Source organism: Paenibacillus sp. FSL H7-689, assembly GCF_000517905.1.
GTDB lineage: Bacteria > Bacillota > Bacilli > Paenibacillales > Paenibacillaceae > Paenibacillus > Paenibacillus amylolyticus.
Genome location: NZ_ASPU01000011.1, coordinates 1 through 115343 on the forward strand (window position 1 = coordinate 1; position 115343 = coordinate 115343).

Annotated in this window: 115 protein-coding genes and 1 other annotated feature (1 of these 116 running past the window's edge); of the genes, 14 read left to right on the forward strand and 101 right to left on the reverse strand. The window is 46.1% G+C overall.

Translation table 11 applies throughout. The annotated features are described in order from the left end of the window. The 7 genes from C170_RS06470 to C170_RS06500 form a co-directional block, all read right to left on the reverse strand. Positions 1-1802 (reverse strand): dynamin family protein (locus tag C170_RS06470; protein WP_200868490.1); only part of this gene is annotated, 1802 nt, incomplete at its 3' end. Between the two features lie 308 nt (positions 1803-2110). After that, a complete protein-coding gene (locus tag C170_RS06475; protein ID WP_017687779.1) occupies positions 2111-2383 on the reverse strand; it encodes a hypothetical protein in 273 nt (90 codons plus the stop codon). Positions 2384-2406: 23 nt separating this feature from the next. Next, positions 2407-3102, reverse strand: coding sequence for an endonuclease III (nth, locus tag C170_RS06480; protein ID WP_036607558.1), 696 nt, complete (start codon positions 3100-3102; stop codon positions 2407-2409). Positions 3103-3265: 163 nt separating this feature from the next. Continuing rightward, positions 3266-6004: an S-layer homology domain-containing protein gene (locus tag C170_RS06485; RefSeq protein ID WP_036607560.1), complete on the reverse strand. Its 2739-nt coding sequence runs from the start codon at positions 6002-6004 to the stop codon at positions 3266-3268. A 72-nt stretch (positions 6005-6076) separates the two neighbouring features. After that, positions 6077-6757 carry a GerMN domain-containing protein gene (locus C170_RS06490; protein ID WP_036607562.1) on the reverse strand — a complete coding sequence of 227 codons (681 nt, stop codon included), beginning with the start codon at positions 6755-6757 and terminating at the stop codon, positions 6077-6079. Between the two features lie 35 nt (positions 6758-6792). Next, entirely contained in the window at positions 6793-8202 is a 1410-nt protein-coding gene (locus C170_RS06495) for an N-acetylmuramoyl-L-alanine amidase family protein (protein WP_036607564.1), read from the reverse strand. 258 nt (positions 8203-8460) lie between these two features. Further along, a complete protein-coding gene (locus C170_RS06500) occupies positions 8461-9867 on the reverse strand; it encodes an N-acetylmuramoyl-L-alanine amidase family protein (RefSeq protein ID WP_036607566.1) in 1407 nt (468 codons plus the stop codon). 276 nt (positions 9868-10143) lie between these two features. Here C170_RS06500 and C170_RS06505 point away from each other — a divergent pair, with 276 nt between their 5' ends. Genes C170_RS06505 through C170_RS06515 form a run of 3 tightly spaced genes read left to right on the forward strand, consistent with a single transcriptional unit; the run spans position 10144 to position 13424 of the window. Then, positions 10144-10818, forward strand: coding sequence for a response regulator transcription factor (locus tag C170_RS06505; protein WP_036607568.1), 675 nt, complete (start codon positions 10144-10146; stop codon positions 10816-10818). After that, positions 10803-11900 carry a HAMP domain-containing sensor histidine kinase gene (locus C170_RS06510; protein WP_036607570.1) on the forward strand — a complete coding sequence of 366 codons (1098 nt, stop codon included), beginning with the start codon at positions 10803-10805 and terminating at the stop codon, positions 11898-11900. The genes C170_RS06505 and C170_RS06510 overlap by 16 nt, the downstream gene beginning before the upstream one ends. Before the next feature lie 51 nt (positions 11901-11951). Beyond that, on the forward strand, positions 11952-13424 hold the full coding sequence (locus C170_RS06515) for a serine hydrolase domain-containing protein (RefSeq protein ID WP_036607572.1): 1473 nt from the start codon (positions 11952-11954) through the stop codon (positions 13422-13424). Positions 13425-13623: 199 nt separating this feature from the next. Here the strand turns inward: C170_RS06515 and leuD are convergent, their stop codons facing one another. The 5 genes from leuD to C170_RS06540 form a co-directional block, all read right to left on the reverse strand. Continuing rightward, positions 13624-14226 carry a 3-isopropylmalate dehydratase small subunit gene (gene leuD, locus C170_RS06520; RefSeq protein WP_036607574.1) on the reverse strand — a complete coding sequence of 201 codons (603 nt, stop codon included), beginning with the start codon at positions 14224-14226 and terminating at the stop codon, positions 13624-13626. Between the two features lie 31 nt (positions 14227-14257). Next, on the reverse strand, positions 14258-15679 hold the full coding sequence (gene leuC / locus C170_RS06525) for a 3-isopropylmalate dehydratase large subunit (protein ID WP_036607575.1): 1422 nt from the start codon (positions 15677-15679) through the stop codon (positions 14258-14260). Positions 15680-16051: 372 nt separating this feature from the next. Then, entirely contained in the window at positions 16052-17509 is a 1458-nt protein-coding gene (locus tag C170_RS06530) for a glycoside hydrolase family 1 protein (RefSeq protein ID WP_036607577.1), read from the reverse strand. 45 nt (positions 17510-17554) lie between these two features. Then, positions 17555-18394 (reverse strand): BglG family transcription antiterminator LicT, encoded by an 840-nt coding sequence (gene licT, locus C170_RS06535; RefSeq protein ID WP_036607579.1) that lies wholly within the window; start codon positions 18392-18394, stop codon positions 17555-17557. A gap of 36 nt (positions 18395-18430) precedes the next feature. After that, positions 18431-20329 (reverse strand): beta-glucoside-specific PTS transporter subunit IIABC, encoded by a 1899-nt coding sequence (locus C170_RS06540; protein ID WP_036607582.1) that lies wholly within the window; start codon positions 20327-20329, stop codon positions 18431-18433. A 361-nt stretch (positions 20330-20690) separates the two neighbouring features. Here C170_RS06540 and C170_RS06545 point away from each other — a divergent pair, with 361 nt between their 5' ends. Then, complete coding sequence (locus tag C170_RS06545) at positions 20691-21611, forward strand: LysR family transcriptional regulator (protein WP_036607891.1); 921 nt, start codon at positions 20691-20693, stop codon at positions 21609-21611. Between the two features lie 234 nt (positions 21612-21845). Here the strand turns inward: C170_RS06545 and C170_RS06550 are convergent, their stop codons facing one another. From C170_RS06550 to C170_RS06565, 4 genes are all read right to left on the reverse strand, one after another. Beyond that, on the reverse strand, positions 21846-22031 hold the full coding sequence (locus C170_RS06550) for a hypothetical protein (protein ID WP_017687767.1): 186 nt from the start codon (positions 22029-22031) through the stop codon (positions 21846-21848). Positions 22032-22122: 91 nt separating this feature from the next. After that, complete coding sequence (locus C170_RS06555; protein ID WP_036607584.1) at positions 22123-22944, reverse strand: carbon-nitrogen family hydrolase; 822 nt, start codon at positions 22942-22944, stop codon at positions 22123-22125. A 73-nt stretch (positions 22945-23017) separates the two neighbouring features. Continuing rightward, positions 23018-24640, reverse strand: a complete 1623-nt coding sequence (locus C170_RS06560; protein WP_051447045.1) for an AraC family transcriptional regulator — start codon at positions 24638-24640, stop codon at positions 23018-23020. A gap of 201 nt (positions 24641-24841) precedes the next feature. Next, entirely contained in the window at positions 24842-25837 is a 996-nt protein-coding gene (locus C170_RS06565; RefSeq protein WP_036607587.1) for an ABC transporter substrate-binding protein, read from the reverse strand. Positions 25838-26097: 260 nt separating this feature from the next. On the opposite strand from C170_RS06565, the gene C170_RS06570 reads away from it, so the two are divergent. The 7 genes from C170_RS06570 (at position 26098) to C170_RS06600 (ending at position 33525) form a co-directional block, all read left to right on the forward strand. Next, a complete protein-coding gene (locus C170_RS06570) occupies positions 26098-27306 on the forward strand; it encodes a pyridoxal phosphate-dependent aminotransferase (protein ID WP_036607589.1) in 1209 nt (402 codons plus the stop codon). Positions 27307-27667: 361 nt separating this feature from the next. After that, positions 27668-28771, forward strand: a complete 1104-nt coding sequence (gene proB / locus C170_RS06575; protein ID WP_036607590.1) for a glutamate 5-kinase — start codon at positions 27668-27670, stop codon at positions 28769-28771. Positions 28772-28829: 58 nt separating this feature from the next. Continuing rightward, positions 28830-30077, forward strand: a complete 1248-nt coding sequence (locus C170_RS06580) for a glutamate-5-semialdehyde dehydrogenase (RefSeq protein ID WP_036607593.1) — start codon at positions 28830-28832, stop codon at positions 30075-30077. Between the two features lie 36 nt (positions 30078-30113). Continuing rightward, entirely contained in the window at positions 30114-30974 is an 861-nt protein-coding gene (gene proC / locus C170_RS06585) for a pyrroline-5-carboxylate reductase (RefSeq protein ID WP_036607595.1), read from the forward strand. Next, a complete protein-coding gene (locus tag C170_RS06590; RefSeq protein WP_036607596.1) occupies positions 30971-32194 on the forward strand; it encodes a 2,3-diketo-5-methylthiopentyl-1-phosphate enolase in 1224 nt (407 codons plus the stop codon). Before proC ends, C170_RS06590 begins: the two co-directional genes overlap by 4 nt. Beyond that, complete coding sequence (locus C170_RS06595; RefSeq protein ID WP_036607598.1) at positions 32191-32868, forward strand: 2-hydroxy-3-keto-5-methylthiopentenyl-1-phosphate phosphatase; 678 nt, start codon at positions 32191-32193, stop codon at positions 32866-32868. The genes C170_RS06590 and C170_RS06595 overlap by 4 nt, the downstream gene beginning before the upstream one ends. A 3-nt stretch (positions 32869-32871) precedes the next feature. After that, positions 32872-33525 carry a methylthioribulose 1-phosphate dehydratase gene (locus C170_RS06600; RefSeq protein ID WP_036607600.1) on the forward strand — a complete coding sequence of 218 codons (654 nt, stop codon included), beginning with the start codon at positions 32872-32874 and terminating at the stop codon, positions 33523-33525. Between the two features lie 166 nt (positions 33526-33691). Here C170_RS06600 and C170_RS06605 read toward each other — a convergent pair whose 3' ends face one another. The 25 genes from C170_RS06605 to C170_RS06725 all read right to left on the reverse strand — a co-directional run bounded on the left by C170_RS06605 (position 33692) and on the right by C170_RS06725 (position 58359). Next, positions 33692-34981, reverse strand: coding sequence for a multi-tm2 domain protein (locus tag C170_RS06605; protein ID WP_235200724.1), 1290 nt, complete (start codon positions 34979-34981; stop codon positions 33692-33694). Between the two features lie 37 nt (positions 34982-35018). Continuing rightward, complete coding sequence (locus C170_RS06610) at positions 35019-35471, reverse strand: hypothetical protein (protein ID WP_051447046.1); 453 nt, start codon at positions 35469-35471, stop codon at positions 35019-35021. Continuing rightward, positions 35464-35964 (reverse strand): RNA polymerase sigma factor, encoded by a 501-nt coding sequence (locus C170_RS06615; protein WP_235200725.1) that lies wholly within the window; start codon positions 35962-35964, stop codon positions 35464-35466. Before C170_RS06615 ends, C170_RS06610 begins: the two co-directional genes overlap by 8 nt. A 247-nt stretch (positions 35965-36211) precedes the next feature. Next, positions 36212-36916 carry a DnaD domain-containing protein gene (locus C170_RS06620; protein WP_081745877.1) on the reverse strand — a complete coding sequence of 235 codons (705 nt, stop codon included), beginning with the start codon at positions 36914-36916 and terminating at the stop codon, positions 36212-36214. Between the two features lie 20 nt (positions 36917-36936). Beyond that, a complete protein-coding gene (gene asnS, locus C170_RS06625) occupies positions 36937-38232 on the reverse strand; it encodes an asparagine--tRNA ligase (protein ID WP_017687752.1) in 1296 nt (431 codons plus the stop codon). A gap of 101 nt (positions 38233-38333) precedes the next feature. Continuing rightward, a complete protein-coding gene (locus C170_RS06630; protein WP_036607607.1) occupies positions 38334-39539 on the reverse strand; it encodes an acetate/propionate family kinase in 1206 nt (401 codons plus the stop codon). After that, entirely contained in the window at positions 39536-40408 is an 873-nt protein-coding gene (locus C170_RS06635; RefSeq protein WP_017687750.1) for a 3-hydroxyacyl-CoA dehydrogenase family protein, read from the reverse strand. Before C170_RS06635 ends, C170_RS06630 begins: the two co-directional genes overlap by 4 nt. A gap of 133 nt (positions 40409-40541) precedes the next feature. Then, positions 40542-42044: an AAA family ATPase gene (locus C170_RS06640; RefSeq protein WP_036607609.1), complete on the reverse strand. Its 1503-nt coding sequence runs from the start codon at positions 42042-42044 to the stop codon at positions 40542-40544. Continuing rightward, complete coding sequence (locus tag C170_RS06645; RefSeq protein ID WP_017687748.1) at positions 42037-42564, reverse strand: hypothetical protein; 528 nt, start codon at positions 42562-42564, stop codon at positions 42037-42039. Before C170_RS06645 ends, C170_RS06640 begins: the two co-directional genes overlap by 8 nt. Positions 42565-42865: 301 nt before the next feature. Continuing rightward, positions 42866-43396 (reverse strand): cell wall elongation regulator TseB-like domain-containing protein, encoded by a 531-nt coding sequence (locus C170_RS06650; RefSeq protein WP_036607612.1) that lies wholly within the window; start codon positions 43394-43396, stop codon positions 42866-42868. 39 nt (positions 43397-43435) lie between these two features. Next, complete coding sequence (locus tag C170_RS06655; RefSeq protein ID WP_036607614.1) at positions 43436-44743, reverse strand: amidohydrolase; 1308 nt, start codon at positions 44741-44743, stop codon at positions 43436-43438. Continuing rightward, positions 44730-45383, reverse strand: a complete 654-nt coding sequence (locus tag C170_RS06660) for a redox-sensing transcriptional repressor Rex (RefSeq protein ID WP_036607616.1) — start codon at positions 45381-45383, stop codon at positions 44730-44732. The genes C170_RS06655 and C170_RS06660 overlap by 14 nt, the downstream gene beginning before the upstream one ends. A 218-nt stretch (positions 45384-45601) precedes the next feature. After that, positions 45602-48463: an ATP-dependent DNA helicase DinG gene (gene dinG, locus C170_RS06665; RefSeq protein WP_036607618.1), complete on the reverse strand. Its 2862-nt coding sequence runs from the start codon at positions 48461-48463 to the stop codon at positions 45602-45604. A 141-nt stretch (positions 48464-48604) separates the two neighbouring features. Continuing rightward, positions 48605-49252 carry a tetratricopeptide repeat protein gene (locus C170_RS06670; RefSeq protein ID WP_036607621.1) on the reverse strand — a complete coding sequence of 216 codons (648 nt, stop codon included), beginning with the start codon at positions 49250-49252 and terminating at the stop codon, positions 48605-48607. A 93-nt stretch (positions 49253-49345) separates the two neighbouring features. After that, entirely contained in the window at positions 49346-49729 is a 384-nt protein-coding gene (panD, locus tag C170_RS06675) for an aspartate 1-decarboxylase (RefSeq protein ID WP_017687742.1), read from the reverse strand. Beyond that, a complete protein-coding gene (panC, locus tag C170_RS06680; protein ID WP_036607623.1) occupies positions 49722-50618 on the reverse strand; it encodes a pantoate--beta-alanine ligase in 897 nt (298 codons plus the stop codon). Before panC ends, panD begins: the two co-directional genes overlap by 8 nt. Continuing rightward, on the reverse strand, positions 50615-51493 hold the full coding sequence (panB, locus tag C170_RS06685) for a 3-methyl-2-oxobutanoate hydroxymethyltransferase (RefSeq protein WP_036607625.1): 879 nt from the start codon (positions 51491-51493) through the stop codon (positions 50615-50617). Before panB ends, panC begins: the two co-directional genes overlap by 4 nt. A 344-nt stretch (positions 51494-51837) precedes the next feature. After that, entirely contained in the window at positions 51838-52815 is a 978-nt protein-coding gene (locus C170_RS06690) for a biotin--[acetyl-CoA-carboxylase] ligase (protein ID WP_036607626.1), read from the reverse strand. Continuing rightward, positions 52802-54100 carry a CCA tRNA nucleotidyltransferase gene (locus tag C170_RS06695; protein ID WP_036607628.1) on the reverse strand — a complete coding sequence of 433 codons (1299 nt, stop codon included), beginning with the start codon at positions 54098-54100 and terminating at the stop codon, positions 52802-52804. The genes C170_RS06690 and C170_RS06695 overlap by 14 nt, the downstream gene beginning before the upstream one ends. Before the next feature lie 63 nt (positions 54101-54163). Next, on the reverse strand, positions 54164-55324 hold the full coding sequence (bshA, locus tag C170_RS06700) for an N-acetyl-alpha-D-glucosaminyl L-malate synthase BshA (RefSeq protein ID WP_036607630.1): 1161 nt from the start codon (positions 55322-55324) through the stop codon (positions 54164-54166). A gap of 99 nt (positions 55325-55423) precedes the next feature. Beyond that, positions 55424-56122 (reverse strand): bacillithiol biosynthesis deacetylase BshB1, encoded by a 699-nt coding sequence (gene bshB1, locus C170_RS06705; RefSeq protein WP_036607631.1) that lies wholly within the window; start codon positions 56120-56122, stop codon positions 55424-55426. After that, positions 56119-56559, reverse strand: coding sequence for a methylglyoxal synthase (mgsA, locus tag C170_RS06710; protein ID WP_017687735.1), 441 nt, complete (start codon positions 56557-56559; stop codon positions 56119-56121). Before mgsA ends, bshB1 begins: the two co-directional genes overlap by 4 nt. An 11-nt stretch (positions 56560-56570) precedes the next feature. Then, entirely contained in the window at positions 56571-57374 is an 804-nt protein-coding gene (gene dapB / locus C170_RS06715; protein WP_036607633.1) for a 4-hydroxy-tetrahydrodipicolinate reductase, read from the reverse strand. 80 nt (positions 57375-57454) lie between these two features. Further along, on the reverse strand, positions 57455-57979 hold the full coding sequence (locus C170_RS06720; RefSeq protein ID WP_017687733.1) for a tetratricopeptide repeat protein: 525 nt from the start codon (positions 57977-57979) through the stop codon (positions 57455-57457). A 50-nt stretch (positions 57980-58029) separates the two neighbouring features. After that, positions 58030-58359, reverse strand: a complete 330-nt coding sequence (locus C170_RS06725) for a nucleotide pyrophosphohydrolase (protein WP_017687732.1) — start codon at positions 58357-58359, stop codon at positions 58030-58032. A gap of 171 nt (positions 58360-58530) precedes the next feature. On the opposite strand from C170_RS06725, the gene C170_RS06730 reads away from it, so the two are divergent. After that, positions 58531-59400 (forward strand): YitT family protein, encoded by an 870-nt coding sequence (locus C170_RS06730; protein WP_036607636.1) that lies wholly within the window; start codon positions 58531-58533, stop codon positions 59398-59400. A 125-nt stretch (positions 59401-59525) separates the two neighbouring features. Here C170_RS06730 and C170_RS06735 read toward each other — a convergent pair whose 3' ends face one another. The 56 genes from C170_RS06735 to C170_RS07005 all read right to left on the reverse strand — a co-directional run bounded on the left by C170_RS06735 (position 59526) and on the right by C170_RS07005 (position 109466). Then, positions 59526-60395 carry a sporulation protein YpjB gene (locus C170_RS06735; RefSeq protein ID WP_051447047.1) on the reverse strand — a complete coding sequence of 290 codons (870 nt, stop codon included), beginning with the start codon at positions 60393-60395 and terminating at the stop codon, positions 59526-59528. Between the two features lie 94 nt (positions 60396-60489). Then, on the reverse strand, positions 60490-62235 hold the full coding sequence (locus C170_RS06740; RefSeq protein ID WP_036607639.1) for a cellulase family glycosylhydrolase: 1746 nt from the start codon (positions 62233-62235) through the stop codon (positions 60490-60492). Between the two features lie 244 nt (positions 62236-62479). Further along, positions 62480-63106, reverse strand: a complete 627-nt coding sequence (locus C170_RS06745; protein WP_036607641.1) for a DUF1405 domain-containing protein — start codon at positions 63104-63106, stop codon at positions 62480-62482. Positions 63107-63216: 110 nt separating this feature from the next. After that, positions 63217-64101 (reverse strand): menaquinol-cytochrome c reductase cytochrome b/c subunit, encoded by an 885-nt coding sequence (locus C170_RS06750; protein ID WP_036607643.1) that lies wholly within the window; start codon positions 64099-64101, stop codon positions 63217-63219. Positions 64102-64122: 21 nt separating this feature from the next. Further along, positions 64123-64794: a menaquinol-cytochrome c reductase cytochrome b subunit gene (gene qcrB / locus C170_RS06755; protein ID WP_017687726.1), complete on the reverse strand. Its 672-nt coding sequence runs from the start codon at positions 64792-64794 to the stop codon at positions 64123-64125. A 15-nt stretch (positions 64795-64809) separates the two neighbouring features. Then, positions 64810-65349 (reverse strand): QcrA and Rieske domain-containing protein, encoded by a 540-nt coding sequence (locus tag C170_RS06760; protein ID WP_036607648.1) that lies wholly within the window; start codon positions 65347-65349, stop codon positions 64810-64812. 192 nt (positions 65350-65541) lie between these two features. Continuing rightward, a complete protein-coding gene (locus C170_RS06765; protein WP_036607650.1) occupies positions 65542-65964 on the reverse strand; it encodes a DUF2487 family protein in 423 nt (140 codons plus the stop codon). 153 nt (positions 65965-66117) lie between these two features. Beyond that, complete coding sequence (locus C170_RS06770; RefSeq protein WP_017687723.1) at positions 66118-66297, reverse strand: IDEAL domain-containing protein; 180 nt, start codon at positions 66295-66297, stop codon at positions 66118-66120. Positions 66298-66320: 23 nt separating this feature from the next. Beyond that, positions 66321-66827 (reverse strand): gamma carbonic anhydrase family protein, encoded by a 507-nt coding sequence (locus C170_RS06775; protein ID WP_036607653.1) that lies wholly within the window; start codon positions 66825-66827, stop codon positions 66321-66323. 44 nt (positions 66828-66871) lie between these two features. Then, complete coding sequence (locus C170_RS06780; RefSeq protein ID WP_036607656.1) at positions 66872-67990, reverse strand: hypothetical protein; 1119 nt, start codon at positions 67988-67990, stop codon at positions 66872-66874. A gap of 234 nt (positions 67991-68224) precedes the next feature. After that, entirely contained in the window at positions 68225-68824 is a 600-nt protein-coding gene (locus tag C170_RS06785; protein WP_036607658.1) for a histidine phosphatase family protein, read from the reverse strand. 43 nt (positions 68825-68867) lie between these two features. Further along, positions 68868-69503: an anti-sigma factor family protein gene (locus tag C170_RS06790; protein ID WP_036607660.1), complete on the reverse strand. Its 636-nt coding sequence runs from the start codon at positions 69501-69503 to the stop codon at positions 68868-68870. Further along, positions 69500-70093: an RNA polymerase sigma factor gene (locus tag C170_RS06795; RefSeq protein ID WP_036607662.1), complete on the reverse strand. Its 594-nt coding sequence runs from the start codon at positions 70091-70093 to the stop codon at positions 69500-69502. The genes C170_RS06790 and C170_RS06795 overlap by 4 nt, the downstream gene beginning before the upstream one ends. Positions 70094-70819: 726 nt before the next feature. Beyond that, positions 70820-71914, reverse strand: coding sequence for a prephenate dehydrogenase (locus tag C170_RS06800; RefSeq protein WP_017687717.1), 1095 nt, complete (start codon positions 71912-71914; stop codon positions 70820-70822). Between the two features lie 26 nt (positions 71915-71940). Then, positions 71941-73041: a histidinol-phosphate transaminase gene (hisC, locus tag C170_RS06805; protein ID WP_036607664.1), complete on the reverse strand. Its 1101-nt coding sequence runs from the start codon at positions 73039-73041 to the stop codon at positions 71941-71943. An 86-nt stretch (positions 73042-73127) separates the two neighbouring features. Further along, positions 73128-73934, reverse strand: a complete 807-nt coding sequence (gene trpA, locus C170_RS06810; RefSeq protein WP_036607666.1) for a tryptophan synthase subunit alpha — start codon at positions 73932-73934, stop codon at positions 73128-73130. Further along, positions 73931-75130: a tryptophan synthase subunit beta gene (gene trpB / locus C170_RS06815; RefSeq protein WP_036607668.1), complete on the reverse strand. Its 1200-nt coding sequence runs from the start codon at positions 75128-75130 to the stop codon at positions 73931-73933. Before trpB ends, trpA begins: the two co-directional genes overlap by 4 nt. Next, complete coding sequence (locus C170_RS06820; RefSeq protein ID WP_036607903.1) at positions 75127-75828, reverse strand: phosphoribosylanthranilate isomerase; 702 nt, start codon at positions 75826-75828, stop codon at positions 75127-75129. Before C170_RS06820 ends, trpB begins: the two co-directional genes overlap by 4 nt. 35 nt (positions 75829-75863) lie before the next feature. After that, positions 75864-76652 (reverse strand): indole-3-glycerol phosphate synthase TrpC, encoded by a 789-nt coding sequence (trpC, locus tag C170_RS06825; protein WP_036607671.1) that lies wholly within the window; start codon positions 76650-76652, stop codon positions 75864-75866. Beyond that, positions 76642-77682 (reverse strand): anthranilate phosphoribosyltransferase, encoded by a 1041-nt coding sequence (gene trpD / locus C170_RS06830; protein WP_091034830.1) that lies wholly within the window; start codon positions 77680-77682, stop codon positions 76642-76644. The genes trpC and trpD overlap by 11 nt, the downstream gene beginning before the upstream one ends. Positions 77683-77750: 68 nt before the next feature. Continuing rightward, entirely contained in the window at positions 77751-79319 is a 1569-nt protein-coding gene (gene trpE / locus C170_RS06835) for an anthranilate synthase component I (RefSeq protein WP_036607674.1), read from the reverse strand. A 690-nt stretch (positions 79320-80009) separates the two neighbouring features. Further along, positions 80010-80387: a chorismate mutase gene (gene aroH / locus C170_RS06840; protein WP_036607677.1), complete on the reverse strand. Its 378-nt coding sequence runs from the start codon at positions 80385-80387 to the stop codon at positions 80010-80012. 5 nt (positions 80388-80392) lie between these two features. After that, on the reverse strand, positions 80393-81487 hold the full coding sequence (gene aroB, locus C170_RS06845; RefSeq protein ID WP_036607679.1) for a 3-dehydroquinate synthase: 1095 nt from the start codon (positions 81485-81487) through the stop codon (positions 80393-80395). Position 81488: 1 nt separating this feature from the next. Next, positions 81489-82658 (reverse strand): chorismate synthase, encoded by a 1170-nt coding sequence (gene aroC, locus C170_RS06850; protein WP_036607682.1) that lies wholly within the window; start codon positions 82656-82658, stop codon positions 81489-81491. Between the two features lie 178 nt (positions 82659-82836). After that, complete coding sequence (locus C170_RS06855) at positions 82837-83631, reverse strand: CheR family methyltransferase (protein WP_036607684.1); 795 nt, start codon at positions 83629-83631, stop codon at positions 82837-82839. A gap of 25 nt (positions 83632-83656) precedes the next feature. Then, positions 83657-84100 (reverse strand): nucleoside-diphosphate kinase, encoded by a 444-nt coding sequence (gene ndk / locus C170_RS06860; protein ID WP_017687704.1) that lies wholly within the window; start codon positions 84098-84100, stop codon positions 83657-83659. 154 nt (positions 84101-84254) lie between these two features. After that, the gene (locus tag C170_RS06865; protein ID WP_017687703.1) at positions 84255-85229 is read right to left on the reverse strand and encodes a polyprenyl synthetase family protein; all 975 of its coding nucleotides are present in this window, start codon (positions 85227-85229) and stop codon (positions 84255-84257) included. A gap of 343 nt (positions 85230-85572) precedes the next feature. Next, on the reverse strand, positions 85573-86193 hold the full coding sequence (locus C170_RS06870; RefSeq protein WP_036607686.1) for a UbiX family flavin prenyltransferase: 621 nt from the start codon (positions 86191-86193) through the stop codon (positions 85573-85575). Then, positions 86194-87060: a UbiA-like polyprenyltransferase gene (locus C170_RS06875; protein ID WP_036607688.1), complete on the reverse strand. Its 867-nt coding sequence runs from the start codon at positions 87058-87060 to the stop codon at positions 86194-86196. After that, positions 87053-87781 carry a demethylmenaquinone methyltransferase gene (locus C170_RS06880; RefSeq protein ID WP_036607690.1) on the reverse strand — a complete coding sequence of 243 codons (729 nt, stop codon included), beginning with the start codon at positions 87779-87781 and terminating at the stop codon, positions 87053-87055. Before C170_RS06880 ends, C170_RS06875 begins: the two co-directional genes overlap by 8 nt. 15 nt (positions 87782-87796) lie before the next feature. Further along, on the reverse strand, positions 87797-88660 hold the full coding sequence (locus C170_RS06885; protein WP_036607692.1) for a heptaprenyl diphosphate synthase component 1: 864 nt from the start codon (positions 88658-88660) through the stop codon (positions 87797-87799). Positions 88661-88761: 101 nt separating this feature from the next. Continuing rightward, positions 88762-89313, reverse strand: a complete 552-nt coding sequence (locus C170_RS06890; protein WP_036607694.1) for a hypothetical protein — start codon at positions 89311-89313, stop codon at positions 88762-88764. Positions 89314-89434: 121 nt separating this feature from the next. Next, entirely contained in the window at positions 89435-89656 is a 222-nt protein-coding gene (mtrB, locus tag C170_RS06895) for a trp RNA-binding attenuation protein MtrB (RefSeq protein WP_017687697.1), read from the reverse strand. Between the two features lie 169 nt (positions 89657-89825). Continuing rightward, positions 89826-90098 (reverse strand): HU family DNA-binding protein, encoded by a 273-nt coding sequence (locus C170_RS06900; protein ID WP_024630670.1) that lies wholly within the window; start codon positions 90096-90098, stop codon positions 89826-89828. A 217-nt stretch (positions 90099-90315) separates the two neighbouring features. Next, positions 90316-91302, reverse strand: a complete 987-nt coding sequence (locus tag C170_RS06905) for an ABC transporter permease (RefSeq protein WP_036607696.1) — start codon at positions 91300-91302, stop codon at positions 90316-90318. Then, positions 91299-92816, reverse strand: coding sequence for a sugar ABC transporter ATP-binding protein (locus C170_RS06910; protein ID WP_036607907.1), 1518 nt, complete (start codon positions 92814-92816; stop codon positions 91299-91301). The genes C170_RS06905 and C170_RS06910 overlap by 4 nt, the downstream gene beginning before the upstream one ends. Before the next feature lie 112 nt (positions 92817-92928). After that, positions 92929-94026 carry a sugar ABC transporter substrate-binding protein gene (locus C170_RS06915; RefSeq protein ID WP_036607698.1) on the reverse strand — a complete coding sequence of 366 codons (1098 nt, stop codon included), beginning with the start codon at positions 94024-94026 and terminating at the stop codon, positions 92929-92931. Between the two features lie 217 nt (positions 94027-94243). After that, the gene (spoIVA, locus tag C170_RS06920) at positions 94244-95722 is read right to left on the reverse strand and encodes a stage IV sporulation protein A (protein ID WP_036607700.1); all 1479 of its coding nucleotides are present in this window, start codon (positions 95720-95722) and stop codon (positions 94244-94246) included. A gap of 454 nt (positions 95723-96176) precedes the next feature. Beyond that, on the reverse strand, positions 96177-96956 hold the full coding sequence (locus C170_RS06925) for a hypothetical protein (protein ID WP_051447048.1): 780 nt from the start codon (positions 96954-96956) through the stop codon (positions 96177-96179). Between the two features lie 46 nt (positions 96957-97002). Continuing rightward, on the reverse strand, positions 97003-97353 hold the full coding sequence (locus C170_RS06930) for a 2Fe-2S iron-sulfur cluster-binding protein (RefSeq protein WP_036607701.1): 351 nt from the start codon (positions 97351-97353) through the stop codon (positions 97003-97005). Between the two features lie 17 nt (positions 97354-97370). After that, positions 97371-97988: a hypothetical protein gene (locus tag C170_RS06935; RefSeq protein ID WP_036607703.1), complete on the reverse strand. Its 618-nt coding sequence runs from the start codon at positions 97986-97988 to the stop codon at positions 97371-97373. A gap of 83 nt (positions 97989-98071) precedes the next feature. Further along, positions 98072-98251 carry a DUF2768 family protein gene (locus C170_RS06940; protein ID WP_036607705.1) on the reverse strand — a complete coding sequence of 60 codons (180 nt, stop codon included), beginning with the start codon at positions 98249-98251 and terminating at the stop codon, positions 98072-98074. 173 nt (positions 98252-98424) lie between these two features. Beyond that, complete coding sequence (locus C170_RS06945; protein ID WP_017687687.1) at positions 98425-98700, reverse strand: stage VI sporulation protein F; 276 nt, start codon at positions 98698-98700, stop codon at positions 98425-98427. Positions 98701-98803: 103 nt separating this feature from the next. Then, positions 98804-99844, reverse strand: coding sequence for an NAD(P)H-dependent glycerol-3-phosphate dehydrogenase (locus C170_RS06950; protein ID WP_036607707.1), 1041 nt, complete (start codon positions 99842-99844; stop codon positions 98804-98806). Continuing rightward, entirely contained in the window at positions 99837-100460 is a 624-nt protein-coding gene (plsY, locus tag C170_RS06955; RefSeq protein WP_036607711.1) for a glycerol-3-phosphate 1-O-acyltransferase PlsY, read from the reverse strand. Before plsY ends, C170_RS06950 begins: the two co-directional genes overlap by 8 nt. A gap of 11 nt (positions 100461-100471) precedes the next feature. Then, positions 100472-101794 carry a ribosome biogenesis GTPase Der gene (gene der, locus C170_RS06960; RefSeq protein ID WP_017687684.1) on the reverse strand — a complete coding sequence of 441 codons (1323 nt, stop codon included), beginning with the start codon at positions 101792-101794 and terminating at the stop codon, positions 100472-100474. A 185-nt stretch (positions 101795-101979) separates the two neighbouring features. After that, entirely contained in the window at positions 101980-103194 is a 1215-nt protein-coding gene (rpsA, locus tag C170_RS06965) for a 30S ribosomal protein S1 (RefSeq protein WP_036607712.1), read from the reverse strand. A gap of 142 nt (positions 103195-103336) precedes the next feature. Beyond that, positions 103337-103924, reverse strand: coding sequence for a lysophospholipid acyltransferase family protein (locus C170_RS06970; protein ID WP_036607713.1), 588 nt, complete (start codon positions 103922-103924; stop codon positions 103337-103339). Continuing rightward, on the reverse strand, positions 103921-104625 hold the full coding sequence (gene cmk / locus C170_RS06975) for a (d)CMP kinase (protein ID WP_036607714.1): 705 nt from the start codon (positions 104623-104625) through the stop codon (positions 103921-103923). Before cmk ends, C170_RS06970 begins: the two co-directional genes overlap by 4 nt. A gap of 103 nt (positions 104626-104728) precedes the next feature. Beyond that, positions 104729-104953: a hypothetical protein gene (locus C170_RS06980; RefSeq protein WP_036607715.1), complete on the reverse strand. Its 225-nt coding sequence runs from the start codon at positions 104951-104953 to the stop codon at positions 104729-104731. A 63-nt stretch (positions 104954-105016) separates the two neighbouring features. Next, complete coding sequence (locus C170_RS06985; protein WP_036607716.1) at positions 105017-105670, reverse strand: flagellar brake protein; 654 nt, start codon at positions 105668-105670, stop codon at positions 105017-105019. Positions 105671-105818: 148 nt separating this feature from the next. Further along, positions 105819-107165 (reverse strand): germination protein YpeB, encoded by a 1347-nt coding sequence (gene ypeB, locus C170_RS06990; protein ID WP_036607717.1) that lies wholly within the window; start codon positions 107163-107165, stop codon positions 105819-105821. A gap of 121 nt (positions 107166-107286) precedes the next feature. Next, a complete protein-coding gene (locus tag C170_RS31125; protein ID WP_164783335.1) occupies positions 107287-107457 on the reverse strand; it encodes a hypothetical protein in 171 nt (56 codons plus the stop codon). 114 nt (positions 107458-107571) lie between these two features. Beyond that, positions 107572-108267: a glutamic-type intramembrane protease PrsW gene (prsW, locus tag C170_RS06995; protein ID WP_017687676.1), complete on the reverse strand. Its 696-nt coding sequence runs from the start codon at positions 108265-108267 to the stop codon at positions 107572-107574. 43 nt (positions 108268-108310) lie between these two features. Further along, positions 108311-108925, reverse strand: a complete 615-nt coding sequence (locus C170_RS07000) for a genetic competence negative regulator (RefSeq protein WP_017687675.1) — start codon at positions 108923-108925, stop codon at positions 108311-108313. Positions 108926-109112: 187 nt separating this feature from the next. Then, the gene (locus C170_RS07005; RefSeq protein ID WP_036607724.1) at positions 109113-109466 is read right to left on the reverse strand and encodes a hypothetical protein; all 354 of its coding nucleotides are present in this window, start codon (positions 109464-109466) and stop codon (positions 109113-109115) included. A 94-nt stretch (positions 109467-109560) separates the two neighbouring features. Here C170_RS07005 and C170_RS07010 point away from each other — a divergent pair, with 94 nt between their 5' ends. Next, positions 109561-110457 carry a polysaccharide deacetylase family protein gene (locus C170_RS07010; protein ID WP_036607725.1) on the forward strand — a complete coding sequence of 299 codons (897 nt, stop codon included), beginning with the start codon at positions 109561-109563 and terminating at the stop codon, positions 110455-110457. A 45-nt stretch (positions 110458-110502) separates the two neighbouring features. On the opposite strand, the gene C170_RS07015 is transcribed toward C170_RS07010, so the two are convergent. The 3 genes from C170_RS07015 to C170_RS07025 are packed head-to-tail and all read right to left on the reverse strand — an operon-like array spanning position 110503 to position 112372. Next, positions 110503-111300, reverse strand: a complete 798-nt coding sequence (locus C170_RS07015) for a metallophosphoesterase (RefSeq protein ID WP_235200727.1) — start codon at positions 111298-111300, stop codon at positions 110503-110505. 29 nt (positions 111301-111329) lie between these two features. After that, positions 111330-111782: a hypothetical protein gene (locus tag C170_RS07020; RefSeq protein ID WP_017687671.1), complete on the reverse strand. Its 453-nt coding sequence runs from the start codon at positions 111780-111782 to the stop codon at positions 111330-111332. Further along, a complete protein-coding gene (locus C170_RS07025) occupies positions 111779-112372 on the reverse strand; it encodes a CPBP family intramembrane glutamic endopeptidase (RefSeq protein WP_036607728.1) in 594 nt (197 codons plus the stop codon). Before C170_RS07025 ends, C170_RS07020 begins: the two co-directional genes overlap by 4 nt. A 335-nt stretch (positions 112373-112707) precedes the next feature. Further along, positions 112708-112938, forward strand: a binding site (T-box leader). Between the two features lie 199 nt (positions 112939-113137). Between C170_RS07025 and serA the strand changes: the two genes are divergently transcribed. Continuing rightward, positions 113138-114733, forward strand: a complete 1596-nt coding sequence (gene serA / locus C170_RS07030; RefSeq protein ID WP_036607735.1) for a phosphoglycerate dehydrogenase — start codon at positions 113138-113140, stop codon at positions 114731-114733. A gap of 213 nt (positions 114734-114946) precedes the next feature. Here the strand turns inward: serA and C170_RS29980 are convergent, their stop codons facing one another. Further along, positions 114947-115343, reverse strand: partial view of a BclA C-terminal domain-containing protein gene (locus C170_RS29980; RefSeq protein WP_051447050.1) — the end only. 3761 nt of this gene lie beyond the right edge of the window; 397 of the gene's 4158 nt are visible here — the last part of the coding sequence; its start codon lies beyond the right edge, outside the window; its stop codon occupies positions 114947-114949.

Sequence of the window (115343 nt, forward strand, 5' to 3'; positions counted from 1 at the left end):
CCCCCCCCCCCCGCCGATGGCCCAGGCACCGCCGCTGCGGCTGCGCGCTGCGCTGGCGGTGCCTCTGGCGTCTGTGGCTGCGCAGCCACAGACGTTGACGTGCCCGCATGCGAACCGGGAGCTTCGCCCGGTTCTGGCACCGCGGGCACGTGCGGGCCCTTCACCTCCGGCAATAGTCCGGAGGGGAGGGGGCCCGCATGGGGCAGCAGGCTGCGCAGCCCTGCTGCCTCTGCGGCGGCGCTGCGCTGGAGCGCCGTGTAGCGCGCCGCCGCCGCGGATTGCGCCAGCAGCGCTGCGCGGCTGGCGTCCAACGCCTGAAGCGCGGCTTCGCCTCGCGCTGCCAGCGCTTCCAGCATGCGGTCGGCCAGCATCATGGCCGACCTGCGATAGCGGGCCTCAATCTCGCCCCGCACATCTTTACTGAACTGAATCACATACTCTGGAGATACCTCTGCACTGGCACTGCGTTTCATCTCCAATAGTGCTTCATCTACAGCAGGCAGCTCCGTATTAAGCGCCTGCTCCCACTCCGCTCCCCATAGCTGATGGGATTCACCGAGCTGTCTAAGCATCGTACGAATATGTACCTCAACTTGTCCGGAAGCCTGATCCTGTAACAGTCTGACCAGCTCAGAAGCACGGCGTTGTTTCTCCTGCTCGGTTTTGCCACCAGAGAACAATAAGCCTACCCTGAAACCTGGTTTGCAGCTCTCCAAATAGGCGGCAGCCGACGCACGAATATCCGCAGGTGTAAGATTTGCATTTGCCAGAAGAGGTTCCAGCTCTGCCCGGAATTTCTCGCGCACTCGCGAAGGCCCGGTACGAATGTCTGCTGCTTGTTGATCAAGAAGCTCCAACTCTCGTTCCAAACGTTCAATTCCTTCCTTGCCACCAATCTCATCCAGCAGGGAATTCTCTTCGTCTTCACGTTTCTCCGCTTCTCTCGTCAGATGTTGCTCCGTTACATGACTGGCCGAACTTGCCAAACTGTGCGTAATTAACGCTTCCTTCTCTTGCATCATGTGTCCAATGAGTTCCGGAAGCACATCCCACTGGTTGTAGCGATGCTGCTTGTCGCGGAGGGAAGTAAACAACAGTCCGTCATATCTGACTTCCCAGGCCGCAAATATAGCTTCGACACCTTCGGTATATTGGTCAAAAGAGAGCTCACGCTCCCGATGCTTGTCGATCTGGTTCACGATCAAAAACAGCGGTTTGCCCCAATCCGACAGACTCTTGGCAAATGAAAGGTTTGTCTCGGACTGGACATGATTATAATCCATGACATAGAAGACCACATCGGCCAGATGAAGCGCTGAGTGGGTTGCGAGACTATGTCCGCGATCTGTTGAATCCACACCTGGTGTATCCAGCAGGACAGCATCATCTTTCAGCAGAGGAATATCATCCCATACCTCAATCGAGCTGTAAGCTCCACCATTTTTGCAATACGCCTCCAATTCCTCTGGAGAAACTTCAAGTGTCCCTGCTCCATTGTCAGCGCTTACGTTTGGAGTAGTATAAATAAGCGCTCTTGGCTTACCATTACGTATGGATACCACATTCGCACTTGTTGGCACGGGACTTGAAGGCAGCACCCGCTTACCGCATAAACTGTTGATGAGACTCGATTTGCCTGCAGAGAAATGACCACAGAACGCAATCGTCAGATGTTTCATTTCCGCCTTGCTGATTAAATCCGTTATAGCCTGTACAGCCGTATGGTCCCCTGTCTGCTCCATCGCTTCACGCAGCGGAAGCAGAGGTTTGGCCATTTCTTTTGGGTAATCTGTTCTGGACATGACTGGCCTTCCCCCTGGCTCCTCTAATTTGACATCCGTTTCGACGTCTATCTCTTTTACAACATTTATTTTAACATTATCAAGTTTGAATTTGAACGATTGGAATTAAATATACATAAATGAACGTATAAGTCCTATAATCTAAAAAAAATAAAACCGAACAAGTCGGTTTTATCTGTAATACGTTTTATACTCGGTATTTAGCAAATGCTTACGCCAAGTGTCTGTTGCATGAATGCGATGCGATCATCTTAACCACAACGATCATCATGACATTAATACAACAGAACCAATAGTGTAATCACTTCTTATGAAACTGCGTTCTCCATGGAAGGCAGCAAGATTTCAAATACTTGTCCATGTTGCAGAATTGTAATGTCTCTGCCTTTGTCTCTCATAACAACAACTTCTGGTTTAACGGACATACGCTCCAGATAATGTTCAGGTACGTCGCCAGAGTGGCTTACTGTGATGCCTTCTACTTCTTTTTCTTCATTTTCAGCCATTTCCTGTTCAACGATTTGTTCAAAGATATCGGAGAAGGCCTCAAAATTGTCAGTGTACACGGAAATGCATTTCATGATTATTCATCCTTTTCTGCTCATTAATTTATTTTTCGTTTTCGGGTGGTGACACGTTCCTTATCTTTCCTGATTTGGGACGTTTTCATACGTTTTTTCCCTTCCCTGCATATGTCCAGCAATGGACAGATATGACACGCAGGGTTCTGTGCCTTGCAATGGTAGCGTCCAAAAAATATAAACCGGTGGTGAGTTAAAGTCCACTCGTCCCGGGGTACGCGCTTCATTAGTTTCTTTTCGACTTCAAGTACGGAGTCATCCCAACCTGCAAGCGCCAGCCGCTTGGATACACGTTCAACATGAGTATCTACCGCAATTGCCGGTACTCCAAACGCATTGGAAACAACTACATTCGCGGTTTTCCGCCCGACACCTGGTAGCGTCACAAGCTGATCATGTTCCTGCGGTACATCACCGCCATACTGCTCTATTAAAATTCGGCACATGTTCTGAATATGCTTGGCCTTGTTCCGGTACAAACCGATTCGCCGAATATCCTGTTCCAACTCTTCGAGAGGAACTGCCAGATAATCTGCTGGGCTTCTGTACTTTTGGAACAAATCTGCAGTTACCTTGTTCACCGTTTCATCGGTGCACTGGGCAGACAAAAGGACAGCTACCGTCAATTCAAATGCATTGCTGTGATTTAATTCGCAATGTGCATCAGGAAACATTGCTTCCATAGTTTCGAGTATATGTCTAACCGTCGCTGCATTCATGAAGAGCTACCTCCCACAAAATGACTCCACTCTGCGGAGCCTTACTTCGAAGCTTCATCCGAGTACTTTGCGGGGACCTCAAAAAGCTTGCAAAAAAAACGTCTTGATGCGGGAAAGATCCCGTATCAAGACGGTCATTCTTTTGATCCTCGAAAAGAAACGATTACTGTTTTTGAATCTCCAGAATAACATTGTTCAGGAGATACAATACAATATTATCATTATCTCTGAGAGATTGCACGCTTAAAGTATTGTCACCCTGGTGAACAAATACACTTGATCCGAGTGCAAAACGATAGTTTGTATCTGCTGTCGTTTCCCGTTTAACCAAAATCTGGTTACCCACGCCATCATAAGACCAGAATTGTTTGCTCATAACAGTTAGTACTCTGAAGCGTGTGGAATTATCCGTATCTTTTGTCATTTCCACACGATCTCCGACCGTAAGACTAGTCAATGAAGTTAATGTGGAGCCAGATTTTACGACTTTAACAGAACCGCTAACAGGCACGGTTTCAGTCTGGCCGTTAAACTGTTTGAGCGTTACAGATGAAGCATCCACCGCTGTAACTTCAGCCAGCGTACGCTTCACGACTTGAACCGCTTTTGGCGTAGCTCCTTCAAACGTTACATTGATCAGGTTGCCTGCTGTCAGTTGTGAAGGCGTGATCGTCTGACCACTCTCTCCTGTCAGTACCGCTTGATCCACGTAGAACTGACTTGTCAACAGATCGGATTTTACTCGAATACGACTATTTGCTTCCAAGGCAACCACTTCGAATTGAGCCACAGTGTTCAGTGCAACCTTCTGCACTACATCCTGATTTGCTCCAAGCGTTACGGTCACTTTGTCACCAATCTTCAAATCTCCCAGACTTGCGCCCGATTTGTTATAGATCTCAACCGTAGGTGCTGTAGTATAAGGCACTGTAATCGTCTGATTACCAGACAACACACTGATTTTTCTGCCCGTTGTGTCAATGTTGCTGATCGTACCTTCATACTTGTAAATCACTTTAACGGACAACGCACGTGTTCCCACATAGGTCAGATCCAATTTGCGACCATCATTTAAAATCGACTCCAGACCAGCGAGTGTAGGTTTGGTCGTATTGTAATCCAGTTTGGTTTTCTCATCCAATGTAAATACAAACGGTTTTTTGTTGTTGTCCAACACGGTAAGTACCTTTGTTTTGCTGTTGTAAGATACAACCGTTACTCCGTTCATAGGTTCCATTTGACGTCCAATCACCTGAATACGCGTTACCTGGTCGTCAGAGTTCAATGTCAACTCCACCTGATCCCCGTTCGTTGCATCCGTGATGAGATCATTCAGCGTTGCATCCTGAATGCCATTGATAATAACTTCCGGCTTTTCAGTCAGCAGTTTCGCCTCAAGGGAACCCCCTTCACGTTTGAACGTTAACGTGGACTGGTTACCACCGATCTCAACCAATGTTCCGCGCACAGATTGCTCCACACCTTGAGACAATGTAATAGTTTGCAAAACGCTGTCCTTTACGGTGTATTTCACGGCACTGCCGGCTTTGAGATCAGCCACTGACATGATACGGTTTTGATATGTGATAAGCAGATTGTCATTGTATGCAAACTGTTCTGTAGCACCCGCTGCATTGACAAGTTTGATCGTTTTGCCAGAAGTGGATACTTCAGCAATTACGCCATTGTCACTCTTGTTAACAATGCCGGATTTCACACGAATAGCAACTGTTTTTTTGTCAGTCGAGAACGTCTCACGCTGTACTTCGATGATGCTATCTGCCGTAATATCGGACAGTTTGATTGCATTACCATTCTGATCGATGAATGCAGTTGCCTCATCATAACTGTACGTTTCGTAATTCTCGCCCACAAAGATACCAATTTTATTACCAGACAATGAACGTGCAAATGTACCTTCAACACTTTCCACCTGCGGTGTAGCATCAACAACTTCTACATAGGAAGCCCCACCTGCAGAACCTACAACCATAACTTTTGTATACAGCTTCACATCTGTGGCGGAAGCACGAGTTTCACTGTCTTTCGTAAAGTAAGGCGTACTGCTGTTCACTGCGAAGTTAACGGCTTTGCCGTCCACAACCAGCGTGATCTGCCCATCTTTCAATCCTGTCACATAACCCGTGGATGTGTTCGGGTACGTTGTATCCGTTAACGATTCACCACGACTGAAGAAGGTAGCCAGTTGAGCACGGGTTACGGAACCACTTGGATTGAATTTGTTGCCTTCCACACCTTTGGCCAGATCCAGGCTAACAGCCAGATTGACATAACCTTTACCACTTTCGGAAATACTTGCATTATCAGCAAATCCGGTAGATTGATTGTTTTGTGCCTTTGCTTCAGCATCCTTGTCCAATGAACGGATTAACAATTTGGTAATCCATTCCCGTGAAGCTGGTTTTTGACCCCAGGAGGTCTTGGATACATCCACCGTTGATTCTTCCGTTTTGTCAATCAGTCCCAGTTGAAGTGCCAGCGCGACATATGGCTTGAAATAATTTCCCACTTCCATGTTTGTCGGTAATGCCGCAGCCGTGTCGGTATTCAACTGGCCCTCTTGATTCATAAAACGAATTGCCATCGTTACAGCTTCTTGCTGTGTTACCGCGTCTCCTGGACGGAACAGGCCGTTGTTACCGAGAAGAATACCTTGATATGCCAGTTTGTACACATGTTTCTCAGCCCAGTATCCGACCTTGATGTCACTGAACAAACCAGTTGGTGCAGCCGTATTTGTTATTGCAGCAGTCTGACCCTGCCCCGTTTCTGTTGATTCTGCTGCCATGGCAGCTCCGCCGGCGCTAAGGGCCATCATGCCTGCAAGCACGGCTGATACTACTTTTTTAGAGTGTGATGTATGGTTATATTTAAAAGTCACCTATGATTCCCCTCTCTCATGTAAAACGACCCATATTCCGTGGATTCACGGTACAACAGTATGCTGTACCGCCTATTCGGATCTTGTCATTGGATGTTCAAGATCCACATGGCCCATCAGACTCTCCGTCTGCTGACCATCCACCAGTAAATCAAGTGATTTTACTTCATCAAACTGGAAGAACGTTTGTTTTAGAGCATCCAGCGCATAAGATTCTCCACCTGCTCCAAGACGTGCCGTATCTGGCATATGAATATCCAGCGCAAGAGCGCCATCCTTGAACTGAACAGACTTCAATTCAATTTCTTTAGACCACAGCGGAACAAGTTTAGCGTCTTTGCTCTGTTGCAGTGATTCAAAGGCAGCTTTATATTTGGCATCATCCGATGCGTATGAAATCTCTGCCGAAGCTTTGTGCAACTCCAGTTCTTCTTCATCCGTATAGAATACAGTGATCGTTTTCTTTTCATTACTTTCGGAAGTTGCCGGCTTCTCCGTAGACGTTTCGCTTGGCGGAGTAGTTGTAGTCGCTTCCTCTGAGCTGCCTTCCTCCGTGGATTCTGTAGGCGTTGTATTCTCTTCAGGCTCAGCAGTTACCGGTTCGGTAATTGTTTCACCTTCAACCTCGGTCACATTGTTTTCAGTTCCTGCGCCTTGCGTCTGATTCGGAGCAGCTGTTGGCTTGCTTCCACATCCAGCAGCAACTGCCATAACCGTTACCAGCAAGGCTGCAATCCATATTTTCTTGTTCATTCTAACTCCGCCTCCTCAACATAAGGGCTTGTCCCTTATTTAATTCCCAGATACTCCTTGATTCCTGCAACAATCCCTTTGGCAACACTGTTCTGGAAACTCTCAGTGAACAGGGCTGCTTCGTCGCTCTTATTGCTAAGGAATCCACCTTCCAGCAGAACTGCTGGCATTGTCGTTTCACGGGTCACATGGAGACTTGCCGTTTTCACTCCACGATCTTTCAGTCCGGAAGACTGTAAAAGATACTTGTGCATCACTGTAGCAAGTGCTTTGCTGTTGGAGCGTGTATAGAATGTCTCTACACCGTTCGCAGCAGCAGGGCCACTGTTAGCATGAATGGAGATGAAGATATCCGCTTTTATGTCTTGCGCAATCTTCACACGTTCTTTCAATGCCAAAAATGTATCATCGCTGCGCGTTAACACAACGTCAATTTTGGATTCTTTTTTCAACAAGGCTTCCACTTTCAGAGCCATTGCCAAATTGAAGTCTTTTTCGCGTTTACCAGTTACACCGATTGCCCCAGGATCATGATCTCCGTGACCTGCATCGATAACGACAACTTTTTTGCCATTATTACCAACTGGAGGAGCAGGTGTACCACTTTGATTGTCGAGGTTAATCATAACCAGTCCGGAATCATTTTGCACACTGTACCCTTTTGAACTGGACAGATCGATTACAAAACGAATTGTAGATGGACTGTTGCTGTATAACGAGTAACGAATCTTCGACACATCCGGATAACCGCTAACGACGAGTTGTCCATTCTGGTTGCTGTCTAGAGCCTGTCCTTCACTGAACGAATCAGCAAATGCGGTATTCGGCAAGTCTATAACGATTCGATCTGGTCCTGTCATCGTGAAGACGTTCGGCTTCGTACTTCCGCTTGTTGCAATCATGAAGCGGTTGTCGCTAAAGCTGATGCCGTTCACCAGTACAAGACCTTCTTGATCCGATCCTCCGCCTTCATTGCCAGAGTTCGGAGGTGTGGTTGTCCCGTTTCCGGAACCTGAATTCTGGGTAACTAATGTTACCGTCTTCGTGGTATTGTTCCAACCCACCTTAAGACCCATTTCCTCACCAATAAATCGGAGAGGTACGAGCGTAGTACCATTTTTCACGAGTGGCGGGGCATCCAAGTTTACGTTACTGCCGTTCACCGTTGCCGTCTTCTGTCCAACAATCATCTGCATGGCAGTGTTGTCTTTGCTAATAGTCACTGTTTGCGTTTGCTGCTTCCACTCCACGCTATATCCAAGATTTTCGGACACAACCCGGATCGGAACCATCACCTTGCTGTTGATAATTTCCGCTTTTGTATCCGATGGCTGTACGATTTCTTTTCCGTCTAGGATAATTTTCGTGTCTGTTGCTGCGTGACTATAGCCCGGGAATACGAGCCCAAAGACAAATAACAGTACCAAAAAACCGAACTTCTTCATCCTTCACCCCTACCATTCTCATATTTTTTTGCCGCATGTTGTCATTTTCCAACTCCGACTGACCGCTTGGGCATTACCAGACACCTATTAGACGCCCCTCGCTCTCAAAAGTTGCGAATATATTCCAACATAACAGAAAAAAAACGTTGTCAGATCAAGCTTTTTTTACATTTTAATGTCTTCTTTTTTCCTTATTTATCAAATATACATCTCTAAACAACGTGATACCCTAACCTTCATATTTGCGCACAATTCAATTTACAGTCCCAAAAATTCAACAATTCCGTCCACAATCGCCTGTGCACATTTGTCCTGGTATTCTTCCGTGAGCATGACTGCTTCATCTGTAGGGTTACTTAAAAAACCAAGTTCAAGTAACACAGCAGGCATGGTTGTTTCACGCGTCACATGCAGACTAGCCGTTTTAACCCCACGATCCTTGAGTCCTGTTACCGGTAACACATATTTGTGAAGAGTGTCAGCCAAAGTTTTGCTTTCTTTACGACTGTAGAGCGTTTCAATGCCGTTTGGTACCGGTGTAGTGAATTTGTTTCCATGAATGGATACAAAAACATCTGCCTGATTCAATTCAGCAATATCCACACGCTGTTTGAGCGAAAGTTCTGTATCATCCTGGCGTGTAATGACCGTTTGAATATTTGAGTATTTTTGAAGGGTTGCCTGTACCTTCAGTCCTACAGCCAGATTGAAATCCTTCTCATAAGCTCCTGACAAACTCACTGCACCCGATTGACGACCACCATGTCCCGGATCAATGACCACAATCGTTTTGCCATCATTGGTAGGTACTGCCGGTTGGCTTGTCGGTTCTCCACTCGTGGCTGTCAGGTCAACGAGCAAGACATTGTTATCTCCAACAGACCATTTGGCTGTAGCCGTCTGATTCAGATCCAGAACGACACGCACGGTAGAAGGCGATTTACTGAACATGGCATACCGAACTTTGGAAACTATGGATGAATCCGTAACGAGAATCTGTCCACTCCCATCCGGGTTAGAGGCTTGTCCCTGAATGAATTCCTCAGAAAATGTCGCTGAAGGCAGATCAACAATAATTCGGTCTGGCCCACCAATACTGGATACTTTGGGGCTAATATTACCGTTTGTTGCTACAATCAAGCGATCTCCGCTGAAGCTGATGCCTTGAAGCTCTGTCAAACCATCCGGGACAGGTGCCTCGACGGGGTCACTGTCACCTTCCGTTTCAACTACGGGAGGAATACTATATAGGCTTACTGTCTTGGTTCCATTGTCCCAGCCAACACGCAGACCCATGCCTTCCCCAACAAAGCGTAACGGAACAAGCGTAGTTCCCTGTTTGATCAGTGGGGGCGAATCCAAGTTCACCACGTTTCCATTCACTGTAGCTGCATCTTTGCCAGCCGTCATTTGAATCATGCTGTTTCCTTTTTGAACCTGGACTGACTGAGTTTCCTTCTCCCACTTCACCTTATAACCCAGGTTCTCGGATACAATTCGAATTGGAACCATGACCGTTTTCCCGATATTCTCTGCAGGTGCACCCGTCTGCTGGTTAATGGTTACACCGTCGAGTACAATCGAGGGAGTGGTGTCTGCATGGGCCATGACTGGGAATAAACATAGGAACAGAAGAAAAACGACTGCTGCCGACCATTTTTTCATAACTCATCCACCATTCTTTTTGTCTTTTGAACATCCGACCTGATTCTCTGCAGCGTAACATCAATGACAATATGTAACCTTCCATAATCTACTAATCAGTTTATCAGATATTGTCTGATCATCCGGTTACAACGTTGTCATATTTAGTCGGAAACTGAGTGGCAAAAAGGTTACTTTCTCCATTCGTCCAGTTCCCAAAATCATATGGAAATTACATTCCTCATCCAGTTTTGCTATGCTGAGTTCAAATACTTGAATACAGGAGATTGAGACTTGATGCCTAAAATACTGATCGTGGACGATGAAGCAGATCTTCGAAAGCTACTGACTGATTATTTTGAAATTAACGGATATTCCGTGATGACGGCCAAGGACAGCAGGGAAGCGCTGCGGAAAGTGGAAAAACAACCCGATCTCGTTTTGTTAGATATCAACATGCCTGAACAGAACGGCCTTCAATTATGTGAAAAAATTCGCGACTTTGTCTCTTGCCCGATCTTATTCTTAACGGCTCGAATCGAAGATGCTGATAAAATAGCAGGATTTCGTGCCGGAGGCGATGACTATATCCTGAAACCTTTCAGCATTCGCGAGTTGGGCGCCAGGGTCGAAGCACATATACGCAGGGAACAACGAATCCAAACTAAATCTTCGGTAAGGTTTAACAATGAATTGGTCATTGATTATACGGCCAGGGAGCTCTACTACCTGGATAAGCGAATTTCACTGCCCAAAAAAGAGTTTGATATTGTCGAATTGCTGTCCACGCATCCTGATATGGTGTTTGGAAAGGAACGCATATACGAAAAGATTTGGGGCATGGACGAGCAAGGTGACAGTAACGTCATCGCAGAGCATATCCGGCGAATTCGCTACAAATTAAAGGAATACGGCTGTGATAATCAAATCGAGACCGTTTGGGGAGTAGGGTACAAATGGCCAAGTTCATGACTAGACTCCTGTTTTTAAAGCGATTGTCCTTGCTACAATCTTTTATGCTGTTGTGTGTGGTCACACTCATTGCCGTGCTTGCCGTTATAACTATGGAGTTTGCTTGGGCGGAGAACCTGCGGCTGCGTTTCGGAGAAACGGATTGGGTGATGCCCTCCCTCGTCACGGCGGTTCTGCTCACCGTAGCGACTGGTATTGTCACCATGGCCGTTCTATTTTACAGATGGAAGCTAAAACGTCCGCTGGAGCTATTAAAACGAGCATCCAAGAACATTTCGGCCAACGATCTAGACTTCCGCATTTCCTATGACAGCCAGGATGAGATGGGCGAGCTGATCGCGCTATTTGAAAACATGCGCTCACAATTGGAAAAAAACCTTAAGACACTTTGGCGTTCGGTTGAAGAGCGCAAGCAGATCAATGCTATTTTTGCCCATGATCTGAGAACACCCCTGTCCGTGTTAAAAGGAAACGCCGAGCTTCTCTCCACCTATCTTCCTGAGAAGAAGTTGTCGGAAGAAAAGGTGTTGGACTTGATCCATACTATGAACCTTCACATCTTGCGTCTGGAGAGTTATGCAGAGGCCATGAACTCCATTCAGAGGCTGGAGGATGTGCCGTTGAACTTCCAATCGATGGATACGATCTCATTGACGGCTTTGCTGGATGGCAGCGCTGAACAAATCGCGAAACAGTTCGGTATTCGTTTCGTCTCATCCGTGGAATATGATAATGCCTCAGTACATGTAGATCCCTATCTCGTCATGCAGATTTTCGAGAATATAGTGGCTAATGGGGCGAGATACGCAGCCAGTCAAGTGAACGTTCACTATGACGTTCAGGGAGGCATTATGAAGATTACCGTCTCAGAGGACGGTTCTGGTTTCTCTGAGGAAGCCCTGAGTAAGGCTATGCTCCCTTTTTACCGAGGCGAAGTATGGGATGCAAGCGAACATCGCGGGCTGGGCCTTTACGTTTGCAAGGTGTTTTGCGAAAAACATGAAGGTAGTCTTCAGATTGCAAACGGTCCTAACGGAGGTGGAAGCGTCACGGCAAGTATTCGGACCCAAGTTGATAAATAGTTGAAAATGATCTGATAACATCTCCTTATCTTGAATTCAAGGAGTGTTATCATGCTAAAACTGAAAAAAAGAATGTATATCACAATTAGCTGTTTGTTGTTATGTACCGCGTGGGCGTCCCCCTTATCCGCCAATGAAGCCAGAGACAGGACAGAAGTGCTGCAGGAGATCGACGAATATATGAATCGGAGCATGAAGGCCAATTACATTAAGGCTGCTTCACTGGCGATTGCCAATAACGATGAGGTCTTTTACGCAAAAGGCTACGGGACATTGGCGGACGGCCAGAAGGTTACGGGCAACACCCCTTTTCCCATTGCTTCACTAAGCAAGTCCTTTACTGCATTAGCCGTTCTGCAGCTGGTGGACAAGGGTCAGATCGACTTGGATGCGACTTACGCTTCCTATTTTCCAGAGCTTTCTCCACAGGACCCCCACGTTCTTGATATCACGGTCCGTCATTTACTGAATCAGACGAGTGGTCTCAATGACAAGATTAATCCCGATATGACAAAGACTCCGCAATTCCAATCACTGGCTGAAGCGAACCAATTATTAAACACGGTTCAACTTGCCCATATCCCCGGAACAGCCTACAGCTATCATAATCCCAATTACGTGCTTCTGGCGAACCTCGTGGAAAGTGTTAGCGGAGAGCGCTTTTCGGATTATCTGAAAAAACATATTTTTGAACCGTTAGGAATGAATCATACCTTCAGTGTCAATACAACGCAGCAATTCTATGAGAATAATACTATCCCGCTAGGACACTACCTGAGCTTGGGACGCGCTATAAGTCAATCCGAACCGCTTTGGTTCATTGAGGGCCCCGCCGGCATCGTTTCAACCGCAGAGGACATGTCCCTATGGATGCTTTCCCAATATAATGGCCGCCTCGTTTCCCCTGTGCTGATGAAACAATATCATGCCTCAGGAGCGATCGGTCCGTACGGCATGGGCTGGCTTGCAAACCAAGATGCGTCTAACGGCCAAACGATCTCCCACAGCGGCATTTTCTGGACCTACAAGTCCGAAGAACAGGTTTATTTGAACGAGCAAATGGGCATTGCCGTAATGTTTAATTCTGGTATAAACGCTTATGTGAATTACTCGGCATTTATTGATGGAATAGCGGATATTATGAGGGGACAGGAACCTCAAACCTCTTTTGTAAACGGTCGGAATATGGAAATGATCATGATTGCGCTGATCGTCGCTACGCTTGCATGGGGCATCTACGGCTATTCTCGCATACTTCGGAACTACCACCGCCTAACGATCAGCAAATTGATTATGATCACGGTTGGTAGACTGATCCCGGTTCTAATTCTCTTATCTCTGTCCCCCTTGGTTACGTTTATCGGCGGAGGACGTGTGCTGCCTTGGTTTGGCATCTGGACTACCCTATCAACTCCAATCATATGGCTTATGGTATGGTCACTTGTGAATTTCGTGCATTTGGCTTGTTATATCTACGTCTATTTTCAGAATACAAAAAACGACCCATTGGAGCTACCTCAGTAATCGATTTTTAGGTTCCTCTATTTAGTCGGCTGTTATAGTATCTGTTGAAGTATTCGGTCAAGAAAAATCAGGAGTTCTATGTATAGCTGACTTATTAAGCTAATTTAGCTTCTGAAATTACAAAAAGCTTCTGTCTCACCGATGGGAACAAGGTCCCTTTGGCGAGGCAGAAGCTTTCTGTTATGCAATACTTTAACGATTAACCGAACAGTTTTGCCGCGTGGCGTTGTTCGTAAGCAGCGATCTCATCATCATGTTGAAGAGTCAGACCGATATCATCCAATCCTTGCAACAGGAATTGACGACGGTGCTCATCCAGATCAAAATCGATATGCAGTCCGTATGCATCAGTAATCGTTTTGTTTTCCAGATTTACATTCATCTCATAGCCTTCATGTGTCGCTGTACGTTGGAACAAGTCTTCAACTTGCTCTTCTGACAACTTGATTGGCAAGATTCCGTTCTTAAAGCAGTTATTATAGAAGATGTCTGCATAAGAGGGAGCGATGACACAACGGAATCCATAGTCCAAAATCGCCCATGGCGCATGCTCACGGGAAGATCCACAGCCAAAGTTGGCACGTGAGATCAGGATGGATGCCCCTTCATAACGAGGTTTGTTCATTTCGAAGGAAGCATTATTGTTGCCCTCTTCATCGAAACGCCATTCATAGAACAAAAATTGTCCAAATCCGGTACGTTCAATCCGTTTCAGGAACTGTTTTGGAATGATTGCGTCTGTATCTACATTGACCCGGTCTACCGGTGCAACGATGCCTTGTAATGTTTTGAATTCTTCCATATTAAACGTTCTCCCTTCTGTCTGTTATAGATTAGATCGCTGCTTCTGTTTTGAAATTCCAATCCCGTACGTCCACAAAGTGACCCTTAACCGCTGCTGCTGCCGCCATTGCCGGAGAAACCAGATGCGTACGTCCTCCGCGTCCTTGGCGTCCTTCAAAGTTACGGTTGGAAGTCGAAGCACAACGTTGTCCTGGCTTCAATACATCCGGGTTCATCGCCAGACACATACTGCATCCCGCATCCCGCCATTCAAATCCGGCTTCCGTAAAGATTTTATCCAAACCTTCTTGTTCTGCCTGGATTTTAACTCGTCCTGAACCTGGTACAACAATTGCTGTAACCTGACTGGATACCGTGTGACCTTTAGCCACTTGTGCTGCTGCACGCAGATCTTCGATCCGACCATTGGTGCATGAACCGATAAATACATAATCAATTGGAATCTCGGCGATTGGTGTTCCCGGTTCAAGTCCCATATATTCAAGCGCTTTTTCAGCCGCTTTGCGTTCGTTTTCTGTAGGCAATTCAGCTGGAACAGGAACTTTCGAAGAAATGTCGGTTCCCATACCTGGGCTTGTTCCCCAAGTTACTTGCGGAATCAATGTCTCCACATCGATTTCAACAACATGGTCGAACTCGGCACCTTCATCGGTTACAAGTTGTTTCCAACCCTCTACCGCTTCATCAAACTTCGCATCCGCTGGTACGTATTCACGTCCACGCAGATATTCGAATGTTGTTTCATCCGGCGCGATCAATCCTGCTCTTGCTCCACCTTCGATGGACATGTTGCAGACCGTCATACGCTCTTCCATGCTCAACTCACGGATGGATTCGCCTGTGTACTCAATAACATAACCTGTTGCAAAGTCTGTACCGTATTTGGCGATGACTGCGAGGATCATGTCTTTTGCGGTTACACCCGGGTTACGTTTGCCGACAAAACGAACTTCCATCGTTTTGGCTTTTGCTTGTTGCAAACATTGAGTTGCCATAACGTGCTCAACTTCACTTGTTCCGATTCCGAATGCCAGTGCGCCAAACGCACCGTGTGTGGACGTATGACTGTCACCACATACAATCGTTTTACCCGGGTGAGTCAGACCCAGTTCAGGTCCCATAACGTGTACAACGCCTTGATCAATCGTGTCCAGATCATACAATTTCACGCCGAAATCACGGCAGTTTTGCGAAAGTGTATCAATTTGTTGTTTGGAGATAGGATCTGTAATGTTGAAACGGTCTTTCGTTGGAACGTTGTGGTCCATTGTTGCAAATGTCAGTTCAGGGCGACGAACTTTACGTCCGCTGAGACGAAGGCCTTCAAATGCCTGTGGAGAAGTTACTTCGTGCACCAGATGCAGATCGATATACAGAATGCTTGGTTTGCCTTCTTCTTGATGAATTACGTGATTTTCCCAAATTTTCTCAAACATCGTTTTTTTACTCATCATTTTCACCTCATTATAAGTTCGGTCCTTGGAAGAGCCTCGTGTTTTCTTTAAAAAGTGAAGCTCTTGAATGACATAAATATATCACCCTGTCCTTCATTGTTCCAAGATATAATATCTATAGATGTAATAGGTTTAACCTATAATGTGAGAAAGACAAATAAACCACTGCTCATCGCAGAGGTTTTAATTGATAACAATTATCATTATCAGATAAGTCTTATACTACGTTTCCGCTGCTTCGCTGTCAATGCTTTTTATCTAGAACATAAAAAACAGCCCTGAATCCAGAGCTGCTTTGCTAGTTTCTGTTATGAAATGAAAATTATCATATCAACGCCTTCTATAGAGAGTACTTGTCCGACTACTGTATTACAAACCGTTATTCGCAATCACATCTTTGTACCAATAGAAACTCTTCTTGCGTTTTCTCTCCAGTGTTCCATTGCCGTCATTATCCTGATCTACATAAATAAAGCCATATCGTTTCTCCATCTCTGAAGAAGAATAACTTATCAGGTCAATCACTCCCCAACTGGTATAGCCCAGCAGTTCAACACCGTCCAGAATCGCCTCATGCATCTGTTCAATGTGAGAGCGGAAATAATCAATACGATAATCATCCTGAATGCTACCATCAGCTTCAATCGTGTCTACCGCTCCAATTCCATTCTCAACGATAAACAAAGGCACCTCGTAACGGCTGTACAGTTCATTTAGTGAGATGCGCAGACCTACCGGGTCAATCTGCCAGCCCCAATCATTCGTTTGCAGATACGGGTTCTTCACCCCTCCAGTTGTATTGCCACTCACCTGCTCCAATCGGTCGCCATCCACACTTGATACCAGGGACATATAATAACTGAATGAGATAAAGTCCACAGTGTGTACTTTCAAAATCTCTTCATCTCCCTCAAGCATATCCAGGTTAATCCCTTTTTCGGCAAAAAACCTCTTCGTAAAGTACGGATACGCTCCACGCACCTGTACATCCGTGAACATAAGATTGAATTGATTATCCCGGGAAGCAACGAGTACGTCTTCGGGATTACATGTATGAGCGTACGTTGTCAGTTTGGTAAGCATACATCCGATCTGGGAACCGGGAATGATCTCATGACAGTATTTCACTGCGAGAGCACTCGCTACAAATTGATGGTGTAACCCCTGATATACGGCCTGCTCCACATTTTCGAATCGCTCCGGAACAATACCACCACTCGTAAACGGATGACGAACAATGCTGTCAATTTCATTAAATGTAATCCAATACTTCACTTTGTCCTTATAACGGGTGAACACGGTTTTACAAAAGTGAACAAAATACTCGACGACTTTCCGATCCGTCCATCCACCGTGGTGATTCACCAGATACATCGGCATCTCATAATGCGACAACGTAATTAAAGGTTCAATCCCTTGTCTCAGCATGCCATCAATAACGCGGTCATAAAACTGCAAACCGGCTTCATTCGGCTCAGTTTCGTTGCCATTCGGGAAAATTCGGGTCCAAGCAATAGATAAGCGCAACGTTTTGAGACCCATCTCCCCAAACAGGGCCAGATCCTCCTCATAGCGGTGGTAAAAATCAATGCCTCTGCGTTTCGGATATTCTCTGTCCGAGGTAGACTCCATCGCAGTTTTGATCTGTTCTTCATTGATCGCATTATGTTTTTTATACTCACTCTTGGCTACACCTTTTCGATAGATAGCAATGTCGGCTGTAGACAGACCTTTGCCATCCACATTCCACGCTCCTTCTGCCTGATTGGCAGCAATCGCTCCTCCCCATAGAAAATCTTCTGGAAACGTTCTTGTTGTATTGGTCATTGTGTATTCCTCCTTGGATTATCTCTGTAACTCTTTCATTCTTGCTCAATTGCGACTCATGACCCGATTGATATGAATAATCAAATACATCATCTCTTCATTGGAGATCGTATGTTCAAACCGAGCTTCAATATAATCCTTGATTAGCAATACGCAGGCTTCCTCCTGCGGATATTTACTCGCGATCTGCTCAAAGAGCTCATGATCCTGCGTGTTTAACGTTTTATGTTCAAAAAGCCGTTGAATGAAAAACTGCAAATGGGTCAAAAAGCGTGAATAGTTGATGCTGTGTGTATCCAGCTCCACGTGATAGTGAATTTTGATAATATTGAGTACATCCTTGACGGTATTGGTCATCATCATGACCTGATTCATATTGTCATCATTCTGCTGCGCATTAACGAGATGAAAGGCAATATTCGCCGCTTCCTCTTCAGGCAGGGAGAGTCCAAGCTGTTTTTGAATGAGAGACAGACCATGCAACCCGATACTGAACTCCTGCGGATAGAACTTTTTCACTTCCCACAACATTCGGTTCTGGATCGTCATATTGTCCTTGAATCGCTTCATGGCCATATACAGGTGATCTGTTAAGGCGACATAGAGATGATCACTCAGATGGCGGGACAATGTATGTTTGGCGTGGGAGATGATTTCATCAGCCAGAATCAGATATTCTTTTGGCGTTTCCTTCATCAGGGCGGTGAGATCCGAAGAGATCGTTTCATTTTCAAGGACATAGATCTTCTCGATCTCATCCTCCCCCACGACATCTCCCGGTTTGCTCCTGTAGCCGATGCCCTTTCCCATCACAATAATTTCCTTGTCATCCTCACCACGTCTGGCAAGAACAATGCTCGAATTTAGTATTTTTATGACTTCCATATCAGGCTGCCTGCCTTTCATTCATATTTCAGCGGGTTATAACACCGTAATTAATGGTTTCCCCGGTCCTGTTGTCGCCGCAGATTCATTGCCCAGCACCTCCAGATAATCCGATGAATTGGTCACAATTACAGGGGTCGTGGTGTCATAACCTGCGGCTTGTATAGCTTCAAGATCAAATTCAATCAGGAGTTGACCATGAGAGATCTGTTCTCCTTCATTCACTTTTACATCAAAATGCTGGCCTTTCAGTTTCACCGTATCCAATCCGACATGAATCAGAATTTCTACACCTTCTACCGATCTCAGACCGATGGAATGTTTGGTACGGAACACCGTCTCAACGGTACCATCAAACGGGGCAAACACCTTGCCAACACTTGGCTGAATGGCCATACCTTGTCCCATAGCTTCTTGCGAGAAGGCCTCGTCCTTCACCTCTCTTAATGGCAGAACTTTACCTTCCAATGGAGCAAAAACGATCTTTTTCGATTTGATCCCTTTGGATGGCTGGATTTCAGATTCGCCTCTCGCTTTGTTTGTAGGACTGCCTGCTATCGACACTGCTGTTGGAACAACATCCTGAAATCCAATGACATATACAGCGACAAACGCGACAATGGCAGAGATCAGCATGGTAATGATCGCATAGATAATATTCATATGATCTTCACTGATAAACATAGGCATAGATGCAATCCCCGGACCCACGGCAGCATATGCCTTGAGATTCACAATACCTGCGAACAACCCAGCGACTCCGGCGCCGATCATGCAGGCAAACAGCGTTTTCTTGAGCCTTAAATGTACACCGTACAGAGCAGGTTCCGTGATACCGAATACACCTGAAATTCCTGCAGACAAAGCGACTTGTTTCAGCTTGATGTCTTTGGTTTTGAATGACACCGCCAGTGCGCCTGCTCCCTGCGCCATATTGGATGCCAGCATCGCGACCAGCACCAGTGTTTCATATCCAGGTGAAGCCAAGGCTGCGAAAATAATGGGATAAAATACTTTATGCATACCGAACATGACAATCAGAGGCATCAGTATAGCCATAATGACAACGGTCAACCATCCAATCTTATCCTGAATCCAATAGATCAGGTTGGACATTCCCGTTCCGAGATACATCCCCAGAGGTCCAAGTACAATCAGGGCAACTGGAGCAACAATGAGAATAACAATCAAAGGTTTAAGGAAAATTTTGACCGGTCCTGGTGAGATCTTGTCCGCGAACTTTTCAATGTAAGACATGAACCAGACCGTTAAAATAATCGGTACCACGGATGTCGCATATTGAACGGATGCAACAGGTATGCCAATAAAGAAAACCGGATCTTCACCGCCAAGCAGACCAATCATATTCGGGTGTAACATGATTCCACCAAACAGAACGGCAACAAAGGGGTTGGTTTTAAATCTATTTGCACTGGAATAAGCCAGTAGAATCGGAAGAAAGTAAAAGGCAGCATCAGACATGACACTCAAAACGGCATATGTTTGGCTCTCTTTAGACATCAGGCCGGTCACAGTCGCCAGTAGCAACAGTGCCTTAAGCATGCCCGAGGCAGCAATGGCTGGGATAATAGGTTGGAAAATGCCTGCAATGACACTGGCAAAAGTATTAAACAGTCCTCTGGGGCTATAATCCGCTTTTTGTTTCTCCTGAATTTCGTTTGATTGCCGAGTATCCATCATCTTGGCAAGTTCATTGTAGACGTACGCGACGTCATTACCGATAATAACCTGATATTGTCCGCCGCTATTCACTGCGCCAATAACACCATCAAGGCTCTTAATTTCTTGGGTCTTCGCCATATCCGGATTCTTCAGGGTAAGTCTGAGCCTGGTAGAGCAATGAATTAACGTGTTGATATTATCATTGCCACCGACCAGCTCCATAATCGATTGGGCTAATTGTTTGTGATTCATGGTGCACCTCCGTTTCTTGATGGGAACAAAAAAAGACCTAAAAAGGGTAGGAAAAGAGAAACTCTTCCCACCCAATCTAGGTCTTGCCTGCCGAACAGTAACACGCCATCGTTGGATGAATGTTATTCAATTATATGAACGAAAAAGAATATGAACATTTGAAATGGTTCTGTGCTAACACTTGAAACTGGTACACATGAAAACGTTGATTTTGTTTTACCCGGGTAAGTGGTTCTTATTAAGCGTTTTCAAAATTAGTATAACAACTCTTCTGATGGAGTGCAAGCGGTTAAGCGAAATTAATGATTTCTTCATCTGTAATGATATAATGGTGGCATAACGAAAGGAATGACCGATGACGATGGAATTCAGACAACTTCAATATACGCTGCAAATTGCGGCCGAACGCAATTTCTCCCGGGCAGCAGAGAAGCTACATATTGCCCAGCCTTCATTAAGCCAGCAATTATCCAAATTGGAAAAAGAATTGGGTGTGCTACTGTTTCAGCGTAATACAAGTACCGTGGAGTTAACCCATGCGGGTGTTACGTTTGTCGAGCAAGCCCAGAAGATCGTAGATGCTGTGGAGCTATTGCGTCAGGAAATGTCCGATATCTCCCAGCTTCGCAAAGGTAAAGTCGTTGTAGGCAGCATGCCGATCACGGGATCACACCTGCTCCCACACGTGCTTCCTGCGTTCCAACAAGCTTATCCCGAGATTGAGGTTACCTTATTGGAAGACTCCGGGCTTACGCTTGAGAAATTGACAGCAAGTGGCAAAGCAGATCTCAGTCTGTTATCTCTTCCTTTACAAGAGCCAAGTCTCGCCTATGTTGCCATTGGAGAGGAAAAGATTGATCTGGCAGTTCCCCCGAATCACCCTTTGGCACGCAGGGCAGATCCGGAACATCCGCTTCCTGTGCGAATTGAAGAGCTTCGGGATGAACCGTTTGTTGTGTTGAAAAAAGGGCAGGGCTTCCGCAAACTTACATTTGATCTCTGTGAGCAGGCTGGTTTTGATCCCCAAGTTGTGTTTGAGAGCACAAATATTGAAACCGTTCAGTCGCTGGTCGCCACTGGTATGGGCATTACACTGGTTCCACGCTTTATCGCCCGTGCGCCGCGCAGTGAGTTCGTGCCTGTGTATGTGCCACTTGCTGAGCCTACTCCTAGCAGAACACTTGTTGTGGCTTATCGTCAAGGAAGAGTGCTGTCGAAGGCAGCCGAAGCATTCATCCATACGTTTCAACAAACCGTGGCCGAACTGTCAAAGGGAGACTAAAAAATTTCTCCTATGGGTATGGGTACATTTCATACTGAAACAAAACAAAGGCTTGACCCTTATGGGCCAAGCCTTTGTCATATACTCGTTTCCCGCATCCGCAGGATAGAGTTCTTACATTGCAATCACAGTAACTGGTTACAGTACAATGTTGCTTGTTAAGTTGTTTAGCTACAATGCTAATTTATAATGTTAACGTAGAAACGTACATAAGAAAACTTCATGTCTGGCGGTTTATTTACGCAAATTACGATCGCTTGTCAGCCTGTTTTGCTGATTCATTACACGGCCTTCGTCCTGAACAGTTGAATCAGGGGGTGATAGCCCTCCTGCTCCATTCTCTAAGAATGCCCTTAAGTGATCTTCCCTTGTGTTATCCTGTTCCAGTCTCCTGAGCGTATCTTTCACATGGTTGTCCATTGATTGATCATCCTCCTTGGTGACGGGATAGTTATCATTACCCGCGTCCTGGAAGAATAAACACTTTTTCTGAAGAATTTTATTTCAGTTTTTATTTTCCGCCAAAATAAACGCCAGGTCTACGGTCCTCAAACACGGGAATCCGTCCGCGAACCTCATCTACCAGAGATGGACGAATAATTCCGGTCACGATCTCTTCCCCTTCGCCACCTTCAGCCACAATCTCACCCCAAGGATCAATGATGAGGGAATGTCCGAAAAATTCGGTCTCTCCCCCTTTACCTACACGGTTACATGCGATCACATACATCTGGTTCTCAATCGCTCGTGCCGTAAGTAACGTACGCCAGTGGTGCAAACGAGGGTTCGGCCATTCGGCGGGTACAATCAATGCCTTGGCACCATTCAAAGCAAGGGTGCGGGCAAGTTCCGGAAACCGGATGTCATAACAGATCGAAGCACCCGCTGTAAGACCGTTCTGCAATTCAAAAATTTCAGGTTCTGCACCTGGCTGTAGATATTTCTCCTCATCCATTAGTCGAAACAAATGTAATTTATCGTATCGTGTTACCTGTTTTCCTTCACGATCATAAGCGTACATTGTATTGTATATTTGACCATCCCGTTTCTCGGCAATTGAACCGCCAACGATGGAAATTTGATGTTTTTGAGCAAAAGCAGACAGCCATTCCCGAGATTTCTGGCCATCCAGGTCAGCGAGTTCATGAATTTGAGTCAAAGCGTATCCGGTATTCCACATCTCAGGTAACACAGCCAGCCCCAGATCCGGATATTGTTCTACCGCACGCTCAAGCAACGTCTGCATATGTTTATGATTGGCCTCAGGGTCTCCGAGTTGAATATCGCCCTGAATCAGGGCTACACGCATTTCTCCCTGTTGTTTTTCTGTCATGACAAGCACTCCTCTGAACCGTAATACCTGCTATCATAGCTTGATCCTCTTGAGGACTGCAAGCCTGTTTTTATTATGAACTTGCACACAACAACTCAGGGAGCAGGGTCAACAATCGATCACTCGTGAGTGCATCACCCACATTCCAAGTTGACTCCTCCACAGGATATACCCGTCCATTCTGCACAGCCGGAAGGGCCTGCCAACTGGGACTTTTCATCAGCATTTCTGTAGCCTGTCTTGCCACAACTTCCTCAGGCAGCATAACAAACACATGATCTCCCGCGTACTGACGTACCGCTTCAGCCGAAATTTCCTTATAGGCTCTGCCTGCCGCAAGTGCTTCCTTCACTTTGGTAACTGGCCTGAATCCCATTGGATGATATAACATAGGCGCCAGACCGATATTGCCCATAACAAATAATCGTGCACCCCGATGGTATGTAAATACGGATGCCGTTTCTCCCTCTTCAATCACAGTATGGATCTTCGCCCACATCTGCTCAGTACGCTCCGCATAGGAGGTTAGCCATTGTTCAACCTGCGGTTGTCTGCCAAACCAGCTGCCCAATCTGCGCATTCGTTCTTCCAACGTGGCATGTGAATTGTAAGCAAGCGTCGGTGCAATCCGATAAAGTTGTTCATACTGCTGTTCATTGCTGCTATCAAAAATAATCAAGTCCGGCTTCATGATAACAGCGGCTTCCACATTAACCGGGGCGACCGCGTCATATGTCCGATCTTCCAACAACTGAATGCCCAGCATCAGCATATCCCCAGCGGAATCTCCATAATACATAATTCGCTCTGGGTTAACTGGAATATTCACATCATGACCCAACCAATCTTGTACTAATGTCTGCTGCTGAATCGATCTGTCATATTGACGAGGAGATAATCCGGTCATTTGGCGAAAACGCCTGCTGAAATAATACTCATCCTTAAATCCCACGCGGCTCGCTATATCCCGAAGTGGTTCATCTGATTTGCGAAGCCAGTCCTTGGCATGTTTGATGCGTACATGATTCACATAATCGAGCGGCTTGTGACCCGTGAGTTGTCTGAATAGGGTCGTATATTGTACAGGTCTGATCTCCGCAAGACGTGCCAGTTTCTGTACAGTGATTTCTTCAGCATAATGGTCGTCTACATACTGAATCGTACTGTGTAGTCTTGCCTCCATACTCTGTTCCGTCTTTGGAGAAGTGTACCGGGTAATGATCATCTCCATCCATTTTTGGAACTGTGCATTCAAATGACTGTATTCGGCATCTGTTTTATAATTCCGAATGACATACATTTGCTCCAGCAGCCCACTTAACGGAGCATAGGGATAACCATTCAATTGGTTTCTGTGCTCAAATACAGCGCGGGTAAAGAGTTCGGGATCACCCGTTAACACATGAATAACATCAAAAGCCATTATGATATATTTCAATTCCGAGTTATTACGATGTTCAATCTGGTACCCCTCTCCCGGAGAAAGCGGATAAACACATCCCGTAGTAAACGGAAACTGTTCATGTCCAATATATAAACGCCCATCCCCTTCTTCACAGATCAGGAAGGCATGTTTCTCGCAAGCAACTTCCAGCATCACCTGTTCAGGTGGTTCAATTCGTCGTACCAGATGATCCAGCCGAAACATGAATGCTGAAAAGAACAACGCTCCCCCATCGGCATCCAAAGCCTGCATGTCGGTTCACCTCGTTTTTCTAAAATGAGAATAATTATCAATCATTCTGTATGGTCTGATTATAAGCGAGCGATGGTCAATAATCCAGATATGAGTTTAATCAGCAAAAAAGAGCGTTCAACGAAATGTTGAAGGCCCCTTTCACTTTTTTATAACTGCATTACTCAAAGGTGTTACTGGTGCCTTATTGGCTCGTCACCATTATTGAATCATCTGTTTTGGCAGCTCTTGTAACAGCCACTCCCTGGAAAGAGCATCACTAGAAGCTTTTACGATATTAAAACGATATACTTTTCCTTCTTTCACCGCAGGCAGGTTCTTCCAGATTGTACTATCCAGCAATTCCTTGGTGGATTGCTTCGCATCGTCGGTCACAGGATCCAGAATAAATATCCGATCACCGGCAAATTCAGATAATTTTTCAGTTGAAATCTCTACAAATCCCATGTCTTCATCCAATACTTTCTGGATTTCCGCGGTTGGCTTCAGCCCGTCTTTTCCGTATAACAACTGTGGCAATCCTGCACCCGCCATGACAAACAGACGATTCCCGGGATACATGGTGAATACCGAAGCAGTCTCCCCTTCTTTTAATCCGTTCTCATGAAGTTGCGTCCACATCTCTTCCGTCGCTTTTTGATGAGCCGTAACCCATTCCTCCGCTTCTTGCTTCTTATTCAACAAATCGCCAAGGATACGCATGCGATCTTCTATTAAACCAAACGAATCAAATGTAACCGTGGGTGCAACCTTTGCGATCTGATCATATTGAGCCTCGTCACTGTTGGAGAAAATAATCAGATCGGGATTCAGGTCTAACGCCTTTTCCACACTGATCGGAAATCCTACATCTTCTGACTGAGCAACCTGATCATCAAATACGGTTCCCTCTTGACGAAGTATGCCGACAGGAACTACACCAAGCGCGAGCAGATCCCCTGTAACTTCTCCATGATAGATAACTCGCTTCGGATTTACAGGAATCTCAACTTCATGGCCAGTCCAGTCTTTGAATATCCGGGTCTCGCCCTCGTTCGTCTCTTCCGTTGCAGTTTGGGTCTCTGTGGTTTCTGTGGCTGCTTTGGAATCATCTGCGCCAGCAGCAGGTGTTGCAGCCTGATTTCCACAAGCCAGTAGCAGGATGGATAACCATGTGATCGTTAATAATACTCCCGTATTTCGTATGCCCTTTTTCATTTCTATTTCTCCCCCTATATCATGTGCGTTGTGCCAGAAATTAATGATATTGATTATCATTATCGGATATTATCATAAAACATGGCTTCTCTCAGCTCAATGGACAAAACTAAATGAGCACTTTCAGTTTTGTACAATACTCCGCTCTTTGCTCCTATGTACTGTATATTTAAGTGCATTTCCCTCTATACAGCTCGGGATTTGCGTGATAAATTAATGAGAACTATTTGCCATTATTAATAACCGGAGTGATGAATATAATGACCCAATCAGACCATACATCTGCTCGTTCAGCTTTTAAGATACCGACTTCTGATGTGATGACACAGCTGCCAACGCAATTTTTTGCTACCCTTGTTCAAAATGTAAATCATGAAATCGCAAGTGGACATGACGTGATTAATCTGGGTCAGGGGAACCCGGATACACCTACACCACCTCATATTGTGAAAACACTGCAAGAGTCGGCTGAGAATCCCCTCTACCACAAATACTCCCCTTTTAGAGGGTACTCTTTCCTGAAGGAAGCTGTCGCCAAACGTTATAAGGAAGATTACAACGTTGATCTGGACCCCGAGACTGAAGTAGCCATTCTGTTCGGAGGCAAAACCGGATTGGTTCAGTTACCGCAGGTACTGCTTAACCCTGGTGACACCGTTCTCGTTCCAGATCCGGGTTACCCGGATTACTGGTCTGGTGTTGCACTTGCCAAAGCAAACATGTCATTTATGCCTTTAATGGAGTCCAATGCATTCCTGCCTGATTACGAAGCCGTTACAGCCGAAGATCGGGAAAAGGCCAAGCTGATGTTCCTGAACTATCCCAACAACCCAACGTCAGCAACGGCGCCCCTTTCCTTCTACGAAGATACGGTTGAATTCGCCATTCAAAATCAAATTGTAGTAGCCAGCGACTTTGCTTACGGTGCGATTGGATTTGACGGACATCGTCCCGTAAGTTTCCTGCAAGCCCCTGGTGCCAAAGAAGTGGGCATTGAGTTCTATACGTTATCCAAAACGTACAATATGGCTGGATGGCGTGTTGGATTCGCGCTTGGCAATGCGGAGATTGTCTCTAAAATCAATCTGCTTCAAGATCATATCTATGTCAGTCTTTTCGGTGGAATTCAAGCTGCGGCAACGGAAGCACTTACTGGCTCACAGGAATGTGTTGCCTTACTGGTTTCACGCTACGAATCGCGTCGCAATGCATTTTATGACGCTCTTTCCTCGATTGGCTGGCAAGCTTCGAAACCCGCAGGTTCATTCTTCAGCTGGTTACCTGTACCTGCCGGTTATACCTCTGCTTCATTTGCAGACTTGTTACTGCGAGAAGCCAAGGTGGCCATAGCCCCAGGTATTGGTTTTGGTTCGCATGGCGAAGGCTATGTGCGCGCGGGACTGTTAAGTGATGAAAACCGATTACGTGAAGCTGTCGAGCGGATTGGCAAGCTGAATTTATTCAAGTAATTTACAGGACCATAACCCCTTTGCATATGCCAAGTTTCCATGGTATGTTATAAGAAATATTGAACGAAACGTGATGACGGGACCAGTAAGAGAATATCAGTCGCGCCCAGAGAGTAAATTCCACCCTGCTGAAAGAATTTACCGCGGCTCTTCTCTGAAACCTACCCCTGAGCGGCCTGTTACGTGCAGGACAGTGCCTTCTGTTACAGGGCATGAAGCCGGATGATCTAATCATCAATAAAGGTGGTACCGCGGAAGTAACGAACTTTCGTCCTTTTTAACTAAAGGGCGGGAGTTTTTTTTGTACCCGCTAAAGCCTGCTCCAGAAGCACTTATTAATCATGTTTAAGGAAGTGAAACCATGACTTCACGTATTGTAGTTAAGATTGGAAGCAGCTCGCTTACAACGGAAGAAGGCGGTCTGGATCGCAGTTCGATCACTTTTTTTGCCGGAGAAATTGCAGCATTGGCTGATCAGGGCCATGAAGTACTTCTGGTCACCTCAGGAGCGGTAGCGGCCGGATTCCGGGAGATCGGTTACCCTCAGCGCCCCAAACTGCTACATGAGAAACAAGCTGCAGCGGCCGTTGGTCAGGCATTACTGATGCAGGCATATCAACAGGCTTTTGCAGCGCACCGCGTTACTACGGCGCAAATTTTGTTAACTCGTACAGACTTTCACAGTCGTAAACGCATGGGTAACGCAGGTATGACCGTAGAAGAGCTGCTTAAACAGCGAGTGATTCCGATTTTTAATGAGAATGATACGGTATCGGTGGACGAATTGAAGTTTGGTGATAACGATCTGTTGTCCGCATTGGTTGCAAACCTGGTGAAGGCTCAGCATCTGATCATTCTTACCGATACCAACGGCCTGTACACCGCAGATCCGCGTAAAGATCCTTCTGCCATGCGTTACGACCGTATTCCCGAAATAACGGCTGAGATCTACGCTTTTGCCGGCGGCTCAGGATCAACGGTTGGTACAGGCGGAATGCGATCCAAAGTAGATGCAGCAAAGGTTGCTACACGTGGAGGCGTACCTGTATTCGTGGGAAGTGTAAAAGAACACGGAGATATGCAGAAAGCGGTTGATGGCACCGGTAAAGGAACTTACTTTGAGACACGACTCGCTTCGTTATCCCGTAAAAAGCAGTGGCTCGGCTTCATGTCTACTCCACTGGGAACTGTCGTTGTGGATGATGGTGCTGAAGAAGCACTTGTCCATGGGGGCCACAGCCTTTTACCTGTAGGAGTCAAGCGGGTACTGGGAACATTCCATGCCGGAGACGTTGTAGAGGTCATCGGAATGGATGAAACCTTGCTTGGTCGCGGTATTGTCAATTATGATGATGACCAGCTTCGACTCATTGCCGGACTTCCCAGTGGCGAAGTGATGAAACAACTCGCTAGCATCCACAGACTTGAAGTTATTCATAGAGACGAATGGATTACGTTAAAATAAACATGAAGCTATATAGTGGTTGGAATACTCAACTTTATATATATGAGGAGGAATTACGATGAGTGAAGTCAGAGAAAAAGCCAGCAAAGCCCAAGCAGCGGTTCCACAGCTGAACCGATTGAATACAGAACAGAAAAATACGGCCCTGCGTGTCATGGCAGATGCTTTGATTACAGAGACGGATTCCATCATTACGGCAAACGCCGAAGATCTGGCACGAGGCAGAGAACAAGGCACGCCGGAATCCATGCTGGATCGACTCGCCCTTAATAAGGAGCGGATCGCAGGCATAGCTGAAGGGTTACGTCAGATTGCAGATCTGCCTGATCCAGTCGGCGAAGTGTTAGAGACATTTACCCGTCCAAACGGATTACATGTTGAAAAATTAAGAGTGCCGATTGGCCTGATTGGCATCATCTACGAAGCTCGTCCTAATGTAACTGTAGACGCAGCCGGATTATGTCTTAAAACAGGTAATACAGTGCTTCTGCGCGGCGGTTCCTCTGCCCTGTCCTCCAATCGTAAAATTGTAGAGGTGCTGCATCAGGCACTCACAACGACAGACATGCCTGCTGATGCTTTGCAACTGGTTGAAGATGCAGATCGTGCTTCCGTGGATGAGATGCTCAAGTTGAACGGACTGCTGGACGTTATCATTCCACGCGGCGGTGCTTCCCTCATTCGTAATGTGGTTGCCAATGCAACGGTACCTGTCATCGAAACTGGGGCGGGCATCTGCCATACCTATGTGGATGAATCAGCCGATCCAGTTATGGCAGCCGAAATTGCCATCAATGCCAAGGCACAACGTCCATCCGTATGTAATTCCATGGAAACGTTGCTGCTGCATGCCGCATATGCGGAAGAACATCTGCCTGCTCTTGCCGAGCAATTCCGTGAGGCCAGTGTGGTCTTGAAAGGTTGCGACACGGTGCGCCGTCTTGTTCCTTCTGCCCTTGAGGCAACCGAGGAAGACTATGCGACCGAGTACAACGACTATATTTTAAATATCCGGGTGGTCGAGAACCTGGAAGAAGCGATGCAGCACATCGCACATTACGGAACCAAACATTCCGAATGTATTGTAACGCGGGATTCAGCCCATGCAGAGCGCTTCATGCATGATGTGGATGCAGCAGCCGTCTATCACAATGCGTCCACTCGTTTCACCGACGGATTTGAATTTGGCTATGGAGCCGAAATCGGAATCAGTACCCAGAAACTGCATGCACGTGGACCGATGGGACTGCCAGCACTGACATCAACCAAATATCGTATTACAGGCAATGGACAGATTCGTCAATAATATCCCAGCACCAGTTATATAGGAGGAACGATAAATATGAGTCAAGAGCAACAGACGTTACTACAACAGAAGATTACTTTCCACGGAGCAGGCGCGATGGCTGAAGCCATCGTGCGCGGACTGATCTCCCGCCTAGTCGTTCGTCCTCAGGATATTACGATGCTGAACCGCAGCAACCAGAAACGTCAGGAGGAGCTCAGTACCCGTTATGCAGTACATACCGGAACGGCCTCACAATCTTTGGATCATCTTGCCTCCACTCCGGTCATTGTACTCTGTATGAAACCCAAAGATGCTGCCGCAGCGCTGCGCGAACTCGGTCCACTGTTATCACCTGATCAACTGATCGTATCTGTCATTGCCGGATTATCAATCCGCACGATGCAGTCCTTGCTTGGTCGTAAACAGCCAATCGCGAGAACCATGCCAAATACATCCAGTACCATTGGACTTGGTGCAACCGGTCTTGCCTTCTCTGCGGAAATTACGGATGATCAGCGCAGTACGGTGATGACCATGTTTGAAGCGGTTGGTATCGTGACCATCGTGCCTGAAGATAAACTCGAAGTGCTCACAGGGATTTCCGGAAGCGGCCCTGCTTATGTATACTATTTAATGGAGGCCATGATTGCCGCAGGTATTCGTGGTGGCTTATCCAGCCAGCAATCTCGTGATCTCACTGTTCAGACGGTGCTGGGCGCGTCACGAATGGTACAACAAACCGGTTTGGAACCGATGAAGCTTCGTAGTGATGTGACATCCCCGGGAGGGGCAACCCAGGCAGCACTGAAAACGCTGGACGAAGGAGATTTCTTTGAAAATGTAATCGCAGCCGTCAACCGCTGTGCAGAGCGCTCACGGGAGATGGGAGCTGCTTTGGAAGGGGATTTAAAATGAATAATATGTGTACAGCCACATATCGTCTGCATGATGACCATGCAGACTTTCGCAAGAAAGCTCAGTCCATCGCGATTGGCATGACCGTGGGCAGCTGGACGGAGTTGCCGCAAGCCCAACGTGAAGCGATGCAGAAACATCTGGGTGAAGTAATAAGCGTAGAAGTACATGAAGCTGATGGAATGGCTTCGGGTGAGCGTTACGCCGATATTACTATTGGATATCCTGATGTGAACTTCAGTCGTGACATCCCTGCCCTGCTCGTGACGGTCTTTGGCAAAATCTCAATGGATGGCCGGATCAAACTTACAAAGCTTGGTTTCTCGGATGGCTTCCTCAGTGCATTCCCGGGTCCCAAGTTTGGACTGAATGGTGTTCGTGATCTGCTTGGTGTGCATGATCGTCCACTGTTAATGAGTATCTTCAAATCGGTTATCGGACTGGATGCAGATGAACTGCGTGAACAATTTATTCGTCAGGCCCTTGGGGGCGTTGATCTTATCAAGGACGATGAGATTCTGTTCGAGAATAAATTGACACCCATCGAAAAAAGAGTCGAGGTCTGCATGAAAGCTGCCGAACAGGCACGCCAGGAGACCGGCAAGAAACTTCTGTATGCAACCAATCTCACAGGGCCTACATCTCGTCTGAAAGAGCAAGCTGAACGTGCCATCGGCGCAGGAGCCAATGCCTTGTTGTTCAACGTCTTGTCCTACGGATATGATGTCCTCCATGAACTCAGCAGTGATCCTGATATTGATGTGCCAATTATGGCGCACCCTGCACTTGCAGGCGCACTGTATCCTTCACCACATTACGGCATGTCGGCTTCGGTTGTACTTGGCCAGCTGATGCGTCTTGCGGGGGCCGATCTGGTGCTCTTCCCTTCTCCTTATGGATCGGTAACGATGCCGAAGGAAGAAAATATGGCGATCACGGAGCAATTACTGACAGCTGATCTGCCAGTACGAACCAGTATGCCAGTGCCTTCAGCCGGCATCCATCCAGGCCTTGTACCGCTCATTTTGCGCGACTTTGGTACAGATGTCATCGTTAATGCTGGTGGCGGTATTCATGGACATCCTATGGGCACTGAGGCAGGCGGACGTGCATTCCTGCAAGCCATTGAGGCAGCTCAGCGTTCCATTCCACTCGCGCAATATGCAACCGAGCATCCAGAGCTGAAAAGCGCATTGGACCTGTGGGGTGGCGAACGATGAGAAGTGATAAAAAAACAGTCATTTTCTGTGACTTTGACGGTACAATTACCCTCTCGGACAACATCGTAGCGATCATGAAACATTTCAAGCCTGAGGGCATTGAAGCGATTATGAAAGATACGATTGAGCAAAACATCTCGCTGCGTGAAGGCGTTGGAGCCATGTTTGCTCTGTTGCCTGCATCGCAGAAAGATGAAATTGTGGAATTTGTGCTTGGACAAGCGGGGATCCGTGAAGGATTCACCGAGTTTCTTGACTACGTTCGCAGCGAAGGGATTGAATTCAATGTGACCAGCGGTGGTATGGACTTTTTTATCGAACCGTTACTCGCACCATTTCATATCCCGCAGGATCATGTCTATTGCAACGGAGCTAACTTCTCGGGTGAAACCATTAAGATTGAATGGCCGAATCCCTGCCAGCCTCCTTGTGAGAACGGCTGCGGCATGTGCAAAACAACAGTGATTCGTACCTTCCCGGAAGAACAATATAATCGAATTCTCATTGGAGACAGTCTGACAGATTTTGAAGGTGCCAAAATTGCCGATCTCGTCTACTCCCGCTCCATTTTGACGGACAAATGTATTGAGCTTGGTGTGGACCATGTACCATTTGCTACATTTTACGATATCATCGAAGATATGAAACAGAAGCAAACACAAGGAGTGCTGTAAACGATGGGTTTTGAAAAGATTACATTGGAACACAAACGTCAGGTCCTTGAAGAACTGGCTGATATTAAAGCATTGTTTGCAAGTCGTAACTGGTTCCCCGGAACAAGTGGCAATCTGTCGATGCGTGTAGGAGATTTTGATCCGGAGCAATTTTATTTTGCGGTTACCGCTTCAGGCAAAGACAAATCTCTGCGCACACCGGAAGACTTCCTTTTTGTAGACAAACACGGCAAAGCGATCGAAACAACAACGTTGAAACCCAGTGCTGAAACTTTGATTCATTGCGAAATCTATCGTTTGACCGGCTGTGGCGCTGTATTCCACGTGCATACCGTGTTTAACAACCTGATTAGCGAATTCTTTGGAGCAGATGGACACGTACCGATTCAAGGAATCGAATTGATCAAGGCTTTCAACATTTGGGAAGAAAATGCGGAGATTCGTGTACCTGTCCTGCCTAACTTTGCAGATATTCCATCTATCGCTGAATTGGTGCCAGGTGTACTTGATGCCAACGTACCAGGAATTTTGCTGCGTAACCACGGCATATATGCGTGGGGCAAGGATGCTTTTGAAGCAAAACGTCATCTGGAAGCGTTCGAGTTCTTGTTCGAAGTGATGTACCGTCAACTTCTGTTGAAGGGTGCTACGAAATAGCAATCATTTATTCGAAATCAAAGTTGTTCAACCCAAAAACACGCCAGAGGCTGATATACATAGCCCTTGGCGTGTTTTTATGTTGTAGGGATAACAGCGATTGAAAGGTTGCTCTGTGCATCGTAGTGTCAGTGTAAACAATCTTTAATTCAACTTGGATCGTAAATTACAGTCGATCATCCCTATCCTTGAATAAAAAGAGACTGTCTGCTCCCTCTTCATTTCGATGAGCAGCACTTTGGATACCCGTCCCCCGTTGCTTGCCAAACAGCAGTTTCAAGCCGCCAAAAATGAGCAGCAAGGATACGATGACGGTGTTTAGATAGGAACGGATCTCATACGTCATAAATGCATTAGGGAAGAGCTCATTCAGCTGTGGAATGACAAGACGGATCGTCAGGTAATATAGACCCAGCGCGGCAATCCCGAATCCAATCAGACGCTGATGGCGGGCCCAGTCCTTGAAGATCGGTTGATCAACCAATGGCTCGCGTCCATAGCGACTGGAGCACTGTAGTCCGTCAAAGAAGCTGTAGAACCAGACCAGTGGAATCATGAACAGAAACACCGATAAATGAAGCAGGTCCAGAACATAGATGCTGCCCAGGAACAGGAACATCAATTGCATGCCTCTTTTCTGCAATCCAAGATATAGATGACCTGCACCTGGAAAAGCGGATAGCAGCGTTGCAAGCACTTTGCTACGTCGTCCGGCTACTCTGCCCATCTCCAATTCCTCAAATAATGTCCGATCCTGCAACACCTCACCAGCCTGCTTACGGTGGACATGTTGCACCGCATCAAACATGCAGTATACCCATATTACAGGCAGTATTAGCAGGAACATTAAAAATACGGATTCATTTGTGATCGAAGCTACAAAAACCATCATGGCAAATGAACCAAAGAACGCCATCAGGAAGGACAACCCACGATGCAACAATCCCAGATGAAGATGTCCCAATCCTGGAACAAATGAGAGTAAAATGGTGAAGAAGCGTTCACCCTCACTGCCTTTTCGATACATGGGTTGACCATAGGTCCCTTCAGCGTGAGCATATTCACTACCAGGATGCTGATGCAGCTCATCTTCATTCATATGTTCCATAGGCCCTTGATGGCCCATGTGTGCTCCCTGATAGGCTGCTCCTGGATGTTGCGGTCCGTAATGTGCTCCATATCCCCTGTAATGAGCATCTCGGCCGGAAGGCGCACGGAGCAGAACAATAACCATGTCCAGCATGCTGATCCCCCAGAAGAAAGCAGCAAAAAGTGCACCGAAAATCATTAAATCTTGTTCATTAGTGACCATTGCTAACATGAATGAGCCAACAGCTGTTCCGAAGAAAAGCAATGGATAAATCACAGCCCTTGCGGCCCGTCCCCAATACATAAAACCAAGACCGGGTATCAGGTTTAATAGAAATGCGAGTAATTTGTTACGATCTGAGTGCACAGTCGTCATCCTTTCTTTTCAGGCAATGCGAAGCTATTTATGGTTTAGGCTTGAGGTTATCCAGCCATGAAGTGGCTGCCTCCGTCCATTTCTCGGTAAAAGACCCTCTGTGGTCGCCATCCTGGAACTTGTGATATGGTGCTACCTTGTCAAAAAGTCCAGACGAGAGGAAGATCAATGTCAAACAGGCTGCTACCGCGTAATGGAACACTTTATGATCAAGCCAGCGCCGGTTTCGTCCAGCACGGGATTTGCGTTGTACCTTGGGTGATTGAATGCCCTCAATCCGATGCATGACTGAATCCGCAAACCCTGTTGGGTCATGTAGCGGAGGTAGTTCCCCATGGATACCGAGTGCTTCCAAATAACTGTCCATCGCATCCGGGTCTTCCAGCAAAAGCTGTTCCATTTGGTTCGCTTGAGTTTCACTCATATGGCCTTCAATATAATCAGTCCATTGCGCAGTGGTATATTTCTCCTGTTTACTCACGCCATTCATCCTCCTTCCAATGTTTTCGAATCCACTGCCGGGCACGATACAAGCGGGATTCCACAGTCTTCACAGCCACCTGTGCATCACTGGCAATCTGCTCATAATTTTTTTCGCTTAGATAATACGCAGTGATAATGTCACGATGCTGAGCAGGCAACTGATTAATTCGTTCGCGAAGTTTATCCTGACGCTCTTCACGAACGAGACGGGTAAGAACGTCTTCATCCCGTCCGGGAATATTGATTATTTTTTCTTCTCCACCCAGATCCTCAGCAGTTCGTCTGCCCAGCTTGCGTTTGGCATCAATCGCTTTGTGAAAGGCAATTCGGGTTAACCACGTTTTGAAACCTTCAGAACGGTAGTCGGGGAGAGACTTATACATCTGTATGAACGCCTCCTGAGCTGCATCCTGTGCTTCCTGATCGTTCCTGAGTACGGAATAGGCCACATGGTATACATGCTGGCTATACTTATCAATCAGAGTACGCATCTGGGATGTATCTCCTTGACGGATTTGTTCGATTACGCGCGCTTCATCAATAACTCTCCCCTCCTCTCCAATACAATAGACGACAGCTTGTGCGTTAACCCCTGCGTGATCTATCAAATTTATGTAAAACAAAATGAAATCATTGCCTGAAAGGTTGATGTTGCTGATCACTCATCCAATCTTTAATCCAAAAAAAACAGGCACAGAATGACTTCTGGCCTGTTTCTTGTCCCTGCCTACGCTGGAATTAACGTCCACCATTACGAAACCGCTGCGTGTACGCCTTCGCGTCTTGAACGGTCTTGACACGATTGCGACTCCACTCAAGCAGTATTCGATCGATATACCGGAAATGTACTTTGCCTGCAAAAACCGCTTCCTTCAGAGCCATTAGAATCAATTCCTCTTGATAACGGTCCTGATCCAACCAGCCGGATATCGTCTCGCACTCCATTGGAGAGAGCGGACGTCCAAATTCTTTTTCAAAGATGGAGAACATATTCCGTTCTTCCTCTTCTTTTTGAACACTGTTCGAATCTTGACGTGCTGTATTGCTACTCTGCTGCTCCGCACGGAATGCGGCTACTTCTTCAGCAGTGCACGCTGCAAGCTTGGCATATAATCCATGTAAGTCATATCGCTCGTACTGGATGTCCCGTTCTTCGTCACGGTGCTCGTCAATAGCAATATACCCATCCCTCATCAGACGTTGCAACATTCTGGCAATGCCTTCAGGTGCAAGTCCCATGCGTGCAGCAAGCTCTTCAAGCGTGGGAAACTCATTGAACTCTGCCTGACGGAACCCTAGCAGTTGAATCAGAAGAAGCACTTCTGCATCTGATAGACCAAGCTGGTGATAAAAACGTAACAAGGCATACGGCAGATGAGCTGTACCCGATGTCATGCCATAAGCTGCTCCATCCAACCAAGCTTTGGATGTGGTGTCTTCCATAGACGCTCCTCGGTTAAGCATTAAGGGTACAGACGATAGAGCATACGTGGGAATGCGATTGTTTCACGTACATGATCCAATCCACAGATCCATGCTACCGTCCGCTCCAATCCCAGACCGAAACCGGAGTGAGGAACCGATCCGTATTTACGCAAATCCAGATACCATTGGTAAGCTTCATCCGAGAGATTGTGCTCCTCAAAACGTTGTTGCATCAATTCCGGATCATCGATACGCTGCGAACCGCCAATAATCTCTCCGTAGCCTTCTGGTGCAATCATATCAGCACAGAGAACAACTTCAGGACGATTCGGATCTGGTTTCATATAGAAAGCCTTGATTCCAGCAGGGTAATGCGTGATAAAGACGGGTGTATTGTACTTCTCAGCAATAGCTGTTTCGTGCGGTGCACCAAAGTCTTCTCCCCAAGGAATATCAAAGCCTTGTCCATGCAGGAATTCAATCGCTTCATCATACGTAATTCGTGGGAATGGAGCTACGATACCTTCGAGTTTGGATACGTCACGACCGATAGATTCCAGTTCTGCACGGCAGTTTTTCACCACGGATTGAACGACATGAGCAATAAATTTCTCTTGTACGCGCAGACTTTCCTCGTGATCTACAAATGCCATTTCCGGCTCAATCATCCAGAACTCAATCAAGTGACGACGTGTTTTGGACTTCTCTGCGCGGAATGTTGGACCGAAGGAATATACCTTGCCCAGCGCCATGGCTGCGGCTTCCATATACAATTGACCACTTTGTGTCAGATAAGCATCTTCATCAAAGTATTTGATGTGGAACAGGTTCGTTGTTCCTTCCGCAGACGATGGTGTCAAAATCGGAGGATCAACTTGTGTGAATCCGTTACCATCAAAGAACTGTTGAACAGCGCGAATAATCTCTGCACGAATCACCATAACCGCACGTTGCTTCGTAGAACGAAGCCACAGATGACGATGGTCCATCAAGAAATCAACACCATGCTCTTTAGGCGTAATTGGATAGTTTTCAGTCAGGTGAATGATCTCAACCCCTGTAACAGTCATCTCGTAACCGGACGCACTGCGAGGTTCTTCACGAATAATACCTGTAACATACAAAGAGCTTTCTTGGGTCAGGCTCTTGGCATTGTTCCAGATTTCTTCACTAACTTCACTTTTTACAACAACCCCTTGGATATATCCGGTTCCATCACGCAGCTGTAAAAACTGAATTTTACCGCTGGAACGTTTGTTGTTAATCCAGGCACCGATTGTTACGGTTTCGCCCACATGCTCGTTCACATTACGAATTACACAATTCGTATTCATGCCCATATCTCCCCTTGGTTCCTGAATTTGAAAATGCAGCGGGCAGGCTTATGCCTGTCCTCTGCACTTCCTTGTCATTCTATATTTACTTTACAGTTAGATTACTGAGAATTCAATACGATTCGGTGTGTATCACGTGCAATTACCAATTCTTCGTTAGTTGGCACAACGAGAACTTCCACTTTGGAATTCGCTGTTGTGATCCGGCGCGGTTCGCCAGAACGAATGGCATTCAGCGCTTCATCCAGTTCAACACCCAGATAAGTGAGCTGCTCACATACTTTTTGGCGAAGTACAACAGAGTTCTCACCTACACCAGCCGTAAAGACGATCACGTCTACACCGTTCATTGCAGCTGCATATGAACCGATGTATTTACGCAGACGGTATTCGTACATCTCAAAAGCAAGCGTGGAGTTGGCATCGCCATTCTCCATACCTTCCGTAATCTCACGCATGTCACTGCTGATTCCGGAGATCGCAAGCAATCCACTGTGTTTGTTCAACATGGAGTTCACTTCGCTTACGCTCAGTTCTTCCTTGTTCATTACATAAGGTACGATGGCTGGGTCAAGGTCACCAGAACGCGTTCCCATCATCAGTCCTTCAAGCGGAGTCATACCCATCGAAGTATCCACGGATACTCCACCTTTAACTGCTGTTACACTACCACCGTTACCGACGTGACAAGTGATAATTTTCAAATCTTCCACTGGACGATCCAAGTATTCAGCAGCTGCCTTGCTTACGAAATCATGGGAAGTACCATGTGCGCCGTAGCGACGTACTTTATATTTTTTGTAAAGTACACGCGGAATGGCATACAGATAAGCTTTTTCAGGCATCGTCTGATGGAACGCTGTATCAAAGACCATAACCTGTGGCACACCAGGCATATTGGCTTCAGCCGCACGAATACCCATCATTGCTGCAGGGTTATGAAGTGGAGCCAAGTCGAACAAACGACGAATTTCAGCTTTGGCAGCATCATCTACCAATGCAGATTCTTTAAATGCTTCACCACCGTGAACAACACGATGTCCAACAGCTTGAATTTCACTTACAGAATCCAGTACACCATTTTCTTTGTGAGTCAAAATATCAATGACTTTACGGATCGCTGTTGTATGCTCCAGAATTTCACTAACTTCTGTAACATCCTCACGGCCTGTGGGTTTATGTGTCAGAATGGAGGAATCCATTCCGATCCGTTCTACCAAACCTTTAGCCAGTACAGATTCGTCAGTCATATTATACAGTTGATATTTGAGCGAGGAACTCCCCGCATTAATTACGAGTACTTTCACAGTCGGTCACCATCCTTGTCGTACTTGAAGAATCCTTCGCCTGTTTTGGCACCCAGGTGTCCTGCACGCACCATTTTCTTCAGGACTGTAGAAGGACGATATTTCAATTCTCCGAATTCACGGAACATTCTTTCGAGTGCAGCTTCAACAGAATCCAATCCGAAACGGTCAGCCATTTCGAGTGGTCCATGCTGGAAGTTATATCCGATACGCATTGCATCATCGATATCTTCAGCAGATGCAACACCTTCTTGCAATACATGCAACGCTTCGTTAATCAGCAGGCAGATCAAGCGGGAAGTTACGAATCCAGGTGATTCATAGATCATGACTCCTTTTTTGTCCGCTACTTCTTCAACAAAACGTCTGGTCTCTTCGAAAGTTGTATCCGAAGTTTTCAGTCCACGAATAATCTCTACAAGATCAACCCGGGATACCGGGTGAATAAAGTGCATACCAATAACACGCTCTGGGTATTTGGTCGAGCTTGCAAGCTCGGTCAAACTCAGCGTGGATGTATTACTTGCCAGAATGACATTGCTTGGACAAACTTGGTCCAGTTGGCTGAATACTGCTTTTTTCGCATCCAGATCCTCTGAAATCGTCTCAATGACCATGTCGCAAGTTCCAAGTTCAGCTAAATGAGCTACCTTGGTAATGCGGGAAAGAATCAACTTCTTCTCCGCTTTTGTAATCGCCCATTTCTCCAGTTGTTTATCCAGATTGGTTTCGATCATGTCATATGCATGATCCAGCTTTTGTGTTGTATGCTCCACGAGAAGCACATCAAGTCCTTTGGCTGCGAGCATCTGGGAAATACCTTGCCCCATCGTACCGCCGCCGACAACTCCTATTTTTTTGAAAAACATGGTTCTGCTCCATCCTTTCGGTTCTCTATTTCTCTATTGTACCCTGTTCGCCGAAAATTACAAATTTCGACCCAACATATAATAATATCTTAGCACGAGTGAAATGTAAAAAAAAATAACCAGCATAAATAAATTATGCTGGTAGAAGGGCACTGTCACGAAATTGACAACGAAATTGTTCGCCAGACAAAACTTCCTCACGAATCAAGATGTCGAGTGAATTGTCGAAAATTGTCCGTTGTTCTTCAAGCAACCGCTTTGTCTGTTCCATCAGTTCTTGCAGAATTAATTTATTCTCTCGCATAAGTTCCTCGGTTGTGACCATATCCATGTTCACAATCCCAAGTGAAGTCAACCCCGAAGCCATCATGGTCTGTACCACATTGGTTGCCTGATCAAAGTCATTGCGTGACCCTGTGGAACGACCACCGTAGTACATTTCCTCCGCAGCTGCTCCTCCGAGTGCAATCATAATCTGCTCTTCCAGGAAGCGCTTCGTATAGAGGAACTGTTCCTGTTGCGGGTTATGACGTACATATCCCAGCGCCTGACCACGCGGACTAAGTGCCACCTGACTAACACTGCCTGGACGAACAAGTTCTGCCATAATGGCATGTCCCAATTCATGAATGGCGACCCTTTTCTTCTCTTCCACACTGGACTCACGGTCTGTCTTCTCACCCATCATGACTTTATCAATAGCCAGGGACAAGTGCCGCTGTTCGATGTTCAACAGCCCGTCCCGCATGGCGTATATTGCTGCTTCGTTCATCACACTTTCGAGCTGTGCACCGGAGAAACCATACGATTCTTCAGCTGTTTTCTCCAGATTAACTTCCTTCATCAGAGGTTTATTCACCGCATGCAGTTCCAAAATATGCTTTCTGCCCTTTTTGTCAGGCAAGTCCACTTGAATGTGGCGGTCAAAACGTCCCGGTCGCGTCAGGGCGCTATCCAGCATCTCTTTGCGGTTTGTTGCAGCGATAACAAGGATTCTTGGCGTATCAGAAGAATAGATTCCATCCATTTCCGTCAGGAGTTGATTCAAGGTCTGATCATATTCACGCTGTTGACCACCTTCACGTTTACCCCCAATGACATCAATTTCATCGATAAAGATAATAGCGTTTTCCTTATTTTCCTTGGTGGCACGGGTTCTTGCGTCCTTGAACAAATCCCGAATTCTGCTGGCACCCACACCAACATACATTTCCACGAACTCACTACCCGATGCTGCTACAAAAACAGAATCGGTGTAATGGGCAGCAGCCTTGGCCATCAACGTTTTCCCTGTCCCTGGAGGGCCCGTCAGCAAGATCCCTTTTAACGGACGAATCCCGAACTTCCGAATTTCTTCATGTTTGATGAGAAAGTCAAGCGCTTCACGCAATTCCTGCTTGGCACTGTCCTGTCCGCCAATTTCTTCAAAAGTAAGCTTGGAAGGTCCTTTTTTCTTCCGTTTACGTTCCTGTGCAGCGCCTACTGTAATTCCGCCACGCATTTGCATCATGAACAGCAAAGCTCCGACAAACACCGCTGCAATCAGAATCGGAACAATATTAACACCAGTAAAAGCAAGAAAAATAATCAATACGGGAAAAAATCCGATGGCAACTTCTTTTGTCCACTTAGGCATTAGGCCACACTCCTATCTGACCGGGCACACGCGGCAGAATAATAAACTTGCTGGCATCTCCGTCTCTGAGACTGACATATACGTTGTTGTCATCCATCGCTGTATTTACCTTAATTCCATTCGTCGCCATCTTTGACAACGTTGGTGTAATCTCGGTGTATTGCTTGTTCTCCATCGCCTGAGCTACGGTAAACATCGCATCCCCCCACCAACTTTCCAGTGCTTCACTGGAATGATCCACAACATCCAACTTTAGTGAACGTGTTCCAATTAACGTCTGTCCTTCTTTGTGAATATATTGTACCAGTCTGCCCAAATCAACATCAGGTTGCAGATCCAGTTTCAATTGTACGTCATTGCGGTTAATAGTTAATTGAACGTCATTGACTCCATCGTACTGGGTAACCATCTTTTCAATCGGATTCTGCACGGCCACCTGACGATATACAAACCAACCTCCAAACAACACAACGGCTGAAATGACGGCAGTTAAAGCAATAGGCAATACTTTTAGCTTCAAGTTAATTACCCCTCCCAGATTTTGGCCTAACCTACTGGCTTATTGGTATATACGAATATGTGCACATTGACTCCTGCGAGAATTTCGACAGGATTATTTGTTTTTGAATGTAACTTTGAGTACATATCTGAGTATATCACATCGTATATACATTTTCGAAGGCGAAAATATGAATAAATTATTAATTTTAACTATTTAAATCAAATATGTTTACAGACAACACAAAGAACCGGTTCAGTCGGATATCCGTCTGCCGGTTCTTTCATTTCTCTAATTCTCTAGTTATGTCACTCTATTTGTTCTAGCTGTTCGGGAGTGTGTAGACCAGGTCCACCTGTTCTCCGTTGCTAAAACGATAAAAGCGATAGTGGTTATGCGTACCGTCTTTATAATACACTTGCCACACATATATTCCATTCACAACTCCGGGCATGATTCGCTTAATCTCGCCGGCAGGAACTTCAGAACTGAAGCGATTGCGGATCTGCGCTTCGGACATGCCATTCTGCAGCAGCTCACTGTGTACAGCGTTTGCACCCTTAGCCGGTTGATTGTTTGCATCGAATTTAACCCAGACCATAACATCTTGGTTATCCTTATTTTTACCGATCAGTGTCCAGTAGATGTTGTCAGAGCCTTCTTTGTCTCCCCAGATGTACTTGCGCAATTCATCATAGGATGTAATGCCCAGTTGCTTCTGTGCTGCTTGTATGGCGAGCGCTTCTTCCTTACGTTGGTCCTGTGTGACATAGACGTAATAACGCTGAAGTCCAAACAGAATCAGAACCAGTGCAAGCAGCGAAATCCATATCCACTTCTTTTTTTTCTTCAAAAGCCGAACTTCCTTTCCCTATGATGCTCTGTCCTGCAATTAACGAGCAAGCAGACCATCAAATGCCAATTGAGACTCACGCAAAATGCGCTCTTCATCCAGCGTCAGACATTCGCCGTGTTTCACCACTTGTTTTCCATCCACCCATACGTGCTCTACATCTTTGGCAGAAGCCGAGTAGATGGTATGCGAGATCAGGTCTGTATGTGGATAGAAATGTGCCTGTTCAATGTCCAAAGCGATAAAATCAGCCTTCATGCCAACCTGGAGTGCTCCGGTATTGTTCAAGAAGATGGATTTGGCACCGTATGACGTTCCGAGGAGTAACGCTTCGCCTGCTGGCACTGCCGTCGGGTCACCAGATACACCTTTGTGGATCAATGCAGCCAGTCTCATTTCCTCGAACATATCCAGGTTGTTGTTGCTTGCCGGTCCGTCTGTTCCGAGTGACACGGTAACTCCTGCTTTCAGTAACGCAGGAACCCGAGCAACACCGGAAGCGAGTTTCAGGTTACTTCCCGGGTTATGGGATACAGCCACATCATGACGGGCCAAAATTTCAATCTCTTCGTCATTCAGATGCACCGCATGTGCAACCAGGGATGGACGGGAGAAAAAGCCCAGTTTCTCCAGATGTGCCACAGGACGCAGTCCATAATCAGCCACGTTCTGCTCCACTTCACGAAGCGTTTCAGACATATGTGTATGGAGAGGAAGGTTCAGGTCGTTCGCAACCTGCACAAGCTTCTCTATGTAGTCAGGAGGGCATGTATATGGTGCATGTGGCGAGATTACGGTTGTAATGCGACCATCTGCCTGTCCATTCCACTCACGTGCAAACGCTGCCGACTCCTCCAGCTTCCGCAGTTGCTCTTCTTCCGAGCACAGCCCGATTACACCACGTGCCAGTGCTGCTCTAACGCCTGATTGCTCCACAACTTTGGCAACTTGATCCATGTGATCGTACATGTCCAGGAAAGCTGTAGTTCCGCCTTTCAACATTTCAAGCACCGACAGGGAAGTTCCCCAATATACATCTTCTGAAGTCATTTTCGCTTCCATCGGCCACATTTTTTCCTGCAACCATACTTGCAACGCAAGATCGTCTCCGTGCCCTCTGAGCAACGACATTGCTGCATGACCATGCGTATTGATCAGACCCGGCAGGAAGAACAGTCCTTTTCCATCCACTTTGGTACAATTTTTGTCTCCATCCGGCAATGTCTCACCAATATGCACAATCTTGTCATCCTGGACAACCATGTATCCTTGAACCACGTTCCATGCTGTGCCGCCTTCATTAACGGCAAATTTGCCGTTGTGAATTACCCATCTATTTGTTGTCATCTTCCTCGTCGTCCTTTCCAGTCTCCAAGTAATAGGCCAAACTAAGCAGATCCGTTGTAAAGTCAGCATGGTGAATGCGGATATGCGGCGGTGTTTTTAGAATTGTTGGTGCAAAATTAAGGATCGCTTCAATTCCTGATTCAATAAGCTGATCCGCAACATTTTGGGCTTCCGTATCCGGAACCGTGATAATACCGATACGGATGTTTTCCGTTTTAACCGCTTCCGTCAATTCATTCATTGGTTTTACCGTCAAACTGTTGATTTGGCTACCAATCTTCGGTCCATATGCATCAAATACAGCAACAATCTTCATGTTGTCTTTTAGATATGCGTTGTAGTTGGACAAGGCTTGACCGAGATTACCCGCGCCTACCAGAGCTACATTAATTTGCTGATCGATTTTGAGAATGTGACGAATTTTCTCAATCAAATAAGATACATCATACCCGATCCCTTTACGACCAAAATCACCGAAGTAAGCCAGGTCTTTACGAATTTGGGCCGGATTCAGATCCAGCCTCTGTCCAAGCTCTTGAGAAGAAACAGTAGCCACCTCACGCTGATGCAACTCGTTCAAATAACGCAAGTATACAGGCAGACGGCGTACCACCGCTTCCGAAATTTTATCCGATTTCATTCTTGCTCCCCCTTACCAAGGCCACGATAAAATAATAGATGAAAAGATGAGCATCCTGTATAAACTCAAAGATAAACGTGACATTTTATACAGAATGCTCCTTGTAATTTAGGTTATAAGTTCTTACGTGCAACTGCTTTAATCGGATACGGAAATATCTAATAAAGTTTAACGCCAAACGATAGTGTCATGCAATGATATAACGAACAAAACAACCATTATTTTTGTTCATTAGCAGGTTTTTCCAACCACTCGGTAATTCGTGGAACCATCTGCTCCGTGAGCATGTGTTCCATTTTGGGACCAGGTAAAGAATATAAAAAGAATTTACCATAGTACGCTTCAATCACCCGTGTATCATAAACAATGACAATTCCTCTGTCCTTCGCTGTACGCACCAATCGGCCAAATCCCTGCTTGAAACGAATGACCGCTTGCGGCACGGACAGTTTCATGAACGGATTTTTCTTCTGTTCCTGAAGCAGCTCACTCTTGGCTTCCACCAACGGATGATTCGGTGGCTGGAAAGGCAGTCGCACAATAGCGAGACAGGTTAGCGCCTCTCCCGGGATATCTACACCCTCCCAGAAGCTGCTTGTACCCAGAAGTACCGTAGCTTTGGCATCTTGGAACCTGCGAGTCAGCTTGGAGCGGCTTCCACTGTCCACGCCTTGCCCAAGCAACGAGATGTCGTTACCAGACAGTGCCTCCTTCAGCGGATCATAGACCTGTCGCAACATCTTGTATGAAGTAAACAGAACCATCATGCGTCCACGCGTGGCAATTGCCGTCTCTGCGAGTGATCGCACCAGCATATTAACAAAGTGCGCATCACCCACACTGCCCTTCACACTCGGGAAATCACGCGGAATCACCAGAAGTGCCTGATCGCGATAGTTGAAAGGTGATGGCAGCATCGAAGTTAACAACCGATTATTCTCGGAAGCTTCCTGCAAGCCAAGTTGTTCAATCATGAACTGGAATGACTTATCTACCGAAAGCGTAGCCGATGTAAGTACAACACTTTTCTTTTTATCAAAAAATAAATCCTTAAGTTGTGCACTGACATCTACAGGTACAGCATACAGCTGAAGAGATTTACTTCGGAACTGACCGCTGGCTTCCATCCAGTACACCGTTTTGGCATCATCCATACGCATGAAGAAACGTAGATTCTCCTTCAATGTGGTCAGATCTTTCAGCAATCCTGTAATGTCCGTGATCAGACTATCCGATTGATAATCATCCTGATCCTCTTTCACCTCAAGCAGCAATTTGTCCCCTTTGCGAACCAAATCGCCCAGAGTCACATAGATCTGGTTCTCCAGATCCTGCAACTCCTGCCATTTTGCAGGTTTCTGAGAAGCTTTCAGACGCAGTGAAAATTGCCCCGTCTCTCCCGGTGAAGCATCACTTCGTTCAGGCAACAAACCGAACAAGGCATCGCTCATACGATCCCACAGTTCCTTGACCTCAACAGCCAGCGGGAACATCTGATCCACCATGGAGCCCCATTGCACCGAATTTTCATGCCCGGATAACTGGGAACGAAGCATAGGCAGCTGACCATTACGACTGTCTTTAAACAGGCGGGTCAGTGTATGAACCAACGTGAAATATTTCATATGCATTCCAAGATGTTTACCAGCAACATCCTCCAGATGATGTGCCTCATCGATCACAAGACTCTCATAGGCTGGCAGCAGCTGATGCGCGGCTTTCACATCCGTAAATAATTTGGAGTGATTGGTGATTACAATATCAGACAACCCGGCCTCATGTTTGGCACGATGGTAGAAACATTTGCGGAACCATGGACATGATCTTCCCAGACAGGACTCGGATTCGCTCTGTACCGTCTCCCAGAAGTCCCCTCCGCGTCCGCTAAGGTTAAGTTCCTCATCATCTCCGGTTTCGGTCTGCGTGAGCCAGACAATCATCTGAGCAGCTGTGAAATAATCCTCTTTGGGTGTAGCGAATTCACGTTTATTGATTTTGTGTTCAAATTTGCGCAGGCACAGGTAATGTCCACGTCCTTTGAATACAGCAGCCTTAAACGGGAACGGAACCACTTGAGTCAGCATCGGAATGTCCCGCTCTCTCAATTGCTCCTGCAGATTGATCGTATGCGTGCTGACCATAACTTTCTGTTCCTGCTTCACACTTTCGTAAATAGCAGGCAAGAGATAACCCAGAGATTTACCGGTGCCTGTTCCTGCTTCGATCAAGAGATGTTTCTCTTCATCCAGGGCTTGCCTTACACTGCTGAACATCTGAGTCTGCGCTTCACGCTCTTCGTAATGATCCAGCGTATCCTTCAGGTTCTCCCGAACCTGGTCCATAAACTGTTCGAAGCTTACACCATCAAGGGGGTTAGCCTCCCGCTCATCGCGTGGTGCACCAATATCGGTCCAATCACTTACATTAAGAGCAAGCTGACGATAATAGGTATGTCCGTCCAGATCCTGAATCGGCTCTGCTTCCTTCTCACTGCGCATTCCGTCCAAGAACCAGCCCAAGTCACTGTCTTCTGGTGCAAACAGGTCACTGAGGCGCTGAATCGTTATGAGCGGTAATTCCTTTAACTCATCCAGGCACTTGAGCAGCACATAGGCTGTCGCCAGTGCATCACTGTCTGCCTGGTGAGGGCGATCATGTTGAAATCCAAATTCGGAAGACACATAACCGAGTTGATAAGAACCCAGTGATGGGAATGTGATCTTCAGAAAATCAATCGTGTCCAGAATGCGGCCAGTGAACGGCAAATAACCGCAACGGTCAAGAGCATTCTGCAAAAAGTGAAAATCAAAAGCGACGTTGTGTCCAACAAGCACCACATCATTAAGTAGCGGAACCATCTCCATCATCATCTCTTCGAGTGAAGGAGCGTCCGCCACATCTGCATCGGTAATACCCGTCAACCCCGAAATAAACGGGGGAATCGGTACACCAGGGTTCACATAAGAACTATATATTTGAGTTATGCTGTAGTCATGATCTATGATGGCAAGTCCGGCCTGTATAATCTCACCGTCGGACTGCGTGCCGGTTGTTTCGAAATCCAATACGGCAAATTTCATTGCAATGTACGGTCCCTTCCATTCCAGTCTATGTTACAGCATAGCAAAAAAAAGGGGATTTGAAAATTAACTGACAAAAAAGCGGTGTCCCCGCCGCTATGCCAAAGGAGGGAACACCGTTTTTTGTCGCCGAATTCCCGCTTAATGAAGGGTCGTCAGCTGATTAGCATATTGCAATTTTCCCCTGTTCAACCTGCAAGCTTCCATGTTGTACAGTGGTTCGGTCAATGTCGGGTCATACTGAAGGGCCTGTGCAAAGAGTGAACATGCAGCTTCGGGATTCGCAAGCTTGGCTTGAATACAGCCCAGGGCGTTGCATACAAGCCCTTTTAAGCGAGGTGAACCCTTAAGGTACATGATCTGCTGCAAATGTGTCCCGGCTTCCGCCATTTGTTCCAAATTCAGATACGCGAGCGCCAGGTAAAAACGAGTCAATGCACTCTCCGGATGGTCGGTCACAACCCGGGAGAACTGCATGATCGCCTGCGGATACATCTGTAATTTGAAATAGCCCTGACCTCGACTGAAACATTCCAGATGGAGTTCAGGCAGAGCGGTAACAGCTTCCTGTTCCGGTTCAAGGGAAGCAGGCTTATCCATCTCCCGCTCCCTCACCTGGCTCATCTTTTCTTCAAACATCAGCCATTCATCCAGCATTCCGTCACTCATCCGCTTAAGCAAGTTCCACTTTTGCAGCAATTCCTGTTTGTTCAGGCCTTCAGCGGAAGGATAGCTCTTGATAATTTCATCTAACATGTCGTTCATTTCTGCGAAAACATGCTGGAACATCGTTGCATCCCCACCCTTGAAAAAATGGATTAGTGCAGTGACCTGTACTCATTTTTTGCTTCAAGGGCCGATTTCATTCTCCTTACCAGTCGATTACATAATTGTTGCGTGGACTTCCTGCTTCATCGTTTGTACAGGTTTATTCTGTCCATCTACAAATACAACGGTTGGTTTGTGAGTATTTGCCTCTTCTTGCGACATCATGGCGTAAGAAATGATAATGACGTTATCTCCAGGCTGCACCAGACGTGCAGCTGCGCCGTTAAGACATATGACCCCGCTTCCGCGTGGTCCTGGAATCACATAAGTTTCCAGACGTGCACCATTGTTGTTGTTCACAATTTGCACTTTTTCGTTTTCCATCAAGTCGGATGTTTCCATCAAGTCTTCATCTATGGTAATGCTACCCACATAGTTCAAGTTGGCTTCCGTTACCGTAGCCCGGTGAATTTTGGATTTCATCAGTGTTCTAAACATGGGACAGTACCTCCGATTTTTGCAACCTTATATTGTCAATCAATCTTGTTTTTCCGAATTTCACCGCAAGTGCGATGAGCAGATCATCACGTCCTTGAACTTCCTCCTGATCTGCGAGTGGCTCCAGACTTGGAAAAGCCTGAATCTCGGCGTAGTCGATAACGGCAAGCGGTGAGCTTGCAATCTGCTCGCGCAGAATACGACGGATATCTGCGGCGTTTGTAGCTGCACCTGTATCTGCGGCATCCTGAGCTGCACGCAGTGCCTTCGACAGAACTAACGCCTGTGTACGCTGTTCAGCGCTAAGATAGACATTACGTGAACTGAGGGCAAGACCATCCTCTTCGCGAACAATCGGACAAGGTACAATCTCTACAGGCATATTCAAATCATTCACCATCTGTTGAATGACCGCAACCTGCTGAGCGTCTTTCATTCCAAAAAATGCACGCTGCGGCTGTACTATGTTGAAGAGCTTGGAGACTACAGTTGTTACTCCGTCAAAATGTCCTGGACGTGAAGCGCCACATAGGCGCTCCGTCAGTTTTGAGACAGATACCGTCGTTTGCGTTGCCTGTGGATACATCTCTTCAACAGAGGGAATAAATACGATATCCACTCCTTGTGAACGTGCTGTTTCCACATCTCTGGCTTCATCCCGCGGATAACTGTCAAAATCTTCATTAGGGCCAAATTGAATCGGATTAACGAATATGCTTAATACCACGATATCGCTCTGTTGTCTGGCTGCCTGCATCAAGCTTGCATGACCTTGATGAAGATAACCCATTGTCGGTACCAGACCTACAACGGACGCACTGGACCGAATCGCTTGACGCTTCAAGCTTAGTTCCTGTCTTAACTCTGCGATTGTCCGTAATACTTTCATGAGTTACTCCCCACCTTCTCCTTGCGTTGTCCGCCGTACAGTTGATCCAGAACACCATCCGCAGCATTGAATACATGCTCTTCGGCCGGGAACGAACGATCTTTAACTTCTTTCACGTAAGCTTCGATGCTCGTTCTGATTAATGTACCCACATCTCCATAGGTTTTGACAAATCGTTTGGGCGTATACGGAGAGGCGTATTGAACCACATCGTGGAATACCAGTACCTGACCATCACAGCCTCGACCTGCTCCAATTCCAATGGTAGGGATGGACAGTTCCTCCGAGATCGCCCGTGCAACTTCTTCCGTAACCAGTTCAAGCACAATACCAAACGCACCAGCAGCTTCCAGGGCTTTGGCTTCGTCCATCAGACGTTTCGCATCCGCTGCATCCTTGCCCTGAATGCGGTAACCACCAATCTGATTAACCGATTGAGGTGTCAGTCCGATATGCCCAAGAACAGGTACGCCTGCTTGCACAACTGCTCTAACAGTGTCCGCTATCTCGACTCCGCCTTCCATTTTAACCGCATGGGCATGCCCCTCTTGCATCAGTCGACGTACACCCTTAAGCGTCTCATCCACGCTGCCATGATAGGTCATAAAAGGCATATCAGCCACAATAAATGTTTTCTCAGCTCCGCGCACTACGGAACGTGTGTGGTAAACCATGTCGTCAATGGTCACCGGAAGCGTCGAGTTATAACCCAGTACTACATTGCCGAGTGAATCACCAACAAGGATCAGATCGATACCTGCTTCCTCTGCGAGGAGCGCTGTTGGATAATCGTAAGCCGTGATCATACTAAGCGGCACACCATCCTGCTTATATTTTTTCATTTTCACAATATTCAACGCTTGTTTGTTCGCCATTTTCTCTCATGGCTCCTTTCTTCTTTTCAAATAAACGCAACAAAAAAACCTTTTAGTTTTCCACTAAAAAGTCCCGAAAAGTCAAAAAAGAGTCACTTGCGATCGTCCCTTCTGTCTCGGTCCTCTTCGGCTCAGAGCAGAATCCAACAACTCACTTAAACGTATTTCATTCTTGCACTGCGGTCTGCTTGTATAAAACACATCAAAGCAGAACAAAGGTTACTGTTACGGGAGTGCAATTCGGTCTGCATTAGCCGATATCGCCTCACGAACACAGTATACCAAAGTTCTGCTCAAACTTCACGTCTTATGTTCATTTTACCAGTGAAAATTCGACAAATTGTTTATGATTTCCAGGAAATCTCACCAGAGATGATTAGTGTATGTTCTCCATCGTGCTTCTCCACGATAAGTGCTCCAGAAGGGTCAAGACCGATTGCCTTCCCTTCAATGACACCATGAGGATTAGTCACTGTAATCTCTCGATTCATCGATACGGACAGGGCCTCCCATAGGGCTGAAATTACGCCAAATCCTTCTTTTTGATACAAATAATACAACTGTTCAAGCTCCGTCAGAATGGCAGCCGTTAGTTTGGTGCGATCAACGGATTGACCCGTCTCCATCTTGAGCGAAGTAGCGATTGTGGTCAGATCTTCCGGATAATCCTCGGGATCAAAATTCACGTCAACGCCTATACCTGCAATACAATATCTGACTTCATGATCTTCCACCGTGGATTCAAGCAATATACCGCATACCTTGCGCCCATCAATCAATAAATCATTTGGCCATTTGATGCCTGCATCAGCTCCTGAACAAGCTCGAACGGCACGACATACAGCCACTCCTGTTAATAAAGTTAGCTGCGGCGTATGCTGAAGTGGTAGATCAGGGCGTAACAGGACACTCATCCAGATTCCTTTACCCGGAGGAGAGAACCACTGTCGACCGAAACGTCCTCTTCCTCCTGTTTGTTCTTCCGCAATGACCACAGCACCTTCTGCCTGCCCTTTCTCAGCTAGCTTGAGAACATCCCCTTGCGTAGACAGGGTCGAAGTCAACAAAACAGCCTTACGGCCAAATACGGTTGTATTCAGTGCCAATTGGAGGGCAGTAGCGTCAATGCTATCCGGCTTCGTTACCAGACGGTATCCTTTGCGGGATACCGCTTCAAACTCATAACCCATGTCTCGTAACTTGTTCACATGTTTCCACACAGCGGTCCGACTGATGGACAGATTGCGGCTGATCTCTTCACCCGATACGAATCGTCCTTCTGCATTTAATAACATATGTAACAGATCTTCATGTTTGGTCATCTTGAACCACCCGCTTCACTTCTGCACTTAGTGCTTCATGCTGATTCGCTATCGTTCCAATCGCTGTTTCTCGTAACAAATGTTTCATCAGTTGACCCAGCCAAGGCCCGCCTTTGCGCTGCACCATTTGTAACACTTGTTCCCCTGTGATATCCAGCTCTTTTAAGTCATGCACAGGGATCGATTGACTCCATTGGGCTGCAAGTTCTTGAACCAAAACAACCTGCGTTTCTGCCTGTTCGGATTGATTCCGCCATCCTGCTGGCAGTGTAGACTGTATTTGAAGCCAATCATCCGCCGCCTGAACACCACAAGCCAGAACAGTAACGATCCAATCGGAACGGAGACTGACCGTATCCTTCTGCTCCTGAACGGAAGTATGAATCAACTGTTCCACCTGAAGGACCCCTGTTATTCGAGAACGATGTTCATTGGAGAATGTCCACTGACGTAATAATACATCTGCTTCATCCTTACTATAACCGCCAGCAATCAGGATGAGTGACCAACGAAGCAACACATGCTGACCTGACAATTGTTCCAGATTGGATAACAACGTCTTGTTAAAACGCGCCGAACTAACTGGCGCTTTGATGTGCGCAAGCGCATCACTTCTGAATAACAGCTCCAATCCTCTTAGAGGATGCGGTCCCAACATCATTTTTACCATCTCGGTGCGTACTCGTTCCATTGCTATATGTTGAAGCAGGTCTTTCTGCCTTACAAGACCCTTCCACGTGTTATGGGCAATTTTGAAATCAAATACGGAAGCAAACCGGACACAGCGGAGCATCCGCAGTGCATCTTCACCAAATCGTTCCATCGCAGAACCCACACATCTGACTCGCTCTTCCTTGATATCTGCCTGTCCATCAAACGGGTCAACGATTGTCCCAGTGACGTCCATAGCAAGAGCGTTCATCGTGAAGTCACGCCGCTGTAAATCTTCCTTGATATCCTGAACAAATTGAACCGCAGCAGGTCTGCGGTTATCCTGATATTCGGATTCTGTTCGAAAGGTGGTCACTTCAAAATAATAACCGCCTGAACGAACGGTAACCGTACCGTGTTGCAAACCTGTTGGAATACAATCGTCAAACAGTTCCATGACTTGCTGAGGAGAAGCAGATGTCGTGATATCCATATCGTCTACAACTCGTTCCAGCAATTCGTCACGAACGCAACCACCTACCCAATATGCCTTGTAGCCATGTTTGTTTAATGTTGTGAGTACATTCTCACTTTGAATTGCCATTTCACGATCTACCTGTGTCCATTGAACCACCACACATCACCTCTTCTCTTGCCTGTTGTGGTATGCACAGTATAATTTCGTCAAACAAATTGATTAACCGCAAACCGGCTTCAAGTTCGGAACTTCCCTTCCCAGCACCCGGTAATAAATCTGTTCATATTCATGCCGAATGGCATCATTGCAAAAGTCGTGATGTGCGCGTTGAAGACACGCTTCCCTGAACTCCGCAGCCAAACGATCATCTGTTAACAAACGGATTGTGTTCTCGGCCATGGATTGTGTATCCCCGATCGCGGATAAGAATCCCGTCTTACCGTGTAATACCAGTTCCGGAATTCCTCCGGCCTGTGAACCGATCGTGGGTACGCCACAAGCCATTGCTTCGAGCGCCACAAGTCCGAAACTTTCCTTCTCCGATGGAAGCATCAACACGTCTGCCATGGAAATGACCTGAGCAATGTCATCCTGTTTGCCAAGGAAATGAACTTTATCATTCAACCCGAGATCATTAATTTTCCATTGCATCTTCGGCAAATCAGGTCCTTCACCAACAAATAACAGTTTGGCAGGAACCTGCTCCTGTACCTGACGGAAGACCTCTACCACATCCTGAGTTCTCTTCACCGGTCGGAAATTGGAGATGTGCATTAATATTTTTTCGTCGGGCGCAGCGAAGTCTCTTCGCAGACTGGCAGCATCCCGCGGATAATATATTCGTTTGTCAATAAAATTATAGGTTAGATCGATTGGGCGCTGAATATCCAGCAGTTCGACCGTTTCCCGAATCAAATCTTGTGATACGGCAGTAACCGCGTCACTTTCATTAATGGCTAGACGGATCAGATCCTTCAGAGATTCATCCTGAGCCAGAACCGTAATATCCGTTCCATGTAACGTGGTAACCACTTTAAGGCCGTCTCCTACCATCTGTTTCGCAAGAAAAGCACATACTGCGTGTGGCACGGCATAGTGAACATGCAGCAGATCGAGCTGCTGTGACTTAGCCACCTGAGCCATCTTTGTTGCCAGTGACAGGTCATAAGGAGGGTAACGGAAAACATAATAATCATTTACTTCAACTTCGTGATAAAAAATATTTTTCTGGAACGTACCCAGTCTGAACGGGATACTGTTGGCAATAAAATGAACCTGATGCCCCTGTTCGGCAAGTAATTTGCCCAGCTCCGTTGCGACAACGCCAGACCCGCCGAGGGACGGATAACAGGTGATGCCGATTTTTAGCTTTTTATCCATCCTGTGGACGCTCCTTTGATCTCCCGCTTCATGCAGGTTGATATAATGCAATGGAATAATGAAACCCTTCGTTTCATTAAACGTAAAATGTGAAATCGTTTATTGGGCACCCGAGCCAAATTGATGAACCACGTAAGGTGTAATTGTAGCAAAACCTTCTGCAAACGGGATGAGACTGCGTTGTCCGAGCAAGGAATCACGGGCTCTTACACGTTCGATATACCCTTGATTCAGTGGCGTCGAGACCGCTCCGTCTCCCAGTTCGAATTGGGAACGATAAGAGAGCAATGATGCTTCTTTTTGCTCATAGTGTTCCGTAATATCGACAATCAAATCCGTAGGCCCGATGTCATTAATAAAGTAAAAATAAAGTTCCTTCACCTGCACGGCAGGCATGTCCGGCATGTAGTTGCGAAGCTTGGCGTTAAATACAGCCTCCTGCACAAGCTTACTGCAATTGACATGATCCGGATGACGATCTTCCCAATACGGAGCAAACACCATCCGAGGGGCATGACGTCGTATCTCAGCCGTCACCGCCTGTACATGTTCAGGCGTAAGATATAAGCCACGATCAGGAAGCCCCAGATTCGTTCGACACGAAAGACCGAGGACGCGGGAGGCTTGCTCCGCTTCCTCGGTTCTGCGCTCTACTGTTCCGTTGGAAGACATCTCAGCACGAGTCAGATCACACACGCCTACTTTCAAGCCAGCAGCGGTATGTTTGGCAATCGTTCCACCCATACCAATCTCCGCATCGTCTGCATGTGCTCCAAAGATGAGAATATCCAGACTCATTCGGAATCACCCGAATTCAATCCAGCCTCCGGCTTGTACTTATGTACCAGCTCTCTCCAGGCAAAATCGCCACGATCTAGAGCCTTAACCAGAATCTCAGCGGTTGCGATATTGGTGGCAAGTGGAATTCCCTGCACATCACAAAGACGTAGCAACGCATTAATATCCGGCTCGTGAGGTTGTGCCATCAATGGATCGCGCAGGAAAATAATCAGATCCATCTCATTTTGCGCAACCAAAGCTCCAATCTGCTGATCTCCGCCCAATGGGCCTGATTCGAATCGATGAATCTTCAGAGACGTTCCTTCCATAATACGAAGGCCTGTTGTTCCTGTAGAATATAATTGATGGTCCGTAAACACAGGCTCATATGCCGTCACGAAGTTAACCATCTCTTCTTTTTTACGATCATGGGCGATAAATGCTATTTTCAACATGACAATCTCCTTTAGTCGATAAAGTGGTCAAATCCGTAGATCATTCCTGTATACTCCATAACCTTTTGCACACCAATCTTAACACCAGGCATATAACCTGCGCGCTCGTAGGAGTCATGCCGAATTTTGAGTGACTGTCCATAATCTCCGAAAACAACTTCCTGCTGCGCGAATACACCAGGCAATCGTACACTGTGAATTCGGAAGCCATTGTAATACCCGCCTCGTGATCCTTCGATCGTTTCTTCCTCATTCGGATTACCTTGACGAAGTTCTTCCCGATTGGCAGCAATCAGTTCCGCTGTTTTGATCGCAGTTCCTGAAGGAGCATCCAGCTTCTGATCTCCGTGATATTCGATGATCTCCACATTTGGCATATGTTTGGCAGCCTGTGCTGCGAATCGCATCATCAAAATGGCACCAATCGAGAAGTTAGGGGCAATAAGCCCTCCAATTCCTTTGTCCTGGCACTGCTTGTCCAACTGTTCGATCTGCTCCGGCGTGAAGCCAGTAACACCCATGACAGGTCTGACTCCATGACGGATCGCGATCTCAGTATGTGCAAACGCAAATTGTGGTACTGTAAAATCAACCATAACCTGAGGTTTTGTTTCGGCAAAAGCCATTTCGATATCATCAGTCACCAGCACCCCACACTCTGGCAAACCAACAAGGGTTCCTGCATCCGTGCCTGCTCCGGAGCGGTTGACAGCCGCTGCAAGCTCCAATTCCGGGTCCTGAAGTACCAATTTCACAACTTCACGGCCCATACGGCCAGCCGCTCCGATCACGGCAACTCTGATTACTTCACTCATATTGACTGCATCTCCTCACTATGTTGGATCATATCGTAGAATCCATTTCAACTCGAAAGAAATCTTTGCAAAATGAATTCTTATTGAATGGATTTCATACGTTGCTTGATTTCCTGTAACATCTGATGCAGTTGCCCATTCTGCGGATCCAGCAAAATCGCCTCACGTAGCGCCTGAATTGCATAGTCAAATTCATTCAAATCACTGTAAGCCAGCGCAAGCATAACATGAGCTTCCACTGAGAGCGGATCAAGTTTGACCGCTTCTTGCAGAAGCGTAGACGCTTCCACATAGCGCTCCTGTGTTGCAATACCCGCCTGCTCCAACAGCAACTTCGCTCTGGAGGTCAATTGTTTTGCTTCCAACGTCTGCAGATGCAAAATATACTCTTCTGTTCCTGGCGACAATTCAACCGACTTGCGCGCATATTCAAGCGCTGGAACCAGATGTTTGCTGCGGGCGTGTGTAATGGAACAGCGATAATATAACTCCGCATGTTTTGGATGAGCGTGAATGGCTGACTCGAACCAACGAATCGCCTGCTCAAAATCATTTTGCAATATACAGCGATAAGCCTGCTGCATATATTCTTCCGGTTTCATCATTAAGCTGACCCTCCCCGATCGGGTGATGGTACAGCATATGTAATCTACGCCTAATCGGTGTTTTTGGGAGTCCACCGATTGGCATCGCGGGTGTTAAATTTATGCATGACTTTATCGTGCGCCTCAGCCAGATCAATTCCCAGTGAGTTCGCAAAACAAATCGTGATAAATAAAATATCTCCAAGCTCAAGTTCAATGGAATTGGCTGCTTCGGAAGATTTCTTCGGCTTCTCGCCGAATTCATGATTCACTTCCCTGGCGAGCTCCCCAACCTCTTCAGACATCCGGGCCAACATGGCCAGAGGACTGAAATACCCCTCCTTGAACTGGGAGATATACTGATCAACCTCACGCTGCATTTCTGCGATGCTTTTCTCCATGAGAACGGATTCTCCTTTGAAATGATGTCGTATTTGTTCCTAATAATATCAGTTATTTAGATTCACTTCCACCATCATCAGCGACAAATCATTTTTAAAGAATCAATAAACAGGTATACTAGATGGGAATGATTGCTTCTTCATTCTAATTTATCTACAGCGAGGGATCTTATGAGCACTGCCAAAACCTGGATACAAGTTAAACTGGTTCTTCCCATCGTACTGGGTACAGCCTTATATGCCTTTGGGCTCCTCTATTTCATTATCCCCAACCAGCTTATGGAAGGTGGCCTCACCGGGGTTACGGTGCTGATCAATTACGCTTTTGGCATCTCACCTTCACTTACAACCTTGATTCTGAATGTTCCCCTCTTTCTGATTGGGCTCAAAATTTTGGGCGGCAGACAGATGATCTATACGGGTATCGGAATCGGGGCACTGACCGTTTTTCTATGGTTGTTTGAGAAGTTGATTCATCTGGGCTGGATTGAACCATTACATACCGAGAATGACCTCCTGCTCGCAGCCCTATATGCAGGTGTCACCCTTGGAGCCGGCCTTGGCATTGTATTCCGTTGGGGCGGAACGACGGGCGGTTCAGACATCATTGCCCGTATTCTCAACCGCAAGTATGGATGGAGCATGGGCCGAGTATTACTGGGCATCGACTTTGTCATTATCGGGCTCTCTCTTATCTACATCCCCAAAGAAAAAATTCTGTATACGCTTGTAGCTGTATTCATCGCCTCTAAAGTCATCGACTTTATTCAGGAAGGTGCATATTCTGCCCGGGCATTTATGATCATTAGTGACCATGCACCCGAGATTGCGGACCAGATCACACGGGATATGGATCGTGGCGTTACTCTCATTCCAGCCATTGGCGCGTACTCTAAACAGGCCAAACACATGGCCTACTGCGTGATCTCCAGGCAAGAGTTCAGGAGATTGCAGACCATTGTACGTTCCATTGACCCGAGAGCTTTTGTCATCATCAGCGATGTTCACGATGTACATGGCGAAGGTTTCAAAGAAAGCTGATATAACACAGAAACTACAAGAAAACCTCTTTTTACATGAAGAGCCGTTAGCGTGGCTGTTCATGTGGAAAGAGGTCTTTTTTTATATACCACTTATAGACCAGGATCCATCAAGTTCATATCCCATTAGCGCCGAAAAGGAAAAATCCCTTGTTGCTGCGCACGATACTTACGGTATCCGGCGTAACTTAACGTTGCCACAATGACCGAACTAATGAGCAGCCCGGCTGCCCTGCGATCAGGACCCTGTACAAACGGTACAAAGGCACTCTCGTCCTTCTCGCGACCAAACAACTTGTTCACCAGTTCCTCCCCATGGCCAACCATGCTCTTTAATTGAGCCAGATCAGGTTGCTTGGCAGCGGTAAGCCCTTTGGTATGAGATAACCAGGCGTCCATCTGAGCAATTTCATACGGTTCACGGCGAATCAGTGCGGCAGGACGAATCGTCTCATAATGCTCCTCCAGAACGGTGTAGCGGTTTGCCAGTACGGCCGCAGTTTGCCCTTGATTTGTAGCAGCGGATAAAGCGTCCAGATCGTTTTTCACGATTTTATAATATTGAAGCCATAAAGGCTTGGTTGGATTCGCGAGACTATCTGCTGCAAGTCTGAGCTTGGCTGAGGACTGCTGAAGAGAAGCATCGTCATTTTTCACCTTCACAACGGCTTGTTTCACTTCAACTATGGTTTCGGACAAGGCGTGAATGCCCTCAACTGTTGTTTGTCCCTCAAAGGAGATATGCTCCAGACTTTTACTGATACGCAGAATGCTTCCTCGCACTTCTTCAATATTATTCTCGAGCGCCTGCCGATACAATATGGCTGCTTCCTCATTCAGTTGTGCAATTGAATTGCTTGTGGACACTTGCTGATCTGAATTCGAATTCAATGCTTCACTTTGCGCGGATACACGATATGCTAAGTTCGTACACAGCATTAGAGCCATGAACGATACCACCAGTAAGCCAGTTTTGATCCCAAACGTTCTCTTCATGGACATCCCTCCCACCACCAATGTATGGCGGGGGACAGTTCATTAGAACAAGCAGAGGACGATTCCTTATCCTACTAGACTTATGACACTTCATTTAGAAAACGATACCTAAACCTGTTACATTATTTCCGTTTTTTTGAATGGAATAGTTCATACTCTGGCCATCGTAAAATTCGATCCTGACCTTCATTTTCCCATCCGGAACCGAGCTGTCAAACGCATCTTTCAAAAGAGTGAATGTTCCATCCGTATAGTCAGCTGTAAAATCGCTGCCAAACTTCATATATGGAAACCAGGAATTGCCGCCTATTCGGTTACCATATTCATCGAGAAGTGAGGCACGTCTTACGTTGGTCCCGTTATATTGGACCGGAATGACGATTCCTCCGGTTATTGTGCCTGCGGTCGTTTCAAACACAGGCATTGAATGTTTGATAATAAGCTGATGCCATTCTGCGCCTTCCGAGAATTTAAGAACCAAATCAGCAATAGTGCCGTTAGAAGCCTGATTGAAATTCTCGTTTATAAATTCTTTAGAGATCGTAAGTGTTGAGGTAGCTTCATCAAATGAGTAATATTTTTTATGGACTCCCTTAATATGCTTAAAGCTGTTTCCATTTAGAGTAAGCGGAACTTGGATATCGTTTGCAGCTTGTTGATTAACATAGATTTCATTTAAACCTGTGGAGTAGGAAGAACGCTGTTTCTTATTAGCTGATTGAATGGTAGTTCCATATTCATCATGCCAGTCAAAAGGTGGAACACGCCAAAACGCACCTGGCCATATCATTGAACTAACTCCATATTGAGATGCCTTGTAGTTCAGATATTCAAGATATTTCCGTTTTTCACCTGACTGCATTTTCGCCGCGCCATCATCAGGGGATAACCAGCCATATTCACCAATAACAACTCCAATTCCCTTGGAAATTAAGACATGATTTAATGTGTTAAACATCTGGTCTATATTACTTCTTGGCGTATCTTGAACTCCATCGTAAAGCTTTTCATCAAAGCCCGTTCTACCCAAGTTGCCGCTGAAGACCCAGTCACTATAAAAATGCACAGTGGCGATCAAGTTTGGATCGTTCAGCCCCGCAATAAAATGATAGGTTGCGTCGGCTTTATCCATATCTGCGCTTGTAGAATACGTTGGAATAACAATCATTCTTGTGGCATTATGTCCACCAGAGCTGCGGATAACATCATATGCAGCCTGATTGATCATATCCAATTTATCCTGTTTGGTGATGGTTCCTGTATCATTTTCAAAATAAGGTTCATTCATTGTCTCAAACATGACCCGCTCTGGTTCATTCTTAAAATGATTAGCAAGCTGCGTCCAGAGATCTACATATCTTTTATACTCCTCTGACGCTTTATTTCCATCCCAATTGGAAAGCCATGTCCAGGAATCGTGATGAAGGTTGATCATCACATACAGGTCTGCATCAACGGCCCAATCAACCACTTGCTTATATTTGGCCAACCATTCGGAATGGATTACATAGTGTCCATCTGCACCTAGTGTATACCTTGTATAGGCAGTCATTGGAATCCGAATACTGTCAAAGCCTTTTGCTTTGGCTGATAATATTAATTCTTGGGTTACTTGCGGCTGCCCCCAGGAGGTTTCGTCAGACAGCGCGAGATCGTCGGTTCTAAAACTGTCATAGGTGTTGAATACGTTCCAGCCTTTGCCCATTTTCTGTACATATTCCTGAGATGGAGTTTGTGGAGCGGCATTGGCTTGGGAATTCCCATCATCAACTTGATATGAAATGGATAGCGCTATCCAAAATACAATTAATAGTTTTACTATTCTTGTTCTCTTCATCATACATGTCACCTTCCCTTTCTGAATTTTCTTGCAGAACTAATCTCTTATCACCTCTTTCAATATTAAGCAATTATGGAAAATAATTTAAATATTCAGTTGCACTTTTATTATAAGGTGCTGAATGAAGATATCCTTGATTTTCAAGCCATGAAATAGCACAATATGGACACATTTTGGACACAAAAAAAGCCGCTAAAATAGCGACTCTTCATGAGACATGTTATTATCTCTCCAAAGTATGAGATCAGGTTCGTTTCGCCTGTCTTAAGGCCAGCCACGCGCACAGAATGCTTACCAGTGTTAGTCCGAATGTGAAATTACGCACACCATCTACATGATCATAGAGGGATGCGGGTAACCAAGGGTAAATATCATATGTATAATCCATCGTATCGTTCAACAGCGTCCAGAGACCTGCAACGACAAGGGAAGTCCAGCGGAAGCCGAAAAAGCGTACAAAAATTAGAGCTTCTATGGCCATCGCACTATGCGAAGCAATCAACATCCAGTCTTGCCAGTGCTGTGTACCGCCTTGCATCCAGCCAGCGAAAATAATGGACACCGCCCACACGCCATATTTCACAGATGTGACCACGGCAAGCGCCTGAATCACATGTCCGATCCGTTTGATAATGATGGACCGCGGTGGGTACAACACCCATAACAACGCTAAAGTAAAAAACAAACTCGCTGTTGGGCTATCCGGCACAAATACGATCTGCCACACCGGCTGCTCAGCCAGTGTCAATTTCATTTGCTCTCCGTACCAGATGTATCCGTATACCGTTCCTACCGCATTACACCAAAATAATAGCCACAGGAAATAACGATTGGTTAGAAATTCCCTACTCCAGAAATACGATAAAGCCACATTCCCTGCCCCTTCCTTCATCAATATTGTGCACGATACAGTGTTGTCAAAAAAAACACTTCAAAAAACCTGACCGCATAAACGATCAGGTTTCATTGGTTATTTCGATTTTACTGTTCTGCTTTCTGTTTCGCAAGCCATTCGGTCAGATGAGTGATCTCTTCATCCGTGACACCTTGAGCAATAGCATTATTGTACTGAGGCTGCATTGCATTGTAACCTTCTTTGATAATGGTCAGAATCTCTTCCTGACTGTGCTTGTCACCTATGCCTCGAAGCGAAGGTCCAGTTGCGCCCTTCATATCAGCCGCATGGCAGCCAATACATCCAGCCTTCTTGTACGTTTCCATTGCAGGATCATCCTGTTCCACGATCGCAACTTCTTCTTGCTGTCCAGGTGCATTGGAAACGGGTGGGAGCCCCTGTTCACGCCTCTCCAGCGCTTCTTCTTCACGTTGAATATGTTCAGGCTTCTGTCCACTTGCTTCCAACTCATGCTCGTAGTGCGTCCACGCTACATTTGTCAGGTAGAATACAGAAATGACCGACAAAATCATCAGTGATGAAGCAATTGGGCGTTTATAGAAACGCCGCTCCTTGCCTGTATCCAGGAATGGTGCCAGTAGCAAAGCTCCAAAAGCAACTCCGCTGACCCCCAGTACCCCGAGCAGAACGTAATCGCCCGATGCGTATGGATACTTCAAGTACTGATACAGAAAAAGGAAGTACCAGTCCGGCATAGGAATTACGGATGCGCTCGGATTGGCCGGATAGCCTAAAGGTGCAGGTTCTGAGATCGTGAGAACCAGAATCCCCACCAATACAACGACACCAACCATCCATTCTTTCAGCAGGAAGTTGGGGATAAAGGCTTCTGATTTGCCGGGATACGCCGTGTAATCAGGAGGGGTAATAAATCCCGCCCCTTTACGGACCCGTGAATCACCGACAAAGATAACCTTTTCCTCATCATCCTTCTTATGTCCGTGAGCCATTGCGATTCCTCCCTTCTCAGTTTATAGTGGTCCCGAAATGCCCTGTCTGCGGATCATGATAAAGTGTCCGACCAGAAGCACCAGAAGCACAGCGGGGAGGAAGAATACGTGCAGGGCAAAGAATCGGGTCAGTGTCTGTGCACCAACAATCGTACCGCCTTGCAGGAATTCTTTAATAATCGGTCCCAGCCAAGGAACCGTATTGGCAATCTCCAGTGTTACTTTTGTTGCAAAATAGGCTTTGTTATCCCATGGCAACAAGTACCCTGTCAGCCCCAGGCCCAACATGACGAAAAAGATCAGCATGCCAACAACCCAGTTCATTTCACGCGGTGCCTTGTAAGAGCCTGTAAAGAACACACGCATCGTATGTAAGAACATCATTACGATAACCAGACTGGCTCCCCAGTGGTGCATGCCGCGAACAATTTGGCCGAAGGCTACTTTGGTCTGCAGGTACTCCACACTAGCGTAGGCATTGATAATATCAGGTACATAATACATGGTCAGGAACATGCCTGACAGAATCTGAATAACAGTAATAAAGAACGTCAATCCACCAAAGCAGTACACGAATGCGGAAAAGTGATGAGCCGGATTTACATGCTCTGGAACTTCATGATCCGCAACGTCCCGCCAGATTGGCGTGATGTCAAGACGCTCGTCAATCCAGTCATAGACATTTTTAAACATCTGCGTTCACGCCTCCTAATTCACTCGGGTGTTCGGAACAATGTCGCCCAGATATACCCAACCCTGCTCTTCCTTGACTACGTACTCATCCAGCGGTTTGGGGGCTACGGCAAGATTCTTCCCTTCCTTGTCATAGTGCGCGCCATGGCAGGGGCAATGATACTCGTCAGGGTATTGCTTGTCACTATTCCAGCCTACTGTACATCCCAGATGTTTACAGATAGGTGAGAGTGCATAAATTTTACCCTGCTCGTCTTTGCGAATCCACGCCACTAACGATGCATTACTCAGATACCAACCATCCTGTTGTTTAAGTTCAAAGGTGAATTCTTGAGGCTCATTCGTAATTTTGCTGATTTCAGCTACTTTGACAGAGGTGCCTTCTCCCTTATGTTGCAAAATCGGGTCCACCGCAAAACGGACCATAGGAAGGATTGCACCGGCGGCCATGTAGGCTGTAGCTCCACCAAGCGTGTACGTCAAAAACTGCCTGCGTGACATCTCCATGCGGCTTGGCAATTTCAATGAAGCTTCGTGGTCATGCTCACTGCTCATACTGTCTCCAACCCCCTTTTTCAGCCAACTCTCTCAAACGTTTTCATTTTCATAAATTCCACGACTTACTAGAACATACATAATCATATAGTAGCCCTAGAACACCGTCAAGAATTTGTCACACATTTTTAAGGTTCAATTGTAAGCGTTATTAAAAAAATGTTGTAAAATTGTCACATTTGTCGCTAAAAACTATTTTTTCCACAACTCTCGTATCTTTTCCCCTATAAATCTCGCAATCCCTTCTTCTCCGACCTCATGAGTTAAGACGGACCGACTCAAAACCAGATCAGCAGCTGGAATTTCCACGCCGTCCAAATGACCATCTGATGACATAATAACCACATATTTGAATCCTGAGGATTTAAGCTGTTCGGACAAGGAATTTAATGTCATTGACAATTCCGAATTAGCATAATGAAAGGCTGGATAAGTCATGATTCTCCCTTTGAAAGGAATTTCGACCAGATCCAGAAAATCTCTCAGCCGCTCCAACGCCTCGGTAGCTTCAACTGGCGACTGCTCACCGCTAAGAGCTGTGTATGGAATAAGGCATGTATCCAGATAGAGTTGCAGTTCAGCCCAGCTGTCTTGAGTCATCTCACTGAATTTCAATTCCCTATATCCCCTCTCTATCCATTTTATTCCCATATTATATATGACTATATCTTATAAATCCAGACATTCATTTCGGAATTACACATATCAAAAAAAGGAAACACGCATCTGCGCATTCCCTTTTATCTCAGAAAGGAACTATTTTGCTAATCAGTTTATGGTCCTCAGTTCATCCGTCAGACTCCGGAAAGCTACTTCGTCTCCGGTAGCTAACGCTTTATCGATTTCCAAATAGAGCTTCTCGCTGCGCTGTTTGCGAAGCGCTTCGTCCCAAACCATCTCAGCTGCCAGCCCCAACATGACTTCATACGTAACTTTCATTTTATCCAATAGGATGCACCTCCAAAACGGATTTAAGAGCTCCTATATTCTTTTCCTTTGGTAACATAACCCAGTGAAGTTCTGGACATCCGCTCCAGATCGGCATCAGTCAGCTCACGTATCACTTTGGCAGGTGTCCCCAAAGCAAGAGTATAGGGCGGAATTTTACTATTCTCAGTAACAACAGAACCGGCTCCAATCAGCGTATATTCGCCAATATCGGCTCCATTCAGCAGAATGGCTCCCATGCCGATTAATGATCCTGTTCCAATACAACAACCATGAATGATCGCTGTATGTCCTACTGAGACATCATCTCCCACAATCAAAGGTTGATCAGTATTGACATGCCCGACAACATTATCTTGAATATTACAGCGCTTTCCAATGATAATAGGAGCCAAATCAGCCCGAAGGACTGCATTGAACCAGACGGAAGACTCTTCTCCCATTCTCAAATCACCGATCAGTTTTGCACCTTCAGCCATATATACCGAAGGATGTAACTGAGGTTGTAGACCTTTGTATGGAATTATCATTATTATCACTCCTTAATTTGGGAGTGATTTTAGCAACTTGTCCTTCACTTGTCAAACATAATAGGCGTAATGTCTCCTGAGATGGAGCGACAGGATGCAGCAAGACGTGTGCCCCAGGCTGTCATTTGTATAGTCCTGCCTTCCTCATGTTCCCCAATACGGACCATGCCAAGATGCAACATCATTTTAACAATTCTGTTATCATAAATGGCCTCGGCCGTATCATAGTAAAACGGCTGAATGAACGGACCGATCTGACGAAACAGCGACTCGGCGGTTGACCATTCTTGGGCACATTCGCCTGTCCAATACACAATAGAGGACAGATTGGGAATAGCACCTTTATACAATCTTAACCAAAACCTAAATAGCTGTATCATTTCGGCTGTTTTCTCAGCTCCCAGCTTGTCTTCTCCAGCTGGTGATAACTTCAGCGTGCCTTGCTCCTCACGAACCAGCCGATGGTGAAATGCATAGTCGTAGAGAAGTGCGAAACGATCCGGGTAATCCTTGAAGGAACGGCCATATCCGAATCTCCATCCACCTTTGCCCACCAATTCCTCACTAATGTGCAGATGCTCCATAATCTGCTGTTGAGAGCGACGGTACATCATGCCTTCAGCGTTAAGGGCAATTTCGTGCTGCTGGACAAACTGCAGAAACAACTTGAGATCATCCGCTAAGAGATGATACTCATCCCGATACATGGGTGGCTCCGTTGTTTTGGTAATCCCTGCTCGCAGATGTGTGGATAACACATCCCTGAATCTTAATTTCAGATCCTGGGGTACCTGATACAAATATCTGGTCTGCTGCGTTGTCCCATTGAACAACCATCCACTCTTATTGAAGCGAACGATGAGATCACGTGGACTCGCGCCAGCCTCACTCTCCTTTTTGTCCATCGATTGACGGGCTATGGCAATGAGTTCTTCCATACCATAATACTGGCGAGGATCAAACAACAAGTTGTTCAAAAAGCGCTGATCTGCTTGATTCAGTTGACGTACCTGCTGCTCAAAAAAGGGTCTGCTGCCCAATGTAGTGAGAATACTCTGGATGAGTTCATGTTTGGAATTGGGCTTGCATTCACATTGGTAATAGTCTGCTATTCGATTAAGCTGGCCAATATCGGCAAAAGTAAGCATATCCGCTAGATTCATGGGTCCATCGCCTCGCCCGTTAACTACTTCGACTACTGATTCAGAGCCTGAAATAGTTTGGTTTTGTAAACATCGTTGACGGAATTCCCATAATCTAAACCTCTTTTTGGAAATCTTTTATGTTTTAAACCATACTATGCCCCGAGTTGGTCAATCAGAAGAAAAATGAGAGGTTTGAAATCATATACAGTCTTTATTTCCCCATAAAACGCAAAAAAAACAACCCAAGTTGGATTACTCAGGTTGTTTCGCTGTGTCCAAAGACAGATGTCGTGTGCAATTATATAACAGTGGACTCCAGTCATCACGTTCCTTTTCCAGGATCGTCAGTGACAGGTTTCCAATCCGTTCTGTATACCGATCTTTAAACAAAGCTGTTAAAAGGTTGGCTAAGAAAGCTCCGTGAGTGACAATGAGTACGTTTTGGTCAGAATAGGCAGACCATAGATCTTCCAGAAACGCCAGTGCACGAATCTGGATATCCGCTATCTGCTCCTGTCCCAAGTCCAATGTCTCCCAGGCTTGGCCCCAACGGGCAACCCGTTCTTCTGAAGTCAGACCTTCAATCTGACCAAAAGCCCTTTCTTTCAACCGTGCGTCCGGCTCAAGCAAAGGTACATTCAACAGCTTGGAGATAATCTCCCCTGTTTCCTGTGCCCGCGATAATCCACTTGTGATGATATAGTCCCATTGGTATTCTTCCGTCAGCAGACGTCTTCCCAGGCGCTCTGCCTGTTCACGACCTTCTCCATTCAGAGGAATATCCGTCTGACCCTGTATACGGCCCGCCGCATTCCAGTCTGTAAGACCGTGACGAATAAGTCCGATTCGCACTTACATCCCTCATTTCTCCACACGGCGAACGAAAGGTTATTACCTATGCACTCGCACCTTGTTTGCGTTTATTCGTTGTTCGATGCATACGTCCAAGAGAAAATAACGCCATTCCTATTGCAAGTAAAGAGAGGGCCATCCAATACTGCGGATAAGCAGGTCCCATGCTCACAACAAAAGGTTCTATGATACTTCCTCTGTCCGCTCCAGTCATGTTGTACTGATACATGCCAGAGGACGATGGTCCGCTTCCGGCAACCCCTGTCTCCAGGATACCCGTAGTAACAACTTTGGTTTGCTCAGCTTCTGATACGTCTGGCTTAAACATTGCCATATACAGAAAGCTGCATAAAAAAATAGCCAGGAACGCGGCAATCCACAAAGACATATGCTTGCGGATCACAGCAGAGAAACGATTAACCTTTACCTCTTCCGGCAGTAACCATGGAGACTCCGCGTAGATCCGGTCCATAACGTTACGGTTCACTCTCTCTGCTTGTTGTTCTGTCACTGGAACCGGAATGCTGTGCAGCAAGATCTGAGCTTCTTCCCAGACCTCAAACTGCTCGGAGCACTCTTCACAACCAGCGAGATGAGCATGAAATGCAATCCGCTGAGGATGAGTTTCCGGCAAGTCCCAGACCAGTGCAAACAGTTCCTGGGCTTCATTGCAATTCATCGGTTCTTCATCCCTTCATATGGCTCGTACACCGGTTCGAAGAAATAAGGTTCCAATTGAGTTTTTACGCTTGATCTTGCTCTGAATAATAGCGATTTCACAGAACTGACGCTCTGCCCAAGAATATTCGCAATCTCTTGGTAGTCTAGTTGATCATACTCACGGAGTATAATCGCAGAACGCTGCTTCTCCGGCAAATTGTTAATCGCATCCCTAACCAGCATCACCCGCTCGCTGCGTAGTACAGCATACTCCGGTGTATTCTCCGAAGGAGCAACGGGAACAATCCCGCTCTCTTCAAGTGGGACATTTCCGCTGCGCTGTTTGCGAAGCTCACTCAGTACCGTATTTCTCGCAATGGTATATAACCAGGTTGAGAATGAGGCATCCACCTCACGGAAAGAGTGCAGACTGCGGAACGCCTTATAGAAAGTCTCAGAACAGAGATCTTCCGCAAGCAGCTCCATATTGGAACTTTTCAACATATGATATACGAAAGCCAGTATTTTACGCTGATAACGACTCATCAGCTCGGAATATAACTCCAGGTTACCTTCCTTGATCTCTCGAATCAACTGGGAATCCGTCATTTGAGTGCGACCCCTCCTCGCCCATCCATGTGCTTCTCCCCGTTCGACTCTATCCATGTATTACCGAACAGGCACAAAAAAGTTGCGGTTCTCACCGCATATAAAAAGCGTTCAGCGCCATAACTGGCCTTCCCGCCAAATTCCCCTATGTAATGGCAATTTCCCCAACGTTTCTACATTAACAGTATTTATTGTACAACGGTCTGCATCATCCTGGCAAATCCATTGGTATCCACAGAACCCGACCTGTCATTCATATGCAGTCATTTTCACGTTCATGACTTCATTTTGAGCCTTTTTGGTAACTCTTGCTTATATAGACGGACGACATACCGAAAAGGTTACAAAAATGTGATATTTATTTGATCTAAGGTATCCTAACAGATTAAGGAGGGAGATGTAAATAGAGGATATAAGTTCAAGTGTAACTATTAACATATCAATGCCTTCCCCATAACTTTTTTAGACAAAAAAAAGACCGCTTACATAAGCGGCCATTGCTCACGTGGAGCAATACAGTTATTGGATAGGAGTGGAGAGAAACCATACTGTACCCTTATTATATGTATACGTTTTCATTTTGTCAACACTTTCAGTAAAATTGTTTGAATTAATTATATCTTTCGGTAAATTAGGATAAAACATCCTTTTTTTCTGTGACTGAAAATCAAATAACAACTCCAATATAACCTCACAAAAAAGAGGGCTTTCGCCCTCTTTCTCGTCTTATATCCATACTTGATAACCTAAGGAATCCAATAACGTCTTGGCTCGTTCCATATCTTCTTCCTGACGGAAAGACAGACGCATAATGCCCGGCACATCAACCCGGTTTTCGATAATCTCCAAGTTGCTCAAGTTGATGTCATTCGCCCCAAGCTCAGTTGCGATCTTACCGATCATACCCGGTGCATCCTGTACATCAGTATACAGATCAAATAACGGCGAAATCATGCCTTTGCGTCGTTCTGGTAATATACTGCGGAACTCGCGGGCCTGACGGAATGCCTCCTCTATACCTTCACCGTTCTTATGCTCCAGCATATCCGTAAAGGCCGTCATCTGACTATTCCAGTCCTTAAGCAAGCCCAGCAGTACATCACGGTTGCTAAGCAAGATATCTCTCCACACAATCGCATCACTGGACGCAATCCGGGTAATATCCCGGAAACCACCTGCAGCCAGCATTTTATACAGTGGATTCGACTCATTATATTCACGCACCTGATTCACAAGCGCAACAGCAATAACATGTGGCAGATGACTAATCGCCCCCACGATGTCATCGTGCAGCAGAGGCTCCACACGCACGATCTGTGCCCGCGTATACGCAAGCAGTTCAGACAGCCTGCTGTAGGCTTCCTCAGGTACATGTTCTGAAGGGGTTAAGACATAGTATGCATTCTCAAACAACACGGCTGAGGCCGCATCTACGCCTGCACGCTCCGACCCTGCCATAGGATGACCACCAATGAAATAAGCGTCAGTCAACCGCACATGCTCGGCACAAGCGGCAATGGAAGCCTTGGTGCTTCCTACGTCCGTGATGATACATCCTTTTTTCAATGGTAGCTTGGAGAGTTTCTCGAAATAGGATTCTAACAAACCTACAGGAACGCACAAAAAAATAAAGTCGGCATCCTCTACCGCTTCTTCCAGAGAGAGCGTAGCATCATCCACTACACCGCTCGCTATGTACTTGTCCTTCAGTTCATCCAAGTGGGCGTAGCCCATCACGGTTACATCTGGCTTGCCTTTGAAGCAGAGCGCCAGTGAACCGCCGATGAGTCCTACACCAATCATTGCAATTTTTAGTTTCATGGGTCCTCACTCTTTCATCGCCAGTATTAAGGGCGTGCTACCGCCTTCTCAGCCAGCGTGTTCTCCAGTGCCGTGACAAATGCACGGTTCTGTTCTGATGTTCCGACGGACACACGAATGTAAGTTGGGTATACGTGGAATCCTGAGCGAACGATAATGCCTTGTTTGAGCAAGGATTGGAACGCAATTGCTGAAGGCATATTCAGATCAACCATAATGAAATTACCCTGTGAAGGGAAATACGACAATCCGAGCCGTGTAAATTCATTTTGCAGGTAATCCCGATCCGTTGCATTCCGCTTCGAGCACTCTTGAACAAAATCCTGATCCAGTAGTGCAGCGGTTGCCGCAACCTGTCCAAAACGGGAGGTGTTAAACGGTTCACGTACACGGTTAATCAAATCAATAATTTCGGGACGTGCAATACCATATCCGATCCGAAGCGAAGCCAAACCGTAAATTTTGGAGAATGTCCGCAGGATGACCAAATTCGGATACCGTTCGATCAATGGTATACTTTGCGGGTATGCTTCATCGGTTACGAATTCATAATAAGCTTCGTCCAGTATGACCATCACATGAGCAGGCACACGGTCCATAAAGGCTGTAAGTTCCTGCTCGGAGATAATCGTACCTGTTGGATTATTTGGATTACACACCCATACTGCTTTGGTTTTGTCGTTAATTTGCGCGAGCATCGCGCTCAGATCATGCGTGCCATCTTTCAGAGGCACTTCGATGGACACGGCACCCTCAATATCTGCATTGCTTTTATATACAGAAAATGTCTGATCTGCCATGATGGTCTCGTCACCCGGCAAGAAGAAAGCTCTCGTGATCAAAGCAATAATCTCATCGGAACCACAACCAAATATTAAGTTGTTCCGTTCAACGCCAAGATGCTTGGCAAGAACTCCCGTCAGCTCAACCGAGCTACCGTCTGGGTATATGCTTATATTCGTCATTTCTCTCGTAATGGCTTCCAGGGCGGCAGGAGAACTGCCGTACGGGTTTTCGTTGGAGGCCAGCTTGATGACTTGTTCAAGCCCCAGTTCACGTTTCACTTCTTCAATCGGTTTGCCCGGCTGGTACACAGGCAGATTGACAATCTGGGATTTCGGTTTCAACCCGACCGCCTCCTGTTATTGAAATAATGTTAGACACGAATCAGCGTGCACCTTACGTGTCCAAAAGATGTCCTTTCAGGACATCTCTATCCCTTTAATTGTGCCACAAAGTTACCAATTTGCAACAGTCCCGCTGCACGCGTATCCGGATTTTCAAGCAGAGGAATCGCATCTTCCACCTGACGAACAATGGCACTACCTACAACAACGCCATCGCAGATGCGGGAGAAATGTGCCACCTGCTCATGACTGGAGATACCAAAACCCACCGCTACAGGGAGGTCTGTCAGACTTTTCACCGTCTCAATGAAGCTCTCTACGCCATCAAAGAAAGAAGCTCTCTCTCCGGTTACCCCAAGGGAAGATACACAATAGATAAAGCCACTCGCTCCCGTTACAATCCGCTCAATCCGGGCATTAGAGGTAGGTGCAACAAGCGGCACCAGATGCACACCAGCACGATTTGCGCGTTCTCGCATCTCTTCCGCTTCCTCAATTGGCAGGTCCGGAATGATCATGCCACTAATATCGTGTTTGACCAATTCATCAAAGAATACATCCAGGCCTGTCTGCAATACCGGATTATAATAGGTGAACAGTACAAACGGCAGTTTCACACCTGCCTTACGAGCTTTTGCAGCGGTTTCCATCACAGTACGAATGGTAATCTGGCTCTTCAGCGCACGTTCGGAAGCGCGCTGAATGACAGGGCCATCTGCAAGCGGATCGGAATAGGGAACACCCAGTTCCAAAATGTCCGCTCCAGCCTGTTCAAGCTCCTTGATGATATCAATCGTTGTATCCAAATCCGGGTCTCCCACGGTTAAAAATGGAATAAGTGCCGTGCGATTCTGTTCCTTCAATTGCTGGAAGGTCTGGTCCATCAGATTCATCCCAAGTCACCTCCCGTGTATTTCATGATCGATTCAACATCCTTGTCTCCACGTCCCGACAGACAAATGACTACAATATCATCTACTGTAAGTTCAGGCGCCAGTTTGACAACTTGAGCTACCGCATGTGCAGACTCCAGAGCAGGAATGATTCCTTCCGTCCGACATAGGAGTTGCAGGGCATCCAGTGCTTCCTGATCCGTGATCGGTACATATTTTGCCCGTTCAATATCCTTGAGATAGGAATGCTCCGGACCAACACCCGGATAATCAAGTCCGGCCGAGATGGAATGCGCTGGCTGAACCTGTCCATACTCATCCTGCAACAGGTAACTCATAGATCCCTGGAATACACCATGCGTACCTTTGGTCATCGTCGCAGCGTGATACTTGGTTTCGACCCCTTTGCCTGCGGCTTCAACACCAACAAGTTTCACATCCTGATCACCGATAAATGGATAGAACATACCGATCGCATTACTTCCTCCACCAACAGCGGCTACAATTACATCCGGCAAACGCCCTTCGATCTCCTGAATCTGACGACGGGTCTCATCACCAATCACACGTTGGAAATTCCGCACCATCATCGGATATGGATGAGGACCAACCACTGATCCGAGCACATAGAACGTATCCTCTACATTGCTGACCCAGTAGCGAAGTGCTTCATTACCAGCATCCTTCAGTGTCCGTGTTCCGGACGTCACCGGAATTACTTCTGCTCCGAGCAGCTTCATCCGAAATACGTTTAACTGCTGACGCTCTGTATCTTCTTCGCCCATAAATACTTTGCATTCCAGTCCAAGCAATGCGGCTACGGTTGCGGTCGCAACGCCATGTTGACCTGCACCCGTTTCGGCAATAACTTTCTTTTTGCCCATCCGTTTGGCAAGCAAACCTTGTCCAATGGCGTTGTTAATTTTGTGCGCGCCTGTATGATTGAGATCTTCACGTTTCAGATAAATTTTCGGTCCGCCCAATCGGCGTGACAATTGCTCTGCATGATACAATGGCGTTTCACGTCCAGAATACTCGCTTAGCAGATAGTTCAGTTCCTTGTTAAATTCCTCATCTTCAGAGAAGTGGCTGTATGCCTCCTCCAACTCAATAAGTGCGTTCATTAGTGTCTCAGGTACAAAGCGGCCTCCGAAGTGACCGAAACGCCCGTGTTGATCCGGTAATTGATGTGTCATGCCTGCTTCACCCTTTCTACGAATGCTGTAATTTTGGCAATATCCTTCACACCTTCAGTCTCCACGCCGCTGGATACATCGACGCCGAAAGGTGTATATGTCTGTATTAGTTGTTGTACATTGTCCGGCTGCAAACCTCCTGCAACGAACAGAGCAATTTCGCGACTTTTTGCCCATTCAGCATAGGCAGGGATTCGCTCCCAGGCAAACGTTTTCCCGGAGCCCCCTCCATATAGAGGATCATGGGTATCAAGCAATATCGCATCCACGTATTTATCATAAGTATCAAGAGCCCTTATGGCTGCATCATCAGCTTCCGGTCCCGTTTCATCTTTGGGAAAAGAAAAAACTTTGAACACTGCGGCATTCCACCGCTGCTTCACCTGCTGGCAAAATTCCGCAGTCTCCTGTCCATGCAGTTGAATAACATCCAGCTGAGCAATGTCCATAATGTGTTCCAGTTCTTCGAGCGTAGGATTCACAAATACACCCGCAAGCTTCGGCCGATCATAGGTAGACCATTCGAACAACACCGTTCTTAATGCAGCAGCCTGCTCGGGTTCGATTCGGCGGCGTGATTTGGCAAAAACAACACCAATGTAATCCACAGGCAAGTTTATCATCGATTTTAGCACTTCAACGTCCTGAAGTCCACATATTTTTACGGCCGCTGGCAGCGGGTTTCTCAGTTCTGACATACTGTCGCCTGTGCCATCGTGTAAGGAAGTATTCATCATTTGGGTCCCATCAGATCATATACAGCCGCCTCGACATCATCCTTGCGCATGAGATGCTCACCTACGAGAATACCATGAACACCGGCCTGGATCAGAGGTACTGTTGATTCTGGTCCGTCAATACCACTTTCGCTAATCAAGGTAACGCCACTTGGAATCAATTCCATCAAATCCAGTGTCGTGTTCAGGCTGGTTTCGAATGTTTTCAAATTACGATTGTTGATGCCCACAAGTGTTGCCTGCGGAATCTCCAATACCTGCTCCAGTTCTGTTCGATCATGGACTTCAATCAAGGCATCCAGCCCCAAACTTTTGGCAAATTCCAGATATTGACGAATCTGTTCAGGTGTCAGAATACTGGCAATCAGCAATACCGCGTCCGCACCCAGCAATCTTGCCTCGGCAATCTGTCGTTCATCTATAATAAAATCCTTGCGCAATAGCGGAATGTTCACTGCTTGATGGATAGCCTGCAAGTACTCGTTGCTGCCTTGAAAATACGACACATCTGTTAATACGGAGATGCAGTCTGCACCCGCTCGCTCATAAGCAGCAGCAATCTCTACCGGATGAAAATCCGGACGAATTAACCCTTTGGATGGCGAAGCTTTTTTCACTTCAGCAATAAGGCCAAGTTTGCGATTGCGTCCGCTTGATAATGCTTTTTCAAACCCTCGAGTTGCGGGTAGTTGTTCGATTTTTTGGATAGCTTCATCCATGTTAAATGTTTGTGCAAGAACTTCAACTTCTTTATGTTTGGTTGCAACGATTCGATCAAGATACATGACTATACGCCTCCGTTGTATGAATTAACTGTTCAAGCTTCCCGGCAGCTTTGCCCGAATCTACCGCTTCTGCGGCAAGTGTCACCCCTTCAGCAATGCTATCTGCAAGACCGGATACATAGATGCACGCTCCGGCATTCAACAGAACGACATCACGATAGGCACTCTGCTCACCCTGGAAGATCCTCTTAATAATTTCGGCATTCTGTGCCGCATCTCCTCCAAGTACCGCTTCGAGCGGATGTAGAGACAAACCCATATCACGTGGATCAATATCATAGGTGTGCACTTCACCATTGCGAAGTTCAGATACCTGAGTTGGTGCCGAGATACTGATTTCATCCAGACCATCATGGCTGGCCACAACCAACGCTCTTTTGAGACCAAGACGATTCAGTACTTCAGCAATCATCGGCGTCCGGGAACGATCATACAGGCCAAGCAGTTGGCGATCTGCTCCCGCAGGATTCGTTAACGGTCCGAGCATATTGAAAATGGTACGAACCCCCAGCTCTTTTCTTGGTCCTGCTGCATGTCGCATGGAAGGGTGATATACCTGGGCAAAACAGAAGCAGATTCCGATATCATCCAGACATTGTCTGGCCTGCTCACCGTTGAGATGGATATTTACACCGAGTGCCTCTAATACATCTGCACTACCCGCTTTGCCTGAAGCTGAACGGTTGCCATGTTTGGCGACCCGAACCGAGACGGCCGAAGCAATGATCGCGGATGCTGTGGAAATGTTGAATTTGTGAATACCCGATCCACCTGTTCCACAAGTGTCCAGCAAGCCGCTGCCATCCGTTAGAATTCGTCCGCCCTGACCACGCATGGCTTCAGCAAAACCGGTGATCTCATCTACCGTTTCACCCTTCATCCGTAGCGCCATCAGCAAACCTCCGATTTGAGCCGGCGTTGCCTCACCTCTCATGATCGAGTACATCAAATCTCTTGCTTCGGCTTGCTCCAGATGGCTGCCCTCTAGAATCTTCGCCAGGCCATTTTTCATGCCTTCCTCACGAGTAATCTCAGCAATAGGGGTTACAGGGTTCTCATTCATTATTGGGTTTATGTTCATCTCCGGTCTCTCCTCTCTCAGTTCTTAGCGGCCGCTGGTGTGACAAAGTAGTCTGCATTCGCCAGTCTCAACGTGCTGTCCTTTTCTTTGGCAGGAAACATTGCTTCTGCTGTTCGAATCGCCTTGAGCAATGCTTTAGCTTTGTTAACCGTTTCCTCATATTCATTCTCAGGCACAGAATCCCATACGATTCCCGCTCCGGCCTGTACATATGCTTTTCCTTTTTTAAAAATAATCGTACGAATCGTAATACAGGAGTCCATGTTACCCGAGAAACCAAGGTATCCGATGGCTCCTGCATAAGCACCCCGTGCCTCTTTCTCCAGTTCCGCGATAATCTCCATTGCACGCAGTTTCGGTGCTCCGGATACGGTACCCGCTGGCAAGCATGAGAGAAACGCATCGAAGAAATCCTTATCTTCTCTAAGCTCGCCCGTAACGTTGGATACCATGTGCATAACGTGAGAATACCGTTCAATCTCCATGAACATGTCACACTTCACACTGCCGAAGCTGGATACCCGGCCCAGATCGTTACGACCCAGATCAACCAGCATCAGATGCTCCGCGCGTTCCTTCTCATCCTGGAGCAGATCAGCAGCGAGTGCACGATCTTCCGCTTCTGTTGCCCCCCTTGGACGTGTACCTGCAATCGGTCGTGTCTCCACACGATTCCCGTCCACCTTGACCAGCGCTTCTGGCGAAGTACCCACGATAATCTCATCATCCATTTTGAGGTAGTACATATAAGGTGATGGATTCAGGGTCCGAAGCACACGATACACGTGAAGCGGAGAAACTTCCGTATCAATGTGGAAACGCTGAGATAATACCACTTGAAAAATATCACCTGCGCGAATGTAATCTTTGGCTTGCTCTACATTACCGATAAATTGCTCCTTCGTGAGGTTGGAGCGAATATCCCCCAGTTCCACGTCTCCCGGAATGGAACGCGGATTCAGGTTCTCCCCTGGTCCTTGCTGTTGCAAACGTTCTGCCGCCTGCTCCAGCTTCTCCGAAGTCACTGCATACGCTTGACGTATCTCGTCATCCGTTGCACCGTCCTTGACGTGTACATTACCAACGAGCAGCATCTGCTGCTTCACATGGTCAAACACGATAATCTGGTCACAGAACATAAAGCGAATGTCATCCATATTCAGGTCATCCAGCGCGTGAGCTGGAAGTTTCTCATAATAGGACAGCAGGTCATATCCGAAGAAACCAATTGCCCCACCTGTGAATGGTGGCAGTTCATCATCTTTTGGACTGCGGTACTTACGCAGCAGTGCTTTCAGTTCTTCGATCGGTTTACCTGGCAATTCACGAGTCTTCCCTGCTTCTTCTACAACAATACGGCCCTTCTTGGCCGAAATCATCAGGAACGGATCTGTACCGATGAACGAGTATCTCGCCCATTGGATACCGCCCTCTACACTTTCCAACAGGAATGCCCGGTCGTTGTCAGCATAACGGCGGAATATTCGAATCGGAGTCTCCATATCTGCCAGAATCCGTTTGACTACCGGAATCAGATTATACTCATTCGACATTTTCAGTACTTGATTAACGTTTGGCGTTATCATCAGATCACGTCCTTTCAGATTTAGGTAAGTTCAACTAAAGAGGTTTACACTGAGCACTCCGATGACAGAACAACCTTCCGATCGCTGTTATCCCCAGATTTTTTGATTTCTTTTCTAAAGGGAAAATCCGGTGATAAATGCGAACGCTCCGCTTCTTCACGTTATTTCTGTCCTCTGCGTTTTTGTGTAAAAGTTTAGTTGAACTTATAGGGGTAGAAGAAACAATTCAATGTACAAAAAAACCTCTACCATCAGGTAGAGGTTTGGTTATAAGCTGTATTTAACAGGGTGATGCTTCATAAATAACAAGTCCCTATACTTCGCTGTCGGATTATTCACAGGTCGCTGAATTGATGCATCTCACATCATCCAATTCGGGAAAATATATCAGTTATAACACTCCAACTACTCATTCCAATATTTTGTAAATATAGGAGAGTGCAATGATTGTGTTTGTACCAAAATATATCAAAACAAAAGATGTCCTATGACACGTTTGTTTTCCCTGTTCCTGTTAGCTATTCCGTAGCACGACGTACCGTGAATCAGTTGACCGGTTTCTGTTGCCCCGGTTACCACCCACTGGACTCTGCTATATACTCCACTAGCTCAGCTGCTCTCAGCTCAATCTCTACTCTACTCAACTGGTTCTCACTATACATCATTATGATCGGTTTGACAACCCACTACTTAAGAACCAGAAGGTGTTGCCAAATCCGGACGTAATGCCTGTGCACCGTTCAGATACACATGGTTGATTTCATTCTGAGCTTTGTTTGTATTCACATGCACCATGAAACGAATGCACTGCGCCAAGGCACCTTTAACAGGAACCTCCAGTGCACACATCAGTGGTACGAGTTCCCAGCCATCCAGTTGACGAATAGCTTTTGCCGGGAAAGCAGCATCCAGATCACCAGTTAACGTAATCCACACACTGCAGATATCTTCCGGTTGGATCTCATTGCGATCCACGATCTCCTGCAACAATACAGCCGTTTCCTTCAAAATCTGTTCTTCGTTGTTCTGCGTGACTGTTGTAGCCCCGCGAATTCCCCGTGTGACCATTGCTGTTATTCTCCCTTCCTGAGCATTTCAATGACGTCCCGAACTGCCGACACAGGTACGTCCTTCACAATTCTTGCAGCCCCAATCCGATCAGGAATGATAAACACCATATGACCTTCACGGAACTTTTTGTCATGCATCATCGCTTCCATTAATGCATCCGTGTCGAGATGCGCAGGCATCGTTGTTGGAAGGCGAAGTGAACGCAACATGCGGACCGTATCTTCATAGAGCCCTGCTGGCGCACCAAGCTTCTCACCAAGCAATGCTGATCCAGCCATACCGATCGAGATCGCTTCTCCGTGCAGAAATTCTCCATAACCGGCGATCGCTTCAATGGCATGACCAATCGTATGTCCCAGGTTCAACAACGCACGTTCTCCATTTTCACGTTCGTCTCTGGATACAATCTCCGCCTTAATGCCACATCCACGTTCCAAGCCGTATCCAAGTGCTTCCGGATTAAGCGCAAGCAGTTCTTCCGCATGTTCCTCACACCAATGTGCAAAAGCCTCATCACGGATCAGCCCGTGCTTCAGCATCTCTGACAACCCTGCCGATACATCTCGTGGCGGCAAGGATTGAAGTGTGTCCACATCATAGAGCACTAGCTCGGGCTGGTGGAATGCACCAATCATATTTTTGGCCAGCGGATGATTGACAGCCACCTTGCCGCCTACACTGCTGTCATGCGCCAAAATCGTTGTAGGCACTTGAACAAACTTGATTCCACGCATATATGTAGCGGCAACAAAACCAGCCAGATCACCTACGACACCACCACCTAAGGCCAGAATCGCAGAACTCCGATCCAGTTTGCCTTCGATCGCAACGGTCATCATATCCTGGTACACCGAAAGGGATTTCGATGTTTCACCAGAGGGTACAACCGCCGATACGACTGTATAACCAGCCGTACGCAGCGTTTGCTCCAAACCTGACAAGTATTTGGGAGCCACATTTTCATCTGTAATGATGAGTAACGGACTTTTTTTGGTCAACCCATATTGCTCAAAATATTGAGGGGCTTGTGCCAATAGACCGCTGCCAATCAGAATCGGATATGAGCGTTCCTCCAACTGTACCGTCAGCTGACGCATATTAGTAATTCTCCAGTTGAGCATTATAACTAGCAACATTAGCACGGATCTCTTCCATGGAATCCCCGCCGAATTTCTCCAGGAATGCTTTGGCAATTTCCCACGCTACAACATGCTCCATAACCACACTCGCTGCTGGTACAGCACAAGCGTCCGAGCGCTCAACCTGAGCCGTAAATGCTTCTTTTGTATCAATATCGACACTTTGCAGTGGCTTATACAACGTTGGGATCGGCTTCATCACACCACGTACAACGACTGGCATACCGTTTGTCATACCACCTTCGAATCCACCCAGACGGTTGGTTGCCCGGTGGTAGCCGCGCTCATCCGTATGCATGATCTCATCATGCACCTGTGATCCTCGAATGACTCCGGCTTCGAATCCGATACCAATCTCTACACCTTTGAATGCATTAATGGACATTACGCCTTGAGCGATTCGTGCATCCAGTTTGCGATCGTATTGAACATAACTACCAAGACCAATAGGTACACCTTCAACGATACATTCCACTATTCCTCCGATGGAATCGCCTTCTTGTTTAATCTGGTCAATGTAGGCTTCCATCTTCTTCTCTGTCTCAGCATCCGTAACACGTACAGAGGAAGCTTCTGTCACTGCGATCAGTTCATCAATCGGAAGGTCCTGATACGGAGCTTCGATCTCTCCAATACGAAGTACACGTCCAGCTACCTTGATTCCGAATTCAGCCAGGAATTGACGTGCAATGGCACCACATGCCACACGTACCGTTGTCTCACGTGCACTGGAGCGCTCCAGTACGTTACGCAAGTCTTTATGATTATACTTGAGTCCACCGTTCAGATCAGCGTGTCCGGGACGAGGGCGATGAACGCGACGTTTCTCTTCGTCACTGCCTTCAATCGGCTCAATATTCATAATATTCTGCCAATGTTTCCAGTCGTTATTTTGAACAACCAGCGCTACCGGAGCACCTGTTGTATATCCGTGACGGATACCACCAACAAAATTCGCCTGATCCTTCTCGATCTGCATCCGGCGTCCACGGCCATATCCCTTTTGGCGGCGGTGAAGCTGGAAATTCAGTTCTTCAAAATCAATCGTCAAATTACTTGGCAATCCTTCAATAATAGCGGTCAATTGGGGTCCGTGCGTCTCCCCTGCGGTTAAATAGCGTAAACTCATAATACGTTCCCCCTTTAAACTGTTAAACTTCACATTGCTAAAATCCCATAATTTCTTTGCTTATTATAGTATAGCTGACCGGCTTTGACAAGAAAGTCGGCGCTTTCTTGTACTTGGTATACAAATAACCGCCTGAACACATGTACATGTGCTTCAGACGGCTGAACAACCATTATCATTATTTTTTCCGATAGAAGAATGTCTCTGCTGTCTCCAGACCATATTGTCCCGGGGAGAAGATCTGCTCCGTACTACCCACAAACAAAATACCGCCTGGACGCAAACTTGCTGCAAATTTGTGATACAACAGGTTTTTGGCTTCCTCGGTAAAATAGATCATGACATTTCGGCACACAATCAGATCGTACCCATCGTCAAAACGGTCCACCAGCAAATTTTGTTTCATGAACTTGATCGAATTTTTGAGTTGCTCATCAATACGGTATACCAAGCCATCCTGCTTGAAGTAACGGTTCGCCGTTTCCTTTGGCACATCCTTAAGCGAGCGTTCCATATAACGCCCTTCCTTGGCTTTGGCCAATGCACCTTCATCCAGATCACTTGCCGTAATGGAGCTGTCCTTCAAAATGCCCATCGTGTCCAGAATCATGGCAAGTGTATAAGGTTCTTCACCTGTTGAACAGGCCGCACTCCAAACTTTAGCACGACGCTTGGACCCCAGCAGCTCAGGCAGGATCTCGTCCCGCAGCACTTCCCAACGATTGGGATTACGCCAGAATTCCGACACGTTAATCGTCATACGATCAAGGAACTCGTAGAACAATGTTTTATCTTTCTGCATAGCTTCAAAAAAGTTAGAAAATGTATGAAACCCGTTTTTGTTGCGAAGTGTGGTCAGCCTTCTTTTCATCTGGCCTTCCTTGTATTGAGCAAGATCAATGCCTGTGCTCTCTTTGATTTTACGAATGAATCCGGTGTAATCCGGGTCTAGTAGTTGTTCTTGCTCCAGCATCGTGTATCACCCTTTTGGCTAATAATTACAACCAGGCTGCGATGCTCTTGTCGTATACCACCAGTTCATCTGAAGCAAAGAAATTTGCTGCTTCACGGGAAGCACTTTCCGGCGAATCTGCCCCATGAATCAGATTATGTGGTGTGTGGCTGGCGAAGTCTCCGCGAATGGTACCTGGAGCTGCTTCCTTCACATTGGTTTTTCCGATGACGATGCGCGCAAGCGCCACAATATCGTCGCCTTCCCACACCATGGCAAATACAGGCCCCGATGTGATAAAACGAACCAGATCATCGAAAAATGGTTTACCCTCATGTTCAGCATAATGGCGTTTTGCCTGATCCTCAGACATCTGCACCAATTTGCCTGCCACCAACTTAAATCCTTTGTCTTCCAGACGGCTAATAATTCGACCGATCAATCCACGCTGCACACCATCCGGCTTCACCATCAAAAATGTACGATCCATCAGCTCACTCCTCACTCACGGTTCAAAGTTAATCACTATGTAAACGCAATCCCTCTGATTGTAACATACATGTCCAAATCCTCCCAATGAGGAATCTCACAGTTCTGTTCATCTTTGGGTATGAGTAATCTGAGAGTCGAAGGTCATACATTGTTTAATGTGTACGTTTAACCACAAAATGAGCGATATCACGCAGGTTTTTGGTCGTCTTGATGTTAGGTAGCTGATCGAGAGCATCGAGCGCTTTCTTCATATATCGGTCAGCAAGGGCTTCAGCTTTAGCAATTCCTTGACTTTGTCGAATCATTCCAATTGCATCCGATGCACTTGCCCGTCCTTCTTCATGCTGGACACGGGAAATCTCCTTAAGCAAAGGTTCCCGCAGATCGGATTCTTCCAAGGCATAAAGTACAGGAAGAGTGATATTTCCTTGCTTCATGTCACTGCCAGGTGGCTTGCCAAGTTGTTTCTCAGTACCTACCAGATCAAGTACATCATCTTGAATCTGGAAAGCCATCCCCACATTGTATCCGTACGTATACAGCAGGGAAGATACATGCTCAGGCGCACGTGTAGCCAATGCCCCTAACTGACAACTAACTGCAATCAGAAGTGCTGTTTTGCGGCGAATCCGCAGCAGATAGTTACGAACACTTTGTCCCGTATTGAAAAAGTCGCGAATTTGCTCCATCTCACCAATGGACATCTGTACCATAGCTTTGGCAAGGATACGATGAATCGCTGGATCGGATAATCCGGCAGTCATTTCAAGTGCCTTACCGTAGATATAGTCTCCAGTGTACATGGCAATCCGGTTATCCCATTTTGACTTCACCGTGGGTTTGCCTCGGCGTGTCTCCGCATTATCAATGACATCATCATGAACGAGGGATGCCGAATGGATGAGTTCCAGCGGAACCGCAACCAGCTTCAGACGTTCAATGTCGTATGTACCAAATTTCCCACCAAGTAACACAAAAACGGGCCGCAACCGTTTTCCTCCTGCTTTGAGCAAATGAAGTGACGTTTCACTCAGCAGCTTCTGTTCTCCTCGAACACTGCGATACAATTCTTTCTCAATGTAATCCATGTCCTTTTTTAACAACCCGAAAATATCCAATAGTTTCATTCGTTCACCCGTATCAGCGTATTGTCAGTCCATAAATTCATGCTTACCTTCCCCTCCAGCAAGTCGGGCCTGCAGGCATTACGAAAAACCCGGCTTACCGTTCTTGCTTGTGTTGTTCTATAAGGTAATCTAACGTGTTTTTCTTCTCCGAATGTCATAGCCGACACCCGAAAATTAAACTCTGCGACTTGTTCTGAAACAAAATACAGAAGTTGCCGGAGCATGGGTCAAGACTGTGGTTCATGAAGACTCACCATCAGTGCTCACCAATACCCCGGGATTCGGGGGACAAATAAACCGAGCAACACTTTGGCAAAAAACAGCCTTGTATCGAACTCAGTCGTTATCCCCGTTCATCCGGTTCTCCCCATCTTGTAAACAGTTGATGTGGGATGCGCAAGCTATCCAGCACTTTCCCCACCAAAAACAGAATCAACTCATCCATAGTCTGAGGTTTGTAATAAAAAGCAGGCATAGCCGGTATCATTCGTACACCAAGACGAGAAAGCTTCAGCATGTTCTCCAGATGGATTGCATGAAGAGGCGTCTCACGCGGTACGAGGATCAATGTTCTTCCCTCTTTCATCATAACATCGGCTGCGCGAGACATCAGATTATCCGAAGATCCCTGCGCGATGGACGAAAGAGTTCCCATCGAACATGGCATGATAATCATGCCGTCGGCCAGATAAGAACCACTTGCAATGGAGGCCCCTATATCACTCACAGGATGATAGATCAGAGAACCGGCACGGTTGCCGAATTTGTCTTCCAGCACCGCGTCCCGATTCGTCACATCCCAGTCCAATTCTTCTTTCAGTACACGCCACCCTGCATTGGATATGACCAGATGAACGTTATATTCCAAATCAAGCAGCGTTTCAATTAATCGAATGCCATATATGCTGCCACTCGCTCCGGTAATTCCGACAACCAGTCGTTTATTGTCCGGCTGCTGCACCATTTATTTCACCGCCAGATCAATCAGAGTGAACGTAAATACAATTAAACTAAGCAAACTGTTCATGGTAAAAAACGCCGTTTGAACACGGCTCATATCATTAGGCGATACAATATAGTGTTGATAGAACAGAATTCCATACGTCACCAACATGCCTGCGCCATACCACCAACTCAGATCTGTCATCAACAATAACGCAAGAAAACCAATTGCAGTAATCACATGGAAGAACTTGGCGATCTGCAAGGATTTAACCAGGCCAAAACGGGAAGGTATGGAGTGAAGACCCTCTCCCTGATCAAATTCCAGATCCTGACATGCATAGATAATATCAAAGCCCGCTGTCCAGAACACAATCGTAACGTACAGCACAATCGCTGTCCAATCCATCGTTCCTGTTACAGCTACCCAGCCACCAAGTGGTGCCAAACCAATCGTCATTCCGAGAACAATGTGGCATAACCATGTGAATCGTTTGGTGTACGAATACAGTACCAACATAAACACAGCAATAGGTAACAGCTGCATCGATAATACATTAAGATTGGATGAGGCCCAGAATAACAATATAAATGAGATAATGACAAATATAACAACTTCCCCATTTTTCAACAGTCCTGCCGGGATGGCTCTCATCGCGGTACGCGGGTTTTTGCTATCAATCGCTTGGTCAATAATTCGGTTCAAACCAAAAGCCGCACTACGTGCACCGATCATCGCAAGCAATACCCACATGATCTGCATCCAGCTTGGGAAGGTATCATTCACTACCATGGAGCCGAGGATCGCCCCCATAAATGCAAAAGGTAAAGCAAAAAGCGTGTGTTCAATCTTGATCATTTCTAAAAAGATGCGAATTTTCCTAAACATGCTGATTCTCCTTGGTTCCAATATGCAGTGCCGCGATACCTCCGGTCAGAGGGTAGGCCTGCACTTGTTGTAATCCAGTTTCTGCAAAAATGTCTGCCAGTTCCTGCCTTCCCGGGAAAATGGCCAGTGAGTCCGGCAGCCATTTGTACTGCTCAAAACTTTTAGCAAACACTTTGGCAAGATTCGGTAAAACCTTCTCAAAATAAAAATAATAAATGCCTTTGAACGGCTGCCATGTTGGCTTGGACAATTCCAGGCACACAACCATACCACCCGGTTTGACCACACGTTTCATTTCAGACAACACTTGTCTGAGATCAGGTACATTACGCAACCCAAACCCGATCGTCACATAATCAAACGAATTGTCTTCAAAAGGAAGTGACATGGCATTTCCCTGTGTCAGGGTAATCTGTTTTTGACGTTGCACCGCATTGATCTTTGTCTGGCCGACCTCCAGCATGTTGCTACTGAAATCAAGTCCGTGCATGTGCCCCGTTTCACTTGCCTCTGCCATAGCAAGCGTCCAGTCACATGTGCCGCAGCACAAATCAAGACCGGTATCGCCTTTGGACATATTCATCTTTTTCATGGTGAATTTACGCCAAGCCTTGTGCCTCCGGAAACTTAGGATATCATTCATGACATCATATTTTCCGGCTATACTCTGAAAAACCGAATGGACATATTCTTCTTTCGGTTTGGTCTCTCCGCTCCCCATTCGTCTGTTTCCCCCTCAATCTTCCCTTACTGCCGCATGTGAAGGCTGCAAATATGCCAAGTAAGGCTCTAGAATTGCATGTATCTCATGCAAGCCCATTCGCCCTTCCTCGTCTTGCAACAACAGTTGAATGCGGTGTGTACACTCGCGAAGCTTGTCCAGCAAAACCTCGCCAACCCTATGCTTCAGCACCATAGCGTTCCATGCACGTGCATCCAATTCAGACTGACGCAACACATTGCGCTCATCGTCATTACCATGCTCGTAAATGTGCCAGTATGCATAGCTGTGAAGATATTGTTTTGCGTCATTCATCCGCTTCAGTTCTTCCACGATCGTTTCGCAGGAGCTGAATTCGGTCAACAGGCTGTTCCATAAAGACTCTTCGTTATGTTGAATCATGCCTGTAAATGAAAGAAACAGCTGCATTCTCAGCTGTACCGTTTCACGCAAGTATTCGTCAGCCGAAACGAGAAGCTTCTTCATCCGTTCATACAGCGTCATCTTGCGTGCGTTCACTCCGGATACAGCACCACTGAGTTTGCCAATCATTTCAATTCTGCCCGCTTGGGCAAGCAATTGATAAAAACGGCTACTTAAATAATCCCCGGCGAGTACATTCAACTGACGTGAACGCATCTCCTGCTCTTTCCGCTCACCGGAAATGGTATCGATTCGATCATGCGTATCCATGGCCAACTGAACGAGCGAAGTTGCAAGAGCATATAACTCTTGATGCACCTTTTCGTCTGTGCGGCCCACAAATACCTGCAACAGACGTGCCCGGCTATCCGGAAATGATGGGATTTCCGTATGTTGTCGAATCATGTCGTAATCCGTATATTTCTTTGCTAGTTGGGGTACGCGATATGAATTCATTCTCAGCCTCCGAGCCTTAACATTGTTAAACCTTTTCTGCACTACAATCTTATATATTATAGCATATGTTGAACGGGCACGCACTGAATCCTGCTATTCTATTACCCCTGACTTGTCATTTCGAATTGCTTCTTCCAGAGTTCGGTCTCCATCAAATGAAACCAGTCCTTCAATTCATCTGAAAAGGCCGCACTTTTCCAGTTCCGTAATGTTTCAATTGCATACAGAGGCCACTCTCCACGCCGAATATCAGCAGCAAGTAACAGATGTCGTTTATGCATCCATTCATCTTCTGCCATCACACGCAGCAGCACCTGATCCACGTTATCCAGACTCCGAAAGCCCAGATCCGCTACAGCTGCAATGTTCTCATAGATTTCAGTGTAACTTGTACCCGTTCCTTGAACTTTGAGGTCCAGTCTCAAAATGGACTGTTTCCATTCCACTCTTGCAATGGGCGTTGATAGTTGCATAGAGCTTAGCACATCAACCAGATTGTCATTCGTTAGCTGAACTGGATGATGTGATGCAGAGGCAGGCTGTACGTTGTCCCCGCCCCATGTACGCATATGTAAGGTTTGTATCGCAACAAGCAGAAAGACCGCCGCAACCGTTGCCAGCATTGAAGCAGTAACAATCATCCGCGGTTTCATATACGCCTCCCTGCCTTTACCTGTTAGTGTAGTCTGTCCGGTAAAGGCTCATACCTCATTGTACAATGAAAAAAAGCAGGCTATGCCTGCAATCTTCATTTGAATGTATTCAATCTGTCCATTACTCCGATTCAATCTGTCCATGCTTGGTAATCAGCGTGGCTTTGCCCCGGATTTTAATAGCTGAAGTATGGGTGGTAAATTGGGCAAACATCACTTCACCTTTGTCCAATTTCTCGGTGTGGTGAAAACGTGTATCCTGACCTCGGGTTAATCCGATCACCTGGACACCATTTTCCTCTGCCTTAATTACAATATAATCATTGCCGGTTGGATGATCCATCACGCATGTCCCCTTCTTTAGTTCGATAGCGTTAATGATGATTAAGATTGTTTCATTTGTCAACCTGCGCCTTATACGAATGAACCGCAAGAATCATCGTTAAAGGGCAAAAGAAAAGGCCGTGAACAAGTCACGGTCTTTTTGTCGACATATGGAATATGTAGAAATCTTATTTAATTCCGTCTTTGAGCGCTTTACCTGGTTTGAATGCAGGAATTTTGCTCGCAGGAATTTCGATTTCTTCACCTGTTTGCGGGTTGCGTCCTTTACGTGCAGAGCGCTCGCGAACTTCGAAGTTCCCAAAACCAACCAATTGTACTTTATCTCCGCTTTGAAGAGCCTCAGAGATTGCTTCGAATACGGCATCAACCGCTTTCGTTACATCTTTCTTGGACAATTCAGTCGCTTCAGATACGTGTGTAATCAAGTCTGATTTGTTCATTTGTTTTTCACCTCCTGTATCAATGTCCTGAATGTTATACTGTGTTTCCGTTTTATAGCGAAATATACGTTCATACGCAAAAAATCTACGTACATCTTGAGCGCTGAACACAAATCTCCGCCTGCGGTCAACAGTCATTTTCGGCAGAATATCGTCTGAAACCACGGGCATTTCAGACGCCGAACAAATTTCATACTAATACAGACAGCCCACAATTTCAAGTCCGGTTGCGGTTTAAGACGTAAAATGTAACCGCCAGGGCAAGCACGAGAACTCCACCTTTTACAATATCATGTGTGAAATACTGTACGTTCATCATCGTTAAACCGTTCACAAGTACACCAATCAGAACCGAACCAATGAAGGTTCCGATGACATTGGGTTTACCCGCACCAAACACAGAGAAACCGACAAATACTGCAGCTACGGATTCCATTAACAACGGTGATCCAGCATCGATTTGCCCAGATCCTACTTTGGAGGCATAGATGATACCCCCGATTGCTGCAAACACTCCAGCGGCTACATAGGCGAGTGTACGCACCTTTTTCACCTTGATTCCAGACAACCGTGCAGCTTCCTCATTACCACCTGTAATGTACATCTGACGCCCATATTTCGTATACGTCAAAAAGATATGCACACCTATTACCGCAATAATTAACATGATAACCGATATCGGCATACCAAGCCATTTACCCTGTCCTATAAGTAGAAATGTCGGGTCCATCTCTCCCGCAGCTTTGCTCCCGTCAGGGAACTGCATGTGATTGTAAATGGTATATCCCTGTGCATACGTTTTGTGAATACCTCCGATGATGTACATCGTGGCAAGGGTTGCGAGCAAATCCGGAATACGCATTTTTACAATGAGCAAAGCGTTCAGTAAACCAATAACAGCCCCGATAATCAATGGCACGATAATGACGATCGCCAGTGGTTGTTGATACCAAATCATTAACGAAGCAGTAACGACGGTAGTTAATGAGACAGTCGCCCCAACCGAGAGATCGAATCCATCAACAATGAGAGATAACGTAACACCGATCGCTACAAAAGTAACGATAGAGATCGAGCCCAAAATATCGGTCAAGTTACTGTACGTAAAGAAATAAGGCAATTTAATGCCGAAAAATGCGATAACACCTATGATGACTATAATCGCCCCGTAACGGAACGCAAAATCCAGTGATTTATCCTTCATGATTGCACCTCTTGTCCACCGCTTGCATAGTATAGCAGCTGTTCTTGGTTAGTCTCGCCTCGTTTGAACTCTTTTACGATAACACCTTCGCACATGACAGCGATTCGGTCACCAATTCCCATGCCTTCATCCAGTTCACAGGTGAAATAGATTACACCCTTGCCCGCCAAAGCCAGTTCATTAATGATGCGGAAAATGTCACTTTTTGCCCCAATATCTACGCCTTTGGTTGGCTCATCAAATATAAATACATCCGCATCCGCATTAAGCCATTTACCAATGGCTACCTTTTGCTGGTTACCACCGCTTAGATATTTCACTTCCTGTTTCACGGACGATGTTTTAATTCCAAGCTGTTTCACCAATGACTCTGCGTTTAGACGTTCCCGCTTGCGGCTTACGAAACCTAATGTACTAAGACGACTTAGCAAAGGAAGACTTAAATTCCGTTCCACGTTCTCCTGAATCAGGATTCCTTGTTTACGTCGCTCCTCGGGTACAGAAACAATCCCCAGAGCCGCCGCATCCGCAGGCTGAGACAGACGGAGATTACGGTTGTTAAGCCGGATCTCGCCTCCCTCCAGCCGATCTGCACCAATCAGCAAACGAGAGCTTTCCGTTTTACCCGCGCCTACCAGACCCACCACAGCGAGGACTTCACCTCGGCTTACAGAGAGGTTAACACCTTTAACCTTCACTCCACGACGAAGCCCACGCGCCTCCAAAAGCAGTTCCCCCACGGGCGCTTCCGTCTTTGGAAATTCTTCTTCAAATGGTTTGCCTAACATCTGAGTAACCAAATCGTTGATCGTCAGTCCCTTTGCTTCACCAGTAAATACATGTTGTCCATCTCTCATAACCGTAACGCGATCACAGTGACCCGTCACTTCAGCAAGACGATGGGTAATGAAAATACAGGCTACGCCCCGATCCTTCAGGAGATGAACAATCCGGAAAAATGCATCCGTTTCTTCCTGGCTCAGCGGTGCAGTCGGTTCATCAAAAATGATGACTTTGGCATCCTGGATCAAAATCCGCGCCAGCAATATCATCTGTTTTTCTGCAAGTGTCAGATCGGCCACTTTTTGGTGAACGGATATGTCTGCCCCTAATTGCTTCAACGCCTCAACCGCGCGCTGTTGCAGCTTCCGTGGACTTTTCCACCAACCCCCAGCAGATGAAGCCAACTGATCCAACATAATGTTCTCCGCAGCCGTCAGCTGTGGCACCAGTGCCGCATCCACTTCCTGATAGACACAGTGAATCCCACTTGCCTTTGCGTCTCCCGGAGAACTCAAATGAAGCGCTTGTCCACTCAACTGAATCGTACCCTGATCCATTGAATAGGCACCGGACAGAATTTTCATTAACGTGCTTTTACCGGCACCATTGGCACCCAGCAGCGCATGAATCTCCCCACCTTTTACAGAGAAATCCACATCCTTCAGTGCAGGAATACCTGAAAACTGCTTGTGGATATGTTCCATTTGAAGCAGAATCGGTGCAGTGCTCATGATGTTAACCTCCAATCGTTCCCATACGGGAGTATCCCATTTCTCATCCATACTCGCACATCTTCATTATGGTAGAAAAAGCGCGCCTTGCGGCGCGCTTCCCATACGCTGCTTATTTAGCAGTAATTCCGTATTCACTCATCCAGTCCTTGATTCCTTGTGTGCTGCCACCCCAACCTTCAACGAACTCTGACAGCTCAGAAGTGGAGATTTGTTTATCTGGCAGAGCTTCACGTTGAACATAGACCGGGTTAAGAACAACTGCATCTTCTGTCTCGTCCCCGTTCAGTTTTTGATAAGCATAACGTACCTGGACGCGACCAATATCCGTTGGATCAACAGCAGCTGAAGCAACCCAAGGATTTTTCGGGTCCTGAATCATTTGCAGATCCTCGTCACTCATATCGATACCATACACTTTGATCTCATCACGTCCAGCTTGTTGAATCGCACGCGCTGCACCTTTGGCGAACTCATCCCATGCAGTCCATACAGCTGTAATTTCACCTTTTGGATATTGCTTGAGAATAGCTTCCATTTTGGCTTGAGTATCCAGCGCAGGGTTCTGTGCAGAACCAAATGTAGCTATTTCCTTGATGTCCGGATTTGCTTTCATGAATTCACCGTATGCAATCTGACGGCGTTCCATCGGTGCGAAACCAGCTACCCATACTTTGACAATATTGCCTTGTCCATTGATATCTTTTTTCATTTGCTCCAGCGTCAGTTCAGCCATCTTCTGGTCATCCTGCGACAGGACTGTAGCTCCTGGAACACTGATAGCTGCGTCAAACACGACCACTTGAATATTCTGTTCTACTGCCTTCTTCACGCCTGGCTCTAATAGGGAATCCCCATGATCCGTGAGAATGGCATCAAATTTCTGGTTAATAGCACTATCAAGCAAGGATACCATCTTTGCCTTGTCATTATCGGCAACAAACGTTGTCAGTTCTCCACCGAATTTTTCGATTTCTTCTTTTACACCTTGTACATATTGCTGCGAGAAAGTACCTGTATTAAACTCCATAATAAGTGCAATCCGTTTGCCGCTTAGAGGGCCTGTAACTGCTTCCGTTTTTGGTGTATCATCTGATGCACCCGAAGCCGGAGTGGCTGCCGGTTCTTTTTTGATTCCGCAAGCGGACAGCGCCAATGTAAATACTAATAACACACTCAACCACAGCCATTTTGTCTCTCTTCTTTTCATCTCTGTATCCCCCTGTCCAATCTCTGTGATCTCGATCACAATAGTTGAATATTAATATAACGGCTAATCCCTAGTATGTAAATGGGTTTTAGCAATTTAAAGCTAAAACTCGCTAAGTTTTTTCGAAAGTACTATTCTTCCTATCCATTTCATCCAAAATAAAGAAATCATATAAAAAAGACCGCGAGGGGATGCCCCCTTACGGTCTTTTGATGTCTTACAGAATGATAGCGATCAAGCCGCCCGAACCTTCGTTAATGATTCTTCCCAGCGTCTCTTGCAATTTGTATCTTGCATTATCCGGCATCATGGCAATCTTGCCCTGGATCCCTTCTCGCACGATGGAGTGCAGCGAACGACCAAACATGTCTGAATCCCATACCTTGATCGGGTCGTTCTCGAAGTCCTGCATCAGGTATCTCACCAGTTCCTCACTTTGTTTCTCCGTACCGATGATTGGAGCGAACTCCGATTCCACATCAACCCGGATCATGTGAATGGACGGTGCCGTTGCTTTCAGACGTACGCCAAATTTGGTGCCCTGACGAATGAGCTCAGGTTCATCCAGAGCCATCTCGGCAAGAGATGGAGCAGCAATGCCGTATCCGGTCGTTTTTACCATCTCCAGCGCTTCTGCGAAGCGGTCGTATTCTCTCTTCGCATGCGAGAATTCCTGCATCAATTGCAGCAGATGATCCTTACCGCGAATCTCGATGCCAACCACTTCCACGAGAATCTGATCATACAGTTCATCCGGCGCGTACAGGTCAATTTCGGCTACACCCTGCCCCATATTCATGCCACTCAGGCCTGCGCGATCAATGAATTCATATTCCATGAACTGAGCGACAACTCGATCCACGTCACGAAGTCTGCGAATATCCTTAACGGTATCCCGTACGGAATTTTCGTAGTTGCTACGCAGCCAGTGAGTCTCATTGAGCACCATAACCCAACTCGGCAAGTTTACATTCACTTCATGTACTGGGAACTCATAGAGCACTTCACGAAGTACACCCGTCACATCATCTTCCGTCATGGTTGCTGCACTGAGTGTCATCACCGGAATGTCGTATTTGGCAGCAAGCTCACTACGCAATTGCAGGGCTTCTTCACTGCGAGGACGAGTGGAGTTGATGACCAGGACAAACGGTTTACCCACTTCTTTTAATTCCGCAATGACCCGTTCTTCGGATTCCACATAGGAACTGCGGGCAATTTCGGCGATTGTGCCGTCTGTTGTTACCACAACACCCAGTGTGGAATGCTCCTGAATGACTTTGCGAGTACCAATCTCGGCGGCTTCCTGGAATGGAATTGGTTCCTCGAACCAAGGCGTGGAGATCATGCGTGGACCATTCTCATCCTCGTATCCCTTGGCTCCTTCCACAGCGTAACCTACACAATCCACAAGGCGCACATTGACATCAAGTCCTTCTGCCACCTTGATCTGGACTGCGTTATTTGGTACGAATTTTGGTTCGGTAGTCATGATGGTTTTACCTGCTGCACTCTGTGGAAGTTCATCCACCGCTCGACCACGGTCAGCCTCGTTAGTGATGTTTGGCAACACAATGGTTTCCATGAATCGTTTAATAAATGTTGATTTTCCCGTCCGGACTGCGCCGACAACCCCGAGATAAATATCCCCTCCGGTCCGCTCAGCTATGTCCTTAAAAATGTCCACTTTCTCCAATGAAATCCCCTCCCTAAATTACTCCGAAGGAAAAATGCTAAAGAGCATCCGCTTCGTTTTTTCAATCAGAAGACTGAAATCCCTGCAACGGTAGAGCCGCCTTTGTGAGTGCCCGGAAGTCGTCCGCCGCCGAACGTTGCATTCTGATGAAACCGGCGAGAGCGGCGTTAACTCGTACATGCAATTGGACTAGTATCATCTTATGTATCCGTATGCGGCAATATGACGCGTATTTTTGTTTTTTTTATCTTAAGGTGATGACATTAGGAGAATCCCCCGATCTCGGACTGCGCGTCTTTATTTCAATCTACTTTATGTGATCCGCGAAGCTTTTATGACGGTTATTGCTCATACTGACAAAAGAAAAAGAGATATCCCTTATTTGGAATATCTCTTTTTGAACCATTAGAGCCATGGTGGTCATACAGCTAAATCATTTGAATTGCAACCATGCTTATTTTATGGGCTGGGCAACCGGCGCATTATTTTTCCAAGCGTAGAAAACGGATTTTACAGGTACGAAGTAGGAGTGTTCCACCAGCAAATCCCGAACATCTTCAGTCTCTGCTGGAGACACGTCAGACTTTTCCACTGCCTGCATAATATCAAAAGCATAATCTACATAGACCTTGCCTTCGTCATCCATCATAAACGGTAACGCCTGACCTGAATATACACTATTCAGCGTAATGGAAGGAGTACCTGCCTGAGCAGCCTGCTCCATATTCACAGCATATAACCCCGGATACAGTTCTTCCCCGCTTGGCAGCTTATTGTTATGTACGGACTTATATTGATTAACCATTCGTTGCACATCGTTTACTTTCTGTACGGTCAGAAGATCCATCACTTTAATGGTCGGATTCACTTCTTCGTCCTGAATAAGGAAGTAAGCGCTCCCACCACTTTCAAAAGCAGTCCCCGGTATTTCATCCAGATACCCCAGTTGTTTCAACTTGGGCAGGTCCACTCTGAACTTTTCATATTTTGGCGTTTCCATATCTGCATTGATGATTGGCAAAATCCCCTCATCTTGCTGAAATGCCTCGACCGCACTCTGGATGCGGCTCACGCTTTCCCGATAGGCTATCTTAGGGTCTGAATTGCTCTGGGATGGATACATACAACCAGTTGCTGTAAAAGCAAACAACAGGAATAACAGCAGACCGCCCGTCTGATGTTTCAGACGCTGCCGTCCGCTTCCTTCCACACATTTTGGCTTGTTCCTAATCATTCGTGTCCTCCTTGAATAACTCATTAGAGAATCAATGTTATAACACTCAGAACCAGTCGTCTTCCTGTTGTTGACGTTCCAGTTGTTTCCGAATAGCTGCCTTCAGCGGGTCCTCTGGAACATGAACCGATAGAGATCCACACACCTTGGCCTGACAGGACAGTCGTGTACCTGCTTCCAACAGTGAACCCAGCTTGCGCTTTTCTGCATCTGTTGGTGGATACAGTTCCGTCCGATGTTCTTCATCCACGTTCACTTTGCACATCAGGCAAGCCGCTTTGCCATCACATCGGGTCGTAATCTTGACTCCAGCACGTCGTGCTGCATGCAGAAGTGTTGCCCCTGGTTTGAGCGCTATCGATTTGTTCATAGGTAAAAAAGTAACTTTATAGTCCATCATTTTCCTCCCTCAACCTACTGGGGCCATGTAAAGCCAACAAGCTCTTCCACTTCGGCTCTGAAGCGGCTTGTCCATACATTCTTTTGACTTAATAGCATCATTATAGGTTGATGTGCATCTGGCTGCTCGCGCATCTGTGTCGCAATGGGGACATAACGATCTTCACGACCTCGCAGCAGATTAAACAACAGCTCATGCGCAAGCGGCATCAGTCGCAGGCTATATGAACCCACTTGTCCTACTGGTGCATGCGGAGCAAGTACATGTTCAATCTCAATACGGTACCAACTTTTGCGAGCCCATATTTCGAAACCACCAACCAGTTCCAGCGCACATTCACCCACCTGATAGTGGCTCAGCAGAGAAGCATACGGTCCTGTCTTGTCCACTGTAGGCTCGTCAAGCATTTCCCCCGGAGCGCTACGGTGAAGTTCTTTAGCAGCAGCAACATCCGCATAGATATCAATATCTCTCGGAGCCTGTTGCAACTCCACCCCTTGAAGCAGCAACCCACAACTTCCTCCAAGTAACCATGTCTGTGGCTGTGTGTTCCAGGCTTTGGCCGTTTCCAGCAAAGCCGCGTGTAATTCCGGATAACGCTCTGTCCGACCCTCCGTATCATGCGGCCCCATAGGCTCACACTCCCCTCATCCGTGTTCATTGTGTCAGTTCTTATGATGTGCTTATGCGGATGTTATCCTTAAGGCATGGGAAATCAGGTCAGAGAAGCGATTCCACCGAACAAGCCAATCAGCATAATCAAAAATGCAATCAGAGAAAGAATCCCCCGTACAATACCTTTTGTTTTGGCACGAGCAAACGTAATCAGGAATACAGATAGTCCCATAATGAGGATGGCCACCAATGACAGCCACATCTTGTCCATTGCGCTCATAATCCAGCAGTCTCCCCTTCAGTCCGATATTCATCACTGACACTGTGACAATTGCAACCATTATAACACGAAATTCAGCTCAACTTTCCAAAAAAAAGACAAAAAAGCAAGCCGGCAGAAGCCGACTCGTCTTTTTGTCTTACTGGATCACCTGCACATGCAGGTGTGATCTATTATTTTTTCATCATCATTTTCATTAACGATTCCATACTGCTCGGATTCAATCCGCTTTTCTTGACCGCACTCACAATATCCTTAACCGTATCCTCAGATACCGGAACTTTCGCCATGGCGGATACTTGTTTGATCAATTGGCGCAACTGAGCTTCATTCTGAATCGTCGTTGGTTTCACCGTGCTTGCCAATTTCTTAACGGCACCTTCCGTTATCGTTTTACCCGTTTTCTTATTGATTGCATTCAGTGCATCTTTGGAAATGTTGTTACCCATTCGTCTCCCCTCCTCCGGCAATACTCATGTGTATAGTATGAGTCTGCTACAGAAAAGGTGAATAAGCTTCTTATTTCACAAGGTACGTTTAGGCTGATTACAATCAGGAATGCCACTGCTCCCAGGTTTCAAGCTTCATGACTTCCATTTCAGTCTTCGGGTCACGTCCCATCAAGGCTTCAACCGCATCACGCGGCTGTCTCTCCTGGAATAAAACGTGATATAACTGATCCGCAATTGGCATTTGTACACCGTATTTTTGTGAGATGAAATAGGCAGCTTGCGTAGTTCGAATGCCTTCTACCACCATGCCCATGGACTTCAGAACATCATCCAGCTTCTGTCCCTGGCCTAACATGGAACCTGCTCTCCAGTTCCGACTGTGCTGACTTGTAGCCGTTACAACCAGATCCCCGATTCCAGCAAGTCCCGAAAACGTTAGCGGATTTGCTCCCATCTCAACACCAATACGTGTGATCTCTGCCAAACCGCGTGTTAGCAAAGCGGCTTTGGCATTATCACCAAATTGAAGACCATCGGACATACCTGCACCAAGAGCAATGATATTTTTGAATGCACCAGCCAGCTCAACACCGATCATATCCCGATTCGTGTAAACCCGGAAATAAGCATTCATAAACAAAGCTTGGGCAGATTCGGCAGATGCCTTATCCAGTGAAGCTACAACCACTGTCGTTGGACAACGCTTCACCACTTCTTCCGCATGGCTTGGGCCAGAAAGAACAACCACACGTCCTTCTTCACATTCAAGCTCTTCTGAAATGACTGTGGACATCCGTTTGAGGCTTTCTGTCTCAAAACCTTTGGTTGCATGAATGACTAACATCTCAGGCTTGTAATAAGCCTTAAGCTGGTTCGTAACTGCACGCATGGCTGATGAAGGCGCAACAATTAACACAGCTATAGCGCCTTCCACCGCAGCTTCCATATCAGTTGTTGCTTGAATCCGTGGTGAAAGCTCCGCATCCGGAAGATAGCGAGTATTAGTGTGCTTGTTATTGATTTCGTTAGCCTGGTCTTCACCACGTGTCCACATCATCACATCCAACTGATTGGCGGCGAGTACACTGGCGAGAGCTGTTCCCCAGCTCCCAGCGACTAGAACAGCAACTTTTTTAGACAACTCGTTTACCCCCTCCAGGGTTTTTCGATCCCAATTTATTTTCCTGTCCTTTGGCGAGCTTCGCAATATTGGTACGATGTCTCCAGAACGCAAACAGACAAATAATCAGACTCCCCCAGAAGATATTCATTGAATATCCGGGTAATACCATGATAAAGATGGGTGTAAATGCTACAAAAATCAGAGACCCCAATGAAACATAGCGTGTCAATACAATAGACAGAATGGCGATCACCCCAGCACATAACGCAGGCAGGAAAGCAAGACTTACCAGAACACCAATGGCTGTGGCAATGCCTTTTCCTCCACGAAAATGGAAGTAAAGCGGCCAGTTATGTCCTGCAATGGCTGCTATACCACTGAGTGCAGGAATCCAGGCAGAACCGTTACTCAGCCAGATTCCAATCCATACAGCTGCAACACCCTTAAGTACATCAAGTAACAGAACAGCAATTGCCGGTCCTTTACCCAAAATACGCAATGTATTGGTAGCTCCCGCGTTTCCGCTTCCGTGCTGACGAATATCGATCCCCCGTATCGCTTTGGCAAGGAGGACACTAAAGCTGATCGAACCGAGCAGATAACTCAGTACAATCGCTGCGATTTGTAAAATCACACACTTCTCCCCTAACTTTCGTCGGACTTCTTCCGAGTAAATATGCGAATTGGTGTTCCTTCGAAGTCAAACGCTGCACGGATTTTATTCTCCAGGTAGCGCTCATATGAGAAGTGCATCAATTCCGGATCGTTCACAAAAACAACCATGGTCGGTGGCTTAACGGCAACCTGAGTCACATAGTTAATTCTCATTCTCCGTCCTTTATCCGTTGGCGGAGGGTTAATTGCAACCGCATCAGACACCACATCGTTAAGTAGATGTGTTTGTACACGTAACGAGTGTTGATCTGCTACCCTTTTCACAACCGGCAACAATTTTTGTAAGCGTTGTTTTGTGAGGGCTGACAAGAATACGACTGGAGCATAAGTCATAAACAGGAAGTGATCCCGAATTTTTCTCTCAAACTCTTTCATCGTTTTGTCATGCTTCTCTACCACGTCCCATTTGTTCACAACAAACAATGACGCTTTACCAGCTTCGAATGCATATCCTGCAATATGCTTGTCCTGTTCAATAATGCCTTCTTCACCATTAATGACAATCAGAACAACATCTGCACGCTCAATCGCACGCATCGCACGCATTACACTGTATTTCTCAGTTGTTTCATATACTTTACCACGCTTACGCATACCTGCTGTATCAATCAGCACGTAACGTTGGCCGTCTTTTTCAAAAGGTGTATCAATTGCATCCCGGGTCGTTCCAGCCACGTCACTTACAATGACACGTTCTTCACCCAGAATAGCGTTCACCAGTGAAGATTTACCCACATTCGGACGTCCGATCAGAGCTACACGAATGACATCTTCATCGTAAGTCTCTTCCTCAAGTTCTGGCAACTTCTCCACAATTGCATCAAGCAAGTCACCTACACCTGTACCGTGACTTCCGGATACGCCGATGGGATCACCGAAACCAAATCCATAAAACTCATAAATGAGCTCACTTCGTCCGATATTATCCACTTTGTTAACGGCTACAACAATAGGCTTGCCTGAGCGGTAGAGCATCTCTGCTACCTCTTCATCCGATTGCGTAATACCTGCTTTTGCATCACACATGAATACAATAACATCCGCTTCTTCAATAGCGAGCTCTGCTTGCATCCGAATCGATTTTAGGATTACATCTTCACCATCAATTTCGATACCACCTGTATCAATGATACTAAATGGTTTACCGTTCCATTCACCGATTCCATATATACGGTCACGGGTAATGCCCGGCTTGTCTTCCACAATGGCCAGTCTGTCGCCGATGATCCGATTGAAAATGGTGGATTTACCCACGTTCGGTCGTCCGACAATTGCCACAACGGGTCTTGCCATACATTCCACTCCTCCTGTCCATACTTACGATACTCATCATAGCAAAAAAGATATATCTTGGCTAACGTTTCATGCCAAATTACTCGCAATAAAAACAATCGGCGAACCCGCCTTGGGCTCGCCGATCTTGCTTTTGTTATTCAGCAAAATATGCAGTATATAACTTAGAACCATGCATTGTTAACTTATTTGAATTTGCTGAGTTTGTCTCCAAACAGTTCGCCAAGCGTAGTGCTCATACCTTGATTGTTCAAGGAAACGTTTGGATTGTTGATTTCTTCACGCGGAGCGTTGTTTCTTGAAGGTCTTTCTGATTTTTGTGGTTGAGCTGGAGCTTCTTCTGTTTCTTTGATGCTCAAGCTTACACGTTGCTCAGAAGGGTTCATGTCCAAGATTTTAACTTGAACTTCTTGTCCTTCTTTCAGCACTTCATGAGGAGTGCCGATGTGTTTGTGGGAGATTTGCGAGATATGCACAAGTCCCTCAACACCAGGAGCGATTTCAACAAATGCACCGAAGTCTACCAGACGTTTTACAACACCTGTTACGATATCGCTGGAATTGAATTTTTCGCTTGCTGTTTCCCAAGGACCTGGTTGAACAGCTTTCATGCTCAGGCTGATTTTGCCTTTTTCAGGGTCAACTTTCAGCACTTTCACACTAACTTTATCACCTTCAGACAGTACGTCGGATGGTTTTTCAACGTGTGTCCAAGCCAGCTCGGATACGTGAACCAAACCGTCAACTCCGCCCACATCAACAAATGCACCGAATTGAGTCAAACGTTGTACTGTACCTTCGATCACTTGACCTTCTTGCAAACCAGCCATTACTGTAGCTTTGTTTGCTTCGAATTCTTGCTCCAGTACGTCTTTTTGGGAAAGGATCACTTTGTTGTTCTCACGGTCGATCTCTTTCACTTTAACACGCAGTGTGCGTCCTTTGTAGTCGCTGAAGTCTTCAACGAAATGGCGTTCAACCATGGAAGCCGGGATAAATCCACGTACGCCCACGTCTGCTACCAGACCGCCTTTAACAACATCACCTACAACAACTTCGAATACGTCTTGGTCTTCAAAATGCTTTTGCAATTGATCCCATGCGTTTTCGCTGTCGATTGCACGTTTGGACAAAACGAGTTTTTCTTTCTCGTCGTCGATGCTAAGAACTTTAGCTTCAACTTCTTGTCCAACTTCTACTGCGTCAGACGCGCTGTCAACATGTAATGAAGACAGTTCACGAATTGGAATGACACCGTCATATTTATATCCAATGCTCACATAGGCTTGGTTATCTTCCAATTTGACGATGGTTCCTTTTACGGTATCTCCTTTTTTCAAGGAAACGAATTGATCCAACTCATCTTGGGTTGCTTCTTGATTTTTCATTTCTTCCGACATGTCAAATACCCTCCTCAATTCAAAAACCCCATTATATTCAAACCTGCCTGTAGCAGAGTTCAAAACACTTTCATCACTGAGTGCTCAAACTTTAGTCTCCCTCAAAAATATGGAAACATGCACTCAGCTACCGACGAAGCCATTACTTGCTTGGCACGCCCGTTTGCACCATCTCGTTAATCTTGGACATAATCTTTTCAGTCGCCTTCTCCAGAGCTTCTCCAGATGGGTCTTCCTTGAACTCGTCCAAACTTACTGGTGCTCCATATACAACTTTCATCTTACGAAAAACTTTGTAGTTACCGATAATAGCAGTAGGAATAACTGTAGCGCCACTGCGGAGAGCAAAACTCGCTGCCCCTTTTTTGCCGATACCTCCATCATTGTGACGGCTTCCCGAGGGGAAGATTCCAAGCACTTGACCATCACGCAAAATATTGAGTGAGGTTTTGATGGATTCCTTGCTGACACCTCCACGTTTAACGGGGAAAGCGCCCACGGCTTTAATAATTCGGCCGAGTACCGGAATTTCAAACAATTCGCTTTTGGCCATAAAACGTACCTGACGGCGAAGTTTGATACCAACGGTTGGAGGATCGAAGTTACTAATATGATTGGAACATAAAAGTACGCCGCCTTCTTTCGGAATATTCTCCCGTCCAACGGCCTCCAAGCGGAAAAGAATGGTATAAATGATCCGCAGTAATGTGCTGCAAAATGTGTAAATCATAGACCGATCTCTCCTCTGACCATTGTGCAATAAGATACGATTTTGTCAACCACTTCATGAATGTTCATCTCCGTTGTATCAAGGACAATAGCATCCTCAGCACAACGCAATGGGGAAATTTCCCGATTCTCATCCAATCTGTCACGGGTGGCAATGTCTCGCTCCAGCTGTTGCAACGTCAGTCCTTCAGAGGGGTCCAGTTCTTTGAAGCGGCGAAGCGCACGCTCTTCCACACTGGCAGTCATGAAGATTTTCACTTCCGCATCGGGCAGTACTGTCGTTCCGATATCGCGTCCATCCATGACGACGCCCTTGCGCAAAGCCATTTGCCGCTGAGTATCCACTAATTGCGTACGCAGCCCCTCGATTTGCGCATATCGGGACACGATTCCCGTCACTTCACGGGAGCGGATTTCCGAGGTTACTTCTTCCCCATTACAGAACACTTTCTGTCCGTCGGGATCCGGTTGTAAATCAATGACCAGCTTTTGGGCTTCCTGAAGTACCTGTGTCACATCTTCCGGTGTAATACCTTTCCGAAGCATATGCAAGGTTACCGCACGGTACATTGCGCCTGTGTCGACGTATACATACGCGAGCGCCTCTGCAACCAATCGGGCCACCGTGCTTTTCCCGGCACCGGCAGGTCCGTCAATTGCAACGTTCATTTTCCCGTTCTCTGATGTGTTCTGGCTTGCCAACGGGGCATTCCTCCTCAAACGATAAACCTCAATAAAAAAACAGGCATTGCCTGCATCGTGAAAATTATACCACACTCTACACATGGATGCAAAAACAGACAAATCAACGACGGTTGTAATCATTCATCGTTTGCACTTCAATTGGCGTTCCTTCCAGGCGGTCAATGGTGGTCAAATTCTTTTTGAAGCCTGGTACCAACAGCAGCAATTGATATACCACAAGCAGGATTAGAAGGGCTGCAATCAGAATCGTAACCTTTCGTTCCATTCGCCTGGAGAAAACATAATAAAGTCGTTCATATCTGCGGGTTGCATGACGACGATTCAAGGCAATACCTCCGTTTTTTTCATTACGGTACCCGCAGTTCCCTCTCTTTATGCCACAACATTCCTATTTCGTGCGATAGTCAAGTTGCCGCTCAAAACAAAACTTGATAATTTTCTGGCGCTCCGAATCTGAAATCTGCACAAATTTCAACATGCATAGCTGTCTGCCGGTTTCCAGGGTTTTGATCCGCACAACTTCAGCTTCAAAATTCACATGTTCAATGGTTGAATTCCGGTAGGGAACCAGCAACCAGCATTTCAATTTATGACCTTCAGCTATTGAGAAACCTGTTTCGCCGTAGATGGACAATCCACCACCGCCAATATCTTCAGTCAATCCGACAGCACGGGTCAGATCTTCACTCTGGATGGCCAATTCGAGGTTCGCATGAACACGAAGAAAGCTGCGCCGTTGTATTTTGGATATATCGCTCGGAAGCGGTTTGCGGATACGGACAAGACGGACCACATCTTCCTCAAATCCCGTGACATAGGTATTAAAATAATGCCGGACCCCATCCTCCGTAATATATGAAATGGACAATTCATCTCCGAAAAAGAGCCTTTTCAGACGGCTGCTTCCTTGTTGCATCGGGACCTCAATCAGAAAACTGCTGTCATCCATATCTGCAATGCGTGATTTGTACTCTTTGTGTTCCTCTTTTTCATCTGCAGAAGCAATGTGGATGTATAAAATTTCATTTATTTTCGGAAACAAGCTGTTCACCGCCACTTTATGTATTTATCTTCGTATGTACAAGGACTATTATACCATGACCTTTCTCACATTGAACAAGAAAAAAACAGACCACATCGTGGTCTGCCGCAGTTATTCGCTCAACTTCAAATTCAAATTATCCATCTTTTTATGAGGTTGCATTGACCGGTTTGATCTCTTCAACCGCTTCTTCTATTCCTGTATTCGCATTAATGTATATCCGGTAACGAGAACCGTTAATTTTCCCTCCGAATTCATAACACAATACTTCTTTGCTGTAATCATTCTCAATCAGGGATTTGCGAACATAATTTTCTTCGAACTCCGAATTAAGCTTTTTCCGCGCCTGTTGCTCCGTAAGAGTTGCTTTCGGAATTTTGCGCATGTCATTATGTTCGTAAACAAAGTCACTCGCCTGGAAGCCGGTTACTTCGCCTGTATCCAAACCTACACGAACTGACATTTTCTCGGGATAAATCAAGGTGTCCCCTTGCTTACGCACATAAGTAAGGTTACCCAGATTACCATATTCATCGTAGTTTACAGCTTTCATATCCTTATAGCCTTTGTTCATTAGAAATTGATCTGCTTTAGCCATGGCATTCTGACGAGACACTTTTTTGGTTCCGATTGGACGCGTATCACTGTAAGAGATCAGCATTCCGCCATTACGGGTGAAATCCATCATCAGTTTGCCATTGTTGGCATGATCAATCGTGGCAGTGTAGGACTCCCAGTCTGTTCCTTTGCCGTTCTCCTGCACTTGGATTTTGCTACGATCCGCATCAGAGAATTTTGCAGCCTTGCTCTGAATCTGTTCTTTGGTCACCGGCAAGCCGTCCAGTTTCTTGACTGATCGTTTTGCATAGATGTTGGATACGGAAGGACCCCAATCAAGCTCCGGGTATTCCTGTACCTTTTTGTTTACAGTACGAAAACCATCAACGATCGTGTTGTCCATGGTTTGCTCTTGTGTTGCCATGGCAGTCTCTGCATCCATCCAGCGCAATCGGTCCGTCAGGACTTTCTGCTGCACATCCTGCAGATTCTTGGTAATCTCGGATGAATTCTGATACAGCTTTTTCAGGTTGCCCATTTCCTTCTCACTTAGCGGTTCGTTCGTCAAGTCACGCATCGACGCCCGATAGGCAAAGTTGGAAATACGCGAGAGAAACTCCTCTGTCTCGTTAAATGGCAGCATGGTGAGTGGCAGTTGGTTGATCTCATTCTGCGCTTCACTGGTGAGTCGCCATACATTCATCAGACCTTTGCGATGCATCCCCTGTGATGTAGAGTGAACCGCCAAGGTGTTGCCAATCTCCGAATGCAATTTGTCCATATGAAAAGATAAATCGTGAAATGCACGCTGATATTGATTCTCTGCCTTGATCAGAATTGCATTCTTCTCCTGATTCTCCTGATAGCCCCACACGAGCGCACCGACCAGCAGAACCGCAAATATCGGAAACATGACTGAACTTAATCGTTTATACATCGGTAGAGTCTCCTTTCTTCTAAACCACTACCTCTATTGTGGATCGAAGAAAGATCTCTTATGCATGCGATTTCCAGTCCTTACACAAGCAGGCTGCTAAAGTAGCGTTTGGGTCCTCCTTTTAATTCAGCTGAATCCCAGTTGCCATGCCCTCTTCTTCAATTTCGAACTGGTCTCTGTTATCACATAGGCACTGCTTGAATCCCGTCTCAATCCGGCCCCGATCTTTCTTGCCTCGTAATGTAAATCGTTCACCGCATTGTTTGCATCTGATTTTAATTTTAATTCTCATCACAACGATCTCCGTTTCTGTCGGTCATTCCCCGGGAGTTTATCTGTAAAAATAAAAACACACCGGAGTCATAGGCGCAATATGCGCTTTATGTCCACCAGTGTGTCCGTATTTTTATAATTTAACCTCTTCCTCCCGCTTCACAAAACGAAAAGGAGAACGGTTATTAGCTCGTGTGATTTTACCCATTGCCCCATACCACAGGCCCGCCATTAGCGGCGCTATAAACCACAACCAATGATTCACCATGGTGTTCATGATGACATCGTACAATGCATGCCAGAAAAAAGGTAACACCAGAGAAAGAACCAGATACCACCGCTTTTTCTTACCACCGATAAACTTGGCTTTACCCATATAATAACCCATGATTACCGCAAACATAGCATGCCCTGAAACAGGGAGCAGTGCTCGAAGGAACATGGCTGAGACGGATGCATTCCCCGCAAAGGCATACAACACATTCTCAACAGTGGCAAATCCAAGTGAAACAGCGACTGCATATAAGATCCCGTCATACGGCTCATCAAATTCGGTGTGATTATAGATGATATGATAAAGTACGAACCATTTAACGAATTCCTCCACACCACCTGAGATCATAATGGCCTCAAGATAAGGATTATCCCCGAGCCACATCATCATGCCACGCTGAATAATCATCACAGGCAGTACCATCAGAATCCCCATGAGGAAAACCCGCAATACCATATGAAGTGGCTCATAATCATAACGGTCTTTCAGGTAAAAGTATGTTAACAAGGCGAGACCCGGAGCAACTGCTGCCGCTAAGACCGAAAACAAAAGCACCGAAATTCCCTCCTCTGACTAAAGACGCGATTACAACTAGAGATTAATCCTGGCGTTTGAAGTGGGTGCAGATAACATCAATCGCTTGTGCAGGAATAACAACCTTACCATACTCTTCCATGACTGCTGGAGTAACTGAGGAGCCTTCGCCAAATTCAGCAAGCAAGGCAATCAATGCCGCATGTTTGGTGGAATCTACCTCATCTGGCTCCAAATGCAAGAACCACTTGTCTTTATAGGAATAAAGTCTCCCAGCATCCGTAACATGCTGACGCAACATATGTGCAGCTTCAATGAGCACTTCAAAGTCCTTGAATGCATAAACAATGGAATCGCTTTGCTCGAGTGTAACTTCCATTTCATATACTTCTTCAGGAAGATCATCTTCATGACCTAAACCATATTGTTGCGGATCATATTTTCCACGTGTGACAATGACAACCATCCCTTGAGCGGGAAGTGCGAATACTTCGACAGCGAGTGGACCTGTGGCATCAAATCCAAGTTCGGAATAGGCCTGATCCATCATTTCAGTGAACAGTTCATGAACCTTAGGTATTTCCTGCCACATATCTTCTTTTTGTATTCCGCGCTCGCTCAGATCGTCAAAGGTCAGGAAAATCCGTATCTTATCGTGACTTAGTCGTTCTATTTTCATACAGGATCTCCCCTTTATAAGCAAGTCTTATAACAGATTATGAAGCACAAAACAATATGTGCTGAAAATAAATCTATGTAGTTATGTTATCATTTTATACCTCTAAATGCACGAAGTAAAATCGACAAAAAAAGAATCATTCCACAGCAAATCAAGACTGTGGATGATTCTAATTGGAGGTTTTGGTTTATAAACCCGGTACTGTTGTGTTTGTTTGGCTTAAAATTTGCTCAACTTCATGCTTCACATCGGGATTGGTGCGAATAAAATCTTTGAGCATGCTCATATTCGCTTCTTTTTCCTGCGGTGTGATTGCTCTTGCGGTCTTTGCTGCCGGATTTTTGTGGGATTCACCATGTTGATTTTGCTTGCTTGTGAACCCGTCCATACCCGGGAAAGTCATTTCCATCATCTTATGTTTTGCCTGATCCATCATATTTCTTGATGAACCCGATGACATCATGGGCAATTTGCCTTTGGACAGCCATGAACTGGCTGCAACACCAATGACAATGCCCCAAAAAAAGGATGAAGCCTTCATTACACCAACCTCCTTCAAGTGTTAAAATCATATTTAGTGTTTGCGGTAGTGAGCGATCTCATTCCGTATAATTACAGGAAAGCGAGTTGAAATCATGTTTAGACATACCGCCGCATTGATCATTGCTGCAAGTTTGCTGTTGTCAGCTTGTGGGACAGCGGAAGAAAAAACATCTGATAATTCCACACCAGCGGGCGAATCAACTACCACGGTTCAAGAAGAGCAAGGTAACTCTAACCCAACTGAAACAGGAGAACCCGGAACTGGTGTGCCCGAGTCTTCAACGAAAGATTCAACTGTGACAGAAGAAGAACCTGAATCTTCGGAGAAGGTTTCTACAGAAGAGAAAGTGGAAAAGACGTATCATATGAATAAAAATTATTATATTAAACCAAACGATGAAGCGAGCCCAAGCAAAGTGGTCTTGTTAACTTTTGATGATGGACCCAAAGAAGAAAAAATGATTACTTCACTGATCGACACTTTAGATAAACATAACGCTAAAGCGATATTTTTCGTCAATGGATATCGGGTGAAAAGCCATCCGGAATTACTCAAACTCATACATGATCGGGGTCAGATTGTAGGCAATCATGCCTGGGATCATGAGGATCTCAAAAAAATGTCCAACGCTGAGGCGGCAAAACAGGTTACAGATGTCCAAAAAATAGTGAAGGATACCATTGGTGAGGAACCGCAATTCTTCCGTCCACCTTTTGGTTCGGGAAATGATGCACTGAAGGCTGCTGTGAAGAAAAATGGCATGTTATATATGACTTGGTCTAATGGTTCGCTCGATTGGGATAAAAGCACCAAAGACAAACCGGAAAAAGTCATTCAAAATGTACTGGACCAGTTAAATCCCGGAAGCAATATCTTGATGCACGAGTTGCCTTGGACGGTTGAAGCATTGGATGAGTTGCTGACCAAGCTCGAAAAGAAAGGTTATTCCTTTGTTGATCCGCGTGCAATTGAATTGGAAGCTCGTTAAATTGTAATTTTGCGCATTAAAATAAAACAGCCTTGATCCATTGGATCAAGGCTGTTTCTCTGTGAGTGCTTTTTCCGCGGGCACTCTTAACGTGATGATATGCATCTCCGCAGGACAACTTAGTCGGAGAGGAAGATGATTTGTACCGTATCCTCTGCTAACAAGCATTTTGCCATCTTGGTGAACATCCTCCGGACTTCGCCTCAGGGAGTACCACCCGTTCGATACGGGACGATACGCTTTGCTCAGGAACACAGGTCCGAAAAATGGTAAAACCAATTGTCCGCCATGTGTATGACCGCTTAAAATAAGATCTGCATTTTCTTCCAAGCGAAGGGCCTGCAAAGGATCATGAACGATAGCAATTTTGCAAAAACGGTTACCGATCTGTTGTAGTAATACATCGCCCTGTTTGGAACGATAGTCTATGCCGATCAGGCTCAATCTGTCGTTGCCCCTTTGCAGATATTCTACATTATCCTGCAGTAGCTTAACGTCCGATTCCCGAAGGATTCGCGCAAGTTGAGCGGTACCAGCCCTCTTGTCATGGTTGCCATACACCGTAAATGAAGGAGCAATGTTCGATAAAATTTTCATGTTATGTCTAACTAAAGACCATGAGATTCCTTTTTCCGCAACATCCCCACCGATGAGAACCCAGTCCACCTTGTTTTTAACGTTTGCCAGATCCTTCTGCTTCAGCTTGCGCTTGTGCGTGTCGGATACATACAAAATCATGGCCCCGTCAAAGGATGTTGGCAGATGAGGCACTTCAACCTCTTCTTCAATCATTTGATGAATATGGGCTTCACGCCACATATGAAAAAGTAGTAAAACTCCCATCAAAATGATTAAACCTGCGAGTAAAAGCATTACCACGGCAAGGGAAGGAACGTATTCAGAGCGGGTGCCCCTTCAACCCCCCACCAAACCAGACTAATCGTTAACATGACAAAAATAAAAATGAGTGAATTAACAAACCTCTTGCTCAATTTTAACCGACGTGAAGGATGTAATTCTGTCCGTGTAGGAAGCGAACCCGCTTCGGGGATCGATTCTTCCGTTGAATTTGGCGTTTTTTTGGAGCGTGATGGTGCCCTTTGAGGAAGTACTGGACTTTCCAGTTTTTCTGTATAGGGCTTGCGCTGCGATCTAGGTAAAGAAACGGAAGTAATTGGTGTGATTCCGCCAACCTCAGCAGCTGCTGCCGTTTCAGCAACGATGCTTACTTGAGAAGCCACCTGACGCTCGGATTTCTCTTTTTTATCCGATTGACGATGGCGCTGACTGCCATATGTCTTCATTCTACTTAATGGCTGATTCATGATCCCCTCCGAAAACGTATCGCTAATCCGGACACCAAATCAATTATAAAGTGACATAATATAGGCGCCCATAATGTGCCGGACTGCAAGTAAATCCAACCCAATCCATAACTTGAGACAAACACCCAGCCTGTTGGAATCCAGTGGCGCAAATAACGAATATGGATAACTGCAAATAAAATACTTGTCCAGTAAGGACCGATGGCATGTTGGATGGCTCCACGGAATAATAATTCCTCACACACAGCAACAATGGCTGCTATACATACAATGTGCCAGATCGGACGCCCACGGAACAACATCTCGTTAATTCCACCGTCATCCATGCTTTCCTGAGGTATAACATACGACAGTACCAAGTCCATAACAAGCATTATTCCTGCAAGACCAAGACCCCACCATATAAATTGGTAATTGTCAGGCCATGCGAGTACATCTAACAAGTTTCGTTTCTGCAATAAGATCCATACAACTCCGATAATCAGTGTCAGACCTTGTGTAAAGTATAGATTAATTAAAAGCAAACGCTCGGTAAGCTGCTGTGGCTCAGCCTTCTGAATCTTGAACTTGGGAAACTTGAATTTTTTCATCGGATGCGTCTGTCCTCTTGAGTTAAATTTGATGGATAACAATTACGTTGTCCAATCGGATAGTATACTAAATGATAGCCAAAAAACCAATTAGGTTCAAGACCTGCCCCAAGTCCTGGTTATATGTCCGTGCCATTACTTCATTAAAGCAGTAAAATTCAGTTCACCAAACAGCTTACTTTCCATCTTCTTGTGGTAGGTATATTAACTATTGTATTACTTATGGTGACTCTGTTTATGTGTGAATCTAAAGACATCTGCAAAACATTTTAAAACATTTAAGCCTATTGACATGCTCATGTCAGCCATGATACATTATGAAAAAATTAGTCACGTTAAACACGATGATGGAAAAAAGACGTTGCTTCGTCTTACAGAGAGCCGATGGTAGGTGTGAATCGGTGGCAGGCAAATGGTCTTGAGCGCTCCTGAGTTATTGCATTGAAATTGGAGTAGGTGCAATCGGTTTAGACCCGTTATCCTCTTCGGTCTTCATTGACCGCTAAGACTGTCGTTGCGAAACGGCGGTGAATTAGGGTGGTACCACGACAACTCTCGTCCCTTATTGCGCAAGCAGTATGTGGATTGAGAGTTTTTTGATTTATTTTAAAGGATATCTGTGGGATCACTCTATTTGCTTCACCTTCCCCCTCTGTTGCGACACCGCGTTGTTGGGCGGAAGAATCAACCTGGTTTTAAGGAATACCTCTTCGCTGAGGTCAGACCTTGACGATATAGATACACATACCTAAGGAGGAAGAAACCATGTACAAAGTGTTAGTGTCGGACCCAATCAGTGATCTGGGGATCCAGCAACTGGTGGATGCAAATGATGTTGTTGTTGAGAAGAAAACCGGTCTTAGTGAAGATGAACTTGTTGCCATTATTGGTGATTATGATGCCCTCTTGGTTCGTAGCCAGACTCGTGTTACAGATCGTATTATGACGGCTGGTACCAACCTTAAGGTGATCGGACGTGCAGGGGTTGGTGTAGATAACATTGATCTGGAAGCTGCTACACAGCGCGGTATCATCGTTATTAATGCACCTGATGGCAATACCATCACAACCTGTGAGCACACGTTTGCCATGATGATGGCATTGGCACGACACATTCCTCAGGCATATGCCAAGACTATTCAGGGTACGTGGGATCGTAAAACCTTCCTGGGTGTGGAATTAAGAAATAAAACGCTCGGTGTACTGGGTATGGGACGGATCGGTAGTGAAGTTGCCAAGCGCGCCAAAGCATTCGGAATGGACATTCTTGCTTACGACCCGTTCCTCACGGAGGAGCGTGCCGAGAAGCTGCAAGTGAAGCTGGCTAGTGTAGATGATATCATTCTCAATGCGGACTTCATGACCGTTCACACACCATTAACACCGGAAACACGGCATATGATCTCACGTCCACAATTCGAAGTGATGAAAAAAGGCATGCGTATCATTAACTGTGCTCGTGGTGGTGTAGTTGACGAGATGGCACTTGTCGAAGCCATTGATCAAGGTATTGTTGCTGGTGCAGCATTTGACGTATTCGAAAGCGAGCCGCCAGCCGCTGATCACCCGTTCCTGAATCACCCAAGCATTATCGTTACGCCTCACCTTGGTGCGTCCACAGTAGAAGCACAAGAGAACGTGGCTATCGATGTGTCGGAACAGGTGCTTCACATTTTGCGCAATGAACCGTTTAAAAACGCAGTTAACATGCCGGCTGTTGCACCAACTGTGATGAACAAATTGCAGCCGTATTTCAAACTGGGTGAAACGTTGGGTAGTTTTGCAGCACAGATTACACAAAATGCAGTGCAAGAGATTCGGATCGACTATGCTGGTGAACTTTCTGAAGTAGATACTTCTCCTCTCACACGTTACATTGTGAAAGGGATTCTCGCCAGACATTTGGGTGGGGAAGCCAACATCGTCAACTCCATGCATCTGGCCAAAATCCGTGATCTGAATGTGGTTGTAAGCCAAACCTCAACAACTAAAGGATTTACTAACCTGATTACCGTAACATTGGTTACAACTCAAGATGCTGAGGAACGTCGTGTAGCAGGTACATTGCTTGCAGGTTATGGAGAACGTATTGTTCGTCTGGACAAATTCCCGGTAGATATCGCTCCGGAAAGTCATCAAATTTTGATCTCCCACAACGATAAACCAGGTATTATCGGACGTGTAGGAACGCTGCTTGGACAAAACGATGTCAACATCGCATCCATGCAGGTTGGACGTAAAATTATTGGTGGTGCAGCGATCATGATTCTGACCGTAGATAAAGCTGTTCCAAAAGATGTGCTTGTGCAGCTTGCTGCGCTGCCTGAAATCAATACTGCTGTTGAAATTGTTCTGGAATAATCAAATATATTTCTAAATGTAAAAGGAAAGACGGGACCCTAGTGGTTCCCGTCTTTTTTGTCGTAAGGAATTGTATGACTGTACCCGCTGAAATATCGGTGATGAAGCTTGCAAACAAAATATTTTTGGAATTGGAAAAGGGGTGCCCATCACCCCCATATGAACTCCGCTTCTTTTGGTCAATGGAAGTAGTCTTAATACGTAATCGAACTATTAACTTAACTGAATAATGTTTAGTGTAGACCCCGGAGGAGACAGAACGGCTGCGCCAACAAGCCCGAATAATTGTAACTGTATTGTAGAACCAGCGGTAACGGTAACCATAAAGTCAGACTGCAGCTGACTGAGAGAAAGTACTGGAGATACTACACTCGCTGGAATTGCTGCGCCGTTAAGTAAAACCCGAGATTGGATAGCAAGTGCAGCTGTCAGATTTATTTTGTATGAGATATAGTAGCGACCTGCGTTGGTCAGTGTGAAGGTGTCATTTGTCCCATTGACGGTTATACCTGTGCCAATATTTTGGTTATTCGGTAATGGAACGAGTGTACCACCCAATATTACAACAATCGTACCATTAGTGTTCTCAGCAAAAGCCGAGTTAGATGTT

What these genes read in the sequence shown, in the direction of transcription:
- C170_RS06620 (WP_081745877.1), bottom strand. Translation starts at nt 36,916, where the DNA reads ATGGAAGACACCACATCCAAAGCTTGGTTGGATGGAGCAGCTTATGGC.
- C170_RS06870 (WP_036607686.1), bottom strand. Translation starts at nt 86,193, where the DNA reads ATGGTGCAGCAGCCGGACAATAAACGACTGGTTGTCGGAATTACCGGA.
- ypeB (WP_036607717.1), bottom strand. Translation starts at nt 107,165, where the DNA reads ATGTATAAACGATTAAGTTCAGTCATGTTTCCGATATTTGCGGTTCTG.
- C170_RS06590 (WP_036607596.1), top strand. Translation starts at nt 30,971, where the DNA reads ATGAATAATATGTGTACAGCCACATATCGTCTGCATGATGACCATGCA.
- C170_RS06540 (WP_036607582.1), bottom strand. Translation starts at nt 20,329, where the DNA reads ATGAATCACAAACAATTAGCCCAATCGATTATGGAGCTGGTCGGTGGC.
- C170_RS06915 (WP_036607698.1), bottom strand. Translation starts at nt 94,026, where the DNA reads ATGAAAAGAAGAGAGACAAAATGGCTGTGGTTGAGTGTGTTATTAGTA.
- panD (WP_017687742.1), bottom strand. Translation starts at nt 49,729, where the DNA reads ATGTTTAGAACACTGATGAAATCCAAAATTCACCGGGCTACGGTAACG.
- C170_RS06855 (WP_036607684.1), bottom strand. Translation starts at nt 83,631, where the DNA reads ATGCTGGAGCAAGAACAACTACTAGACCCGGATTACACCGGATTCATT.
- C170_RS06490 (WP_036607562.1), bottom strand. Translation starts at nt 6,757, where the DNA reads ATGAACAAGAAAATATGGATTGCAGCCTTGCTGGTAACGGTTATGGCA.
- C170_RS06555 (WP_036607584.1), bottom strand. Translation starts at nt 22,944, where the DNA reads ATGACAGAAAAACAACAGGGAGAAATGCGTGTAGCCCTGATTCAGGGC.
- C170_RS07015 (WP_235200727.1), bottom strand. Translation starts at nt 111,300, where the DNA reads ATGGGAGTTTTACTACTTTTTCATATGTGGCGTGAAGCCCATATTCAT.
- trpE (WP_036607674.1), bottom strand. Translation starts at nt 79,319, where the DNA reads ATGATAACGCCAAACGTTAATCAAGTACTGAAAATGTCGAATGAGTAT.
- C170_RS06660 (WP_036607616.1), bottom strand. Translation starts at nt 45,383, where the DNA reads ATGAAATCGGATAAAATTTCGGAAGCGGTGGTACGCCGTCTGCCTGTA.
- qcrB (WP_017687726.1), bottom strand. Translation starts at nt 64,794, where the DNA reads ATGTTTAAAAATGTCTATGACTGGATTGACGAGCGTCTTGACATCACG.
- C170_RS06970 (WP_036607713.1), bottom strand. Translation starts at nt 103,924, where the DNA reads ATGATTTACACATTTTGCAGCACATTACTGCGGATCATTTATACCATT.
- C170_RS07025 (WP_036607728.1), bottom strand. Translation starts at nt 112,372, where the DNA reads ATGAAAAAATTCAAGTTTCCCAAGTTCAAGATTCAGAAGGCTGAGCCA.
- aroB (WP_036607679.1), bottom strand. Translation starts at nt 81,487, where the DNA reads ATGCGTCAGCTGACGGTACAGTTGGAGGAACGCTCATATCCGATTCTG.
- C170_RS06720 (WP_017687733.1), bottom strand. Translation starts at nt 57,979, where the DNA reads ATGATGAAACCGGAAGAATATATGCAGCAGGCTTATCGCTGTATATTG.
- C170_RS06530 (WP_036607577.1), bottom strand. Translation starts at nt 17,509, where the DNA reads ATGACCAATACAACAAGAACGTTTCCAGAAGATTTTCTATGGGGAGGA.
- C170_RS06690 (WP_036607626.1), bottom strand. Translation starts at nt 52,815, where the DNA reads ATGACCAAACATGAAGATCTGTTACATATGTTATTAAATGCAGAAGGA.
- serA (WP_036607735.1), top strand. Translation starts at nt 113,138, where the DNA reads ATGTACAAAGTGTTAGTGTCGGACCCAATCAGTGATCTGGGGATCCAG.
- C170_RS06735 (WP_051447047.1), bottom strand. Translation starts at nt 60,395, where the DNA reads ATGAAGAGAACGTTTGGGATCAAAACTGGCTTACTGGTGGTATCGTTC.
- C170_RS07005 (WP_036607724.1), bottom strand. Translation starts at nt 109,466, where the DNA reads ATGAAGGCTTCATCCTTTTTTTGGGGCATTGTCATTGGTGTTGCAGCC.
- aroH (WP_036607677.1), bottom strand. Translation starts at nt 80,387, where the DNA reads ATGGTCACACGGGGAATTCGCGGGGCTACAACAGTCACGCAGAACAAC.
- C170_RS06495 (WP_036607564.1), bottom strand. Translation starts at nt 8,202, where the DNA reads ATGAAGAAGTTCGGTTTTTTGGTACTGTTATTTGTCTTTGGGCTCGTA.
- C170_RS06500 (WP_036607566.1), bottom strand. Translation starts at nt 9,867, where the DNA reads ATGAAAAAATGGTCGGCAGCAGTCGTTTTTCTTCTGTTCCTATGTTTA.
- C170_RS06910 (WP_036607907.1), bottom strand. Translation starts at nt 92,816, where the DNA reads ATGAGCACTGCACCGATTCTGCTTCAAATGGAACATATCCACAAGCAG.
- C170_RS06510 (WP_036607570.1), top strand. Translation starts at nt 10,803, where the DNA reads ATGGCCAAGTTCATGACTAGACTCCTGTTTTTAAAGCGATTGTCCTTG.
- C170_RS06640 (WP_036607609.1), bottom strand. Translation starts at nt 42,044, where the DNA reads ATGCCTAAGTGGACAAAAGAAGTTGCCATCGGATTTTTTCCCGTATTG.
- C170_RS06580 (WP_036607593.1), top strand. Translation starts at nt 28,830, where the DNA reads ATGAGTGAAGTCAGAGAAAAAGCCAGCAAAGCCCAAGCAGCGGTTCCA.
- C170_RS06935 (WP_036607703.1), bottom strand. Translation starts at nt 97,988, where the DNA reads ATGGGGCCGCATGATACGGAGGGTCGGACAGAGCGTTATCCGGAATTA.
- C170_RS07010 (WP_036607725.1), top strand. Translation starts at nt 109,561, where the DNA reads ATGTTTAGACATACCGCCGCATTGATCATTGCTGCAAGTTTGCTGTTG.
- C170_RS06925 (WP_051447048.1), bottom strand. Translation starts at nt 96,956, where the DNA reads ATGATTAGGAACAAGCCAAAATGTGTGGAAGGAAGCGGACGGCAGCGT.
- panB (WP_036607625.1), bottom strand. Translation starts at nt 51,493, where the DNA reads ATGGCGAACAAACAAGCGTTGAATATTGTGAAAATGAAAAAATATAAG.
- trpC (WP_036607671.1), bottom strand. Translation starts at nt 76,652, where the DNA reads ATGTATCTTGATCGAATCGTTGCAACCAAACATAAAGAAGTTGAAGTT.
- C170_RS06730 (WP_036607636.1), top strand. Translation starts at nt 58,531, where the DNA reads ATGAGCACTGCCAAAACCTGGATACAAGTTAAACTGGTTCTTCCCATC.
- dinG (WP_036607618.1), bottom strand. Translation starts at nt 48,463, where the DNA reads ATGAAATTTGCCGTATTGGATTTCGAAACAACCGGCACGCAGTCCGAC.
- C170_RS06865 (WP_017687703.1), bottom strand. Translation starts at nt 85,229, where the DNA reads ATGAAACTATTGGATATTTTCGGGTTGTTAAAAAAGGACATGGATTAC.
- C170_RS06760 (WP_036607648.1), bottom strand. Translation starts at nt 65,349, where the DNA reads ATGAGCAGTGAGCATGACCACGAAGCTTCATTGAAATTGCCAAGCCGC.
- der (WP_017687684.1), bottom strand. Translation starts at nt 101,794, where the DNA reads ATGGCAAGACCCGTTGTGGCAATTGTCGGACGACCGAACGTGGGTAAA.
- nth (WP_036607558.1), bottom strand. Translation starts at nt 3,102, where the DNA reads ATGAATGCAGCGACGGTTAGACATATACTCGAAACTATGGAAGCAATG.
- C170_RS06725 (WP_017687732.1), bottom strand. Translation starts at nt 58,359, where the DNA reads ATGGAGAAAAGCATCGCAGAAATGCAGCGTGAGGTTGATCAGTATATC.
- mgsA (WP_017687735.1), bottom strand. Translation starts at nt 56,559, where the DNA reads ATGTTGAAAATAGCATTTATCGCCCATGATCGTAAAAAAGAAGAGATG.
- C170_RS06880 (WP_036607690.1), bottom strand. Translation starts at nt 87,781, where the DNA reads ATGGGGAGCGGAGAGACCAAACCGAAAGAAGAATATGTCCATTCGGTT.
- C170_RS06780 (WP_036607656.1), bottom strand. Translation starts at nt 67,990, where the DNA reads ATGAATCTAGCGGATATGCTTACTTTTGCCGATATTGGCCAGCTTAAT.
- rpsA (WP_036607712.1), bottom strand. Translation starts at nt 103,194, where the DNA reads ATGTCGGAAGAAATGAAAAATCAAGAAGCAACCCAAGATGAGTTGGAT.
- trpA (WP_036607666.1), bottom strand. Translation starts at nt 73,934, where the DNA reads ATGAATCTGATGGACCAGACCTTCCAGCAATTGAAGGAACAGAATCGC.
- aroC (WP_036607682.1), bottom strand. Translation starts at nt 82,658, where the DNA reads ATGAGTTTACGCTATTTAACCGCAGGGGAGACGCACGGACCCCAATTG.
- trpB (WP_036607668.1), bottom strand. Translation starts at nt 75,130, where the DNA reads ATGACACATCAATTACCGGATCAACACGGGCGTTTCGGTCACTTCGGA.
- C170_RS06670 (WP_036607621.1), bottom strand. Translation starts at nt 49,252, where the DNA reads ATGTTCCAGCATGTTTTCGCAGAAATGAACGACATGTTAGATGAAATT.
- C170_RS06615 (WP_235200725.1), bottom strand. Translation starts at nt 35,964, where the DNA reads ATGCGTACTCTGATTGATAAGTATAGCCAGCATGTATACCATGTGGCC.
- leuD (WP_036607574.1), bottom strand. Translation starts at nt 14,226, where the DNA reads ATGGAAGAATTCAAAACATTACAAGGCATCGTTGCACCGGTAGACCGG.
- C170_RS06635 (WP_017687750.1), bottom strand. Translation starts at nt 40,408, where the DNA reads ATGTTTTTCAAAAAAATAGGAGTTGTCGGCGGCGGTACGATGGGGCAA.
- proC (WP_036607595.1), top strand. Translation starts at nt 30,114, where the DNA reads ATGAGTCAAGAGCAACAGACGTTACTACAACAGAAGATTACTTTCCAC.
- C170_RS06820 (WP_036607903.1), bottom strand. Translation starts at nt 75,828, where the DNA reads ATGTCAGAACTGAGAAACCCGCTGCCAGCGGCCGTAAAAATATGTGGA.
- C170_RS06550 (WP_017687767.1), bottom strand. Translation starts at nt 22,031, where the DNA reads ATGGACAACCATGTGAAAGATACGCTCAGGAGACTGGAACAGGATAAC.
- C170_RS06545 (WP_036607891.1), top strand. Translation starts at nt 20,691, where the DNA reads ATGGAATTCAGACAACTTCAATATACGCTGCAAATTGCGGCCGAACGC.
- licT (WP_036607579.1), bottom strand. Translation starts at nt 18,394, where the DNA reads ATGGAAGTCATAAAAATACTAAATTCGAGCATTGTTCTTGCCAGACGT.
- dapB (WP_036607633.1), bottom strand. Translation starts at nt 57,374, where the DNA reads ATGAGTGAAGTAATCAGAGTTGCCGTGATCGGAGCGGCTGGCCGTATG.
- C170_RS06740 (WP_036607639.1), bottom strand. Translation starts at nt 62,235, where the DNA reads ATGATGAAGAGAACAAGAATAGTAAAACTATTAATTGTATTTTGGATA.
- C170_RS06560 (WP_051447045.1), bottom strand. Translation starts at nt 24,640, where the DNA reads ATGCAGGCTTTGGATGCCGATGGGGGAGCGTTGTTCTTTTCAGCATTC.
- C170_RS06905 (WP_036607696.1), bottom strand. Translation starts at nt 91,302, where the DNA reads ATGAAGGATAAATCACTGGATTTTGCGTTCCGTTACGGGGCGATTATA.
- panC (WP_036607623.1), bottom strand. Translation starts at nt 50,618, where the DNA reads ATGAAAGTATTACGGACAATCGCAGAGTTAAGACAGGAACTAAGCTTG.
- bshA (WP_036607630.1), bottom strand. Translation starts at nt 55,324, where the DNA reads ATGGATAAAAAGCTAAAAATCGGCATCACCTGTTATCCGTCCCTCGGC.
- C170_RS06505 (WP_036607568.1), top strand. Translation starts at nt 10,144, where the DNA reads ATGCCTAAAATACTGATCGTGGACGATGAAGCAGATCTTCGAAAGCTA.
- C170_RS06565 (WP_036607587.1), bottom strand. Translation starts at nt 25,837, where the DNA reads ATGAAAAAGGGCATACGAAATACGGGAGTATTATTAACGATCACATGG.
- C170_RS06790 (WP_036607660.1), bottom strand. Translation starts at nt 69,503, where the DNA reads ATGAATTGCAATGAAGCCCAGGAACTGTTTGCACTGGTCTGGGACTTG.
- asnS (WP_017687752.1), bottom strand. Translation starts at nt 38,232, where the DNA reads ATGAATACGAATTGTGTAATTCGTAATGTGAACGAGCATGTGGGCGAA.
- C170_RS06775 (WP_036607653.1), bottom strand. Translation starts at nt 66,827, where the DNA reads ATGATAATTCCATACAAAGGTCTACAACCTCAGTTACATCCTTCGGTA.
- C170_RS07020 (WP_017687671.1), bottom strand. Translation starts at nt 111,782, where the DNA reads ATGAATCAGCCATTAAGTAGAATGAAGACATATGGCAGTCAGCGCCAT.
- C170_RS06940 (WP_036607705.1), bottom strand. Translation starts at nt 98,251, where the DNA reads ATGAGCGCAATGGACAAGATGTGGCTGTCATTGGTGGCCATCCTCATT.
- C170_RS06875 (WP_036607688.1), bottom strand. Translation starts at nt 87,060, where the DNA reads ATGTTTAGGAAAATTCGCATCTTTTTAGAAATGATCAAGATTGAACAC.
- C170_RS06750 (WP_036607643.1), bottom strand. Translation starts at nt 64,101, where the DNA reads ATGGCTCACGGACATAAGAAGGATGATGAGGAAAAGGTTATCTTTGTC.
- C170_RS06890 (WP_036607694.1), bottom strand. Translation starts at nt 89,313, where the DNA reads ATGAAACCGCGGATGATTGTTACTGCTTCAATGCTGGCAACGGTTGCG.
- C170_RS06595 (WP_036607598.1), top strand. Translation starts at nt 32,191, where the DNA reads ATGAGAAGTGATAAAAAAACAGTCATTTTCTGTGACTTTGACGGTACA.
- mtrB (WP_017687697.1), bottom strand. Translation starts at nt 89,656, where the DNA reads ATGGATCATCCAACCGGCAATGATTATATTGTAATTAAGGCAGAGGAA.
- C170_RS06570 (WP_036607589.1), top strand. Translation starts at nt 26,098, where the DNA reads ATGACCCAATCAGACCATACATCTGCTCGTTCAGCTTTTAAGATACCG.
- C170_RS06795 (WP_036607662.1), bottom strand. Translation starts at nt 70,093, where the DNA reads ATGACGGATTCCCAGTTGATTCGAGAGATCAAGGAAGGTAACCTGGAG.
- C170_RS06885 (WP_036607692.1), bottom strand. Translation starts at nt 88,660, where the DNA reads ATGAATTCATATCGCGTACCCCAACTAGCAAAGAAATATACGGATTAC.
- leuC (WP_036607575.1), bottom strand. Translation starts at nt 15,679, where the DNA reads ATGAGTAAAAAAACGATGTTTGAGAAAATTTGGGAAAATCACGTAATT.
- C170_RS06800 (WP_017687717.1), bottom strand. Translation starts at nt 71,914, where the DNA reads ATGAAACTAAAAATTGCAATGATTGGTGTAGGACTCATCGGCGGTTCA.
- C170_RS07000 (WP_017687675.1), bottom strand. Translation starts at nt 108,925, where the DNA reads ATGAAAATAGAACGACTAAGTCACGATAAGATACGGATTTTCCTGACC.
- bshB1 (WP_036607631.1), bottom strand. Translation starts at nt 56,122, where the DNA reads ATGAGTCTGGATATTCTCATCTTTGGAGCACATGCAGACGATGCGGAG.
- C170_RS06930 (WP_036607701.1), bottom strand. Translation starts at nt 97,353, where the DNA reads ATGGACTATAAAGTTACTTTTTTACCTATGAACAAATCGATAGCGCTC.
- C170_RS06515 (WP_036607572.1), top strand. Translation starts at nt 11,952, where the DNA reads ATGCTAAAACTGAAAAAAAGAATGTATATCACAATTAGCTGTTTGTTG.
- ndk (WP_017687704.1), bottom strand. Translation starts at nt 84,100, where the DNA reads ATGGATCGTACATTTTTGATGGTGAAGCCGGATGGTGTGCAGCGTGGA.
- C170_RS06475 (WP_017687779.1), bottom strand. Translation starts at nt 2,383, where the DNA reads ATGAAATGCATTTCCGTGTACACTGACAATTTTGAGGCCTTCTCCGAT.
- C170_RS06600 (WP_036607600.1), top strand. Translation starts at nt 32,872, where the DNA reads ATGGGTTTTGAAAAGATTACATTGGAACACAAACGTCAGGTCCTTGAA.
- proB (WP_036607590.1), top strand. Translation starts at nt 27,668, where the DNA reads ATGACTTCACGTATTGTAGTTAAGATTGGAAGCAGCTCGCTTACAACG.
- C170_RS06655 (WP_036607614.1), bottom strand. Translation starts at nt 44,743, where the DNA reads ATGACAACAAATAGATGGGTAATTCACAACGGCAAATTTGCCGTTAAT.
- C170_RS06900 (WP_024630670.1), bottom strand. Translation starts at nt 90,098, where the DNA reads ATGAACAAATCAGACTTGATTACACACGTATCTGAAGCGACTGAATTG.
- C170_RS31125 (WP_164783335.1), bottom strand. Translation starts at nt 107,457, where the DNA reads ATGAGAATTAAAATTAAAATCAGATGCAAACAATGCGGTGAACGATTT.
- C170_RS06945 (WP_017687687.1), bottom strand. Translation starts at nt 98,700, where the DNA reads ATGGGTAACAACATTTCCAAAGATGCACTGAATGCAATCAATAAGAAA.